The organism is Pseudoxanthomonas daejeonensis (assembly GCF_010093205.1).
In the GTDB taxonomy this organism is placed as follows: Bacteria; Pseudomonadota; Gammaproteobacteria; order Xanthomonadales; family Xanthomonadaceae; genus Pseudoxanthomonas; species Pseudoxanthomonas daejeonensis.
This window is the reverse complement of record NZ_PDWN01000006.1, coordinates 1-112,488: the sequence shown is the minus strand read 5'-3', so window position 1 is coordinate 112,488 and position 112,488 is coordinate 1. Positions and strand designations below refer to the sequence as shown.

The following is a 112,488-nucleotide window of genomic DNA, read 5'->3' as shown; positions in this document are numbered from 1 at the left end:
CGTCAGGGGGGGCACGGGCAGCCGGTTGCTGCCGCGGGACGGGTCGCCGCAGCGCGCCCTGCCCGCGATGAGGCTAGCCGGGCGAACGCGCGCCGGCGCAGCCGGGGGCGCCGCGAATACAATGCCGCATGGATCCTGCCGACATCGATTACACCCCCCTGCGCCAGATCGGTTGGCCGTGGGCGGGCCCGTCCGAGGATCCGGCGTGGCAGTCCCTGGCCCACGCCCATCCCGGCGCGCACCCGGCACGGGTCAGCGAGCAGCACCGCACCGGCTATGTGCTGGCCGATGCGCCCGATACCGGCTTCCGCGTCGAGTCGCCGCCGGAATGGCAGCGCCGCCCGGTGTTCAAGGCCGACGGCGTGCCGCTGCACGAACGCGCCGCGGTCGGCGACTGGGTGCTGCACGACGGCCGCCGCATCCTGGCCATGCTGCCCCGGCGCAGCGCGATCAAGCGCGCCGCCGCCGGTGAGCACTACCAGCAGCAGGTGATCGCGGCCAACGTCGATACCGCCTTCGTCGTGTGTGGCCTGGACGCCGACTTCAACCCGCGCCGGATCGAGCGCTACATGATGCTGGTCGGCGGCAACGGCGTGCAGCCGGTGGTCGTGCTGACCAAGGCCGACCGCGACGGCGCCGATGTCGATGCCGCGCTGGACATGCTGGCCGAACTGCGTGCGCAGGGCGTGCCGGTGCTGGCGCTCAATGCCAAGGATGCCGATGCCGTGGCCGCGCTGCGACCGTGGATCGGCCCGGGCCAGACCGCGGTGCTGGTCGGTTCCTCCGGTGCCGGCAAGTCGACCCTGAGCAACAGTCTGCTCGGCGAGCAGCGGATGAAGACCGCCGAGGTGCGCGAGCACGATTCGCGCGGCCGCCACACCACCACCCACCGCGCGCTGATCGCGCTGCCCTCCGGCGCCTGCCTGGTCGACACGCCCGGCATGCGCGAGCTCAAGCCCACCGGCGAGGAGGAGCTGGCCGACGGCGGTTTCGCCGACGTCGAGGCGCTGGCCACCCAGTGCCGCTTCAACGACTGCGCCCACCAGAACGAGCCCGGTTGCGCGATCCTCGCGGCGATCGAGGCCGGCGAACTGGACGGCGCGCGCGTGGCCAACTACCTCAAGCTGCGCGACGAGATCGCCGGCGCCGCCGACCGCCTGGCCACGCGCCTGGCGCAGAAGTCCGACGCGCGCGTGCAGAACAAGTCGCTGCGCAAGCGGCTGGACGAGAAGTACCCGCGGCGCTGAGCGCGCGTGCCGCGGGCGGAATAGACTCCACGGACGGTGGCCGGCGCTCCACTGCCGGAACGCAGGCCACGTGCGGCGCGCATCCGATGCATGGCCGCTGGATCCCCGAGGAGGCACCCCTGGCCATCCCGACCGACATCGCCCACCACGCCGCACTCGACGAGCGCATGGTCAAGGCGGTGCGCGGAATCAGGTTGCTGGCGCTGGCCAGCTGGCCGGCCAGCGTCCAGGTCGAATTCCTCGAGCGCTGGCACCGCGGCCAGGCCGTGCTGCCGGTGGTCACCTATCCCCGCCTGGACTTCACCGACGTACGACGCGAGCTGGACGGCATCGCTGCCGCCGCCGACCCGGAACATCCGCTGGGCCTGTACCTGCACGATTCGGCCGAAAGCTGGAGCCGTGCGGCGGCACTGCTCGAGGCACTGGGAACGCCGCAGGCCTGCGTCGAATCGGCGGCGCTGTTCGGTCGCCCCGACCAGGCGCTGCCCGGCGACGGGCCGACCACGCGCGAGGCCGCCAGCCACTTCATCCAGATCGCCAGCGAGCTGGACCACGAACTGATCGCGCCGGAAGAACAGGTGCCGGTGTCGGCCACCGCTCTGTCGCTGCAGCTGCAGTCGGACCTGGACGACTTCTTCAACGCACGCGTGATCACGGTCGAACTGGATCCGGACATGATCGCCAAGGCCGCCGCCGGTGCCACCCGCATCCGCCTGCGTGCCGGTGCGGCATTCAACGACTACGACCGCCGGCAGCTGTTCCACCACGAGGCCCTGGTGCATTCGCTGACCGCGCTCAACGGCCAGGAGCAGCCGCACATGCGCAGCCTGGGCCTGTCTTCGCCACGGATCACCGCCACCCAGGAAGGACTGGCGACGTTCGCCGAGCAGATCACCGGCAGCATCGACATCGAACGGCTGAAGCGGATCAGCATGCGAATCGAGGCGATCGCCATGGCCCTGGAGGGCGCCGATTTCCTGCAGGTCTTCCGCTATTTCCTCGACGGCGGCCAGAACGAGACCGAAAGCTTCGTTTCGGCGCAGCGCGTGTTCCGCGGCATGCCGGTCACCGGCGGTAGCGCCTTCACCAAGGACGCGGTCTACCTGCGCGGCCTGGTCGGCGTACACACCTTCTTCCGCCATGCGCTCAAGCAGGACCGCCTGCGCCTGTGCCGCTGGCTGTTCGCCGGCAAGATGACCCTGCGCGACGTGGTCCGCTTCGAGCCGCTGTTCCAGGACGGCACCCTTGCGCCGCCGCGCTGGCTGCCGCCCTGGGTCGAGCGCGCCAACGGCCTGGCCGGCCAGCTGGCGTTCTCGCTGTTCGCCAACCGGATCCGCATGGACCGGATCCGGGACGAGCCGGTGCGCGACCCAAAGAAGCCGTAGCGAGGCATCGCAGCGCCGCTGCCCGCCGGTTTTTGTAGGAGCGGGCATGACCGCGACCGCCACGGTGGACGTGGCGACGGTGCCCGGGGGTTTCCCGAATTGTTCCGTTGCCCGGTCGCGGTCATGCCCGCTCCTACAAAAGGAGGGGCAGCGATGCGGTCAGTCCGACTGGCGCTTGTACGCCACGCAGTCCACCTCGACCTTGCAGTCCACCACCATGCGCGATTCCACGCAGGCGCGCGCCGGCGGATGCTCACCGAAGTAGTGCTTGAACACCTCGTTGAACGCGGAGAAGTCGCGCGCGTCGTCCAGCCATACGCCACAGCGGACGACGTGCTCGGGACCGTAGCCGGCCTCGGCCAGGATCGCCATCAGATTGCCGATCACGACGTGGGACTGCTCGGTCACGTTTCCGGCAACCATCTGGCCGTCGCGCCTGGGCACCTGGCCCGACACGTACAACCAGCCGTCGGCCTGGACCGCGCGTGCGAATGGCATGTGCTGCCGGCCTTGGCCAACTCCACCTTCGGCTCCGTAACGCTTGATGTCGCTCATGTGCTTCTCCGTTTGAAAGACAGGTCTGTTGAAAAGGGATGTCAGCGCGGCGCGAGGAAACGCCCGTGGCGTTCGCCAGCCACTTCGCGCCCGTCGTAGGCGAGCCGGCCATTGACCCACACCGCGTGGATGCCGGCCGCCGGCCGCACCGGATCGTGGAAGTCGGCAACGTCGCGCACCGTGGCCGGATCGAACAGGACCAGGTCGGCGCAGGCGCCCTCGCGGATCGCGCCGCGGTCGTGCAGGCCGAAGCGCGCGGCGGGAAGCCCGGTCATCTTGTGCACGCCGGTGTGCAGGGGAAAGAGTTTCTCGTCACGCGCGTAATGGCCGAGCACGCGCGGAAACGTGCCCCACAGGCGCGGATGCGGGCGCGGGTCACGCGGCAGTCCATCCGAACCGATCATGGTCAGTGGGTGGGCCAGGATCCGGCGCACGTCGGCCTCGTCCATGCAGTAGTAGACCGCGCCGGCCGGCTGCAGCCGCATCGCGGCGCCGAGCAGGGTGGTGTGCCAGTCGCTGGCGATCTCGGCCAGCAGGCGGCCTCCCTGGTCCGGATGCGGCTGCGACCAGGTGACCAGGATGTCGTAGTCGGCGGTGACCTGCTTGAGGTCCAGGGTCGAGCTGCTGGCCGCATACGGATAGCAGTCGCAGGCCACGTCGTGGCCGCGGGCGCCGTGCTCCAGCGAGGCCTGCTCCAATGCGGCCAGCACTTCGCCGCTGCGCCCCCAGTTGTCCACGCCGGCGCACTTGAGGTGCGACACACGCACCGGCGCGCCGCTGTGGCGGCCGACCGCGACCGCCTCCTCCAGCGCCGGGACGATCTGTTCGAACTCGTCGCGCAGGTGGCTGGCGTAGGCATGACGCCGGTGATCCAGTTCCTCCGCCAGGGCGAGCACTTCGCTGTCCGGCGCCTGGAACGCGGAGGCATAGGCCAGGCCGGTGCTCAGGCCCAGCGCGCCGGCGTCCAGGCTTTCGCGCAGCTGCGCGCGCATGGCGGCGACCTCCGCGTCGCTGGCGGCACGGCCGACGCGGTCCATGTGGTTCTGGCGCAGCGCGGTGTGGCCGACCAGCGCCGCCACGTTCACCGCCGGACGCGCCGCATCCACCGCGGCGCGGTAGTCGGCGAAGCGCGGGTAGGCGAACTCGCCGTCGTCGCCAAGCAGGTTCATCGGATCGGGCACGCGGCCGCCGGGCGTGCCACCGGGCAGGACCGGGCTGGCGCTGATGCCGCAGTTGCCGACGATCACCGTGGTCACGCCCTGGCTGAGCTTGGCCGGCATCGCCGGATTGCGGATCACCTCGAGGTCGTCGTGGGTGTGCGCATCGATGAAGCCCGGCGCCAGCGCCAGGCCTTCGCCCTCGACGACCTGGGCATTGCCGGCCGCGAGCGTACCGGCCGAGGCGACCGCGACGATGCGGCCGTCGCGCACGCCGACGTCGCCGCGCATGCCGGGCGTGTCGCTGCCATCGAGGACCAGCACGTCGCGCACGACCAGGTCGAACGCGGGCACGCCATTGCTTGCGTCGACGTCCATCTCAGTCTCCCAGCGGCAGGCGTTCGTCGCCGCCGCCGCGCCAGGTGTCCAGCGCCAGCTTGATCCGGCGCAGCCGCTCGCGGTTTCCGGCCGGATCGAGCAGGGCCACGGTGGTGGCCAGTACGTCGATCGCCAGCAGCACCGCATAGCGCGAGGCCGAGGGTTTGAACACGAAATCGGTCTCTTCCAGCGCCAGCGGCAGCAGCCATCCGGCCTGCGCCGCCAGCGGCGTGCCGGTGCGGGTGATCGCGCCCACCCGGGCGCCGTAGCCGCGCGCGATTTCCAGTGCCTCGCGCAGTTCCGGATTGAGTCCGCTGACCGAAAGCGCCAGCACCACGTCTCCCGGCTCCAGCGTGGCGGCGAGCATGCGCATCGCCACCGCATCGCTACAGGCCGCCGCCGGCAGGCCGAGCCGGGTCAGCCGGTGCTGCAGCTCCTGGGCGAAGACCGCCGAACTGCCGCCCATGCCCAATACGTGGATGCGGCGCGCGCTGGCCAGCGCTTCGGCCAGTGCGCGCACGACCGGCTCGGAGAAGCCGGCCAGGTTGCGGCGAAGGACGCCGTCGATATCGTCGGCAATCTGGGTGTGCAACGCCGGCAGCGGGGGCGCGCCGGCATCGTCGAGGAAACGGCGCCCGACCGCACCAGCTTCGGCCAGTCCGGCGCGCAGTTCGCGCACGTGCGCGCAACCCAGCGCCTTGGCGAAGCGCGACACCGCGGCGACGCTGACGCCGGCGCGCGCCGCCAGCTCGCCGACGCCGGACTGCGCGGCGGCCGGGATGTCGGCCAGGATCGCATCGGCGATACGGCGTTCGACCGGGCTGAAACCGTCACGGCGCTGGCGCAGCTGGTAGACGAGGTCGTGCATGGTCATGCCGCCGGCAACACGCTGGCCAGGAGCGCGGTCAGTGCCAGGGCGACCACCGAGATCAGCGTTTCCAGCACCGTCCAGGTCTTGAACGTCTGCGCCACCGACATGTTGAAGTACTCCTTGACCAGCCAGAAGCCGCCGTCGTTGACGTGCGACAGGATCAGCGAGCCGGCGCCGGTGGCCAGCACCAGCAGCTCCGGGTGCGGATAACCGGCGGCCAGCGCGATCGGCGCCACGATCCCGGCCGCGGTACTCATCGCCACCGTCGCCGAGCCGGTCGCGATGCGCATCAGCGCGGCCACGGTCCAGCCCATCAACAGCGGCGACAGCGCGAAGTGTTGGGACAGCGCGGTGATTTCCGCGGCCACGCCGGTCTTGACCAGGATCCCGTTGAGGCCGCCGCCGGCGCCGACCAGCAGGGTGATCGCCGCGGTCGGAGCCAGGCAGTCCTGTGAGAATTTCAGGATCTGCTCGCGGTTGAAGCCGCGCATCAGGCCGAGGGTGACGAAACTCAGCAGCGTGGCCAGCAGCAAAGCCACCACCGAATTGCCGATGAAGCGCAGGAGTTCGTTGGCCTGCGTGCCCGGCGTGGCCAGCACGTCGGCCCAGCCGCCCAGCAGCATCAATCCGACTGGCAGCAAAAGCGTGGCGATGGTGATGCCGAAGCCGGGCAGCGCCTCGTCGGGCACGTGGCCGTGGCCGGCATCGAGCAGGGCCGCTTCCATCGGGTTGTGCGCAGGAAGCTGCACGCGCGGGGCAACGAATTTCGCGAACACCGGCCCGGCCAGCGCGGCGGTCGGCAGGCCGACGATCAGCGCGTAGGACACGGTGCGGCCGACGTCGGCCTGGTATTCCTTCACCGCCAGCATCGCGGCCGGATGCGGCGGCACCAGCCCGTGCACCACGGACAGGCCGGCGACCATCGGCAGGCCGACCAGCAGCAAAGGCACGCCGGTGCGGCGGGCCACGTTGAACGCGATCGGCACCAGCAGGACGAAGCCGACCTCGAAGAAGATCGGCAGGCCAATGCCGAACGCCACCAGCATCATCGCCCAGTGCACGTTCTTCGGGCCGAACCAGGCGATCAGCGTGCGCGCGATGCGCTCGGCGCCGCCGGACTCGGCCATCATCTTGCCGAGCATCGTGCCCAGCGCCACGATCAGCGCGATGTGCCCCAGCGTGCGGCCCACGCCCTGCTCGTATGCGGCCACGATCTCGCCGGCCGGCATGCCCGCGGCCAGGGCCAGGCCCAGCGAGACCAGGGTCAAGGTGATGAACGGATTGAGCCGGTAACGCGCGATCAGCACGATCAGCGCGCAGATCGCGATGGCGGCGTAGACCAGCAACAGGCTGCCCGGGGTCATGCGCGCTTCCGTGCGGGTGTCTGGACCGCGATCAGAAGCACGTGCGCACCACGCCGGTCACGCGCCACGCATCATCCACGCGCAGCAGGTGCCGCCACTTGTCGAACGTCAGGCACGGATGGGAGATGTCGAAGCACAGCAGGTCGCCGACCTGCAGGTCGTCGTCGGCCTGCAGCTGCAGGAACGCGTGCTGGTCCATCATCGCGCCGAGCTGCCAGTGGGCGGGCGTGGCGCGCGGCGCGTCGTCGCCGGCGCGGTAGTGCAGCGCCGGCACGGGCAATCCCGCATCGAACGCCGCATCGCGTTTGCCCAGGCCGACGATGGCGCGGCCTGGCTCGGGCCGCGACTGCACGCAGGCCCACAGCTGCAGCGCCGGGCGCAGGCCTTCGGCCATCTTCCGCGCGACCGGATTGGAGGCGTGGATGCGCGCGTCGGCCTCGCGGTAGGCGCCCACGTCATGGGTCAGGTAGCAGCCCGGGCGCAGCAGCACGCGCACGCCCGCATCCCGGGCGACTTCGGCGAATTCTTCCGCGACCACGTCGTACCAGGCCGAGCCGGCGCCCGACAGCAGCGCGCGGTCTTCGGCGAACGCGCCCCCGGCGCGCAGCGACTTCAGCGTGGCGAGCGTGCGCCGCAGCAACGCGCGGATGCCCGCTTCGTCCTTGAGCACGCCCTCGTAGGTCTCCACCCCGACCAGCGCCAGCGACTGGGGCCAGCGGGCGACGGCGGCGGCGACCTCGCGTACCTGCGCCTCGTCGCGCACGCCGGTGCGGCCACCGGCCACGCCGATTTCCAGCAGCAACCGCAGGCGTTGCCCGCTGCCGGCGAAGAACGCGCCCAGCGCCTCCGCATTGGCGGCCGAATCGACCAGGCAGCAGAACTCGAAGTCCGGGTCGGCCAGCAGGCCGGAAACAATGGCCATGTTGGCCCGGTCGGCCAGCTGGTTGGCCATCAGCACCCGGCGCACGCCGTGCCGGTACGCATCGCGCACCTGTGGCGCGGTCGCCAGGGTGATGCCCCAGGCGCCGGCCTCCAGCTGCATCGCGAACAGCTCCGGACTCATCGTGGTCTTGCCGTGCGGGGCCAGCTCGACCCCGTAGGCATCCATGAACCCGCGCATCCAGTCCAGGTTGTGCCGCAGGGCCGAGTCGCGCAGGACCGCGGCCGGCAGGCTGATGTCGCCGCCGAGAATCGACCAGCCGTAGCTGCCGACGTGTTCGTCCTCCGCCGGATCCGGAGCCGGGCCAAGGCCCTTACCACGCAGTGGCATCGCGATCGCGTGAATGGAATTATCAGTCATTCGCTGCGTCCCCGATTGATGAGTGGGTGCTTCACTCCGATTTTCGGACAATACATGAAAATTAATTTCATGGCGTCCGACACGCTTCCGCCCCTGCGCCACCACGCGCGGGCCGTCAGCTTTCGAGGCGCGCTACGGACTGGCCCTTGGCCTCGGCCAGGGTGGCCTGGAAGATCTCGATGAAGCGCTCGGCGGTCCGCGATGGCGGCCGGTCTTCGAGGTACACGCACTCGATCCGGAACCTGATCGGCGGTTCGAGCGGCAGGAATCCCATCCGCTCGTCCGCGCTGGCGCGTGCGGTGAATTCGTCCACCACGGTCATGCCCACGCCGCATCGGGTCAAGGCCGCTGCCAGGTAATAGGTCTGGTTGGAGACGACCTCGTGGATGTTGACCCCGTGGTGCTCGAGCTCGCCCGCCAACAGGTCGCCGATCGGCCCGCTGCTGGCCAGGCCCACCATGTCCCGCCCGTCGAGCTGGCCGATCGGCACCGATGGTCCCGGCGCTGGCAGGTCGCCGTTCTGGAAGAGCAGCATCAGCAAGCCCTCGTCCAGGATGCGTTGCTGCATGCGCGGATGGTGCGGGGGGTTGTAGGCGAACGCGATGTCGCATTCGCGTTCGTAGAGCGCCTGGAACAGGTCGTCGTGGTGCAGGGTCTGCACTTCGAACGTCACCTGCGGATGGGCGCGGCGGAACAGCGCGATCGCGCGCGGGGCCACGTGCAGTCCGAGCGAAGGCACCACCGCCAGGCGAACGTGGCCGCCGCCGCTGTTGCGCAGGTTGGCCACCGTCTTCTGCAGGGAGCCGATGCGTTCGAAGATCTCCTTGATCTCCACGAACAGCGCGTGCGCCTCGTCGGTGGCCACCAGCCGCCCACGCACCAGCGCGAACAGCTCGAAGCCGAGCTGGTACTGGGTGTGGTGGAGCACCTTGCTGACCGAGGGCTGCGAGACGTGGAGCGAGCGCGCCGCTGCACTGATCGAGCCGGTGGTGTAGACCGCGTGGAATACTTCTATCTGGCGCAACCGCATGAGTCATCTTAGGCCAGACCGGAGTCGGACGGCCACCCTTCACCGTGGCGGGAACAGCGCGGCGACGCGCTCGGCGCTGCCCATCGCCAAGGTCCAGCCGAGCATGCCGTGGCCGATGTTGAGCACCAGCCCGGGTGCGACCTGGCCGATGATCGGCGTGGAAAACGGCGTGACCGGGCGCAGGCCGGCCCAGTGGCTCGTGACGCGCTCATAGTCGGCCGCTTCCGGCAGCGATGCCCGGGCAAGCGCCACCAGATCCTGCACGCGAGACGGTTCCGGCGACGGATCCCAGTCGTTGACCTCGGCCAGGCCGGCGACGCGGATGCGGTCGCCCAGCCTGCAGAACACCAGCTTGCGCGCCGTGTCGGTGATGCTGGCCGATGGGGCGGCCGCGCCGCATGGCGCGGTGAAGGAGTAGCCCTTGACCGCCATCACCGGGACCCGGATGCCCAGTGGGCGAAGCAGCCGGCCGCTGTCGATGCCCGCGCACACGATCACATCGCGCGCGGTGGTGATGCGGCCTTCGGCATCTTCCAGCCGCCAGGACGTCCCATCGCGCCGAAGTTGCTTCAGGTCGAACCCGAAAGAGCAATCGACGCCATGGTGGTTGCGTGAAACTTCGAGCAGGCCATTGCTGAACGCCCAGGGATCACCGACTTCCTCGTCAGGCGAATACACCACGCCGGCCATGCCGCTCGCACCCGCCAGCGCGGGCTCGATCGAGATCGCTTCGGCGGGGTCGACCAGGCGCTGGCGCATGCCCCGCTCGCGCTTGAGCGCGATCATCGTCCGTGCCGCGGGCAATGCGTCGGCGCTGTAGTAGACGTGCAGCTTGCCGGCCGTCCGCTGCCCGAACGCGATCGGGTGCCTGTCCAGCAGGGCGTCCATCGCCGCACGCGACTCCAGTGCCAGTTCGAGCGTGGACAGGGTGTTGCGATGCAGCCGCGCGGTGGTCGCATTACGCAGGAACGACAGGCCCCAGCGGAGATAGTCGGGATCGAGCGAAGTGCGTGCGCGGAACGACGGGTCGCGCCCGGTCAGCAGGCCAGGAAGCTGTTTCCACAACGCAGGGCCGGCCATTGCATCGGTATAGGCGTAACTGAGCTGCGCGCCATTGGCGAACGAAGCGCCCAGGGCCGGACCGGCGGCGCGGTCGAGCAGATGGACGTGGTAGCCGCGTCGCGCCAGTGCATAGGCCGTGGCGACGCCGACGACTCCGGCGCCGATGATGGCGACATCGGCGTGTCCGCGGGCGGAAGCAGGAGCTGGGGACATGGGACTGGCGCTTCCTCAGGGTAGGGGTGCTGCGGTGCCTTCGCGACGGGGATCGGCGCCCCATTGCCAGCGCCCGTCACGCAGCAGGATGCCGTGCAGGCCGGAGTCCTCGCCAGCGCCGGGACGTACGTCCACGCCGCGGGCATGCAGGCCGTCGAGGACGTGCGGGGCAAAGCCACCGGCCTCGCCATCGAAGCGCCGGCCGCGGGCGACCAGGTTGGGCAACGCGATGGCTTCGTCCAGGGCCAGGTCCCAGTAGAGCGCGCCGACCAGCGCCTTGCCGATGTAGGCGGGGATCGCGGAGCCGCCAGGCGATCCGATCGCGCCGGCCAGGCGGCCATCGGCGTCGAGCAGGATCGCCGGCGTCATCGACGAGCGCGGGCGCTTGCCCGGGGCGATGGCGTTGGCCATTCCCGGGCGGCCCTGCGCATGGTCCCAGGCGAAATCGGTGAGCTGGTTGTTGAGGAAGAAGCCGTCGACCATGCGCCCGGAACCGAAGTACGACTCGACGGTCGAGGTCACCGACGCCGCGTTGCCATCGCGGTCGACCACGACGAAATGGGTCGTGCCGGCCGCTTCCGTGGTCTCGTCGCGGCCCGCTTGTGGCGCGCCGGCGGGCGTGCCGGCCGGGTAACCATCGGCCGCGGCGCGCGCGCCGATCAGCGCGATCCGCGCACGCACGTAATCAGGCGCCAGCAATCCGTCGACTGGAACCGGGTTGAAGCGCGGATCGCCCACGTAGCGGTCGCGGTCGGCATACATGATCCGGCTGGCTTCGGCGAACAGGAACCACGCGTGTGGATCCTGTGGCCCGCGTGCACCGATGTCGGTCTGCTCCAGCAGGGCCATCAGCTGCAGCAGCCCGACTCCGCTCGACGGCGGCGGTGGCGTGCACAGGCGGTAGCCCCCGATCGGCCGGCACAGCGGCTCCGCCTTCTCGGCGGCGTAGCTGGCCAGGTCTGCCGTGGTCATGCCCCCCGGCAGCGGCGCCTGGAGCGTACGCGCGACGATCCGGCTGGCCAGTTCGCCTTCGTAGAAGGCACGCGGACCGCGTTCCGCCAACGTCCGCAGCGTCGCCGCGTAGGCGGGATTCCGAAGCGTGTCGCCGGCGTCCAGCACGCGCCCGTCGGCCGTGCGGAAGAACGCCTGCACATCCTTGGTCCGGGCCTGCGGGAACGTGCCGTGGATATGGCGCGCCATGCGTGGACTGATGGTGAATCCGGCTTCGGCGGTACGCGCGGTGTGCCCGAACAGCTCGAACCACGGCAGTCGCCCATGATCCTGCAACGCCAGCGCGAACACGGCCACGGTGCCGGGCACCCCGGTGGCGCGTCCGCTGAGCATGGCCTGGTCGCGCGGCAGCGGCTGGCCATCCTCGTCGTCGAACATCGCCGTCGATGCCGAGGCCGGCGCCTGCTCCCGCCCCAGGTACGTGGTGACCTGGCGGGTGCGCGCATCGTAGGCAGTGATGAACGCGCCGCCACCCAGGCCAGAACTCTGCGGCTCGACCAGGCCCAGCATCAGCTGCACCGCCAGTGCCGCATCCATCGCGCTGCCGCCGCGCGCGAGGACTTCGGTCCCGGCTTCCACCGCCAACGGATGGGCGGCCACCACGATCGCCTGCCCCGTAGCGGAACCGGCAACGGCCGGAGGCGCCACGCCGGCCGTCGTCCGGCATGCGGCGATGCCAAGACAAAGCGCCAGAAGCGCCAGCTGCCGCAGCGGCGCGCGCAAGGAGCCGGCGCGGCCAGGGTCGGATGCGAGGGGAGGGGAGGCTGCGGCAACCGGCATGGGACCAGCTTAAGCGGCCACTTCCGGTGCACATGAGTCACTTTGCATGGGTCGCCAATAACTCGCAGCTATGGGTCGCTTCGAGCCCGGGACGGGATGGTGCGTGGCGGAGGCCTGCCATAGCCCGCAGCTATACCCGTCCTCCCGAAACATGCGGGACAAGCCCGAGACGGTGCCGCCACTCTGGGGAACGCAGGCGCAGCGGCGGCCTGACCATCGCGAACCTTGGGGGACGACACTCGATCATGAGCGTACACAGCAAACCATTGAGCCTGATTTCCGGCACCGTACTGCTCGCCGGCACCCTATGCGCTGCCTCGGCCATCGCCGCCGAGAACGGTCAGAGCCCGCCCGCCGAAGCCACTGGCGACGCGACACCCGCAACACCGACGACCCTGGACGCGGTCAGCGTCACGGGCTCGCGGGTGATGAGCGCCGGCTTCGAGTCGCCGACCCCGGTCACCTCGATCACCCAGGAGCAGATCCAGGCCGAGGCACCCAACAGCATCGTCGACTACATCAACACGCTGCCGGCCATGGCCGGTACGCGCTCGCCGACACAGGGCAACAATGCGATCAGCTCCGGCGCCACCGGCATGAGCCTGCTCGACCTGCGTGGCCTGGGCGCCGAGCGCACCCTGGTACTGGTTGATGGCCGCCGTTACGTCGGCTCGACGCTGACGGGCAGCGTCGATGCCAACGCGCTGCCAACCGGCCTGATCAAGGGCGTGGACATCGTCACCGGCGGTGCGTCATCGGTCTATGGATCGGACGCGGTCGCCGGCGTGGTCAACTTCATGCTCGACAAGTACTACACGGGCACCAAGGGCTACGTGCAGGCCGGACGCTCGCGCCATGGCGACGACGATCAGGCCAGCGCGGGCATCACCTTCGGCCAGGCCTTCGCCGATGATCGCGGCCACTTCCTGATCAATGCCGAGCACGCGACCTCCGACGGCGTCGGCGCGGTCCGCGACCGGCCGTGGTTCCGTGGCTGGGGCACGATGGTCAATCCAGGGTGGACCGCCACCAATGGCGAGCCGAACCGGATCATCGTCCCCTTCCTGAACCGTCCCAATGAAGCCGTGGGTGGCCTGATCACGTCGGGCCCGCTCAAATGGATGGCGTTCTCGCCCGACGGCACCCCGCGCACGTTCGATCCCGGCATGCTCGATCTGACCGGCAGCAGCAGCTCCGGCGGTGAACTCGATGGCCACTTCGCCAGCGTCTCGCTCAAGGGCGCCAGCGAGCGCCAGAACCTGTTCGCCCGTGGCTCGTTCTGGATCAACGACAACTTCGAGGTGTTCGCCGAAGGCGGCCATGCCAACTCGGTGGTGCGCACCAACTCGTCGTACAACTACTACGGCGGCTCGCTGACCATCTCCCGCGACAACGCCTATCTGCACCCGCTCGTGGCCCAGGCCATGGACAACGCCGGCGTGAGGAGTGCCGCCTACGGCCTGCTGCTGGGTGACGCCAGTCCGCGCGTGGAGACCACTACCGACCGCGCCGTGGTCGGTCTGTCCGGCCAGTTGGGCCAGTCGTGGACGCTGGATGCCTATTACCAGTACGGGCGCAGCAAGCTGCACACCCAGGTGCAGAACACTTCCAACACCACCCGACTGAAGCTGGCGATCGACGCGGTGGTCGATCCGGCCAGCGGCCGCATCGTCTGCCGTTCCTCGCTGGCCAATCCGGGGAACGGCTGCGTTCCGCTGAACACCTTCGGTGGCGCCAACATGTCCGAGCAGGCCCTGGCCTACGTGCTGGGCTCGCCGGAGCTGCGCCAGACCATGAAGCAGGAGGTGGTCTCCGCCATCCTGCGCGGCGAGCCGGCGCAGTTGCCGGCCGGTCCGCTGATCACCGCGTTCGGCGTCGAGGCGCGTCGCGAAAGCGTCGAGGGTTGGGCCGACCCGGCCGGACTCAACCGCGAGTGGCTGTTCGGCAACTTCCTGCCCACCAATGGCGAGAATGAAGTCAAGGAGGCCTTCGTCGAGGCCCTGGTCCCGCTGGTGGCGGACGAGCTTTCGCTCAACGCCGCCGCGCGCGTGGCCGACTACGACTACTCGGGCACCGCCTTCACCTGGAAGCTCGGCGTGACCTGGAGCCCGCTGGATGCGTTGACCGTGCGTGCCGCGCGCTCGCGCGACATCCGTGCGCCGAACCTGGCCGACCTGTACCAGGCCGGCGTGACCCAGCGCCAGAGCGTGACCGATCCGTGGTTCAACAACACCCTGCGCAACATCGAGCGGGTGATGACCGGAAACCTCAACCTGAAACCGGAAGAGGCCGACACCACCAGCCTGGGCATCGTGTTCTCGCCGTGGGACAACTTCCAGGGTGCGGTCGACTACTACCAGATCGAGATCAAGGACGCGATCACCTCGTTGAGCAACCAGCAGGTGATCCAGCGCTGCTACGACGGTGACACCGAGGTGTGCCGCCTGGTCCAGCGCGATGCCACCGGTGCGGTTTCCGGATTGACCATGAGTCCGGTCAACGTCGCCAAGCGTGTCATCCGCGGCATCGACACCGACCTGATCTACAGCCAGCCGCTGGAGGGCATGGGCGACAACACCTCGCTGGAGATGCGCCTGATCGCCACCCGCCTGCTGGAAAGCACGAGCGAGAATCCGTTCGCCAGCTACGACTATGCCGGCGAGAACACCGGCAGCTCGCCCAAGTGGCGCGCGCTGGCCAACGCGACCCTGCGCAGTGGCCCGGCCCGCATAGGAGCCTCGGCGCGCTTCGTCGGGTCCGGCGTGCTGGACAACACCTGGGTCGAAGGCGTGGACATCGACGACAACCACGTGCCGAGCACGTGGTACCTGGGCCTGTCCGGCGCCTATACGTTCGGTGGCGAACGCTTCGAGGCCTATTTCAACGTCGACAACGTCCTGGACAAGGCGCCGGTGCGCATCGGCAACAACAACAACGGCATCAACGGGGTCCTGTACGACCTGGTCGGCCGCTACTACAGCGTCGGCCTGCGCTTCAGTTTCTGACCGGCGATGCAGCCTGCACGGCGGCGGCGGGTGATCCCCGCCGCCGCCGTGCGTCATACGTCCCAAGTCGATACAGGAGTAACGCGATGAATCTCCATGTCCTGGGTACCGGGCTGGCACGTTGCGCCGCGCTGGCACTGTGCGCGCTGTTGGCCAGCCCCGCCGCGTTGCAGGCGCAGACCCGGCAGCTGCTGAACTACGAGGCCATCCACAAGCCGGTGCATGGCGAGCGCGGCATGGTGGTCAGCCAGAACGAGGTCGCCAGCGCGATCGGCGCGCAGGTGCTGCGCGACGGCGGAAATGCGGTCGATGCCGCGGTGGCCACTGCCTTCGCCCTGGCCGTGCTGCTGCCCCGCGCCGGCAACATCGGTGGCGACGGATACATGCTCGTGCACCTGGCGGGCGAGGGCCGCACCGTGGCCATCGACTACCGCTCGGTGGCGCCTGCGGCGGCCACGCTGGAGCGCTTCTTCGACGCCGACGGCAAGCTCGGCGGCGACAAGGCCGGCTGGATGGCCGCCGGCGTACCCGGCACGGTCGCCGGCCTGGCCCTGGCCCATCGCCAGTACGGGCGCCTGCCCTGGGCGAAGCTGGTGCAGCCGGCGATCGGGCTGGCCGAGGAAGGCGTGGTCCTGACCCGCGACGAAGCCTTCGCCCTGGACTGGGGGCGCGAGCGCCTGGCGCGCAGCGAGGCGGGCGCGAACGTGTTCCTGCACCCGGACGGCAGCGCCCTGCGCGCGGGCGAGCGCCTGCGCCAGCGCGACCTGGGCTGGTCGCTCCGGCAGATCGCGCGCCACGGCGGGGACGCGTTCTACCGCGGCCCGATCGCCGATCGGCTGGTCGCGGCGATGCAGCGCCACGGGGGGCTGATCACCCGCGCCGACCTGGAGGCCTACCGCGCGCTGGAGCGCGAACCGCTGAGCACGACCTATCGCGGGCACACGGTGGTGACCATGCCGCCTTCCAGCGGCGGCGGTACCAGCATCGTGCAGATGCTCAACCTGCTCGAGCACGTGGACATGGGCGCGCACGGCGCCGGCTCGGCGGCAGCACTGCATGCGATGACCGAAGCGACCAAGCTGGCCTGGGCCGATCGCGCCCGCCATGCCGGCGATCCGGCCTTCGTCCAGGTGCCTGCGCGCGCGCTGGCGTCCAAGGCCTACGCGGCCGAACGCTTCGTCCTGTTCTCGCCGGAGCGCACGCTGGATGCGACCACCCTGGCCGCCGGCGATCCGATGCCCTACGAGAGTCCATCGACCACGCACTTCTCGGTGATCGACGCGGAGGGAAATGCGGTCAGCAACACCTATACCGTGGGCTCGGACTTCGGCGCCGGGGTGATGGCCGAAGGCACCGGTTTCCTGCTTGGCAACCTGGTCGGCAACTTCTCGCTGCAGGCGCAGCGCGACATGGCCACCGATCCTTCGCGGGCGACCAACAACGTGATCGGTGCAGGCCGTCGCCCGGTGTCGAGCATGTCGCCGACGCTGCTCCTGCGCGATGGCAAGGTGCGCATGGTCACCGGCAGCCCCGGCGGCAACACCATCCCGGGCACGGTGATGCAGAGCATCGTCGACGTGGTCGACTTCGGCATGAACATCGCCGAGGCCACCAGCCAGCCGCGCATCCACCAGGACATGCGCAGTGGCACGCTCCAGGTCGAGCGCGGCATCAGCCCGGACACGCTGGCCCTGCTGCGCGCCCTGGGCCACCGCATCGAGACCGGCGAGACCATCGGCAGCACCCAGATCCTCATGGTCGGTGAAGACGGCATCGAAGGCGCCGCCGACCCGCGCCGGCCGGGCGCCGGCGCGGTCGCGCAGTAGCCGTCGCTACCCCGTTTTTCGCAAACGGGAGCTGGCCGGGCTTCCCCGGTCAAGTTCCCGGGGCATCGGCCCGACGCGTTGCCACGCGCCGGGCCGGGGGCACGTCACCGCGCTGGGCGGGGATGGGCCCATGGCAAAGGGCCCGCTTCGGAAGAAGCGGGCCCTGCGTCTTTCCAGGTGCGGCGCAAGATCGGGTCAGTGCGGCCAGAAGTTGATGAAGCCGGTGATGATCAGCGCGTTGCTGAAATCGATGAAGAACGCACCGACCAGCGGCGCCACCAGGAACGCGCGCGGTGCGATGCCATAGCGCTGGACCAGGGTACGCATCACCGCCATCGCGTTGGCGGTGGTGCCGAGCATGAAGCCGATGAAGCCGCCTCCCATCACCGCCGCGTCGTAGTCGCGGCCCATCAGCCAGAACACCGGCGCCACGAACAGCGCCACCAGCCCGACCTGCAGCACCAGGTTGACCAGCAGCGGCAGGCCCATGCCGGCCAGCTCCCACAAGCGCAGGTTCATCAGCGCCACGGCCAGGAACAAGGCCAGGCAGACGTTGCCGATCAGCTCGATGGTGTGCACCGGCAGGCGCAGCCAGCCGGTGTAGTCGTCGATGTTGCGCAGCGCCGCGCCGACCAGCATCGCGCCGATGTAGGCCGGCAGGGTCAGCCCCAGGGCCTGGAAACCGCGGCCCACCCAGGACCCGGCCCACATCGCCAGGAGCAGCAGGACGATGCACTTGAGCGCATTGAACTCGCGCGCCGAATCAGTCTCTTCGTGGATCACGTTGCCGCTGACCACGTCGGCGACCGGGGTGGGCGCCTGGCGGCCGGCGTTGTGATTGACGATGCCGAAGCGACGGATCAGCACGGTGACCGCCGGCCCGCCGATCACCCCGCCGCAGATGATGCCGGCCATCGCGGCAGTGACCGCGATCGACTCGGCGCCCTGCAGGCCCGCGGCCTCGAACATCGGGGCGAAGGCCAGGCCGGTCGCTGGACCGCCGGTGAGCGTGGCCGAGCCGGCCAGCACGCCGAACATCGGATGCAGTCCGAACAATGAGGCCACGCCGATGCCCACCAGGTTCTGCATCACTGCGAAACCGCTGGCCAGCAGCAGGAACAACGCCACCTGGCGGCCGCTGACCTTGAGCAGCGACAGGCTGGCGTTGACGCCGATGGTGGTGAAGAAGGCGATCATCAGCGGCGATTGCAGCGAAGTATCGAGCTGGTAGAACTGGGTGCCACGGCTCTGGCCCCACCACGCGAGCAGGGCGAACAACAGGCCGCCGAGGACAGGTTCGGGCAGGTTGTAGCGGCGCAGCACCGGGATCGCCCGCGTCAAGGCATAGCCGGCGAACAGCGCGAGGCCACCGAAGGCCACGGTTTGGACGGCATCCAGTTCGATCATCTGGGAGGTCACCTCTGCAACGGAACGGGAAGTATCGTTTATGGGCACGCGCCCGGAGTCGGCTCGTGGCGCAGGAAGCGGCCGGCCAGTGCATCGGTGGCCTGGCCCTCGTCGATCGCCAGGCGGCCATTCACCAGCAGCACGTCCACACCGTGGGCCAGCTCCTGCGGGGCGAGATAGTCGGCGCCGGGCGAATACGCCTCCGGGTCGAACACCACCACGTCGGCATGGGCGCCGGGCTGCAGGCGCCCACGGTCGGCCAGGCCAAGGATCCGCGCGGTCAGGCCGGTGGAGCGGTGGATGAAGGTATCCAGGTCGATCACGCCCTGGGCGCGCACGTAGCGCGCGTACTTCTCCGGGAAACTGGCGTACTGGCGCGGGTGACCGTCGGTGCCGTCGGAGCTGGTCACCATCCACGGTTGCCGCATCAGCAGTCGCACGTCGTCCTCGTTCATGTTGAAGGAGGCGATGGACTCGGCGGCACGGCTGTCGGGCAGCCCGTCACCGCGGATCACGCGCAGTGCCGCCTCCACCGCATCGACCCGCCAGTACTCGGCCATCTGCGCCAGCGTGCGGCCGCGCCAGCGGGCGCCCGGGGAGGTCAGCAGGATCGCTCCCGCGCCGCCGCGCCGGTCGAGGTTGGCCTGCAGTTCGGCGGCGATGCGCGCGGATTGCCCGGGATCGGCCAGCCGCCGAAGCAGCGCCGGGCGACCGCCATCCTGGGCCCAGCGCGGCAGCACCGCGGCAGACAGGCTGGTGCCCGAAGCCAACCATGGATACTGGTCGGCGGTGACGGCCATGCCTTCGGCGCGCGCGGCATCGATCATCGCGACCAGTGCCGGTGCCTGGCCGTGCACGTCGGCACCCAATGCCTTCAGGTGGGCGAAGTGCACGGGTATGCCGGCCTGGCGGCCGATGTCGAGGGCCTCGGCGGTGGAAGCCAGCAGCCCCATGCCGTAGGACGATTCGTCGCGCTGGTGGGTGTCGTACAGGCCGCCGCGCCGCGCCGCCTGGCGGGCCAGCGCGATCACCTCGGCGCTGCTGGCGAAACTCTGCGGCGCGTAGAACAGGCCCGTGGAGAAGCCGAACGCGCCCTCGCACATGCCCTGGGCCACAAGCGCCTCCATCCGTGCCAGTTCGGCGGCATCCGGCGCGCGGGCGGATTCGCCCAGCACTTCGCGCCGGACCGGGCCGAAGCCGACGAAGGCCACCAGGTTCACGCCCACGCCGCGCTGTTCGAACCAGGCGCGTTGGTCGGCCACGCGCGGGTTGCCTCCGCCATCCACGCCAATGCCGATCGTGGTCACGCCCTGGAACAGCCAAGGCAAGGCGCGGCGCTCGGCCGCCACTTCCGAGCGGATGTAGGTGTTGGGATGGGTATGCGGGTCGATGAAACCGGGGGCCACCACCTTTCCGTGCGCGTCGATCACCCGGGCCGCTTCGTAGCCACGCGCGGCGCCGGCGCCGACGGCGACGATCCGGCCGTCGCGGACCACCACGTCGCCGATGCGGGACGGACCGGTGCCGCCGTCGTGGACGCGGCCGCCGACGATCGCCAGATCGGCGGTTTCACGCGCACCGGCCGGCGCAAGGACGGCGATTCCGGCGAACAGGGCCAGGACGAGGGAGGGACGCGAGCAGGGACCCATTGGCAACCTTGGATTCACGGGGGTGGAAACACATCGCGGGCTTCATGCCGCATCGTGCGAACCCATCATCGACAGGCCGGCTGCGTCCGGATACCGAAAAGATGCGAGTCGTCCATAGCTGCCGGCTATGCGGCTGCATCGCGCCTGCAGGGGCGGGGGCACCTGCGGATCGGGACCGCCGTGCCGCGCCACGGTTAGAATCGGCCCATTCCCGTGCGCCCAGCGCCACCCGAGCCCGAGCACCGATACGATGTCCGAACAAGAAGACTTCAAGCAGGCCGCCCTCGACTACCACCGCCATCCGCGCCCGGGCAAGATCAAGGTCGCCCCGACCAAGGCGATGCTGACCCAGCGCGACCTGGCGCTGGCCTACTCCCCCGGCGTGGCCTACGCCTGCGAGGCGATCGTCGAAGACCCCAAGCAGGTCAGCGAGCTGACGGCCCGGGGCAACCTGGTCGCCGTGGTCACCAACGGCACCGCGGTGCTGGGCCTGGGCAACATCGGCCCGCTGGCCAGCAAGCCGGTCATGGAAGGCAAGGGCGTGCTGTTCAAGAAGTTCGCCGGCATCGACGTGTTCGACATCGAGATCAACGAGAACGACCCGGACAAGCTGGTCGACATCATCGCCAGCCTGGAGCCGACCTTCGGCGGCATCAACCTGGAAGACATCAAGGCGCCGGAATGCTTCGTCGTGGAGCGCAAGCTGCGCGAGCGGATGAACATCCCGGTGTTCCATGACGACCAGCACGGCACCGCGATCATCGTCGGTGCGGCGGTGGTCAACGCGCTGCACGTGGTCGGCAAGAACATCGCCGAGGTCAAGCTGGCCACCACCGGCATGGGCGCGGCCGGCGTCTCCTGCGTGGACATGCTGGTGTCGCTGGGCCTGAAGAAGGAGAACATCACCGCGTTCGACCGCGGCGGCGTGATCCACTCCGGCCGCACCGACCTGGACCCGGACAAGCAGCGCTACGCCCGCGACACCGATGCGCGCACGTTGGAGGAAATCGTCAACGGCGCCGACATCTTCCTGGGCCTGTCGGCCGGCGGCGTGCTCAAGGCCGAAATGGTCGCGACCATGGCCGATCGCCCGATCATCCTGGCCCTGGCCAATCCATACCCGGAGATCCTGCCCGAGGACGCCAAGCGCGTGCGCCCGGATGCGATCGTCGCCACCGGCCGTTCGGACTACCCGAACCAGGTCAACAACGCGCTGTGCTTCCCGTACCTGTTCCGCGGCGCGCTGGACGTGGGCGCCACCGGCATCAACGAGGCGATGAAGGTCGCCTGCGTGCAGGCCATTGCCGCGCTGGCCCGGCGCGAGGCCTCGGACCTGGGCAGCGCCTACGGCGACGACATCCCCTGCTTCGGCGCCGAATACCTGATCCCGCGCCCGTTCGACCCGCGCCTGCTGGTCGAGCTGTCCTCGGCCGTGGCCCAGGCGGCGATGGACTCGGGCATTGCCGAGCGCCCGATCGAGGACATGGCCGCCTACCGCGAGAAGCTGGGCCAGTTCGTCTACCGCACCAGCCTGATGATGAAGCCGGTGTACGACAAGGCCCGCGCCGACAAGAAGCGCGTGGCCTACGCCGAGGGCGAAGAGGAAGTGGTGCTGCGCGCGGTGCAGACGGTGATCGACGAAGGCGTGGCCTTCCCGATCCTGATCGGCCGCCCGGACGTGATCGAGGCGCGGATCGAGCGCCTGGGCCTGCGCATGAAGGCCGGCGTGGACTTCGAGATCACCAACCAGGACGACGACCCGCGCTTCAACGACTACTGGCAGCACTACCACGCCATCACCGAGCGCCGCGGCGTCACCGTGCAGGCGGCCAAGAACCTGATGCGCTCGCGCCCGACCCTGATCGGCTCGGTGATGGTCGCCCGCGGCGAAGCCGACGCCCTGCTCACCGGCGTGGTCGGCCGCTTCCACAAGAAGCTGGGCTACGTGCGCAGCGTGATCGGCCTGGACCCAGGCGTGCAGTCCACCGCGGCCATGACCGGGGTGATCAACAACCAGGGCGTGTGGTTCTTCCTGGACACCCACGTGCAGGACGACCCGACCGCCGAGCAGATCGCCGAGGCGACCCTGCAGGCCGCCTACCGCCTGAAGCTGTTCGGGATCGAGCCGCGCGTGGCGTTGCTGTCGCACTCCAACTTCGGCAGCCACGAGACCCCCGGCGCGCTGAAGATGCGCAAGGTCCGCGAACTGCTGCTCAAGCGCGTGCCCAAGCTCAACGTCGACGGCGAGATGCAGGGCGACACGGCCTGGGACGAACTGCTGCGGCAGAAGATCATGCCCAACAGCACCTTGAAGGGCCGCGCCAACCTGTTCGTGCTGCCCAACCTGGACGCGGCCAACATCGCCTACAACATGGTCCGCGTGGTCACCGAGGGCGTGGCCATCGGCCCGATCCTGATGGGCATCAGCAAGCCGGTCCACATCCTCACCACCAGCGCTACCCCGCGCCGGCTGCTGAACATGACCGCCATCGCCGCGGTCGATGCGCAGATCCGGGCGCAGATGGAGGGGGAGCGGAAGGGGTGATGCGGGTCAGGGAATTCTGACCCCAGGATGCGGGATCTTCCTATCCCGGTGGACGTCCGGATATGCGATAGCTAGCACGCCGGCCAAGCCGGCCGTGCGGGCCAAGGTGGCCCGACATGCATACAACCAAGGAGTGGATGTCATGCGTAGTCTGAATGTTGGTGAGATCGATAGCGTCTCAGGTGCCGAAGTTGTTTGCGCCGCAGGTTTTCCCAGCGGGGTCAAGTGTGAGGGCTCGGCGAGTGACTGGAAGCAGCTAGCAACGGATGTATGGAATGCCATGGCTGATACGCCTGGCACAAGCGCCTGGACCATCACCAAAATTTTGGAAAGGTGAGCGCAGGGGGAGGGTTGAATACCCTCCCCTTTCCTTTATAGGAGGACAAGTGTCGGAGAAGGGCTACTACTTCGTAGGCTTCTTTGTATCCATGTTCATCTACATGGCTATAGCGGCCATCAGCAAGCACGCAGGAATTCCTGGCGTGGAAACGCTTGCCCAGCTGCTCATTACGCTCGCTCTCGTACGTATATTTCCAGAATCCGACCCTGGACTTGGTTGGGGGCATCGCGCCCTACGGGTGCTGTCGTTAACTTCCCTCGGACTTTGCGCAGTGTGGACGTTCGGGTTCTGGATTTGGACCACTCACTCTTCGAGTTTCGATTGGCAGTGGATGGTGATCCTTCCAGTGCTCGGGATCTTAGTCGTGACGCCTTGGTTTGAAGAGAAGTTGGTTCGTCATTTGCTCTTGCACTCTATCGATGGACTGCTTGGTCGATTGGTTTCCACTCTCGTCGTCTCTGTTCTATTTGCTTATGCCCATAAGGGCGTAATGATCTGGGCCTTCATCGTGTCAATAACACTATGTTGGTTGCGCTACACGTTTAAGGCTAAAACGGCGCATTGCGTGATCGTTCATGGAACGATAAACGCATATGTCATGTTGCTATACATGATTTGGTGAGCGTAAGGTAGGCATGACACGGAATGTCATCCTGCAAGCGGAGCCCGCTGAGTGCGGCTTGGCTTGTCTAGCCATAGTTGCTTCGCACCACGGCATGACCATGCCGTTGCGTGAATGGAGGCGCCGCTTTTCGTTTTCGCTCAAGGGTGCAAGTCTTTCGCGGATCATGGGTAGCGCGGGGCAGCTTGGTCTTGTGAGTCGCGCCTTGCGGCTCGAGCCCAGTGAGCTTGCGCAGCTCCAGACTCCGTGCGTCCTGCACTGGGGTCTAAATCATTTTGTCGTGCTGAAGAAGATGTCGCGACACGGCGCTGAGATTATCGATCCGGCGTTCGGGCAGAGATCGGTAGGCATGGATGAGTTGTCGCGCAACTTCACTGGGGTGGCTCTGGAGCTTGTGCCCGGGCCAAGGTTCAAGCCTGAGAAGCAGACGCTTGCGGTGCCTCTCCGCAAATTGATCGGCCCTGTATCAGGTCTGTGGCGCGCACTGGGCATGGTCCTGCTGCTCTCCCTGGCCTTGCAGGTATTCGTCCTGCTGGCGCCGTTCTTCATGCAGTGGGTCGTCGACCAGGTGCTGGTTTCGGCGGATCGCCAGTTGCTGGTCGTGCTCGGCATCGGCTTTCTGCTGTCGATGCTGCTGCAGGTCGGCATCAGCGCCATGCGTGGTTGGGCAGTGGTCCGGATCTCCGCGCAGATGGGCATGCAGTGGATGGCCGGAGTGTTCGGGCACCTGCTGCGCCTTCCAATGGGCTATTTCGAGAAACGCCACCTGGGTGACGTGGTGTCGCGCTTCGGCAGCGTGCAGACGATCCAGCGCACGATCACGACCGGGTTCGTGGAAGCACTGATCGACGGGATGATGGCCCTGGCTACCTTGTCGATGATGCTGCTCTACAGTCCCCGCCTGGCGATCGTCACCCTCGTTGCCGTGGCACTGTACCTGTGCATCCGGCTGCTCGCCTACCGTCCGCTGCGCGAAGGAACCGAGCGGCAACTCGTGGCGGCGGCGCGTCAGCAGAGCCACCTGTTCGAATCGATTCGTGGCATGCAGTCGGTCAAGGTCGCGCGCTGCGAAGCCTTCCGCCAGTCGGCCTATCTCAACCTGATGGGCGAGACGATCAACGGCGAGGTGCGGCTTGCGCGGATGGCGCTCGGCTTCAGTTCGGCCAGCCAGCTGGTGTTCGGGGTCGAACGGATCGTGGTGATCTGGATCGGCGCGCTCCTGGCGCTGGACAGCGTGTTCTCCGTCGGCATGCTGATCGCCTACCTGGCGTACAAGGACCAGTTCTCCCAGCGCGTGGCGGCGCTGATCGACCGGGGAATCGAGTTCCGGATGCTGCGTCTCCATGGCGAGCGCCTGGCCGACATCGTCCTGACCGAGCCGGAAGAGGGGTTGCACCAACCGGAGCAGCCCGCCCCTGTGCACGCGGGCATCGAGGTGCATGGACTGGGCTTTCGCTACGCCGAGGGAGAGCCCTGGGTCCTGCGCGATTGCAGCTTCCAGGTAACGCCGGGCGAATCTGTCGCCATCGCCGGTGCCTCGGGATGCGGCAAGACCACGCTGGCCAAGCTGCTGCTGGGACTGCTGCCGGCCGCCGAGGGTGAAATCCGGATCGGCGGACGCGAACTGCGACAGCTTGGCGCCTCCGGTTACCGTCAGATGGTCGCGGCGGTGATGCAGGACGACCACCTGTTCGCGGGCAACATCGCCGACAACATCGCACTCGGCGAGGAGGATCCCGATCTACCCCGCGTCGAGGAAGCGGCCCGCCTGGCTTCCGTGCACGACGAGATCATGGCCATGCCGATGGGATACCACAGCCTGATCGGTGACATGGGAACGACCCTGTCGGGCGGACAGAAGCAGCGCGTGATCCTGGCGCGGGCCCTGTACCGGCAACCGCAACTGCTCGTTCTGGACGAGGCGACCAGCCACCTCGATGTGGGTCGCGAGCACGCGGTCAACGAGGCGGTGCGGGGCTTGCACCTCACCCGCATCATCATTGCGCATCGACCCGAAACCATCGCCAGCGCCGACCGTGTGCTGGAGCTGCGCGATGGCCGGATACGCGAACGGTCACGCGCTGCCGCCGATGGTGCCTGCGGTGCATCAACCTCGGGGGCGCGTGACCGGGACGAGCAGCCGGCCGCTGGCCTGCCCGCGTGAACGAGCCGCTCTTCCGCCCCGAGGTGATGCAAGCGCGGCGGCAGGCCTGGCTGGGCACGATCTCGCTCGCGCAGCCGCTTCCCCTGTGGGTGGGTGCGCTATTCGCGGGGCTGGCCGCGGCCGCCGTACTGTCCTTCCTGCTGCTTGGCGACTACACGCGCCGCTCGCGCGTGGGCGGACAGCTGGTGCCGGACCTGGGCGTGTCCACGGTGGTCGCGCCGGTAACGGGGGTGGTGGCGCGGCTGACGGTCGAGGAGGGCGCCGACGTCGCGGGTGGCCAGGCACTGGTGCGGATCGAGCTGCCGCGCGTGGCCGCGACCGGTGCGGATGCGCACACGGTCATCGGTCGGGGGCTGGACGACCGCGACTTATCGAGCACGCAACTGGCCCAGGCCCAGATCACGCAACTCTCGATCCAGGAGCACGGCCAGCGTCGCCAGCTGGCCACCTTGCGTCTCGAACTTGGCCAGGTCCGGGTCTCGATCGCCACCCGCGGCGAACAGGTCGAACTGGGACGCGAAACCGCCGAGCGCTATCGGGCGGTCGCCGAGTCCGGCTACGTGAGCCTTGTCCAGGTGCGTCAGCAGGAACAGTCGGTACTGGAGATGCTCAATGCCAGGCAGGCACTCGAGCGCCAGGCGACCGTGCTGGTGCGCGAGATCGCCCGCCTGGAGCAGTCGTTGGCCGAGCTGCCCGCGCAACGGCAAGCCATCGACGCCACGGCCCGGCGCGAACATGCCTTGTTGGCGCAGGAGCGTTCACGCCAGGATGCGGAAGCGGGTTTGCTGGTGAAGGCACCCCTGGGCGGCGTCGTGGCCAATCGCTTCGTCGAGCCCGGCCAGGTCGTGCAGGTCGGACAACCGCTGCTGAGCGTGCTGCCGCGCGGGGCGCGTCTCCAGGCGCAACTGCAGGTTCCCAGTCGCGCGATCGGCTTCATCCGTCCCGGTGACCGGGTGCAGCTGCGCTACCAGGCTTATCCGTTCCAGAAGTTCGGCCACCAGGGCGGCCGCGTGCTGCGCGTATCGCGCAATGCGATCGCGGGCGCAGCGGCCACGGGTTCGACCGAGCCCTACTATCGCGTCCTGGTCCAGCTTGATCGCCAGGACCTGCTCGCCTACGGCCACGCCGAACCGCTGCGCCCCGGCATGCTGCTGGAGGCCGACATCCTCGGGGAGCGTCGCCGCCTCTACGAATGGCTGCTGGAGCCGCTCTACGCGCTGCGTGGCCTGCAGGCGTCCGCGGGCTGAGGCCCCCATTGCGACCTGCCGCGGGTACGGCCGTAACCCCCGCCGGTTCAGTCCCGGGCCGCCGCGCCGCTAACGATGGTGTCGCCGCATCGCCGCATCGCGGCACCGCCGTTCCGTCCGTGCCGCCGTGCCCATGCGCGGGTCGTCACAATGGCGTGGCCGCCGTTCCCCCTTCGATTCCGCAGACCGACCCATGACCTTCTGTTTCGCCGCCCATCCCCGTCGCTTGGTCATTGCCGTCGCCCTGCTGCTCGTTACGCCCGTCGCCTTGGCCGCCGGCGTCCCGACCTCCTTCACCGCCGGGGGCGTGGAGTACGGTGCCAAGGGCACGCTGCAGTACGACGTGAACCGTTTCGGCGACGATGCAGGCCGGTTCGAGGACGCCGACGACTGGCGCCGGCAGGAGCTGTACCTGTTCGCCCGCAAGAAGGGCAGCTTCGAGCTGACCGCCGGTTACGACTTCGAAGCCGAAACCTGGGGCGACGCCTACCTCAAGCTGGAAACGGCGGCCGGCGACTTCCGCGGCGGCCAGCAGAAGACCCTGGTCGGCTGGGAGGACTACGGCTACGGCACGTCTTCGACGATCTACCTGGAGCGCTCGGCCGCGGAGAACGCGTTCTACCAGGGCCGCCGTGTCGGCCTGGAGTGGACCTGGAACAAGCTCAAGAACTGGCGCTTCGCCCTGGCCGGCTACAGCGGCCCGGACCTGGAGGACGAGAACGAAGGCACCACTTTCGCCGGCCGCGTCGTGCACACGCCCATCGCCGACGACACCCGCGTGCTGCACCTGGGCGCCAGCGCCTCGCGCGAGCGCCGCGATGACGGCATCGCCCGGTTCCGCGCGCGGCCCAACGCCGCGCTCACCGACGTGCGCCTGGTCGACACCGGCCGCATGGCCAGCGACGCGATCGATCGCGTCGGCCTGGAAGCGGCCTGGCGCGACGGCCCGCTCCTGCTGCAGGCCGAGTACCTGGTCGGCCACAACGACGCCCCCTCCGGGCGCCCGGACTTCGACGGCCGCGGCTGGTATGCGCTGGCTTCGTGGGCGCTGACCGGCGAGACCCGCCCGTACGCCAATGCCGTGTTCGGCAACCTCAAGCCGACGCGCGATGCCGGCGCGGTGGACGTGCAACTGCGCTACGCCGACCTGGACCTGGACGACGGCGTGATCCGCGGCGGCCGCCAGCGCGACTGGACCCTGGGCGCCAACTGGTACTGGGGCAAGCACCTCAAGCTGCAGGCCAACTACGTGTGGCTGCGCACCGAACGCGCCGGCGTGACCCTGGACCCGGAAATCTTCGAGGCACGGGTGCAGGTCGCGTTCTGATCGACGGAGCGGGTCGCTTTTTGTAGGAGCGGTCATGACCGCGACACCGACGCCGTCGGCACGGGCGACGCCCTCGGTGATTCCAGCCACCTCGGTGTCGCGGCCATGCCCGCTCCTACAAGAGTCGGATGCCGCGCTTTCTGCGTCGCTACCGATGCGGGGCCGGGCCTCGCTCTGGACGCGCGCTACCGCTCCGGTTGACTGGCATTCGCCCGCCGGACCACCATCGCGCGGTGCATCCGCCCGCGGCGTCCCGCATGCGGACGTGCACGACCACGCAGGGGTCCACGCATGTCCGCACTGCCGCAGCGCTCGACGTTCGTCACCGTGCTGGCCTGGGTCTTCATCGCCATGTCCGGCTCGGGCACGGTCATTTCGATCGCGCAGAACCTGATGATCCACGCGCTGCTGGACGGCGAGCTGGGCCAGAGGCTGCACCAGGCCCCGCCGGAAGGCGTGCCGCCGGTCGTCGCGTTCCTGGTCGGGCATGCGCAGCTGTTCTTCATCGGCGCGCTGCTGGGGTCGATCGCCACGCTGGCCTGTTCGATCGGCCTGCTGCGCCGCCAGAACTGGGCGCGCCTGGGATTCGTCGGACTGATGCTGCTGGCGATCGCGTGGCTGCTGGCCGGGCTGTGGATCCAGTCCAGCGTGCTGGCCGGGATGGGCACGCAGTTCGCCGCCGCGGGCGACCTGGGCGGTCCGGACATCAGCGCGGTATTGCCCGTCATCGGCGTGCTGGGCGTGCTGTTCGCGCTGGTCATGGGCAGCGTGCACGGCTGGATCGCGTGGAAGCTGCTCACGCCGGTCATCGCCGCCGAGTTCCGCCGTTGATCCGCGCCAGGCCACGCGCAGTGCGATCATTGCGCCATGAATGAGGAAACCCCGTCGATGCCCGCGCCGAGTGTTGCGCCCAGGCCGTTCCTGCAGCGCTGGCTGATCGGCACCGCGGCCGCGGCCGGGCTGGTCGTGGCCTGCACCGTGTCCTTGCAGATGCACGTGCTGCGCGATCCGGCGCAGCTGCTGGCCGTGTGCGTGGGCGTGCTCATGGTCGCGATTCCGTCGGCGGCCGTCGTCGCGCTCGCGGTGCGGCGCAGCGAGCTGGGGCTGGTGCTGGGTTCGCAGCTGCTGGTGGTGGTCTTCCTCGCCGCCTGGTCCGGGATGCGGATCTAGGCCGGGACGCGACCCGCAACGTCCTGTTCCTGTGCAGCCGCAACCGGCTGCGCAGCCCGACCGCCGAGCAGCTGTTCGCCGACTGGCCGGGCATCGAAACCGCCTCGGCCGGCCTGGCGCCGGACGCTGACACGCCGCTGACACCGGAGCTGCTGGCCTGGGCGGACACGGTACTGGTGATGGAGCAGGCGCATCGCACGCGGTTGTCGGCGACTTTCGGCGCGCACCTGCGTGGCACGCGCATCGCCTGCCTGGATATCCCCGACGATTACGACTTCATGGCGCCGGCACTGGTTGACGTGTTGCAGGCGCGGGTGCCGCGCCATCTGCCGTCGCGTTGAGCGGGCGGCGCCGGACCCTTCGAATCGCGAAACGCCGCGCGTAGAGCCGGGCTTGCCCGGCTGCCTGCCTGGCTACGTCGCAGCGGGGCAAGCCCCGCTCCACGCGGCATGCGCGGCGATCAATCCTCGTCGTCGCCTTCGACGATCTTGCGCTGCATCGCGTCGAGGTAGGCATCGGCTTCGGCGACCGAGGTGAAGATCTCGTTGAGCGGCACGGCCTTGACCATGTCGAACACTTTCTGGATCTGCGGCTGCGGGTTGGCCACCAGCACCTTGCCGGCGCGGGTGGAGAGCGCCTTGCGCGCCTTGAACACCGAGCGGATGCCGGCGCTGCTGATGTAGTCCAGTCCGGCCAGGTCCAGCACCAGCGAGGTCACCGCGGGGTTGGCCAGCACCGGTGCCAGCGCCTCGTCAAGCGCGCCGTAGGTGTGCGTGTCCAGGCGTCCGCCGATGGCCACGCGCTGGACGCCGTTGGCGGGCGGGGTGGTGTCGATCCTCAGCAGGCTCATGCGCGGCTCTCCATGTCGTGGGCGGCATCCAGCCGCAGGGTGATGCGAAGCACGTTGCAGTCGTCGATGCGCTGGTACTCGATCCGGTCGGCCAGTTCCTGGACCAGGAACACGCCCAGTCCGCCGATCTCCCGTTCCCCGATCTCCGCGTCCAGGTCCGGCGCGCTGCGCGCGGTCGGATCGAACGGCTGGCCGCGGTCGCGGAACTCCAGCCACAACTGCCGGCCGTCCACCCGCGCATGCATCTCCAGCGGCGCGTCGGGCGCGACCGCATGCTCGACGGCATTGCAGGCCACTTCCTCCACGATCAGCCGGGCGTCGTGCATCGCCGCCATGCTGGCGCCGTGTCGTGCCAGCAGGGCATCGATCGCGTTGGTCATGCGCAACACATCGTGTGATGTATGCGCCACGCTCATGTGCACCGATGTCTCCCCTTTCGCGCCGACAGCATGCGCCTCGGCCCCGGGGTTGTCGAGGTCGTGGGTGCGGCTCAGGGCCAGGATCGTGGTGTCGTCCGACGGCGGTGCTTCGCCGACGAAAAGTTGCACGTCGGCGAGCACCTGCGCACAGGTTTCGGCCGCGCCGACGCCGGCGCGCACCACCGCCTGCAGGCGCTCCATGCCGTAGGCCTGGTTGCCCAGGTCGAACGCCTCGGTGACGCCGTCGGTGTAGGCCAGCAGGCAGTCGCCCGGTGCCAGCGAGCCGCGCCACAACGGGAAGTCGTCGCTGACCTCGAAGCCCAGCGGCGGACCGTTTTCCAGCGCGATCAGTTGCACGCGGCCATCGCCATGCAGCAGCAAGGGCGGTTCATGGCCGGCGCTGGCCAGCCACAGGTCGCCGCTGCGCACGTCGATGCGGCCGCACAGCACGGTGGCGAACATGCAGGTCTCGTTGCCCCGCTCCAGCCGGCGCGAGCCTTCGGCCAGCGCGTGCGAGGGCGTGGCCGCGGTCTGGATCGCCACCTCCAGCATGGTCACCGCGCGGGCCATGAACAGCGCCGCCGGCACGCCCTTGTCGGAGACATCGCCGATCACGAACCACAGCTCGCCGTCGCCGCGCTCGATGAAGTTGTAGAAGTCGCCGCCCACCGCCTTGGCCGGCTCCAGCAACGCCTGCGCCTGCAGGTGTTCGTGCCCGCTGTCGATGGTGCGGCCCTGCGGCAGCATCGCCCGCTGGATGTCGCGCGCGATCGACAGTTCGCTTTCGAGCTTCTGCCGCGCCGCGCCCATCTGTTCGATCTCGCGCAGCTGGCGGCGGATCGACACGCGCGCCCGTTCCAGCGTGCGCGCGAGCACGCCGACTTCGTCGCGGCGCTGCTGCTGCGCCAGCGGGATGTCCTCCTCGCCGGCGATCGCCTGCACCGCCGAGCGGGTCAGTTCCTCCACCGGCCGGCTGATCTGCTTGCCGACCTTGCGCACCAGGAAGGTCCCCAGCAGCGCGAGCACCAGGCTGATCCCGACCAGCAGCAGCAAGGCGCGGTCGAAGCGGGCGATGACCGGGTCGTAGGTCTGCCCGACCAGCAGCACCCAGCCGCTGTCGCCGACCGGCTCGACCGCGGTGAAGCGCAGCTGCCCGGTCTCGGCGTCCTGGTGCGACAGGTGCGACGGCCGCCGCTGGCGCGCGGCATCGGCGGCCCACTGCAGGTCGTTGCGGCCGGCGCGGGTGATGTACTCCTGCAGCGTGTCGCGCAGGGCGATGTCGGGGATGGTGCTGAAGGCGACCGTGCCTTCGGGCGCGACCAGGGTCACGCGCACGCCCGGCAGGTGGGCCAGGCTTTCCACCGGCGCGACGATGTCGTCCAGCTGCAGGTCCAGGCTGGCCATGCCGCGCGAGGCCGGTTGCAGCGGCACGTTGTAGGTGGCCATCCAGACCGCGCCGGCGGTCTGGTTGAGGTAGGGCTCGGACCACCAGCCGGCGTCACCGCCAACCGTGCGCCGGTACCAGGCCTGCGCGCGGTAGTCGTAGCCGTCGGCGACGAGGTCGCGCTGGCGCCCGTCGATGCGGGCGTAGCGCGCATACGCCGGTGCGTGCGGGCCGGCGGGTTCGACGATCACCAGCACGCCGGCCGTGCCGGGCACGGATTCGAGCACCGCCACCTGCGCGTGGCGCAGCTGCGCGTCGGCCAGTCCGGCGCGCGAGACCAGCCGCGCCAGGTTGTGGGTCGCCAGGGTCAGCGTGCGCAGTTCGTCTTCCAGCCGGCCGGCCGCTTCGATCGTGGAGGCGCGCGTGTCGCGCTGGGCGCTGTCCAGGATCTCGCGGCGCAGGTACCAGGCCGTGGCCAGGGTCACGCCGAGCAGGAACAGCAAAGTGGTCAGTCCCGACCACAGCGCGATGCGCGTGCGCAGGCTGTGGTACCAGCGCACGGTTTCGGGCGTCGCCGCGGCGTTCGGCATATCGGCAGCGTCGTGGCTCATGGTCCCCGTGCCCCTGCCGCCTTCCCGGGGCGGACCGCCGCATCATAAGCCCGGCCCGCACCCGCCGCGGCGTGCATCCCGTCGCAGCCCGGACGTCGCAGCCCGGACGTCGCAGCTCAGTCCTCGCGCTGGCGGCTGATCGCCAGGATGGTGATGTCGTCCGACTGCGGCGCATCGCCGGCGAAGCGGCGCACGTCGTCGAGCAGGCGCTGGCAGGCGGCTTCGGCGCTGTCGCCCCGCACCAGCGCAGCCAGCAGGCGCTCGGTGCCATAGGCCCGGTCCTGCGCGTCGAACGCCTCGGTCACCCCGTCGGTGTAGCCGACCAGGGTGCTGCCGGCGGCGAGCACGCCTTCGTACAAGGGGAAGTCATCGCCCGGCTCGAAGCCCAGCGGCCCGCCGCCCTCCAGCGAGAGCAGTTCGCTGCGGCCATCGGCGTGCAGCAGCAGCGGCGGCTCGTGCCCGGCGCTGGCCAGGCGGAAGCGGCCGCTGGCCACGTCCAGCCGCCCGCACAGCACGGTGGCGAACATGCAGGTCTCGTTGTTCTCGGCCAGCCGCACCGAGGCGGCGGCGAGGATCTTCTCCGGCGACCCATGCCGGCGCGCCTGCTGTTCGAGCACGGTCAACGTGCGCGCCATGAACAGCGCCGCCGGGATGCCCTTGTCGGACACGTCGCCGATCGCGAACCACAGCACGCCCGGTTCCAGCTCGGAGAACTGGTAGAAGTCGCCGCCCACCTCGCTGGCCGGTTCCAGCAACGCGTGCGCTTCCACGTGCATGTGCGCGGTGTCGAACGCGCGACCGGCCGGCAGCATCGACTGCTGGATGTCGCGCGCGATCGACAGCTCGCTTTCGAGCTTCTGCCGGGCGCTGGCCATCTGCCCGATCTCGTGCAGCTGGCCCTTGATCGAACCGCGCGCCGCGTCGAACGCGCGCGCCATCACCCCGACCTCGTCGTCGCGCTGCACGTGCGGCAGCGGGTAGTCGAAGTCGCCCTGGCTGAAGTGGTGCGCGCTGTCGGTGAGCTGTTCGATCGGCACCGCCAGCGCGTGGCTGTAGCGCCGCGCCAGCCACAGCGCCAGCAACAGGGTGAGCAGCCCGGCCAGCGCCACCGCCAGCGCGATCCGGTCCAGCCGGTGCAGGAAGTAGCGCTCGGACACGCCCAGGGCGTAGCTCCAGCCACTGTCGGCCACCGGCAGCACCACGGTGCGACGCGCGTCGCCGTCCAGGCCGCGGTGGTCGAGCGTGGCCGGCGTGTGCGTGGCGATCGCCTGCACCAGCGGTGCCAGGTCTTCGCGCCCGGGCATCGCCGCCAGTTCGGCCGCGCTGCGCCGCATCTGCGTGTCCGCATCCGGGTGCACCACCGCCAGGCCTTCAGGCGAGAACAGCATCGACTGCAGGCCGGCGCCGCTGGACCCGGCCAGCAGGTGCGCCAGTCGCTCCATCGGCACGTCCAGGCTGACCATGCCCACCGCCGGTGCGTTGGGCGGGTCGCCCGGCCGGCGCAAAGGCAGGTTGTAGGTGGCGAAGTACTCGCCACCGGTCGCGGCGTTGGCATAGGGCTCGTCCCACCACGGGCGCGCCGAGGCCACGGTGCGCACGTACCAGGGCATGGTCCGGTAGTCATAGCCCAGGTCGGCGACCGACTGTTCGACCAGCGTGTCGCCGTCGCGGCGGATGTACCAGGTGAAGCCGTCCGCATCGCCCGGCATCGCCTGCGGCTCGACGATCACCATCGCCCCGGTGATGTCCGGGTCGCCGGCCAGGCTGGCGACCAGCAACGAGCGCAGGTTGGCCGGTTGCGCGCCCACGCCGGTGGCGCTGGCGGCCAGGGTGCGGCCGCTGACCTGGACCGATTCCAGGGTCGCTTCCAGGCTGCGCACGGTCTGCCGGGCCAGGCTGTCGGCCTCGGCGCGGGCGTTCTGCACGATCAGGGCGCGGGCGCCGGCATAGAAGGCCAGGGCGGTGACCAGCAGCAGCCCGGCGTTGAGCACGCTGGACCACAGCACCATCCGCGTGCGCAGGCTGTCGCGCCAGCGGACCCGCGCGACCGGCTCCGGCGCCTGCGCTCCCGCCGCCCGTTCTCCCGCAGGCGGGCCGGCAGGTGCATGGGCATCGGGACGGCCGTTCAAGGAGGCGGACATGGGCGTCCGGGCAGGGGGGTCGCCCGATCATAAGCAGAAGCGTTGTGGGGACGGCCCTCACGCGCGGCCGCGTCCTGTCGCGCGGTGTCGCCCGGGTGTCCTGGGACTGTCCCGGACAAGTATCGATTGCACGCGCAACCATCGGCGAAACGGGCGCAATACGCACCCGTAGCGAGGCGGAAAACAGGGCCGGTGCGCTAAACTCCGTGGTCCACGAGATCAAGTAGGCCGCGACCCCTGCGCGCGGCGAACGGAGTGATATGAACTGGCTGAACGAAGTGCTGCAGAACGATCCGGATCCGGTCGAGACCCGGGAATGGATCGAGTCGCTCAAGGCGGTCATCGACCGTGACGGCCCCGAGCGTGCGCATGGCCTGCTGGAGGACATGGTCGAGCTGACCCGCCGTTCCGGCGCCTACCTGCCGTTCTCGCCGACCACCGAGTACGTCAACACCATCGCCCCCCAGCTCGAAGCCAAGAGCCCGGGCAACGCCGACCTCGAGTGGAAGATCCGTTCGATCATCCGCTGGAACGCGATGGCCACGGTCGTGCGCGCCAACCGCAAGCCCGGCGACCTGGGCGGCCACATCGCCTCGTTCGCCTCGGCCGCGACCCTGTACGACGTGGGCTTCAACCACTTCTGGCGCGCCCCGTCCGACAGCCACCCGGGCGACCTGCTGTTCATCCAGGGCCACAGCGCACCGGGCATCTACGCCCGCTCGTTCCTGGAAGGCCGGATCAGCGAGAACCAGCTCGACAACTTCCGCATGGAAGTGGACGGCCAGGGCATCTCGTCCTATCCGCACCCGTGGCTGATGCCCGACTACTGGCAGACCCCGACCGTGTCGATGGGCCTGGGCCCGCTGGCGGCGATCTACCAGGCGCAGTTCATGAAGTACCTGGAGCACCGCGGCCTGATCGAGAAGTCCGACCGCAAGGTCTGGTGCTTCATCGGCGACGGCGAGTCCGACGAGCCGGAAACCCTGGGCGCTATTGCCCTGGCCGGCCGCGAAGGCCTGGACAACCTGATCTTCGTCGTCAACTGCAACCTGCAGCGCCTCGACGGCCCGGTGCGCGGCAACGGCAAGATCATCCAGGAGCTGGAAGGCGTGTTCCGCGGCGGCGGCTGGAACGTGATCAAGCTGCTGTGGGGCGGCTACTGGGACGCGCTGCTGTCCAAGGACACCAACGGCGTGCTCAAGAAGCTGATGATGGAGACCGTCGACGGCGAGTACCAGAACTGCAAGGCGTTCGGCGGCGCGTACACGCGCGAGAACTTCTTCGGCAAGTACCCGGAGACCGCGGCCATGGTCGCTGGCCTGTCCGATGACGACATCTGGCGCCTCAACCGCGGCGGCCACGACCCGCACAAGGTGTACGCGGCCTACCACCAGGCGGTGAACACCACCGGCATGCCGACCGTGATCCTGGCCAAGACGGTCAAGGGCTACGGCATGGGCAGCTCGGGCGAGTCGCTCAACCCGACCCACCAGACCAAGAAGCTGGACGACGACGCGGTGCGCGCGTTCCGCGACCGCTTCAACATCCCGCTGACCGACCAGCAGCTGCAGGCCGAGCAGGTGCCGTTCTACCACCCCGGCGAGGACTCGCCGGAAGTGCAGTACCTCAAGGAACGCCGCGCCGCGCTCGGCGGCTACCTGCCGCAGCGCCGCCGCAAGGCCGACCAGTCGTTCACCGTGCCGGGCCTGGACAAGTACGAGCGCCTGCTCAAGGACAGCGGCGAGCGCACCTACTCGACCACCATGGCCTTCGTGCAGACCCTCAACATCGCCCTGCGCGACAAGGACTCCGGCCCGCGCCTGGTGCCGATCGTCGCCGACGAGGCCCGCACCTTCGGCATGGAAGGCCTGTTCCGCCAGATCGGCATCTACGCCCCGTTCGGCCAGAAGTACAAGCCGGTCGATTCGGACCAGCTGATGTACTACCGCGAAGACCAGGCCGGCCAGGTGCTGCAGCAGGGCATCAGCGAGCCGGGCGCGATCGCGTCGTGGATGGCCGCCGGCACCAGCTACTCGGTGTCCAACGTGCCGATGCTGCCGTTCTACATCTACTACTCGATGTTCGGCTTCCAGCGCGTGGGCGACATCGCCTGGCAGGCCGCCGACATGCGCACCCGCGGCTTCCTGCTCGGCGGCACCGCCGGCCGCACCACGCTCAACGGTGAAGGTCTGCAGCACGAAGACGGCTTCAGCCAGGTCATCGCCGGCTCCATCCCCAACGTGCGCAGCTACGACCCGACCTTCGGCTACGAAGTCACCGTGCTGCTGCAGGCGGGCATGAAGGCCATGCTCCAGGACCAGATCGACGAGTACTGGTACCTGACCCTGATGAACGAAAACTACGCGCACCCGGAAATGCCGGCCGGCGCGGAAGCCGGGATCATCAAGGGCATGTACCTGCTCAAGGACGCCGGCAAGCCGAAGAAGGGCGAGCTGCGCGTGCAGCTGCTGGGCAGCGGCACCATCCTGCGCGAGGCCATTGCCGCGGCCGAACTGCTGGACAAGGACTTCGGCGTCACCGCCGACATCTGGTCCTGCCCCAGCTTCAACGAGCTGCGTCGCGACGGCTTCGACGCCGAGCGCTGGAACCGCCTGAACCCGGAAGCCAAGACCCCCCGCAAGGCCTACGTGACCGAACTGCTGGAAGGCCGCCAGGGCCCGGCCATCGCCGCCACCGACTACGTGCGCGCCTACGCCGACCAGATCCGCGCCTTCATGCCCGGCCACTACACCGTGCTGGGCACCGACGGCTTCGGTCGCTCGGACACCCGCGCCAACCTGCGCCGCCACTTCGAAGTGGACCGCTACTACATCGCCCACGCCGCCATCGCCGCCCTGGCGAAGGACGGGAAGATGACGGGGAAGGACGTGGCCAGGGCGATCAAGCAGTACAAGATCGATCCGGAGAAGGCGAACCCGGTTGGGGTTTAAATTCGGACGAAGCTGGAACAGAAAAGGCGGCCTCATGGCCGCCTACTTTTTAAGTGAAATCAGCCTTCCAAGCTATTCAGAAATGATCCGCGCTACTAAGCTCGTTGGTTGCGCGTGCGATTAGGTCTGACAGTCAATCATTAGTCCCAATGGGATTTTTTGCTCTACCGGCTTCGCCAGGAAGGCATACTCTGCGCAACAGCCCGTGTGGTGATTCAGTGCGCAAGCATTCGGAGAGGAATTCATGAGATCTGATCCTTGCACGATAGCGTGCGATGTCTGTGGGGCGTCTTGCCATTACGGAAAAGGTAGATATGAGGCGCACAAGCTGCACATGTATGGAGGCGCCATGTGTTGCAACACTTGTTGGGAGAGTAACTGGGACGGGTGGTCGCCTCACCACGAGACCGCCATTCTTAGAATTCTCAGTGAGAAAGGCATATCGACACCTGATCGCAACGAGAGGGGTTGGTTGCCTAGAAGTTAGTTGACTCTGGACCGGCCAGAGTTTCATAGACAATCAGTTGCCGCTCTGCGCATAGCACTTTTCGAACTCTACCGGTGACACCGACGCCCCCCGGTTTGAGTAGCGCTCCATTCTGGAGTTCAATTCCTACTGACCGAAAGCGGGGTCAGGTCCACTTCCCGGTTGATGGCGTCGCGCCTGGCGGTCGATGCACGCCGCAACCGCCAGTCGTCGCCACTCACTTCGGCAGGAAGTGAACCTGACCCAGGTACGCCGTCACAGACCAATTACCTCCATTCACGCCAATACTTCTTTGCGGCGCAACTTGACTCAGGTGACAGGTGATATGGACTGCTTAGAATTCTTACAAGAAGCAAGCTCGGAACCTGAAAATATATCGTATATCGCCCCAGGCGTAGTTGTGCTTTTGCTAACTACCTCCTCCGTTGGATACACGTTTAAATGCCGCATTGAATCGATTGAAGGACCGAAGGTTAGCGTCATTATTCTGGAAGCATTTAAATACCCACATACTTCTACACACGACCTCTTCGGGCGGACACTCCAGGGAGGATTTCTTCAAATTGAACGAAAGCACATTCACTCGGTGATCAAGCCTTTGGTGACACCAAGAGAACGTCTAAAAGAGGCGGGGCGGATTGTCCTTGGCATAGCCCTATTTGTTCTCTGGTGCACGCTATGCTCGGCCCCAGACGACGGCTATTGCGACAACAACGGTGTTTGGGGCACACCCCGATGCGGCAACTCTAGTTACGTCGACTGACACTGACCCCGCGTTCTGATTCGTGCGCTTGAAGTGGGGCAGAATCCATTGGCTGCTGGGACTTGTAGGGTCCGCATCAAGCTATCAGGTCGCCCTAATCTGCGTAAGGCTTTTCCTACAGAGGAATAAAGGGGTCAGAGTGCACTTCCTCGCCCGGGCTGACTTTCTTCGCGGTGGCTTGTGACGACCGCCGCTCGTGACGAGCTGCCTGGGTGTCCCTTGTTCTGACACCGTCGGCCATCGCCGCCCAGCCCGACACAGGCGTCGGCTGGCCGATACAGTGGCCACCGCGCCTTCCCCTGATGGACCCCCATGCACCCCGATGATCTGAAGTCGCTGTTCGACCAGCAGGCCGCCGGCTACGACCGGCAGTGGGAGAAGACCGCGCCGATACGGCAGTGCCTGCAACTGCTGCTGGAGCCGCTGTTCGCCGGCCTGCCCGAGCAGGCGCACGTGCTGTGCGTGGGCGTGGGCACCGGCTTGGAGATGGCGCACCTGGCGCGACGATTTCCCGGCTGGCGCTTCACCGCGCTCGATCCCTCCGGGGCGATGCTGGAAGTGAGCCGGCAGCGTGCCCAGGCCGAGGGCTTTGCCGCGCGCTGCCGCTTCCACGAGGGCTATGTCGAGGACCTGCCGGCCGAGGCGGGGTTCGATGCCGCCACCTGTTTCCTGGTGTCGCAGTTCATCGTGGACGTGGACGCGCGCGCGGCCTTCTTCCGCGGCATCGCCTCGCGCCTGCGGCCGGGCGGGCGCCTGGCCAGCTCGGACCTGTCCGCCGACACGGCCTCGCCCGAGTACGCGGTGCTGCTGCAGGGATGGATGGCGATGATGGCCGGCGCCGACGTGCCCGCCGAGGCGCTGGCGCGCATGCGCCACGCCTACGCGCACGACGTCGGCGTGCTCCCGCCGGAACGCGTGGAAGCGATCCTGCGCGCCGGCGGCTTCGCCCTCCCGGTCCGGTTCTTCCAGGCCGGGCTGATCCATGCGTGGGTCTCGCAGGTGGCGCAGGCGCCGGGCTCGGTCCACTCTCCGATTGAGTGAACTACGTGCCACTGTTCCGGCCACTACCCAGAGAGGCCTCCTTGATGGACAAGATGTTCTCAGAGCGAATGCGTCCGTTCTTGACCGCGGCACTGGTTGCGGTCGTCCTCTCAGGGTGCACTTCGCATGCGAAGCGCGGATCGGGTCCATCGAATCGCAGCCTCTCCCTGGCCGAGATTCTCGTTAAAGCGGACGATCCCGAATCCTTTGGCGCACTTGCCGAGTATCTGGGCGCGAAGGCTCCCTTCAGCGGGTCGACTGCCGAGCAGAGCTCTCCGGGCTTCATCCTGAAAAACCATGGTGAGATCGAAAGTGTCCAGATCGTCTCGTTTCGTAATGGCATACCGCGCGCCATAGCCCTACTCGCGGCTCCGGGTGACTGCATCGATCTCGATCGATTGAAGGCGGAGACCGGAGCCGGCAGAGGGCGTCCCTTCCACGACTCAGATCAGGATTTCTCTTACGTTTTCCTGTCGCAGGCTTCGGTGACTTTTATATCGCGTCCTCAGAGTCCGGCCTGCCTTGGTTCCATTCAATTGAAGAGGAACGATTGAGCGGGCGGGAGAACTGGGAAGGCAACCGGCGGCAGAGTGCACGTTTCCGGGTGACAGGCCAGGTCAGGACCTATCGAGCGCGACGATCCGTTCGAGGCAAGCTGTTTCGGGGGCACCCATGATTGTTATCCGCTGGCTCTCGTTCCATTTGGCAAATCGGAAGCCTCTCACGCCTGGATCATTCGCAAAGTAAAGACTGCCGTCGGCACCGAGCTGCCTGACATCGACGCACCGCTTCAAGTCCAGTGTCATGTCCACGAGAACAGGCTCGCCCGCGGCATTCTTCCGGACCCTCACAGAGACCTGGCCGCCGCCCCAAGGCTCCGGCGTGGATGTCCAGTCCCGGCCGTCCGGACCCGCGGGCGGGTGGAGCTGACCTGGATAAGCAGCAAGCAGCTTTCTGGGCGCATCTGCCAATTCACCATGTGCCAGGGAGTCGACGAGGGCCGCTGCTTGGTTGTCAGCGGCCGACGACGATTCCGCCAATGATTTGGAGTTCGTACACGACGCCGTTATTCCCACGGCGAGGACAAGGTAAGCCCCCTTGATTGTGTGCATCAGCCACCTCCGGATATCCGGGAAAACGGGGTCGATCCGCTATCGACGGCATCCTGCGGCATTCACTTCAGGCATGAGCAACAGCAGTAGATCTATGGAACAGAGCCGGCCAACACTGCATCCGTCGAGAGAACCACCTGTCGGATGAAGTGGATATGGCGACGGAGGTCGTCGCGGGATACGGCGTGCTTCGTGGGCGTGCCGCTCGCCGGCCGCCATGAGCGATGGGCGATATCGCCCCTCTTCTTGGCCAGAGCGTTCAGCTCGGTGCGGGCGGCTGCCGGTTCCATCATGTTCCACTTCCAGCTTTCGGTGATGTCGACGCCCAAGTACTTCTGGAACAGTGGGCGGACCCGGTCGGTGCTGGGCGTGTGGAAGTATTTCAGGTCATTGGACAGACTGTCGCGCATGAACTGGGCCAACTGGCCATTCCCGGTGCCGGCCACGGTCTCCACGGCCTCGACCAGCCGGTCCTCGAAGTAGGTCTCGAGCGCCGCCAGCGCCATGACCAAGCTGGCCCGTTTGAGGACTTCATTCTCGGGCGGCGGAGGCTGGGTATTGAGCTTGTCGAAGTGGTTGACCAGATCGACTGCATCCTGGATGGCGTGGTCGAAGGTCAGGCTGGCTTTAGATGGCATTGGCTCCCCCTTTCAGCCGATTGTGGCACCAGCCTGGGAAAACGGGGACAGGTTCACTTTTCGGCTTTGTGGAAATGAGATTGGCCAGCCGAGGCGGTTTCAGAGCCATGCTTACTGACTTGGCGCGATGGAGCTGAGTTTTCACTAGCCCGGCGTCAGGTCGACGCAGAAAATAACTCGGACGTCGGAGCTCTTTGCTCGGCCCGCAGAGCTCCGGGCTCCGACGATGGTGAAGATTTGTCCGGCGCCGGAGCTTTTTGCTCCGATCGCCGAGCTCGAAGCTCCGACGGCGGTGAAATTTTGTCCGGCACCGGAGCTTTTTGCTCGGACCGCCGAGCCCGGAGCTCCGGCGTTGATGAAAATTTGTCCGACGCCGAGGCTTTTTGCTCCGCGTGTGAGGCAAAAAGCTCCGTTTCTGTGGATAACCCGGGCTGCAGAAGGTTCCACGTGGCTTGCTGCCTCGAGGTTCCACGGGTGCCGGTCGATCCGCGCCCAGGGACGGCGCCGGAGCGAACGCCCGCTACCCGTCGAACGACGCCAGGATGGGGCACGGCCCGGAAGCCTCGCGGCTGCATTGCCGGGCGAGCTTCTGCAGGTAGTCCCGCGCACGCTCCATCTCGGCGATCTGCTCGTTGAGCCTGGCGATGCGGTCCTGGGCTAGTTCGCGTGCCCGCTGCCGGTCCTGGCCGGAATCCAGCGCCAGCAGTTCCCGGATTTCCTCGAGCGTGAACCCGGCCCGCTGCGCCATGCGGATGAAGCGCAGCCGGCGCACGTCCGCGTCGCCGTAGCGGCGGATGCCGTCGCCCTTGCCGGGCGTGTCGAGCAGTCCGCGGCGCTGGTAGAAGCGGACGGTCTCCACGCCGACGCCTCCGGCTTCGGCGAACTTCCTGATCGGCAGGTCCATGGGCTTGACTCCGTACTACGGTACGGCCACTAGGATACGGCGAGGTTGAACCAGGCACCCGCGTCGGGAGTACACACATGAACACTGCAGATCGCCCCAACCGCAAGCGCGCCACCCTGCATCGCATGGTGATGGAGCAGCATGTCTGTCCCTATGGGCTGAAGGCCCGGGACCTGTTGCGTCGCCAGGGCTTCGAGGTCGACGACCGCTGGCTGACCACGCGCGAGGCGACCGACGCCTTCAAGGCCGAGCACGGGGTGAAGACCACACCGCAGGTCTTCATCGACGGCGAGCGGATCGGCGGCTATGACGACCTGCGCCGCCATTTCGGCAAGCCGGTGGCCGACCCGGACGCGACCAGTTACCGGCCGGTGGTCGCCCTGTTCGGCATGACGCTGCTGATGGCGCTCGCCGCGAGCTACGCGGTCCACGGCACGCCCTTCACCGTGCGTGCCGTCGAATGGTTCATCGCCTTCAGCATGGCCGTGCTGGCGCTGCTCAAGCTGCAGAACATCGAGAGCTTCTCGACGATGTTCCTCAACTACGACCTGCTCGCCAAACGCTGGGTGCCCTACTCGTATCTGTATCCCTTCGCCGAAGGACTGGCCGGCCTCCTGATGATCGCCGGCGCGCTGACCTGGCTGTCGGTTCCGGTCGCGCTGTTCATCGGCACGGTGGGCGCGATCTCGGTGTTCAAGGCGGTGTACGTGGACCGGCGCGAACTGAAATGCGCCTGCGTCGGCGGATCGAGCAACGTGCCGCTGGGCTTCGTCTCGCTGACCGAGAACCTGATGATGGTCGCCATGGCGGTGTGGATGGCGCTGGGTGCATTTGGCGTGCTGCCTGCAGCGGCACACGGGATGTGAGCGCTGCACGCCGGCCACCCGCGTACACGGGCACGTAATCACATCGCGCCTACGCTCCATGCCTTCGGGCGGCCGCCGTCATTGCGCACGGTCACCGCACACCGACCCCATCGGCGCCGGCCGGCGTCCCACTGGAGAAGGCTCATGGCAGGGTTCGAAGGCAAGGTCGCGCTGGTCACCGGCGCCGGTTCCGGGTTGGGCGAGGCGATCGCCAAGGCGCTGGCGGCGCGCGGCGCGAAGGTCGTGGCGACCGACATCCACCAGGAGGCGGTGGAGCGGGTGGTCGGCGAGATCGTCGCCGCCTCCGGCACCGGTATTGCGATCCGCCAGGACACGGCGCGGCCCCAGGACAACGCCGCGGTGGTGGAGCGCGCGGTGTCCGAGTACGGCGCGCTGCATTACGCGGTGAACAACGCCGGCATCGGCGGGGCGCAGGCGCCGGTGGGCGAGCTGGACGTGGCCGACTGGCAGCGGGTGATCGACATCAACCTCAACGGCGTGCTGTACGGGATGCGTTACCAGATCCCGAAGATGCTGGAGGCCGGCGCGGGCGAGTGCGCGATCGTCAACATGGCCTCGATCCACGGCATGGTCGCGGCGCCCGGCAACAGCGCCTACACGGCCGCCAAGCACGGCGTGGTCGGGGTGACGCGCAATGCGGCCGCCGAGTACGGACCGCAGGGCCTGCGCATCAACTGCATCGGCCCGGGCTACATCGACACGCCGCTGCTCGATGCCCTGCCTGCCGAGCAGAAGGCGGCGCTGGTGGCCAAACATCCGCTGGGACGGCTGGGCCGGGCGGATGAAGTCGCCGCGCTGGTGGTGTTCCTGCTCTCGGCCGAAGCCTCGTTCATCACCGGCGGCTACTACCTGATCGATGGCGGCTATACGGTGGTGTGACGCCGAAGAGGTCCCGGAACGGCGTCATCTTCGACTGTCCGCACCGTCCGCACGGTGTCCGCTTTCGCGGACACGACTTGCGGCACATGGGTGGGGATTTTTGCGGCTCCTAGACTGCGCCGGACCTCACCCACACGGAGTGCATGCATGCGCAGGATGCAGGGCTGGATCGCGTTGCTGGTGCTGTTGGCCGCCGGGCCGCTGCGGGCGGCCGAAAGCTGCCCGGATACAAGCGAGCGCTTTGGCGATGCGCGCAGGATCGTGGCCGATCTCGGTCGCATCGTCGCGCCGGAGGGCGTGCAGGAAGCCTGGGCGCAGGACGCCGGCGGCATCGCCCAGTGGGTGACCGCGCGCGGGCAGGACCGCGCCAATCCGGTGATCCTGTTCGTGCATGGCGGGCCGGCCTCGCCGCTGACGCCGACGCTGTGGCAGTTCTCGCGGCCGCTGGATGAACACTTCACGCTCGTCACCTACGACCAGCGCGCCGTCGGCAAGACCTTCCTGCGCAACCCGCAGGCGACCATGCGCGCCAGCCTCGCGGAACTGGATCGGCAGGGCGTGGAAGCCATCGAAGACTGACGCAGGACGCGGTGTCTGACGTCACGACCCGTTCGTCGTTGCGCGGGCGGTAACCCCGAGGCCGGCATTGCGCCTGGCCCATCCGGCGCGACACGTGTTGGCCCCCGGGGGGCGCCGGAGCGCGCGGCGGAACTACTCCGCCGCCGTCCCGGCCGCCTTGGCGCTGGCCGCCGCCGCACCAACAGCGCGGTTGCGATCGTTGACCGACGCCTCGATCAGCGTCGCCACGCCACGCGGGTCCTCCTGCTGGGCCACGTGCCCGCCGGGGAAGGTGCGCATCGTCCAGCCGCGCGCATCGGCGTTCTGCCAGCTCTTGTCGGTCCTGGCGCGCTCCTCGATCTTCTGGTCCTTCGGCACGAAGGCCACGTACGTCACCGGCAGCGCCAGCGCGGCCGGATTGCGGTACGACACCGGCTGCTCGAAGCACTTGATCGACTGCTTGACGCTGTACGGCGGCTTGTCGCCGGGCTTGACCCACGGCACCTGCATGAAGCCGTCGCGGAAGCGGTCGGCCGGAAGCGGACCGCGGCTGCCGAACAGGTCCCAGATCGACTGGCCGTCCTGCGGCACGGCCGCATCGAGGAACACCACGTGGCGGATGCGCTCGGGGATCCGGTCCATCACCCCGGTGACCACCATGCCGCCGTAGCTGTGACCGGTGAGCACGACGTCGTGCAGGTCCTCGAACAGGATCAGGTTGACCACGTCGTCGATGTGGGTCTGCAGGTCGATGGCGGCGCTGTTGAGGTGCTCGCGCTCGCCCAGGCCGGTGAGGGTGGCGCGGTACACGGCGTGGCCGTCGTCGGTGAGGAACTGGCCGGTGCGCTTCCATTCCCAGGCGCCGGCAGTGGCGCCATGGACGAGGACGACGGTCTGCTTCGGCGCGGGCGGAGCGGCGTGTGCGGCGGTCGCAAGCAGGAACAGCAGGCCCAGGAGCAATGCCGTGGGCCGGAACGGGGGACGGAGCGGGCGGAAGGTCATCGGGGCATCCATCTGGCCGGAAGTCGGAGCCTGCAAGAGTGCCAGCCTGACGCGCGCCAACCCATGGCCAAACATGTCGTCCGCGATAACCGTTCCGGTATCCGAAACCGTGCGCTTGGACGGGGAAACGCTGCCCCGGTTCTTCGGCCGCTTCCCGCCCTCGCGCTACGTCACCTTCTTGAAGATGGTCACGCCGAGCAGGAACAGGACGGCCGCGATGACGAGCGCGGCGATGAACAGGAATTTCGCAATGCCCATGGCGCCGCCGGCAATGCCGCCGAAGCCCAGCACCCCGGCAATGAGGCCGATGACGGCGAAAATGATGGCCCACTTGATCATGGTGTTCTCCTGTCGGGGTGGCGCTCGGCGGCGAACGAGGTTGTGGATGGCATCGAGGCGACGCTGGAGGAGAAGCTAGGGAGTCGCGCGTCTTTCATCCGTGAAGCGGTGGCACGGGCGAGGGCATATCAGGCAGGTGCACTGGCGGTTTTCCGTATCGGTTCGGTACGCGCGTATATCTGATGCGCGGGGCTTCACGGCGCCTCCCGCCCGGGTCGCCTAGCGTGGTCGTCCAATCCCGACGGGAAACCCCGCCATGACCGACAACGCCGAACTTGAAAAGAAATTCTGGAAGACCCTGAAATCCGACATGACCGTGATGCTCGGCGTGGACGGGCTGGAGGGCGGCCACACCCGCCCGATGACCGCACAGCTCGAACACGACGAACGCGGGCCGATCTGGTTCTTCACCTCCACCGACAATGCACTGGTACGCCAGCTGTCCACGCCGCAGCGCGCGACCGCCGCTTTCGCAGGCAAGGGCCACCACCTGTTCGCCAGCATCGGCGGCATGCTCGTGGTCGACACCGACCGTGCGGTGGTCGAGCGCTTGTGGAATCCGTTCGTGGCCGCCTGGTACGAAGGCAAGGACGACCCGAAGCTGGCGCTGCTGCGCCTGGACCCGGACCAGGGCGAGGTCTGGCTCAACGAGAACAACCTGCTGGCCGGGGTGAAGATGCTGATGGGCATCGACCCGAAGAAGGACTACGAGGACAAGGTCGGCAAGGTCGATCTGCGCTGAGGTCGGAACCAAGGCGCCTGGTAGCGGAGTGCGGGTGCACCTTTGCGGAAGGTGCCTCGGCGACGGCGCGCGCCTTGTCCAGGCGGAGTATCTTCCGGTTCATCCGCCAGCCGCAGGAAGGATCGTCATGACCCGCTACCGCGCATGGGCCGCCGCGAAACCCGGTGCCGCCCTCGAACCCTTCGAATACGACCCGGGCCCGCTGGGCGCCGAGGACGTCGAGATCACGATCGAGCACTGCGGCATCTGCCACTCGGACCTGTCGATGCTCGACAACGAATGGGGCTTCACCCAGTACCCGTTCGTGCCCGGCCACGAGGCGGTGGGACGGGTCACCGCGCTGGGCGCGAACGCCAAGGGCGTGGTGATGGGCCAGCGCGTGGGCCTGGGCTGGAACGCACGCAGCTGCCTGCACTGCGATCCCTGCCTGGCCGGCAACCAGCACCTGTGCCGCGAGCTGCAGCCGACGATCGGCGGTCGCCATGGCGGCTTCGCCGACAAGGTGCGCGCGCACTGGGTCTGGGTGATGCCGATCCCCGAGGGCCTGGATCCGGCCGAATGCGGGCCGCTGCTGTGCGGCGGCATCACCGTGTTCGCGCCGTTGCGCGAACTGGGCATTTCGCCGACCGCGCGCGTTGGCGTGATCGGCATCGGCGGCCTGGGCCACATGGCGCTGAAGTTCTGCCGCGCCTGGGGCTGCGAGGTCACCGCATTCACCACCAGTGCGTCGAAGGAAGAAGAGGCGCGCGCGTTCGGCGCCCACCACGTGGTCACCACCGGCGATGCCGCCGCGCTGGAAAAACTCGCAGGCACCTTCGACCTGATCATCGACACGGTGAACGTGCCGCTGGACTGGAACGGCCTGCTCGCCGCGCTGGCGCCCAAGGGCCGGCTGCACGTGGTCGGCGCGGTGCTGGAACCGATCGCGGTGTCGGTGTTCCCGCTGCTCATGGGCCAGAAGTCGGTCTCGGCTTCGCCCACCGGCTCGCGCGGCGCGATCGACACCATGCTCGGCTTCGCCGCCCGCCACGGCGTGGAACCGAAGACCGAACACTTCCCGATGAGCCGCGTCAACGAAGCGATGGACCACCTGCGCGCCGGCAAGGCCCGCTACCGGATCGTGCTGGACGCGGATTTCAGCTGAGCGGGCAGGTCGCGGGGCAGGGGCGTACTTCTCCGGGCGCAGGGTCGTGCGGAAAGCCCACCCTGACCCCGGCCCCTGGTCCTTCCGGCCTGCCGGTGGTTTAGAGTCACCGCAGGCCGTCAGGGGGCGGAACGCGGGGAGCCGATGTCCGGGAAGATGCTGTTGGGCGCCATCGCTGCGCTCATGCTGTCGTCGTGTGCCACGACGTACTCGATCACGCCGGTCGATACCGGCGCTGCGATGGTCACTTATGGCAATGGCCTGCCGACCACGGACCTGGAGCGCGCCAACGGCGCCGTCCAGGTCACCCCGCTGGGCGTGGCGTCCAATGGCCGCCTGACCTTCGCGGTCGCCGGCTACAACAAGCTTGTCGTCCCCAGCGATTTCGGCCCGGAGCACTTCGCCGCCCGCGCCGGTGTCGCGGAGCTGCGGCTCTACACCTACGACCAGCTCGAACAGGAAGCGCAGAGCGCCGCGGCCTGGGCCGCGTTCGCGGTCGCGCTGACCGGTGCCGCCGCCGTCTACGCCGCCAACGACCAGGCCTGGCAGACCACGGACACCACGCTGTACACGCCCGACGGCGCCTACACGGTGAGCACCACCACCTACGATCCGGCGCTGGCCGCCGCGGGCACGGCCGCAGCGACGGCGGCGACGATGGCGGGCATCGACTTCGTCGGGCAGCAGCTGGATGCGGCCCGTGCGCGCCTCGGTGACACGATCCTGCAGTCGACGACCCTCGATCCGCAGCAGGCCTATGGCGGCTACATCGTGGTCGCCCGACCGAAGGTGCGGCCGCCCTACGTGGTCGAGGTGTCCGCCCGCTGGAACAACGAGGACTACCGCTTCCGCTTCAACGTCGCCAAGGTGAAATGAAGTCCTGCTGCTGAGCGAACCCGGCACTGCTGGGGGCCGGCGGCGTTCCGGATACGGCGGCCGTGGGAGCTCTTCGATGCCTTGCGCGCTACGCATCGAACCGGGTGACGCCGTTTCCATCTGCGCACCGGGCACGCCGCGTTGATCGCATCGCGGCGCACGAAACGGTCAGGTTCAGCACCCTCATCGCCGAAGGCGTTGTGCCACGCGCCAGGTGGGAAAACTCCACGCGCCGCGTCCGGACGACGCGTGCACACAGTCTGCGACGGCACCGCGGCACGCAATCCGCGCGCCGACAGGACAGTTCCTTGTGCAAAAAAATGTGCGCCGATTCTGGCCGGCCCATCCTGCCGCCGTCGTAAAGGGGACATGTGCATCCAAGGAGGAGAGCAATGGCACAGCTTCTATACATGGCGAGTTTCGAATCCGGTTCGGGTCCTGCGTTCGTGGCGCGGCATGGACAGACTGGCGCGCAGTACCAGGCGACCTTCGACGAGGTGGTGAAGCAGGGTTACCGCCCGGTCTGCATCAGCGTCGGACGCGATGGCTCCACCGCGCGCTACGCGTCCATCTTCCACAAGGTCTCGGGCGCGGGCTGGGTCGCACGCCACGGCATCAACGGCGCGCAGTACCAGGCTGCGGTCGACGAATGGGCGCCCAAGGGCTTCCGTCCGAAAAGCCTCTCCGCCGCCACCGTCGGTGGCAACACGCTGTTCGCCTGCGTGTACGAGCAGGGTGGCAGCGGCGAATGGGCCGCGCGCCATGGCCTGACTGGCGCGCAGTACCAGGCCGAATTCGACAAGTGGGTCGGCAAAGGATTCCGCCTGCGTGGCGTATGCCCGTATGCCACCGGCGCCGGCGTGCGCTACATCGCATGGTGGGAAAAGAGCACCGGGCCGGCGTGGGTCGCGCGGCATGGGCTCAGCGAAGCCGGCTTCCGCCAGGCCCACGACAGCCTCGCCGCGCAGGGCTATGACCTGGTTTCCGGTGGCGCCGCGCTTTCGGGCACGACCGATTCCTACGCAGGCCTCTGGGAAAAGCGCACCGCGACGTCCATCGGCCACCACGGCCAGACCGGCGGCGCCTACCAGGCCAACTTCGATGCGGCGATGGCGCAGGGCCGGCGCCCGGCGTTCGTCGCCGGCTACTGGGCCGAGCGACCGGTGGACGTGAACCTGCGCTTCCGCATCCAGCGCCAGCAGCAGTCGCAATGGTGCTGGGCGGCGGTCAACGTCAGCGTGCGCCGCTACTACCAGCCGGCGTCCACGCTGACCCAGTGCCAGCTGGTCAACACCCGGCCCGGGCGCAGCGGCTGCTGCACGAACGGCAGCAGCACCACCTGCAACCAGCCCGACGACACGTCCGGCGTGCTGGATGGACTGGGTCATCGCAATACGCATACCGATGGCATCGTGTCCTACGCCACGCTGCGCGACCAGACGGCTGCCGGGCGACCGCTGTTCATGCGCATCCAGTGGTCCGGCGGTGGCCGTCATGCCGTCCTCGCCACCGGCGTGGAAGATGGCGGTAACGTCATCGTCTGCGACCCGGGTGCGTCGAGCGCGGCGGACGCCAGCCTCGGCACCACCTCGGTGTGGGATTACGACACGCTGCAGACGGCGTACAACACCACTGGCAGCTGGATCGCCACCGCCACCACCGAACCCTGAGGTCGCTACGGAGAGCTGCCATGCCCATCACCCTCGCCACCCCGCCCGAAGCGGCGGCCGCCGAACTCGGCGAACGCCTGCCGCCGCTGGCCCGCTCGGCCGCGCTCGAAGCGCGCGCGCCCGCGATCGGCCGCGCTGCCGGCCGCTTCGAGCTCAAGGGCAACATGCGCGTCGCCCGCAGCCTGGCCGAGGTCGCCGATGCCGATGTCGTTGCCAGCCCGGTCTATGCGCTGGGCCTGGACCAGCTCGCCAAGGGCAAGCTCGGCGACGGCGCCAGACTCACCGCCTGGTCGTGGGTGATCGCGACCGAAGCCGGTGCCGTCTCCGCCGAGACGCTGGCCGAGACCAACCGCTTCGCCCAGATCACCAACGCCGCCAGCGCCGGCCGCTTCCGTCGCGCGCTGCTCGACATGGCCGCGGGCAATGCCGACGCGGATGGCGAAGCGGTGCAGCTGCGCATCCCGGCGCTGCACACCAGCCTTTTGTGGATCAAGGGCCGGCGCGAGGTGTACGAAGTGCTCGACACCAGCGTCGCAGGCCTGCAGACCGGTCGCCGCTACACCGCCGCCGAGCTGCTGAAGGTCCTCAAGCCCGAAGCCGAATCGCGCCTGCGCAACGACACCCTGGACGGCTGATCGAAGCCTCACAGGACGACGGCTCGAAACTGCGGGCGGAGCGTTCGTGCTCCGCCCTCCCGGACCGGTGCGCGGAACGCTCGACACCCATCCCCGGCGTCATTCCCCTCGCGCCAGCGTCTCCTCGATCGCACTGAACGACGAGTGCGTGCCCGGTCCGGGCTTGTCGTTGCCGGTGGCGAAATACACCACGCCGGTGCCGGCCTTGCGGTCCAGCCACAGGCCGGCGAGCAGGCCATAGGCATTGCCGCTGTGGCCCACGCGCGGTATGCCGTCGCCGAACGGATCATCGCCGCACCCGGGCAGGCCGGTCGCGAGCGTGTGCACGGCCAGGCCATAGCGGCAGGTGAAGCCGCCGCGGGCGCGGACCGGGTCGTCCTCTTCCCGGGTCAGGCCGTTGCCGCCGTCGAAGCTCCATTCCGGGCCGATCATCGCCGCGACCGACGCGGGCGTGAGCAGGCGCACGCCGTCCACTTCGCCGTCGCCCAGCAGCAGGCGGCCGATCTTCGACAGGTCGTTGGCCGAAATGCGCAGGCCGCCCTGCGGGCCGAACACGTTGGAACTGGTGCCCGCGCGCCACTGCGACAGGTCGCAGCTGCCGTCGCGCGCCTTGGTGATGCCGCAGGCCGGCTTGCGGCCCTGGTGGTCGTCCACCTGCGGCTTGCCGTCCGCATACAGCACTATCGCGCGCGCGGCGGTGGCGGCGTCGCAGCTGGGCCAGCCGTAGCAGGCATGCAGGCCGAGCGGCGCCAGCACCAGGCGCTGCATCAGCAGGTCGAAGCGTTCGGCGGTGGCGCGCTCCATCACCCCGGCGATGAGCGGGAAGCCGGCATTGGCATAGCGCCAGTAGGTGCCCGGCGCGTGTTCGGCGTCCCACGCCTTCGGGTCGTCGAGCAGGTCCTTGAAGTGGCCGTCGAACGGCACCTGCCAGTAGCCGGCGCCGTCGGTGAGGCTGGCGGTGTGCGAGAGCAGCAGGCGCAAGGTGATCGGCGTGTCGGGGAAGGCCGGATTGCGCACCGTGTAGCCCAGCGTCTTCGACACGTCCGCATCCAGGTCCAGCGTGCCGGCCTCGACCAGCCGCATCACCCCGATCGCCAGCACCAGCTTGGAGATGGAAGCGATGCGCACCGGGTCGTCGGCGGTGACGGCGCGTCCCGTGGACGGATCGGCCAGGCCGGTGACGCGCACATCGGTGGCGCCGTTGCGGTCGAAGGCGACGCGCACGGTGGCCACGGGCGTGGAGGACTCGTCGGCGAACGCTGGCGTGGCGGCCAGCAGGACGAGGCAGGCGAGGTGGGGGAGGCGGGCGAGGCGGCGCAGGAAAGGATTCATGGCACCGAGTGTAGTCAAACGGGGCGCTGAGCCTCAGCCGTCGGGCAGCGCCGACTGATCCATCCAGACCGGTCCCCAGACATGGCCATCCGGATCGGCCAGGTCGCGGCCGTACATGAAGCCCAGGTCCTGCGCCGGATTGATGTCTGCGGTGCCGCCATTGGCCGCGGCAGCCGCCAGCATGGCATCGACCGCCGCGCGATCATCCAGGGAGATCGCAAGCGACACCTCGCTCGATGTCGATGGCGGGATCGGACGATCGGTGAACGTGCGCCACCGGTCACGGGTGAGCAGCATCACGTGGATCGCCTCACTCCAGACCATGCAGGCCGCGGTTTCATCGGAGAACAGCGGATTGTTCTCGAAGCCGAGGGCCGCGTAGAACCTCCTGGAGGCGGGAAGATCGGCGACGGGCAGGTTGACGAAGATCATGCGTGGCATGGCGGCTCTTCTCGCGGGGATTTCCGGGGCGACGGACGGGCAGGGTGGGCATCGACATCCGGAAGGGCGTGGCCCCGCGAACTCCAGCGCCTGCAACCCGCGCTTCGATCCTTCCGCCCGCATGGGCGAGGCCTCGCCCATGCGTCCGCGCTGTCCTTCCTCCGATCACGGCCACGGCCCCCACCCCGACGGACGTCTCCGGGACTATGGTCACTTGTGGCGCCCCGTGGCCGGGCGGCATCGTCGCCGGACCCGTGCCTCCGCCCTCGTGGCCCCTGGAGTTTCCGTGTCCCGATTCCGCCCGCTGTTCGCCGCCTGCCTGCTGCTCGCGTCCGCCCATGCCACCGCCGCGACGCCGCGCGAGGCGGTCGCGCAGGTCGCCGACACCATCGAGGAGGCGTACTTCGATCCGCAGCGCGCCACCGTGATCGCCGCGGCGCTGCGCGCCGACGCCGCCGGCGGGCGCTACGACCGCTATGCCAACCCGCAGGACCTGGCCACCGCGCTGACGACCCGGCTCAAGGCCGAGGACCGGCACTTCAACGTGCGCTGGTCCGATGCGCCGCCGGCACAGCGCCCCGGGCCGGGCCCGGGCGCCGATCCGGCGCGCACCAACTTCGGCATCCGCCGCGCCGAGGTGCTGCCGGGCAACGTCGGCTACCTGGACCTGCGCTACTTCGCCGACATCGACTTCGACGATCCGCGCGATCCCGCGCGGCAGGCCATCGACGCGGCGCTGCAGGTGCTCGGCAATACCGATGCGCTGGTCATCGACCTGCGCGACAACGGCGGCGGTTCGCCGGCGATGGTCGGCTACCTGGCCAGCGCCTTCGTCGCGCCCGGTGCCGACATCTACAACACCTTCCACTCGCGCCGCGGCACGATGTCCGAAGCCCCGGTCAGCGCCCACCCGGCGCCGCGCACGAAGCTGCCGCTGTACGTGCTGACCAGCGGCCGCACCGGTTCTGCGGCGGAGGCCTTCGCCTATACGCTCAAGAACGCCAGGCGCGCCACCGTGGTCGGCGAGGCCAGCGGCGGTGCGGCCAACCCCGGGCGGCCGTTCCCGCTGGACGACGGCTACAGCGTGTTCGTGTCCACCGGCTCGCCGGTCAGCCCGATCACCGGCGGCAACTGGGAAGGCAGCGGCGTGCAGCCGGACGTGGCGGTGGCTTCCGCCGATGCGCTGCGGCGCGCGCAGCAGCTCGCGCTGGCCTGGCTGGTCGAGGAGGGCGCCGGCACGGCCGCGCGCTGGTCGCTGGACGCGCTGACCATCGAGCCGCCGGCGCAGGCGCCGGCCGCCATCGGTGCGCTGGTCGGCCAGTACGGTGTCGTCGCGATCGAAGCGGCCGGCGATGGCCTGCAGTTGCGCCAGGGCCGCCGTCCGCCGCTGCGCCTGCAGCCGCTGGCGACGGACCTGTACTTCATCGAGGGCGACCCGACCCGCCGCGTGCAGTTCGAGCGCACGCCTGCGGGCGAGGTCGCCGCGCTGGAAGTGCGGATGGCCGACGGCAATGTCGCCCGCCACGTGCGCGGCCCGAACGAATCCTGATCGCAGCCCGGGCGGGTGCCGCCGCGCGGCGCCCGTCCTCAGCGGACGTACGGCTCCACCCGCGGGTCGCGCGGGTCGCGCGGATCGGTGGCGACCACCACTTGCGTGGGGCTGGCCGCAATCCGCGCGGCCAGTTCGTTGCCGCGGCGCTGCTCGGTGATCAGCTCGCGCAACAGCGGCTTGATCCCGAACAGCGCGAACGGCACCAGGATCCACAGCACGGTGAGGATCAGGCCGAAGATCGCGCCGACCAGCATGAGCATGTCCATGCCGGTGGTGCCGGTGGTCGTGGCGGTGGCGGTGGCGATGGCAAGCATGCGGGGACTCCGTGGCGTGGGGAGCCCGCAGCCTGCGCCGGCCGGCGTCGCGGTGGCGCGAAGTGGGGCGCCACCGGCCAGTTTCCGCCTGTGCGAGGCATGTGGCGGAAGTGGGTCCGCCGCGCGCCGCGATGCCGCACCTCCCTCCCCTATAATCCGCGCCCCGATCCTTCCGCCGCCGCCCGCATGGGCGCGGCCACGCCGTGGGTGCCGCGATGTCCTTCCTCCGATCCGAACTGGCGCAGTGGCGCGCCCATCCGCTGCGCGAGCTGCTGGCCGGCGCGGTGGCCACCTTCGCCCTGATCCCGGAGGTCATCGCGTTCTCCTTCGTCGCCGGCGTCGATCCGCAGGTGGGGCTGTTCGCTTCCTTCGTGCTGAGCGTGGTGATCGCGGTGTTCGGCGGGCGTCCGGCGATGATCACCGCCGCCGCCGGTTCGGTTGCGCTGGTCGCCGCGCCGCTGGTGTCGCAGCACGGCCTGCCGTACCTGTTCGCCGCCGGCGTGCTGGCCGGCGTGGTGCAGCTGCTGTTCGGCGCGTTGCGACTGGGCGTGCTGATGCGTTTCGTCAGCAGTTCGGTGCGCACCGGCTTCGTCAATGCGCTGGCGATCCTGATCTTCGCCGCGCAGCTGCCGCACCTGCACGGCGCCAACGCCGCGACCTGGACGATGCTGGCGCTGGGCCTGGCGATCATCTATGGCGTGCCGCGGCTGCCGCTGCCCGGTGCGAAGGTCATTCCCTCGCCGCTGATCTGCATCGCCGTGCTCAGCATCCTGTCGGTGGCGATGGGCCTGCCGCTGAAAACCGTCGCCGACCTGGGCCAGCTGCCCGGTGCGCTGCCGCAGTGGCTGGGCCTGCCGGACGTGCCGTGGTCGTGGCAGACGCTTCAGATCATCGCCATGCCGGCGCTGGCCATCGCCATGGTCGGCCTGCTCGAGTCGCTGATGACCGCGCGCGTGGTCGATGAACTCACCGACACGCCGAGCCCGAAGAACCGCGAGGCGGCCGGCCTGGGCGTGGCCAACGTCGCCGCCAGCCTGTTCGGCGGCATTGCCGGCTGCGGCATGATCGGGCAGACCGTGAGCAATGTTAAATACGGCGGTCGCGGGCGCTTGTCGACGCTGTTCGCCGGCGTGTTCCTGCTGGTGCTGATGGTCCTGCTCAGGCCGTGGGTGGCGCAGGTGCCGGTGGTCGCGCTGGTGGCGATCATGGTGATGGTCAGCGTGGAGACCTTTGACTGGCGCAGCTTCGGCGCGCTTGCGCGGCATCCGCGCCTGTCCGGCGCGGTGATGCTGGCGACCGTGGCGGTGACCCTCGCCACCCACAACCTCGCCGCCGGCGTGGCGGTGGGCGTGCTGCTGAGCGGCGTGTTCTTCACGATGAAGGTCTCGCGCCTGCTGCATGTCGAGCACAGCGATGCGGCCGATGGCCTGCGCACTTACCGGGTGAGCGGCCAGGTGTTCTTCGCCTCGGCCGATGCATTCATCGATGCGTTCGATCCGCGCGGCCTGCCCGGGCGCGAAGTGGAGATCGCGCTGGAAGGCGCGCGCCTGTGGGACATCACCGCGGTGGCCGCGCTGGACAAGGTGGTGACGCGCTTCCGCCACCACGGCCTCCGCGTGCGCGTGCACGGCATGGACCCGCACAGCCGCACCCTCATGCGCCGTGTTCGCCGCGAAGGCGAGTGGGCGGACTACGGAGTGGAAGGGACGTAGCCGGTGTAGTTGCGCTGCAGCATCAAGGGGCGCATTGGCCGGCCCGGTGCGTGTGCCCACGGCAGTACCCCAGGTTCCCGCACGACATCTGGCCGCTGGGCCACGCCCACCGCGTTACCGAAGCAGGCGCCAGGGGAACCGGCCGGCCCGTTCCGGGCAGGCCCGCGCCTCCGTGAGGTCGGAGGAAACCTGCATGCCAGCGCATGGGTCGGGGTACCGCGCCTTCATCAGCTACAGCCATGCCGATGCGGCGGTGGCGCGGTGGCTGCACCGGGCGCTGGAGACCTACCGCATCCCGTCGCGGCTGGTCGGCCGCACGACCGGCCTGGGCGAGGTGCCCGCGCGGCTGACGCCGATCTTCCGCGACCGCGACGAACTGTCGGCTTCCGGCGATCTCTCCGGCTCCCTGCGCCAGGCGCTGGAGGCGTCGATGTTCCTGCTGGTGGTCGCCTCGCCGGCGGCGGCGCGCTCGCGCTGGGTGGACGAGGAGGTGCGCCACTTCAAGCAGCTCCACGGCGAAGGCCGGGTGCTGGCGCTGATTGCAAGCGGCCATCCCGGCGCGGATGACGGGTCCGAGTGCTACCCGCCGTCGCTGCGCCTGCGCCTGGCCGCCGATGGCTGTGTCGGCACCGAACCGGCCGAACCGCTCGCGGTGGACCTGCGCCCGGGCGGCGACGGCAAGCGCATGGCCAAGCTCAAGCTGGTCGCCGGCCTCACCGGCCTGCCGCTGGATGGGCTGGTGCAGCGCGAGGCGGCGCGTCGCCATCGCCGGATCACGGCGGTGGCGACGGTGGCGGTCGTGCTGGCCGTGAGCATGTCGGTGCTGGCCCTGATGGCCGTGCGCGGCCAGGCTGAAGCCGAACGGCAGCGCGCCGAGGCCGACGGCCTGGTCGAGTTCATGCTCACCGACCTGCGCTCCCGGCTCGAACCGGTGGGCCGGCTGGAGATCTTCGACGCGGTCGGCCAGCGCGCGCTCACCTACTACGGCCGCCAGGACATCGACGCGCTCGACGCCGACGCTCTGGGCCGTCGCTCGCGGGCGCTGCACCTGGTGGGCGAGGTGCGCGAACTGCGCGGCAACAGCGACGAAGCGCTCGAAGCGTTCGTCCAGGCCGAGCGCACCACCGCCGAGCTGCTCGCACGCTCACCGGACGACGCGCAGCGGATCTTCGACCACGCCCAGAGCGTGTACTGGGTCGCCTACATCCCTTGGCAACGCAACGAGCTGGAGCAGGCCGAGCGCGGCTTCCGCGAGTACGACCGGCTGGCCGCGCAGCTGGTCGCGCTGGATCCGCATCGCCCGGAGTGGCTCAACGAACGCGCCAGTTCGCAGACCAACCTGGGTGCGCTGATGCAGCGGATGGGTCGCCACCCCGAAGCCGCCGACCACTTCCAGCAGGCGCTGGTGCTGTCGCGCGAGCTGGCCGCGGCGGCGCCAGGGGACCGCGAGCTGCAGTGGGCGCTCGCCCAGGCGCACGCCTGGCTGGGGGACGCGCTGTTGCAGTCCTGGCTGTTCGCCGACGCCGCCCTGCAGCGGCAACAGGAACTGCATGTCTACGAGACGATGCTGGTCGCCGACCCGCGCGATGCCAAGGCGCGCGAGGGCAAATCCGTGGCGCTGGCGATGATCGCCGAGTCGCAGCTGATGGAAGGCCGACTGCAGCAGGCCCACGATTCGGCCCGGGCCAGCCACGAGACCATCGTGGCGCTGGCCGCCGAGGATCCGGAGAACCAGCTCTGGCGCGAGATGGTCGCGTCCATCACCAACAAGCGCGTGGAAGCGCTGATGCTCGATGGCCGCTGGCAGGAAGCCGAACAGCTCAACCGGCAGGCACTTGCGCTCGCCGCCGCGCTGGTGGACACCGACCCGTCGGTGGCCAGCTGGCGCACGGACGTGCTGATGGGCGCACGCTGGATGGAAGTGGCCATCGCCTTCGCCCTGCAGGGCCCGGCGGCCGGTCGTGCGGGCATCACCCGCTTCCAGCGCGATTTCGCCGCTGACCGCAATCCCGGCGACTCCGGCCTGCGCATGCCCTGGGTCGCGGTGCTGGCGATGGACGTGGTCGACCAGGCGCAGGCAGGCCAGGTCGAGGCTGCGCGCGGGCAGCTGCTCGCGTTGCAGGCGCAGCTGCCATCCGCGCCGCAGCCGCGCACCCAGGCGGTGCTGCTTCACCTGCGCGGCGCGATGGCGCCGCATCTTCCGGCCGACGACGCTCCCGCGCCGGCCATGCGCACTGGCTACGACCCGGGAGTCATCCTGCAAGCCGCCAAAGGAACATGACCATGCCCGTGAACCGGACAGTGAACGTCTCCGTCGTCTTCAACTGCGTGCAGCACGGCGCAAGCGACTTCGGTGGTTCCGCCACCTACAGCCAGACCGGCTCCACGCCCGCCAACCTGGGGACCGTGGTCGACAGCCAGGGCAACATCGACATGCAGCAGGCCGCCGCCTACGACCCGTCGCGGTACAACGACAGCGTGGACTTCGTGTTCACCCTGGCGCCGCAGTCCACCGGCTACGTCACCCCGGTGACATGGGCGACCCGCCACGGCGTCGGCGCCACCATCATCGTGCCGCAGGGCGGCAGCGCCAGCGAGTTCGTGGTCCAGCAGTCGCCGGCCACGCCGCAGCAGCTGACCATCATCGACAACGACGACGACAGCAGCACCTACAACTACAAGCCCGCGATCGAGCTGCCCACGCACAACAACTACTACATCAGCCTGGATCCGCGGATCGTCAACAAGCCCAGCTCCACCAACTAGCAGCCAGCCCGGCGACGGCACGCGGTCGCGTGCCGTCGCACCGGGCACCAGGGATTTCAAGCCTTCTTCCGCGGATCGAAGCGGCACTTCGCCACCCGGACAACCGCCGCGGGGCCGGCGCGGGCGCTTCGCCATCGCTGGGCTCAATGGATGTCGTAGTGCGCGGTGGATGCGCGCGTCAGCGACGCAGCTGCGCAATTTCCGGACCCGTGTGTGCATCGGCGAACTGCGCGCAGACTTTGGCGCCTTGCGGTTCCGTGGCGCATGTCCCGGTCTGAAGTCTTCACCGTTGCCGGCGCGCACTGTAGTATCGCGGCGCGCCGCCCGCAGGGGTGTCGGATTCACGAAGGCCTTGGCCCGGAGTCGCGACGGGCGCACCCACTTCTCCAGCATCCTGTTCGTCATGGGAGTCACGCGCATGCCCGTTCGTCCGATCCTCGCCCTGCTGGGTGCATTGCTCTGCGCACCGGCGGCAGCTGACGAGGTCCTTGCCCCGGTGGAGCGTCCTGCGCGCATCCGCCTGTTCGGCCAGAACGGCGTCTCGTTGACCATGTACACCAATGCGCGCTGCGAGAAGGAGTACGACGAGGAGATTTCGGCCTCAGGCTCGCTTTCGCACGGCTTCAAGACCCTGTTCGGCAAGAAGCAGGAAAACAGCACGATCGGCATCCCCGAGACCGAGGCCACCCGGAACCTGGCGATGCGCGACAAGCTGATGGCCAATCCGTACTACCTGGAATTTCCGCTGGTGCCGGGCCAGCCCGTCCTGCTGCAGGCCCAGGTCGCCAGCGCATCGGGTTGGCGCTGCGCGCGCGATGTACGCGCCGCCTTCGTTCCCGAACCCGGCGCGGACTACGAGGGCGAGATGATCCGCGACTTCGACAACGGCATCTGCGCGGTGTCCATCCGGCGCGTCGCCACCGATGGGCCGCCGGGGCCCATCGCTCTTTCCTCCGTGCCGCGCACCTGCGATGCAGGGGCGGTCGAGGCGGAGCCGCTGATGGTGATGCTGTTCGAGCCGGAAATCGTGCGTTACCGGCTCGCCGAGGCCGGTGCCGGCATCGATGAGCTCTACGATGCCGATGACAAGGACAGCATCGAAGACTTCGAAGAGGTGATGGCCGAGGCCCCGCTTCCGGCCGGCATGGCGCTGTGCATCGTCACGGCGGACGCGGCCAGGGCGAGTCCGCTCGCTCGCCGGCTCCCGGCCCTGCTGGACGCGCGCGGCGCGCAGGTCAAGCTGATCGAGGCCAGTGCCGACGCGCTGCAGGCGCAGTGGCAGCTCACCGGCGAGCAGCCACTGACCTTCCCGCTGGTGGAGTACTACTGCCGCTCCGCGGCCGGCTCCCGCCAGTAGGCAACGGGCCGGCCACTACGATCCGGGCGCAGGCATGGGCCCGGACTTCCGGTTTTTGCAGGCGCCGATCCCGTTACGGCTCGGCGTTGCGCCGCAGCAGGTTGGAGTAGGACTTGGTGATCAGTTCCACCGCGCGTGCCGTGCCTTCCTGCCCGGCGAGCAGTTCGCGCGCCTCGGACAGGTCGTGCAGCAGTTCGCGGATGGCGGGCTCGCGCACCAGGCTCTGGATCCAGCCGACCACCGCGAGCCGCTCTCCCTTTTCGACCGGTCGCACGCGGTGCAGCTGCCCGGTGGGATAGCAGATCGCCGAGCGCGCGGGGAGCTTGAACGCGGCCTCGCCGCTGCCGGTGTCGAAGGCGAGTTCGCCGCCTTCGTAGGTGTCGGGCTCGTTGAGGAACAGGGTGAAGGACACGTCGCTGCGGACGTGGTTGGGCTCGCCCATGATCGGCGCGTCCACGTGGGATCCGTAGGCCATGCCCGGCTCGTAGCGGCTGACCAGGATCGTCGCCAGCCGCCTCGGCTGGGCCAGGCTCATGAACGGGTCGCATCGGCCCAGCGCCTGCATCACGATGTTGGTGATGTCCTTCATCACCGGGTGGTTGCCGGGGATCTGCTGGTTGTTCTTGGCCTTGTGCAGCAGCTCGCCCGCCGTGGCCTTGCCATCGGTGAACGGGACCGTGGCGACCTTCTGCTTGATCAGCGCAAGCTCGTCGGGCGTGATCAGGTCGGTAAGCGTGAGAATCATCGTTCGGGTCCCCAGTGCGCGCGGCCAGCGTCGGTTGGCCCGGTGCCTAGTGTAGGCGGTGGCATCAGGGAAGACGGGCCTGTCGAACCGGGCGGCGGGCCTGGACGGCCATGGCGGACCCGGTTCCAGATCCCGGATCGGGGGCCACGCTACAGTCAACGCCCAAGCAACGGCTTCCGACGATGACGATGCCAGCACCCCTTCTGTTCTCGCTGCGCGTGTTCCTGTGCCTGGTCATGGCCGCCAGCGTGGCCCTGGCGATCCGCATGGCCCGTCCGTGGGGCGACAACTACGCCTACCAGGAATTCTCCGGCTATGTCGGCCTGGGCATGTTCATGCTCTGGGCGATCCTGCCGCTGGCCGCGCTCGCGTGGGCTGCCCGCTGGTTCCGGCACGCGCGGATCGCTTCGTGGGTCTATGCGATCGGCGCATGCGGCATCGCGTTGTCCGGCCTCTACGTCTATGTCGACGCCGCCCTGATCCATATTGACCCCCAGGGCGGACTGGTCTTCATGTTCGTGCCGCTGGTGCAGTGGGGCGCCGCGTTGGGCCTGGCGGCGGTCTGCGCGGTGGTGCGGCGCGTGGCCCGCTGAGCTTGGGGTGGCGCGCATGCCTCCGCGGCGGCGGTCAAGGCGGGGCAGGGACAGGCGGCTCACCGTCGGCTGCGAGGCGTATCGCGGGCGTTGCTGCCGGCGGATGACGGCTTTCACACGGGAAATCGACGGCCCCTTTACACACGCGGCCGGAGGCTATCGATCCCCGGCACAGTGCCGGGCGAGGAGCCGAGAAGATGAGCAGCCAGAACCAGCAACAGCGCCAGCAGGAGCGGGAGCGGGAGCGCGACCAGGCGGGTGGACCCGGCGAAGAAGAAGAGGAGTAGCCGATTCCCCAGCCATGCCACAGGGCCCCCGCAATGGGGGCCTTGTCGTTGATGCCGGCGCTCAGTCGGCGGCGACCTCGATCCACGTCGGGGCGTGGTCGCTGGCCTTGTCCTGGAGCCGCACCCATCGGTCCACCCCTGCCGCTTGCAGGCGCGGGGCGAGCACGGGATTGAGCAGCAGGTGATCGATGCGCAGGCCGCGGTCGCGCTCGGCGTGCTGCCGGAAGTAGTCCCAGAACGTGTAGATCCGCTGGTCGCCATGGACCTGGCGCAGGCTGTCGGTCCAGCCCTGTGCCAGCAGCCGCCCGAAGGCCTCCCGCACCTGCGGCTGCATCAGCGCGTCCTTGCGCCAGGCTTTCGGGTCGTAGACGTCCTCGTCGGTCGGGATGACGTTGAAATCGCCCGCGATCACCACCGGGTGAGGCTGCTCGACCAGGGTCCGCGCGTGCCTGGCCAGGCGCGCCATCCATTCGAGCTTGTAGTCGAACTTGGGCCCCGGTTGCGGGTTGCCGTTGGGCAGGTAGATCCCGGCGACGAGGATGCCGTGGACGGCGGCTTCGATGTAGCGGCTCTGTTCGTCGCTGTCGCCGCCGGGCAGGCCGCGGCGGCTCTCGACCGGAACACTGTCCCGCCCCAGCAGGGCGATGCCGTTCCAGGAGCGCTGGCCCTGCCAGATCGCGCCGTAGCCGGCTTCTTCCAGGGCGGCGACCGGGAACGCTTCGTCGATCGCCTTGAGCTCCTGCAGCGCGACCACGTCCGGACGTTCCCGGGCCAGCCATTCGAGCAGGTGCGGCAGGCGCGTGCCGATGCCGTTGACGTTGTAGGTGGCCAGCTTCAACCGCTTCTTGCGCGCCATGTCCGGGCTCGTCGAAGCGGTCAGTTGTCGCCGAAGCCGCGGCTCGATTGCGCCATGCGCTGCGAGCCCGTTTCCTGATCCACGTCGGCCAGCAGCGGGTCACCGTGCGGCGGCGCGGTGTCGCCGGCATCGCGCAGGCCGAGGGTGGGTGATGGCCGGGTCGCGCGCCGGCTCTGCCAGGCCCGGTAAGCCAGCCAGCCGGCCACGCCCAGCAGGGCGGTCTTGAGGATGTTCATGGCGCATCTCCGCAATGGATGGGCAACAAGACTGGCTCCGGTGCGGTGATCTGCGCGTGACCCGGCGATCAGCGTGTCGTGCACGCCGCGGCGGCAGTGCGTTTAGCGAGACAGCGATGCAGCGGTGCGGATGGATGCCGGCGGTTGCAGCAGCGATCGCGCCGCGCACGATGGCGAAGGACGCTACCTGATGTTGCGCACGATCGCGTTCGCGGTCTCGCTGCTGGCTTTCAGGATATTGGACAGGGTGCTCATCATCTTCGAGATCCGGTCCATGGCCATCTGCAGGCGCAGGCTTTCCATCTCGCCCATCCCGGACAAGGAATCGAGCGCCTGGCGGGCCTCGTCCTGCAGCGCGCGTGCTGCATCCAGTTCCAGCGCCAGGGCGCTCGCGCTTTCGGCGACCCTGGGGATCTGCAGCCTGTCCAGGCCCTTGGCCAGGTCCAGCACGCCGCCCTTGAGCAGGGCCGCGTCGCCCTTGAACTCGATCCGCGCCGATCCCAGCCGGACTTTGAGGAATGCCTCGTTGTTGTCCATACGTGTCCTCCGCTGCTCGACGACCCTGGCGCAGTGCCATGCCTTCTGCACATCGAACGGCATGCGGGGAGTCGATCGGTCAGGAAAAGCATGTCGGGAGGCGAGGCGGAGCGGCGTCGAAGTACGCATGCCACCGATGCGTTCGTCGGCACGGGTGTTTTCGTGCCGGGCACGACGCGCTCCGCCTCTCGGTGAGGCAGCCGTCGATGCAGGGTGCGAGCCGACGCCAAGAAACAGATCGCATGCGCAAACAAGCGGTCCGGCCGGTCGGCAGGCGGCAATTGCCTGCCAGGACGGTCGACCGTGCTCCCGCCGGGGCACGCAAACGGGTGACCCGCGGCGGGGGCAGACTGCGGGCGTCGCTTTCTGCTAGAAGGCGCAATGGATCCTGCGCCCGCGTCCCGCGACGACAACAGCTTCTTCGGCCACCCCAAGGGCCTGGCCTACCTCGCCTTCACCGAGGCCTGGGAGCGCTTCTCCTTCTACGGCATGTCCGGCCTGTTGCTGCTGTACATGATCCAGCACCTGTTCACCCCGGAAGTCATGGGTGGCGTGCTCGGCCTGGGGCAGTTCCGCGCGGTGGTGGAGTGGGTGACCGGTCCGCTTTCCGACCAGGCCTTCGCCGCACAGATCTACGGGCTCTACTCGGGCCTGGTGTATTTCACCCCGGTGTTCGGCGGCCTGCTGGCCGACCGCCTGCTGGGCCAGCGCCGCACGGTGTTGCTCGGTGCGGCGATGATGTCGCTGGGCCATCTGCTGATGGCGTCCGAGGCGGCGTTCCTGGCCGCGCTGGTATTGCTGGTCGTGGGCAGTGGCCTGCTCAAGGGCAACATCTCCGTCCAGGTCGGCCAGCTGTACGGGGTGCACGAGGAAGGGCGGCGCACGCGCGCGTTCGTGATCTTTTCGGCGGGCATCAACGCCGGCGGACTGCTGGGACCGGCGGTGTGCGCGGTGCTGGCGCAGTACTGGGGCTGGCACGTGGGTTTTGCCGCCGCCGGCGTGATGATGCTGGTGGCGATCGGCATCTACATGGCCGGCCGGAGGCACCTGCCGCCCGACGTGGCCCGGGTGCGCGATGCCGCCACCGCGCCACTGACGGCGCACGAGTGGAAGGTCATCGCAGGCCTGCTGCTGGTCAGCCTGGTCGCGGTGCTGCCGGCGGCGGTCTACAACCAGGAATTCATCGCCGGAATCCTGCTGATCGAGGAATCGGTCGATCGCGGCCTGTTCGGCTGGACGGTGCCGACCAGCGCGTTCAACTCCTTCGACGGCCTGTTCTGCATCCTGCTGGTGCCGCCCCTGCTGATGCTGTGGCGCTGGCAGGCCACGCGCGGGCGCGAACCGGGCGAGCTGGGCAAGATCACCATCGGTTACCTGATCACCGCCGTGGCCCAACTGGTCATGCTGCTGCCGGCCAGCCGGGTCGATGCCGGGCAGCAGATCCACATGCTGTGGCCGCTGCTGCTGTTCGCACTCAATGCCCTGGGTTTCCTCTACTACTGGCCCACGGTGCTGGCCCTGTTCTCGCGCGTCGCACCGGCCGCGGTCACCTCGACCATGATGGGCATGCTGTTCTTCTCCACCTTCCTGGGCAACGTGCTCAGCGGCGCGTTCGCCGCCTGGTGGGAAACGATGAGCCACGCGCGCTTCTTCTGGCTGCACGCGCTGCTGGCGCTGGGGCCGTTCGTGCTGGCGCTGCTGACACTGCGCCCGCTGCAGCGCCTGTTCGCGGCGCCCGGGTCGCCGCGCAGCGGTTGAATCCCGCAATCGTGGAGGATGCCGGCTGCACGGATCCCGCGGGCCGCTGGCGCAGGACTCCTGGGTCGTACCGTCATCGGTGATGGCCGGTGGCCGCGGGCCCGCCGAGCTCATCGATCGCAGTCGGTCGCGCTGGCGGCTGCCGGTGTCAGGGCGTGCGGCGCGAGCCGCTGTTTCCCGACTGGACCCGGCAGCGGGCCGGCGTCGCGCGACACCCGCTTGTCGAGGTGTTGCCGGGCAGTCGCGTTGCGGCGCCGTGGACCGCCCGCAGCCCGCGGGCGGCCACGTCCCTTCCGCTAGCGCACGAATGCGATCCGCTGCATGCCGGTCGCTTCGGCCGTCGCCAGGATCTTCGCCAGGGCGTCGTACTCGGCACTCTCGTCGGTCGCGATGCGCAGTTCAGGCAGGTTGCCGGCGTACGCCCAGGCCTGCGCCTGCATCCGGCCCTTCAGTTCGCCGGCGGCGAGCGGCGCACCGTTCCAGGTCAGCTGGTTGGCCGCATCCAGGCGCAGCTCGATCGGCGGCGGCGGGTCCGGCCTGTCGACCGGTCTGTCGAAGGGTTGCGGCAACTGCACGCTGATCGGACGGGCCACGATCGGCGCGGTCACGATGAAGATGATCAGCAGCACCAGCATCACATCCACCAGCGGCGTGACGTTGATATCGGCCAGTGGTCCGGATCTTCCTGCGGTACTGAACGCCATGGCTCGCTCCCTGCAGCGGGGCCGGTCGCCCCGTGACCGACATTACGCCGGCCGACGGGTTGTGGCGGTTGCCGGCCGTCGGCATTCAGGATCCGTTCCTGCCTGCGGATGCCGCGCCGGCATCAACCGCCGCCGCCCACCTGGAACAGGTTGCCGCGATAGTTGCCTTGGAAGCGGCCGACCGGTTTGCCGCTGCGCTGGCGGACCTCCCCGTCAAGCCGCTCGAAGCCGCCTTCGCCACGCTTGTAGGCGTACACCCGGCCCATGTCGATGATGCGTGCGTCGCCGGCGCCATGGACCTGCGAAGGGTGGTAACCACCGTGCAGGACCGCGGCCACCTTCGCGCCCGGTTCCGGCTTGATGATCCAGTTCACCGGCTCGTAGGAGGTGAGTACCAGGATCACAGGCTTGCCGCGCCTGACCAGCACCTGCACGGTGCCGGGTTCGCGGACGCTGCTGCCGGCGCCGTGCACGGCACCTTCGCCTTCGTAGACGCCGACCGTTTCGATGATGGCGGTCCTGGCCAGCGCCGCGAGGTCGTGGTCGGCACCCGTGGCCGGGGCCCTGGTCGCGCCGTCGCTGTCGCGACCGGCCTGGGCCAGGAAGGCGGCGCGTAATGCGGCCAGCTGCGCCGCATCGTCCGTACTGGCAGGCTCCGGTTCGACCACCGGCAGCTGGCGCAGATAGGCGTCGGCGTCCACCGGCGCCTGCGCCGGCGCCAGGCCATCGAGCAGGACCAGCTTGAAGTCGTCCAGCAGCGCATTGCGCCCGATGGAGGGGATGTAGGTCACGGTCGAGGAGAGACGCTTGCCGATCCGTGCCGGTGCCAGCGTATGCCGGCTGATCGAGTACAGCAGCGCCTGGTGCTCGACGCCGTTGGCGATACGGTGATGACCGAACAGATAGGCGATGTCGGGGTCGGGCGTGGGGACCGTGATGGCCAGCATCAGCGGCGCGAGCTCGGGCTTGCGGATGCGCAGGGTGCGCAGGTCCATCAGGACCGGGCCGTTCTGCTGGCCCAGGTGCATGCTGCGGTCGGCGGTAAGGTTGCCGCGCGGCCATTGGCCGATGGCCTGCCCCGGCTCGATCTCCTGGGCCAGGCGGGCGGTCCAGCCGCGGGCGTCCTGGTGCAGGTCGATGGCGGCATGCCGGTTGAAGCCGAGCAGCGCGTAGCGGCCGGGCACCGGCATCGGCGAGACGGCCGTAATCCGGTGGAGCGGCGTGGGAATATCGCTTTCCAGGCCGTTGAGCAGGTCGACGAACACCGGTCGGCGCGTGACCTCGGGCACGTACAGTGCGCCGGCCTGGCCGAGCCAGAAAAGGCGCTGATCGCTTGCATGCTCCAGGCGCAGCAGCGGCTTGCCGCGTGCCAGGTCGAGCACGACGGTGGCTTGGCCCTGGTTGAGGCTGAGCAGTCGGCCGTTGTCGGAGATGTCGACGACGAAGCTGCGCTCGCCGCGGGGAATCTGCCGCAAGCGCTCGCCGCTGCCGAGGTCGAACAGTTCGTGTCCCGTCGCGGTATGGAGCACGGCGATGCCAGCCTCGCGCGGGAAACTGCCTTCGGAAATGCGTTCGCCCGCGACCAGCCATGGCGCCGGTTGCGCAGGCACGGGGCGCAAGGGCGGGGCGGCCAGCAGCAGGCCCGCGTGGCGCAAGCCGATCCACTGCGCCAGCGCACGGTCGGCCTTCTCGAAGCAGGCCGCATCGGTCAGCTGGGCGCGGACTTCTTCCTCGCTCTGGAGCCACGACGGCGAATAACCATGCGCGCATTCCAGCGCACGCATCTTCAGGCGGCTGTGCAGTTCGGAATCGATGCGGGCGGCGTCGAAGGCCTGCAGCCGTGCCTGTTCGTCGAAGGCCTGCCTGGCCTCGAGCACTTCGGCAGCCGGGGGGAGCGCTGCATTGATCCGTTCTTCCGGTGCGGCGAACCGCTGGCACCCCATCGTGCTGGCCAACAGGCACCCCAGTACCACCCACCGCGTCCTGCCTGGCATGCCGTCTTCCCTGTCGTCACGATCGGCGAAGCGTAGCGGAAATGGATCACGGCATGCCGGCGCCATCGATCTTGTCGTTCAAGACCGCGTCGCCCCGCGGGCGGACCGCCGCCAGCGCTTCGCCGGGTGATGCGAGGCCACAAGAAGATGCCGCCCACGAGGGGCGGCATGCTTCTACTTCGCACGATGCCTGCGCAGGATCAGTGGACCCGGAACATCGCAGACGGGGCCGGCACGTAGCTGGATTCGCGCACGCGGCGGCGGTGGGCGATCAGGGCGGCTTCGGCCTGGCGTGCGACCTGCCACGCCTGGCGGTCGAACGGCAGTGCGTCGGGGCTGCAGCCGCGCAGGCTGGCTTCCAGTGCGCGCAGGCGGCGGAAGTCTTCGTAGCAGGCCGCCTCGTGGTGCAGCGTCGGCCACGCCGCGTCGATCACGATGGCATCGTCCAGCCGGCCGATCCGCGGCATCCAGTCCGGGATCAGGTCGTGGACGTCGTTGGCATAGTCGACCACCAGCCGCGCGCAGTCGGCGACGTCGTTGGCGGCCTCCCAGGCCGGGTCGCCAGCCATGGCCACGACCGATTCGATCCACGCAATACGTTGGGCGATACATTCGGGTGCCGCTTCATCCGTGGCCGCCGACAGCTGTCGCGCGGCGGTCGCCAGCTGGTCCATGCCCAAGGGCGCCTTGTCCCGGCCCAGCCGGGCCAGCAGGTGGTTGAAGCGTTCCAGGTCGACCGAAGCCAGGTGGTAGTCGCCGATGTTCTTGCGGCGGCGCAGCAGATTGAAGGACAGGGGGGTGTCCAGGACGGCGGGCAGCGGCTGGACCAGGGACCGGTTCGTCATCACAGCGTTCATCGTTCGTCTCCAGGGGGTGGGTAGGCGCGGCATTGCCGGCGCCGGGCCAGCATCCCGGGGCTGCGCATGCAGGTCATGAGGCAGGTGCGACTGTTCCATGCGTGTTTGCTGAATTCATGAGGCAATCATGAGGAATTGGCGATGAAGCCCGGCAACGACCCGAATGCCCCCGGCGACGGCGGCGGCAACGGGCGCTACCGCTTCGACGGCATCGTCGTGGACGCGGCCGCGCACACGCTGGTACGCGACGGACGTGAACAGGCGCTGGAGCCGAAGGCCTTCGCGGTGCTGCTGGCGTTGCTGCAGCGGCCGGGCGACTTGCTGGGCCGGGACGCGCTGCTGGACCAGGTCTGGGGCCACCGCCATGTCACCCCCGGAGTCCTGACCCGGGCCATCGCCCAGCTGCGCGCTGCGCTGGACGACGACTCGCAGCACCCGCGCTACATACAGACCCAGCACGCGCTGGGGTACCGCTTCGTGGGCGTGCTGGAAACGCAGGCATCCGTCCCGGCGGCAGCGACCGAGGCCGACGCAACGGGTTCCCTGGCGGCTGCCGTGGCGTCGGCAGCGGAGGTGACGGCACCTCCGATCCCGGCAGTGGCACACAGCGTCGATGCGATCGTGGAGCCGCCAGCTGCGCATGCAGACGCAGCCCATGCCCCCGCGCGCATGTCGTGGGTGGCCGTGCTGGTGGCGGTGGGCGTCCTGGGCGGCGCTTCGTGGTGGTGGCGGGACCGCGGCCAGAGCGCGGCACCGCTCGAGGCCTCGATCGCCGTGCTGCCGTTCACCACGCTCAGCGAGGCGCGCGAGGACCGCTTCTTCGCCGAAGGCCTGTCGGTGGAGATGCTCAACGCGCTGGCCGGCGTGCGCGGAGTGAAGGTCGCGGCATGGCGACCGCCGGAGGCGATCGACCGCGGCCAGGACATCAAGGCGCTGGGCCGCCTGCTGGGCGTGGCCTCGGTGCTGGACGCGAGCGTCCGTCGCGACGGGCGGCGATTGCGCATCAACGCGAGGCTGTCGGACACGCGCACCGGCTACACGCTGTGGTCGCGCAACTACGACGGTGATGCGGACACCATCTTCGACACGCAGACCGACATCGCCAACGCGGTGGCGGGCGCGCTGGTCGAAATGCTCCCGGAGGAGCGCGAAAGCCTGCAGCGCCGGCTGGCGCCGACCCGCAACGCGGCCGCATTCGACGCCTACCTGTTCGGCCTGAAACAGATGATCCACCCGCAGGGCGAAGACGCGCGCAAGGATGCCGCCGAGCAGTTCCGCAAGGCGCTGGCAGCCGACGCGGGCTTCGCCAAGGCGCAGGCCGGGCTGTGCCGCACCGAAGCCTGGAATTTCGAATCCAACCGCGACGTCGACGCGTTCGAAAGCGCACGACTGGCCTGCCTGCGCGCCTCGAACATGGATCGCACGATGGGCGAAGTGAGCCTGGCCATGGGCGACCTGTACCGCGTTCAGGGCGACGCGGCGCAGGCGCTGAAGTATTACGACGCGATCGTCGACGATCCGGCGATGCGCTGGCAGGCGCTGGTGGGGCGCGCGCAGGTGCGCGTGGACCAGGGGCGCGAAGAGGACGCGATGCGCGACTTCCGCCAGGCGCTGCTGGCCAGCCCCGGCAACGCGCAGGTGCATGCCGAACTTGGCTACCAGCAGTTCCGGCTTGGTCATTACCCCGAAGCGATCGCCTCGTACCGCACCGCCCTGTCGCTGCGCCCGGACGATGCCTGGTACTGGAGCATCTATGGCGGGCTGCTGCTGACCGCCGGCGACAACGAGGCCGCCGAGGTCGCGTTGCGGCGTTCCTTGGCGCTGGAGCCCAACGAGCCTTCGCTGAGCAACCTGGGCACGCTGCGCTACCAGAAGGGCGACTACGCCGGCGCCGCCGAGCTCTACCGCCGCGCGATCGAACTCAATCCGACCGACTTCTTCTACGTGGGCTTCCTCGCCGATGCACTCGAGGCCGACCCGCGCACCGCTGCACAGGCGCCTGCGACCTACGCGCAGGCCGCGGCACTGGCGCAGCGTTTCGTCGATGCCAAGCACGACGACGCCAAGGCACTTGCCGCGCTGGGCTGGTACCGCGCGCAACTCGGCGAGCGCGACAGCGCATTGCGCCTCGCGCAACAGGCGCAGGCGCTGGGTCACGAACCCGGCGACGTCGCCATGTTCAACGCGCAGGCGCTGGCCGTGCTCGGCGAGCTGGACCAGGCCCGCGTCGCATTGCAGGCCGCGCGCAAGGCCGGCATCCCCGCATCGCGCATCGATACCCAGGCCGCTCTCCGGCGGACGGGCCTGGCCACGCCGCCGGGGGCCGCAGCGCCGACCCCGCCGGATCCAGCCACACCCGAGGCGCCCCCAAGAGGAACGTGAAATGACCATGACCAGAGAGCAGACCTTCAGCGTGGCGATCGCCGAGGGGGTCTTCGTCGACGTCAGCATCCAGCTCAAGGCCAGTGCCCCGGTGGTGCCCAAGCCGCGTCCAAATCCAAGGCGCCTGGCGGAACTGGTGCTGGATATCGGCGATCCCTCCAGTGAGGCGGCCCCGGTGCAGGCGAACTTCAAGATCGACCTCAAGTACCAGCCCTGATCCAGGGGAAACGGCGACCTTCCGGTGGGAAAAAAGCAGGAGCGGCAGCATGGCCACACGAGTGCAGAAGAAGCGACTCTCGATCGAACTCGGCGACGGCATCGTCATCGACGTCGATATCAAGCCGGTGCTCAGCGGGACGGTCGTACCCAAGCCGCCGCCGAGAAAGGTCGCGCGGGTGGTGGTCAACATGGACGACCACGGCGACTGGAAATCGATGGCGCTGGGCCTTGAGATCGAGGTCTCGGTGGCCCACCGCAAGGTCAAGGGCTGACCGTTCCGGATGCCGACCACCGGCACGTGACCGCGCCGGTGGTCGGGCCGAGTCAGCCCGCGAGCGCTCCGGTGAACCGGCGCGCAAGCTCGGCCGGATCCATGCGCAGCAGGGTTGGATTGACCTGGATTGCGAACTCGCCCGTCTCCGGGTGCGGCCGCGACAGGATGATGTCGTGCGCGCGCAGCCGCTCGGGCAGCGCCTGCGCCGATGCGTCGGCGACGGCCAGGAAGAAGCGACTGGTGCCGTCGGCGAGCTTGCGCGCCTTGAAGCGCCCGTCGGCCTGCAGGTGGCCGATCAGCGCATCGGCTGCGCGCCAGGCCTGTGCGTAATCGGCCTGGAAGCGCAGGGCATAAGCCTCCACCGGCGCCACCAGCGGCCATGCTCCCGGCAGCGCCCCACCGAACATGCGGCGCTCGTGGTACAGGCCATCGACGAACCCGGCGCTGCCGGCCAGGATCGCGCCACTGGCGCCGTTGAAGTGCTTCCACAGCGAGACGTAGACCGTGTCGAACAGGGCGGTGTACTCGGCCAGCGAACGACCGGAGTGGTGCGGCAGGGTGAACAGGCGCGCGCCGTCCAGGTGCAGGCGGATGCCCTGCTCGCGCGCGTAGCGGCTGATCCGTTCGATCTCGGCGAAGTCGGCCATGGCATGGTCGCGACGGCGCACCGGCGTCTCGATGGAAATGACGCCGACCGCGTTGCGCACGCGGCCACCGCGCGAGCGTTCCACCCATTGCTGCACGTCGTCCAGCCGCAGCGTGGCCTGGCCCTCGCCGAGCGGGACCAGGTTGAGTCCGCCCAGGTTCGAGGCGCCATCGCCACTGTCGTTGTAGAGGTGGCTTTCGGCCTGCACCAGCACGCGGCGGTCTTCGCCGGCGAGCCTGCGAACGGCGATGTGGTTGGCAAGCGTGCCGGTGGCAACGAACATCGCCGCCGGCTTGCCCAGCAGGCGTGCGAACGTCCCCTCCAGGCGTTCGATGGCGCCGCCCCGCGAATAGTTGTCCGCATCCAGTCCGCCGGCGACGGCTTCCTGCAACCGGATCGCGTACTCGCGCGGATCCAGCGCCAGTCCATCGGACACGAGGTCGATGCGTTGGAACAGCGCGTCCTTCCGGCCTGCCGCCCCGGCCGCGAGGGATGCGCCGGGCAGCAGCGAGGCGGCCATCGCCGCGCCCCCCGTGCCCAGGAACGTACGTCGGTCCAAGATCGATCCCCTTCGAATGGTGGGTCGATGCTGTCGTCGCGCGCGCTCCGCTGTCAAACGCAGCCGCACCGGGCGTGCATGGCCGACAATGGCGATTCCCGTACCGGAAGCCCGCGCATGATCCATTCCCTGTACCTGGCCGGTCCCGACGTGTTCCGTCCGGACGCGCATGCGCGCGGCCTCGAGCTCAAGGCGCAATGCGCGCAGTTCGGCTTCGAGGGGCTTTTCCCGCTAGACCAGGACGTGCCGGCGCACATCACCGACCCGGCCGCGCAGGCGGCGTGGATCTACCGCGCCAACATCGAATTGATCGAGCGTGCCGACGCGGTGCTGGCCAACCTGGATTTCTTCCGCGGCCCCGAGCCCGACAGCGGTACCTGCTTCGAGGTCGGTTACGCGGTGGCCAAGGGCAAGCCGGTATTCGGCTACATCCCCGAACACGGCAGCTTCGCCCAGCGCATCCGCGAGCGGCATCCGCAGGCGATCGGCGCCGATGGCGTGCTCGACGTGCACGGCTGGAGCATCGAGGAGTTCGGCCTGCCGCTGAACCTGATGCTGTCGGTGCCCGCGCCGCTGGTGGTCGGCGACCTGCGCGCGGCGCTGGTGCAACTGGCGCGTTACCGGGATCGATAGGTACCCTGCACGCCCTCGTTGCCCGGAATCCCCGATGTCCCCACGTCCACTGTCCGCCACAGGGCGCCTGTTCGCGGTCGCCGCGTTCCTCGAAGCATTGACCTGGGCCGGGCTGCTGGTCGGCATGCTGCTCAAGTACGGCACCGGCACCACGGACCTGGGCGTGTGGCTGTTCGGGCGGCTGCATGGCGCGGCGTTCCTGTTCTACGTCGTGGTCAGCCTGTATGCGGGCGTGCGCCTGCGCTGGCCGCTGTGGGCACTGCTGGTCGCCTTGCTGGCGGCGATCCCGCCGCTGGTGACGGTGCCGGTGGAGATGTGGTTCCGCCGCATCGGCCTGCTGTCGCAGCCGGCTCCCGCCGGGGCACAGGCTTCCACCTGAGTCGCGCCGGGTGCGCCGGTCCATCGCGTCGACGCCTGGCTGATGATCCCGCCGCGAGGCGATGAGGGCTTGTGCCCTGTCCGGGCGCGCGGTTCCTGGCGCACCTGCCCGAAGTTGCTGTGTGGGTCGGCGCAGTTGCGTACCCGGAAGCGGGATGTTCCCGGCCAGGCATCCGACACGCACTCGCCACGCCGGCGGCACCGCGACGTCGCCGGCAGGTGTCGAACAGGCTGCTTCCCGCCCGTCGTACCCGCACGACCGCCAACGCAGGAGCACGCCATGCAAGCTGATGCCCGGGCCACGGGGCCCGCCTCGTACTTCCCGTCCATCGAGAAGGCCTACGGCAAGCCGGTCGCGCACTGGTTCGCGTTGCTGGAATCCGTGGCGGCACGCCCGCACATGGAACAGGTGGCGTTCCTCAAGGCCTCGCATGGGCTGGGCCATGGCCACGCCAATGCCCTGGTGGCGTACCAGCGCGCCCGTGCAGGCCGCGCATGAAACTGCTCTTCAGCCGCAACCCCAACCCGCGCCTCGCGGTGGCCGTGGCGCGCCACGTGGGCGCGCCGGTCGCGTTCGAATTCGCCGCTCCGTTCGCGCCGGGCCAGGCCGAGCGCTACCGGCCGCTGAATCCGACGCTGTTCCTGCCCATCCTGGTATTCCCCGGCGGCAGCCTGTGGGAAACCGATGCGATCGCGTGCCGGCTTTCCCGCGATGCCGGCTCGGTGTTCTGGCGGCGCGGCGATGCCGAGCCGCGCATGATCCAGTGGCTGAGCTGGGGCAAGGAGAACTTCGTCCGCGCCTGCGAGATGGTGCAGTACGAGCGCGGCACCCGGCTGCGCTATGCCCAGGGCCCGACCGATCCTGCGAAGGTCGAGGAGGGCCTGGGCCGCTTCGCCACGTCGGCCGCCCTGCTGGAGGCCGAGCTGTCGCAGCGCGACTGGTTGCTGGAGGACGGCCTGTCCTACGCCGACTTCCGCATGGCCACGTTCCTGCCCTGCAACGATGCCGCGCGCCTGCCGCTGCATGAATACCCCGCATTGCAGCGCTGGTACGGGCGGCTCGAAGCGCTCGCTGCGTGGCGCGATCCCTTCCAGGGCTTGCAGGCGCCGGAGCTGCCGCCTATTCCGGCGTGAGCCTCGTCGTTGACGGCCGGCGGCCGCTTAACGTGCCGCATGCATCCCGTTGGCGGCGGCTTAATCTGCACTTGGCGATGCTGCGGCGTTCAACCCCGCAGGAGCTCCCCATGCAGATCAGCGAACTGATGAGTGCCGACGTATGCGTCATCGCCCCCGACGACACGCTCGGACGCGCGGCCGGAGTGATGGCCAAGCATGACATCGGCAGCCTTCCGGTCGGCGACAACGACCGCCTGGTCGGCTTCATCACCGACCGCGACATCGTCACCCGCGCCGTCGCCAACGGCCGGGGCGCGGACATGCTGGTCCGCGACGTGATGTCCACCGACGTGAAGTACTGCTTCGAGGACGAGGACGTCGAGCAGGTCGCCGCCAACATGGCCGAACTGCAGATGCGACGGCTGCCGGTGGTCAATCGCGACAAGCGCCTGGTCGGCATCGTCTCGCTGGCCAACTTCGCCCACGGCGGCGACGCCTACGCCTCGCAGGAGCTGCTCAGGGGCGTGGCCATGCCGCACTGACTTCCGCGTCCGGAAGTCAGTGCGCGTTGATGGCGCAGCGCGGCGAGCCCCGCCCTACGGTAGGGATGGCTGTTCCCGTAGCGCCGGGCCTGCCCGGCGGCGAAGTGTCAGTGGGTCTTTCCGTCGGCCAGCAGGTGGTCGCGGAAGAACCGGGTCAGTTCGATCGTCGATTTCACCCGGTTGGCTTCCTTGCGCCAGCCATGGCCTTCGTCCGGGAACAGCACGAACTCGACGTCCACGCCGCGCTGCTTGAGCGTATCCACGATCTGCTCGGCTTCGACCAGCGGCACGTTGGTGTCGTTGGCGCCGTGCATCACCATCAGCGGGGTGCGCACGCGATCCAGCTTGTGGATCGGCGACAGGTCGCGCAGCAGTTGGCGCTGGGTTTTCGGGTCGCCGTATTCGCCGGTGGAGATCGCACCCATCCACGGCGTGCTCTGCGCGAAGAAGGTCTCGAAGTTGACCATGCCGAACAGGTTGGCCGCCGCGGCGAACGTGTCCGGGAATTCGGTGACGCCGACCATGGTCGCGTAGCCGCCGTAGCTGCCGCCCATGATGCCGAGCCGGTCCCTGGCGCCGATGCCTTCGCGGACGAGGAAGTCGGCGGTGGACTGGATGTCGCGGTTGGCGTCGAAGCGGCCGGCATGGTTGTCGCTCTGCATGAAGGCCTTGCCGAAGCCGGACGAGCCGCGGATGTTCGGCGCGAACACGGCGATGCCACTGGCCACCAGTGCCTGGTAGTCGGCGCGGAACGCAGGGCGCTCCTGGCTTTCCGGGCCGCCGTGGAAGCTCAGCACCACCGGGCCGGGGGCCTTGAAGTCCCTGGGCAGGTACAGCCAGCCCGACAGCTCGAGCCCGTCATGGGCGGTGTAGGTGCGCAGCGTCGGCTTCACCAGCTGCGCCAGGTCCACGCCCGGATGCGGGCTCCAGGTCAGTCGCGTCCAGCGGCCGTCGTCGAGGTTCAGCCGCCACAGGTCGGCCGGGGCCTGCGAGCCGGATGCCGCCAGCACCACCGAGCGACCATCGGGCGCGAAGTCGATGCCCGACACCAGTTCCGAAGGTGCCGCCGGCAGCGGCGTGCGCTTGCCGCTGCGCAGGTCGATGCGTTCAAGCTCGTTGCGCCCGGCGATGTTCCAGACCAGCAGCGCGGTCTGCCTGTCGTCGCTCAGCGCGAAGTCCTGCAGTTCGCCGTCGTCGCGGCTGGCGAGGGTCTTCGGCGCCGAAGGCGTGCCGTCCGCACCGATGGCCATGTGCGCGAAAACGCTGCGGTCCAGGCCCAGGTTGTGGTTGAGGTAGACCGTGGAGGCATCGGCGCCGAACAGGCCTTCGACGCTGGCCGTGCCTTCGTGCGGCGTCAGCAGGACGCTCTTGCCGGTTGCGAGGTCGTCCAGCCACAGGTTCTCGTTGCCGCGGGTGACCAGCCGCGACACCAGCGCGCGGTCACCGATGACGTCGAGCGCACCGCCGATGCCCTGCATCCGGATCGCGTTGCGGGCCTTGCCGGTCTTCGGATCCCAGATCCATACGTCCATGCTGGCGGCGTCGCGCACGTTGCTGCCGAACACGTAGCGGCCGTCTCGGGTGAACTCGCCGACGAAGGTGTTGGCATCGCCATCGTCGTCGATCGCGCGCGTCCCGGTGCCATCCGGCGACGTCAGCAGCAAGGCCGCGTTGTAGCCGCCGCCCGGCGACACCGCGTAGGCGAGCCGGCCATCGGGCGACCAGCGCACGCCCGATGCGGGATCGCTGCCGGCGGTCACTGCCTGCGGATAGCCACCGTCGGCCGGGATGCGCCAGACCTGCGGCACGCCGCTGAGGTTGGTGATGTAGGCGATCTGCGTGCCGTCCGGGGAAAACTGCGCGCCGCTGGCGCTGCCGACGCGTCCCATCGCGGCAATGCGCGCCTCCAGGGCAGGATCGGCCGCGGGCCCGGCCTGGGCGCGCCAGGTGGGCAGGAATGCAGCCAGGCAAACAGCGAGGGATGCGGCGCGAAGCAGTCCGGTCATGACGGTGTCCCCTGGTCGTCGATGGCAGCGCTCAGGGTACCTGCTCGAGCCGGCGCGATGCGGCGTCAGGTGCAAGCATGCGACGCCAGTCCCCTCAGCGCCTTGTCCCGAGCACGCCATCCAGCGCCAGCTGTGCCTTGAAACCCGCCTTCTCCAGGCGCTTCTGCACTTCGCGCGGCACGTCGCGGCCGCTGGTGAGCTTGTTGGGGCTGCCGGTGTAGTGGAACAGCCGGCCTTCACGACGCAGCACCCGCGCGAGCTGGTCGTAGAAGGCCTGCGAGTAGAGTTCGCCGGCGATGCCGAAACGCGGCGGATCGTGGAGGACCGCGTCGACCGAGCCATCTGCCATCGCCGTGACCGCCTGCGAAACGTCGGCATGCACCAGCTGCAGGCGACCTCCGCTTGCGGGATCTTCCGGATCTGGCGACCAGGGATTGAGCGTGCGCAGCCACAGCACGCTTTCGTTCTTCTCGAACGAATGGATGCGGGCGACGCCGGCCTCCAGGCAGCACGCGGCGAAGTACCCCAGTCCGCCGCAGGTATCGAGCACCACCTTGCCGGCCGGCTGGACCAGGGCGACCTTGCGCCGCGCGTCGTCGATCGGCGACTCCTTCGAGGTCGGCAGCATCTTGATGCCGTCGATCTCGAAAGTAGGAGCGCCCCACTCGGTGGGCACCAGCTTGATCAGCGAGCCGGCGTATCGCGACACCGGCGACCAGGCCTCGCCGTCGAACCGGTAGATCGTGCGGTCCTTCAGGCGTTCCGGATACGGGTAGCGCGCGTCCTGCCACTGCCAGTGATCGATCGCCAGCGAAGCCTGTCCCTGGCTTCGGCCCAGGTCCAAAGAGCCACTCCAGCCGGGCAGGCCCTGGCGGTGCGCGGCGAGGAGCGCATCGGCGGTGTCGCGGGTCAGCAGCGGGCCGGGGCTTGGGGACACGGGATGGGAGGCGGTCGGGCGGGGCGGGCATCGTAACCGACGGGTTCCGGTTCCGGTCGGGCAGGCGGGCCGAAGGTGCGGTGCTGGCGTGGCCGTCGGTTCGCTATCGGAGTCGCGGAGGACAGCCAAGAAACACGCAAAAATGGCCGCTTTATAGTTGTTTCGCGTTGCACGACCCGGCCCGATGAACGGTCGCTGCCACGCGTCGGCCCGCAAGTAGCATCCACCTCCTGCCACTTCCGGCAGCTCTTGGGGATGCCTTCATGAAGCACGTTCTTCTGGCCGCCTCCGTCGCGGTCGCAATCTGCGCCTTGCCCGCATGCAAGCGCAACGCGGACGACACCGCTGCCACTCCGGCCGCCGCCCAACCCGAAGCCATCGCCGCCACGCCCGCTGCCGCGCCCGCTGCCGCGCCAGCGGCGGCACCGGCCGTGGACCTGGAGGCGCTGGCGCGCCGCGTGGTCACCCAGAGCGCCGGGGTCACCGATGGCGAAGCGGTGCTGATCACCGGTCGTCCGCAGGACGCGGAGCTGATGGAGGACCTCGCGGTCGAGGTGGCCAGGGTGGGTGGCTACCCGATGATCGAGTACAGCAGCGATCGACTGTCCAGGCGCCTGTTCTTCGACGTTCCCGACAAGTACGACGCCCGCGAGGATGCGCTGGTCGGAAAGCTGACCGAGATCTTCGACGTGGTCATCAGCCTCGGCAACGGCACCAGCGAAACCCTGTTCGAAGGCGCCGACCCGAAGCGGATGGCGGCGCGAAGCAAGGCCAACGAGGGCATCGGGCAGGCGATGTTCAAGAACGGCGTGCGGATGGTCGAACTCGGGAACAACTTCTATCCCACCGCCGCACGCGCGGAGCGCTTCGGCATGAGCGAAGAAGCGCTGGCGAAGATGTTCTGGGACGGCGTGAGCATGGACTACACCGAACTGCAGGCGAAGGGCGAGAAGATCCGCGCGGCGCTGGCATCGGGCAGCGAAGTGCACGTGACCAATCCGAACGGCACCGACCTGACCTTCCGCATCCAGGGCCGCAAGGTCGGCGTCAGCGACGGCATCATCTCGGAGGAGGACCGCAAGCAGGGAGGGTCGGCCCTGTCGGTCTACCTGCCCGCGGGTGACGTGTTCACCACGCCGGTACCGGGCAGCGCCCAGGGAACGCTGGTGGATTCCGGTTCCAGCTTCCGTGGCAAGAAGATCGACCGGCTGAGCCTGGCCATCGCCGATGGCAAGGTCACGGCGATGGAAGGCTCCGGCCCCGGCTATGCCGACCTGAAGGCCGCGTACGACGCGATGGACGACGCGCGCAAGAACGAACTGTCGTTCTTCAACCTGGGCATCAATCCGAACATCAAGCTGGGTGCCGGCAGCACGGCGGGCAGCTGGATGCCGGCCGGTGCGGTCACCGTCGGCACCGGGTCCAATGCCTGGGCCGGCGGCGACAACTACTCCAACGCGGGCCAGACCGTGTTCCTGCCGGGCAGCACCGTGACCCTGGATGGCAAGCCGATCGTGGAGAACGGCGAGCTGAAGCTGCAGTAGCGCAACGGCCCGCAATGCGCGGCTGTCTATCGGGGCAGTCGCGCAGGGTGCGTTCCGCGTCATGCTCGCGGAAAGGCGGTCCTCCCGGGCCGCGATCGGGTTCGATTTCCGGTCGCGTGTCCGCTGCAATGCCGGTGATCGCCGGTACCGTTCCGTCGGCCATCGCGTCCGGCCCGGAGACCCTGCCGCCGGCGACCCTGCGGGTGCCCGGGCGACCCGGTGTCACGCCGCACGTGGTCGCGCCAGGTTGTGACTTCCGTCGATGGACAGCGTTTCCGGCGCTTGCCAACATCACCCCGGGGATCCAGACGGGGGATGGGGATGTCGCACCGCAACAGGCTGGCCGGCGTGCTGTTCGCCGGTGTTTTCTCGTGGGCCGGTGTAGCCGCGGCCGCCGGACAGGGCAAGGTCGACCTGGCGCCCTACCTGAAGCAGGACCAGTACGAGCGGGTCAAGATTTCGCCCGATGGCGCGTACTTCGCAGTGACCGTGCCTCTGGAGGATCGCACCGTGCTGGCGATCATCCGCCGTTCGGACATGGTGCCCACGACCAAGATCATGGGCGGCGAAAACTCCGTGGTGGACGACTTCTGGTGGGCCAACAACGAGCGTGTCGTCGTGTCGATGGCAGGAAAGTACGGCTCGCGCGACAGGCCCTACACCCGCGGCGAACTGCATGCGGTCAATGCCGATGGCAAGAACAGCAAGTTGCTGGCCAGTCCGTACGGCGTCGATGACACGCCCGGCAACTCATTCACCTACCGGACCGAGTTCGAGCGCGCGGTCTTCATGCAGGGCACCCTGCGCGACGAGCCGAACAAGGTGCTGGTGTCGGCCATGGCGGTGAACACCAGCGACCCGTACGTGCGCATCGAGAAGCTGGATATCTACACCCTCAAGCGGGACGTGCTGGCTTCGGCGCCGGTTCGCCGCGCCGACTTCGTCGCCGATCTGAAGGGCCAGGTGCGCTTCGCGGTGGGCGCCGACACGGACAACGTTTCCAGGCTGTACTACCGCGAAGGAAGTGGCGGGAAGTGGCAGTTGGTCAACGACGAGAATGTCACGAAACGCCAGGAGTACCCGCTGGGTCTCAATGCAGAGGGTACGCTGGCCTACCTCCAGGCCGAACGCAGCGAGGGGCCGGATGCGATCGTCAGCTGGAATCCGGCCACCGGTGAGTACCGCGAGGTGCTGCGCGACGCGGTGGCCGATCCGTACCGCATCCTCTACGACCTCGATGGACAGACGCCGATCGGTGCGTCGTACATGACCGATCGAGTGCGCAACCGGTTCTTCGACGACGACCATCCGACCGCCCGCCTGTACCGCGGCCTGGAGAAGGCGTTCCGTGGCGACTCCATCCGCATGACTTCGGCCACGGCCGATGGTGGCGAGGTGCTGCTGTACGTATGGAGCGACCGCAACAACGGTGACTATTTCCTGTTCAACACCCGGACCAAGCGCGCCGACCGCGTGTTCAGCCGACGTGAGTGGTTCATCCCGGATGCGATGCCCGCGACGCGTTACGTCAGCTTCAAGGCGCGCGACGGACTGCCGCTGCACGGCTATCTGACGGAGCCGCGCGGCCAGGCGCCGGGGCCGCGACCGCTGGTACTGCTCCCGCATGGCGGGCCGTTCGGCGTCTTCGATGGATGGGAGTTCGACGACGATGCCCAGATCCTCGCCGCCGCCGGCTACGCGGTGCTGAGGGTGAACTATCGCGGTTCGGGCAATTACGGACGCCAGTACATGCAGGCCGGAAACCAGGAATGGGGCGGCCGCATGCAGGACGACCTGACCGACGCTACCCGCTGGGCGGTGCGCGAGGGAATCGCCGATGGCTCGAAGATGTGCATCTACGGCGCCAGCTACGGCGGCTATGCCGCGCTGATGGGTGCGGCCCGGGAGCCGGATCTGTACCGGTGCGCGGTCGGCTATGTCGGCGTCTACGACTTGCCGATGATGCATCGCGATGCGTCCAGCCGCAGCCGTTCCGGGCGGACCTGGGCACTGGAATGGATGGGCGACCGTGCCGCGCTGGCCGGCAGATCCCCGGTCAACCTCGCCGACCGGATCAAGGTGCCGGTGTTCCTTGCCGCCGGCGGCAAGGACGAGCGTGCCCCTGTCGAGCACACGCGGCAGATGGAGAAGGCGCTGAAGAAGGCCGGGGTACCGGTGGAGACGCTGTACTACCCCAACGAGGGCCATGGCTTCTACACCGAGGAACACCGTCGCGAGTACTACACGCGGCTGCTGGCATTCCTGGCACCGCACCTGGGCGGCGCGGTAGCCGAGTAGGGCAACGTGCGGGCAGCGGGAGTGCCCGCTGCCGCTATGCGCCCCAGACCGTCCCGGCGAAGCGCAGGAAGTTCAATCCGAGCACCTTGTCGATCCGCGCCTCGGACCAGCCCTTGGCCTGCAGCAGCCGGGCCAGCGTGTGGAACTGGTCCGGGCCGCGCAGGTCGAGCACGAATGGATAGGTATCGGGGCGCTCGCCGGCGGCGCTGATGCCGGCGGCGCGGCGCGCGGCGATTTCGCGCGCCAGCGTGTCCCGGTAGGCGACCATGTCGTCGATCTGGCTGACGGTGCCGTCGGTGCCGATGCCGACGTGGTCCTCGCCGCAGGTCTTCACCGCATGCTCGAGGTGGGCGACCACGTGCTCGGCGCGCGCGTGCCCGGACAGGTCCAGGAACGGCATGAAATAGATGCCGACTAAGCCGCCGCGCTCGGCGACCAGGCGCAGCTCGGCATCGGTCTTGTTGCGCGGCAGGTCGGCGATCGCGCGGCAGCCGGTGTGGTTGATCGACACCGGTGCGGACGACAGGCGCGCCGCTTCCAGGCAGGTGCGCTCGCCGCTGTGCGACAGGTCGACCATCGCACGGCGCTCGTTCAGGCGCGCGACCACCTCGCGGCCGAACGGACTCAGTCCGCGGTTGCCGGGCGCCATCGCGCCATCGCCGAGCTGGTTGGCCGGGTTGTAGGTCAACTGGAAGACGCGCACGCCCAGGTCGGTGAAGATGTCGATCCGCTCCAGGTCGTCGCCGAGCATGGCGCCGTTCTGGAAGCCGTAGATCAGACCGATGCGTCCATCGGCATGGGCGCGGCGGATATCGGCCGCCGTGAGGACCTTGAGCACGTCGGCCGCGTGCGCGCGGACCAGTGCGTCGGTCGCCGCGATGTCGCGCACGCTGGCCTGGAACGGATCCTCGCCACCGGCCACGTAGCCCAGGGTCACGTTGACTGCGGTCAGGCCGGACGCGCGCGCCTCGGCGAGTACGCGCGGCGTGAGCTGCGGGACCAGCGTGTCATCGGGCAGGTTGGGATCGCCCAGTCCTCCCAGCGCGTTGACGACGATCCGCTGCGGCGGCGCGGCGGCACGCACGGCGGCCGGAAGCGAGGCGACGGCGGCGGCGCAGGCCGCGCCGGTGAGGAAGGTGCGTCGGTCGAAGGTCATCGTGGCCTGGCGGAAGGGAGTGTGGCCGCGGCGGCGCGAACCGGCCGCGCGGAGCGGGCCTCGGGCCCGCCGGCGCAGGATACAGCGCACGGATGCAGCGGCATCCGGCGTGAGGCCGCCTTCATGCCTTCCCGCCTACCCTGCCGTATCCCTGGTCACCCGGGCCGCTGGCTGCCAGTTACCCGTGCTGCCGCCCGTACTCGTGCAGGTAGGTCGATGAAATTGGACAGCGGTATTTTGGCGGAACCACGCCACGCAGCTTCCAACTCCGGTCACCGTCGTCGAACGGAAGGGGCGCTGCTTGCGATCGGGATGCTTCCCGCATGACGGACCGCGCACGGCAGCGCGGTCCATCGACGTCCCGGATCGCGATCCGGGCTCAAGAAAACCGTGGCGCGACCGAATGTACAAAGGAAGGACGCCCGCCGCCCGGATGCGACCGATGAGCCGAAACCCTCCGGCGCGACCGGGTCCGGAAGCCCGCCACTCGAGGATCCGCATGCCGTTCCACGATCACATGCCCGCCGCGCCGGAGGTGTCCCATGGCGGAGGGCTGCGGGCGTCCGTGGCCTGGGCGATGCTGGTGCTGGGGGTGGGGCTGCTGTTCACCGCGGAGATGGCGCGTCGCGAATGGCTGGACGCGCGTGGCCGCGCCCAGGTGATGCAGCAGTCGCTGGCCGATGCCGCCCAGGCGCGGGTGCTGGTGCCGCTGGACACCGGCGCGCAGGCGTTGCGGGCGATGCAGACGGTATTCCTGTCCAACGACCGCATGGACCAGCAGACCTTCGCCGAATACCAGTCCAACCTGCGCGCGCAGGAGCGCGTGCCCGGGTTCGTGGCCAGCGCGTTCGCCCGCCTCGGTACGCAGTCCGCGGCGCGGGCCGAGTACCGCTACGAACTGGTCTCGCCATTGCATGGCAACGGGATGCTGGTGGGCCTGGACATCGCCAGCCAGCCGCAGAACCTGGCCGCCCTGCACCGGGCGCGCGATGCCGACATGCCGTCGATCTCCGCGCCGTTCCGGCTGCTGCAGTTCCCGGATGCCGATGCCGCCGCCGCCCGCGGCATGACAGTGCGCCTGCCGGTCTATTCGCAGGGCCCCCGGCCGGTCACCCCGGAGCAACGCCGCTTGCGCGAGATCGGCGCACTGGCGATCAGCCTGAGGCTGGAGCCCATGCTGCGGCAGGCGCTGCAGGGCCGGATCCTCGAGCACATGCATGTGGCGATCACCGACCTGGATGCGCCGCCCGACCAGGCGACGGTGTTCGCATCGGGCGTACTGCCCGAGGGTGCCGCCCCGCAGCGGCGGCAGGTGGAATTCGGTGGCCGTCGCTGGGAGCTGCAGCTGTGGCCGCGCAGCACCGTGGTCGAAACCGGCGGGATCTGGCGCGTGGTCGCCGCCGGGACCATCATCAGCATGCTGTTGGCCCTGCTGATGCTTTCGCAGGCCACGACCTATCGCCGCGCGCTGGAGCTGGGCCGGCGCATGTCCGCGCGTTTCGGCGAGAGCGAGGCGCGCTTCCGCGTGCTCAACGAACTGCTGCCGGCGCTGGTACTGCTTGCCGATGGCCGCGATGGCCGCATCGTCTACGCCAACCAGGCCGCGCGCAATCACCTGGGCGCGGTGCTGGACACGCCGCTGGTGTCCCTGTTCGCCAATCCTTTGCTCGGCGGCCAGGCGATGGCCGAGGCCACCGCCGGTGGCAGCTGGGCCAGCCAGGAGGCGATGGTGGTGACCGCCGGTGGCGAGGCGTTCTGGGCCAGTGCGTCGCTTGCGCAGGTCGAAGTCGATGGTGCGCCCTACCTGCTGATGGTCGCCACCGATACCAGCGAGCAACGCGAGCTGACCGAACGGCTGCGCTACCAGGCCGCGCACGACGGCCTGACCGAACTGTGCAACCGGCGCGAGTTCGAACGGCGCCTGCAGGAGGCGCTGGCGCGGCGCCAGGGCGATGCGGACATGGCGCCATTCGCGCTGCTGTACATCGACCTCGACCAGTTCAAGCTGATCAACGACGTGTCCGGGCACATGGCCGGCGACCAGCTGCTGGTCCAGCTGGTCCACGCGTTGCGCGCGCACCTGCGCCCGGGCGACCTGCTGGCGCGGCTGGGTGGCGACGAGTTCGGCCTGCTCGCCTTCGACATCGACGAGGACCAGGCGCAGGAGCTGGCCGAGCGCATGCGCCAGTGCATCGAAGGGGTGATGTTCGTCTGGCAGGACCGGACCTACACGGTGAGCGCCAGCATCGGCATGGTCATGGTCGACCGCGACGGCTGCACGCTCAAGGACCTGCTGGCGTGGGCCGACAGTGCGTGCTATCAGGCCAAGGAGGGCGGCCGCAACCGGGTGTGTTCCTATCGCGAGGACGAGGACACCACCCGCCGCCGCAGCGAGATGGAATGGGCCAACCGGCTGCGCTGGGCGCTGGAGCAGGACCGCCTGCTGCTGGACTACCAGGAAGTCGTGCCGCTGCTGCCGTCGCCGGAAAACCCGGTCCACATCGAACTGCTGCTGCGCCTGCGCGAGGAGGACGGCACGGTGTTCCTGCCCGGCGCCTTCATCCCGGCGGCCGAGCGCTACGGACTGATGCCGCTGGTGGACCGCTGGGTGATCCGCACTGCGTTGGCGAATTTCACCCGGCTGCACGCGTGCGGCGGCGAGCTGCGCACCTGCGCGATCAACCTGTCCGGTGCCAGCATCGAGGACGACGGCCTGGCCGACTTCATTCTCGACACCATCTACGAATTCGGGGTGCCCGCGGCGGGGATCTGCCTGGAGATCACCGAGACGGTGGCCGTGCGCAACCTGCTGCGGGTAGTGCGGGTGATCGAGCGCCTGCGCGCGGTGGGTTGCCGGATCGCGCTGGACGACTTCGGCGCCGGCATGTCCTCTTTCGGCTACCTGAAGAACCTGCCCGTGGACGTGATCAAGATCGACGGCAGCTTCGTCCGCGACCTGGGCAGCGATCCGATGAGCCGGGCGATCGTCAATGCGATCGCCCAGATCGGCCAGCAGCGCGGGCTCAAGGTGGTCGCCGAGTGGGTGGACAGCGAGCGCACCCTGGCGACGCTGCGCGAGCTGGGGGTGGACTACGGCCAAGGCTTCGTCCTGCACCGGCCGGAGCGGGTGCTGTTCCAGCGCCCCGGCGGAATCCGCATGCCGTCCGCTGGCCTGGGCTAGCGCGGCTCCCGTGCGCCGAGCAGGTCCTGCGCGGCGTGGACCAGGAACAGGTATTTGGCCCCGAGGTCGATCACGTATTCGTTCTCGCCCCACAGGAACGGCCAGTCTTCCTTGTTCTCGGGGAAATCGGGCTTGAGCACGAGCACGCCGGGCACCACGCCGCCGGCGATGAAGGAGAAGTCGGCGCGGTTGTTGCCGTAGGCGACCTGCTTGGAGCGCGCGCCCACCGCCGAGACGAATGACAGGTTGGAGTCGGGGTGCGTTCCGTAGAGGTAGTTCAGGCCCTGCAGCGTGTCCTCGATGTCGAACAGCTCGGGGAAGGCGCGGTGCAGCCAGTAGTTGGTGGTGGCCATGCCGACCACCGCGCTGTTGCCGGCCCATCCGCCGCGGGTGATCGGTACGCCGTAGGGGTTTTCGTCCACGAACGCCTTGCGCTCCTCCTTGAACTTCACCGCGCGCTCGCGGAACTTCGCCGTGAACGCCGCATCCATCTTCGGCAGCACGGGCACCACCGTGCCGGCGTTGAAGGCGAAGCGCGCATCGATCGCCGGCCACGACGCGGCGATGGCCTTGGCGTACTTCGCATCACCGGTGGCCAGCAGCAGTTGCACGGCCGCCCGCAGCTGTTCGTCCTGCGGGTCGCCGCCGGTGGTGTTGCCGACCCGGAACAGGTTCGGCTCGCGCCCCTGCTCGAACTCCCACACCTTCTTCGCCGTGGCCAGGCTCTCGGCCGCCAACGCGCTGTTGTGGTCGCGCAGGGCGCGGCTGGCCGCGGCCAGGCCGGCGGCCGAGCCGTAGTTGAGCGCGGTGGTATTGCTGGTGAAGGCCAGCCGGTCGTCGTGCGGCGAATCCGGGTCGGACGGGTCGTCGACCTTGCCGTCGGTCTTGGTCACCGCGTCGCCCAGGTGCGTGTACTGGCCCAGGTCCGGCTCGACGATGCCGGGGATGGCATGTCCGAACACGCGGTGCTGGGCGATCAGCATCAGCGTGCCGTGCTCGATCTGCTGCAGCAGGTCGGGGACGCCGTCGGGCTGGTGGATCTCCACGTGCCCGCGCTTCTGGTCGATCGTGGTCTCGTCGCGCAGCGGGCGCGCCAGTTCCCAGGTGTCGACCAGCGACATCACGGTGGAATAGTGGGTCTGGGTACGCAGGTCGAAGTCGCCGGCGTCGAACCAGCCGCCGATCGCCAGGCCGGGGATGTGCTCGCCCGGCTGGAACGGCGAATCCAGGTCCGGGCCCTGGCCGTACAGGTCGAAATGCTCGCGGCCGGGTGCGACCTGGCGCGCGTCGTCCATGTGCGAACGGCCATGCCAGACCCGGTAGGCCTCGTTGACCGACATGTGGTCCATCTGCACCGGGAAGAACACGTCCAGGGTCGGGTGCCAGGCCGTGGCGTAGGCGTCGTCGGCGATGCGGAAGGCGGCGGTGCGCTGGCCATCGGCTTCGATCTGGTACAGGCCCGGTTCGCGCGCGGTGGAAAAATCGAAGGTGTAGTAGTCGTAGCGCAGGTACGGGCCCCAGCGTTGCGGCGCCGACGCCAGCACTTCGCGGGTGGTGCCGTCCGCTTCCACGCGCAACAGCCGCGCACGATCCGGAGGCGATGCGTTGCGGTCGTGTTCGAGGACGGCCACCTTGCGCTGTGCCGGGTGGTAGCCGACCTGCGAATGACCGATCACGGTCGGCCGGGTCCAGCCGGGCTCGGTGCCCGCGGCCAGCGACCACTCCAGCACCGTACCGGTCTTGCCGCTGGGCAGCAGCGAGCGCACCACGTACCAGCCGTTCTGGGCCTGGTTGCGGCCGTCGTACAGGCGCAGCTGCGCGCCGGGCGAATCGATGGCGACACGGCGCTGCGGATCCTCCGGGGCCAGGGTCAGCTGGTGACCTTGGGCCATCGGCAGGCGCACCGTCGCGCCGTCCCTGTCACGGCCGCTCGGGCCGGCGGGGTACAGCGGCAACTGCCCGCTGCCGTCGTCCATCAGCCAGGACTTTCCGAAGTAGGCCGAGGGCAGGAATTCGAGGTTGAATCCGGCCTTGCCGGCGAGCGACCGGGGCAATGGCCGGTCGAGCAGCACCTGGATCACGACGCCGTCGCCGCGTGGCGCCACGCGCACCGAGTACTCGAAATCCTCCGCGTCGAAGCGCATGCGCGTGGTGACCGTGCCGCTCTTCGCGTCGACGGTGCGTTCGAGCAGCGTGGCAGCCGCGTCCCACTGCTCGGGCGTGGGCGCCAGGCGCACGTCGCCATTGGTCGCGGTGCGCACCCCATGGTGGATCAGCTCGATGCCGGCGATCTTGGCGTCGCTGAAGTTGCCGTCGTAGGTGTTGCTGAAGGCCAGGACGTCCAGGCCCGGCGTGGTGAAGTAACCCGCGTCGCCCAGTCGTGGCCCGGAGGCGGCCACGGCGGTCAGTGCCGTGGCCAAGGCACTCGCCAGCAGCGCAATGCGGGTGCAGGTGGTACGCCGTGCGGCTCGGTTCATCGGATCCCCCTCGTGAGTGTTAACGCTAACACTCGGGGCGCAGCGGTCCAGCTGCGCTGCAGCAAGAAGCTCGCGCGCGACGTTTCCAGGCGCTACTACGATCGCCCCGGTGCCTGCGGCGGTAACTGGAGTGGCGTCCTCGCGCCCGTCCGGTGCGCGCCCGCCAGCTCAGTCGCGGTCCGGCGCGCCGAGCGGGAAATAGGAGCGGAAGGGGCGTGCCTCGTCGACCGCGCGCGCGAACGCGGGCCAGGCTAGCAAGCGGGCGCGATAGGCATGCACGAGGCCAAGCCCGTGCGGAATTGGGTAGGTCCAGTCCGCATAGAACAGGAACGGGGCTGCGCCGCAGTCCGCCAGGCTCGGGGTATCGCCGGTCGCCCAGCATCGGCCATCGGCCAGGTGGCGCTCCAGCCAGACGTAAGCGATGTCGAGCATGCGCGTCGCTTCGCCGACACCGTATGCATCGCGATCGGCTGCCGGCCTGATCGCATCGAACACGAGCTTCTGCTGCGGGGTGGAGACGTAGTTGTCGAAGAACCGGTCGAGCATGCGCACCTGCACGGCCGCGAGCGGATCGTCCGGCAGCAGCCGTACCGGGCCGGGATGGCGCACGTGCAGGTACTCGATGATCGCCGTCGCCTCGATCACCGGCTGCGTGCCGGCTTCGGCTGCGCTGTCGACCAGGACGGGGAAGCGTTTCATCGGCCACAGCGTTTCCAGCGCCTGCTGGTGCGCGGGATCTTCGAGGTTGCGGTACTCGAATGCGATGCCGTTCGCGTACAGGGCGATGAGCGCCTTCTGGGAGTAGGACGAGAACGGATGGGCGTAGAGGGCGAGGGTCATGGCTCGGCTCGTGGGCAGGTTTCTGATGGACGACGAAGGGGCCTCCGGCGGATCGACAGTCGCCGCGGTCAGTCCGCGGCGAATCCAGGATCGGCGCGCAGTGCCTGCACGTAGCCGACCAGCTGCGGGAAGAACGCGTCGAAGCCCGCGGCGATCCGCGCTTCGTGCCGGCGCAGGTCGTCCAGGCAGGCGACCAGGCGCTCGCCATTGCGCGACAGGCGGGTGGCGATGCGGGTCACGGCCAGGTCGACGCTGTCGCGGTCGCGGTACGAACCCAGCCAGTCGTGCGCGGCGATGCGCGGGGCGATGGCCTCCAGGCGCGGCGGCAGGTCGTCCAGCCGCGCCAGCAGGTAGCGGTAGAAGCGCGAGGTGAAGGCGTCCAGCGGCGTGTCGCTGTAGCGCGACCAGTCGCGGGCCAGGCAATGGTCGTAGTACACGTCCAGGGCGATGCCGGCATAGCGGCGAAGGTCACCGGCGAACAGGCCGCGTGCCTCGACCACCAGCGGGTGGTCGTCGGTGTAGCGGTCGACCCGGCGATGGACCAGGATCTCGCTCCGCACCACCGGGCTGTAATCCTGCAGCGCGGCGCGGCCGAACACGAAGTCGCCCAGCAACGCGCCGAGCATGGCTTCCGGGTCGGGTCGGGCAAGGTAGAGGTGGGCCAGGTAGTTCATCGCGCAAAGGTGCGGACGCCGGCACGCCGCCGGCGATGCGGCCAGTGTGTCACGCCGCCATGGACCGCCGTCATCGCGCGCCGCCGGATGCAGCGACGGCCTGCCGCTTGACGGCATGCTCACCGGCGCGATCGATACTGCGCAGGTGCCCGAAGGTCCTTCCATCGTCATCCTGAAGGAAGAGGCGGCCGGCTTTGCCGGGCGCACGGTGCGCCACGTGCATGGCAACAGCCGCGAGCCAATCCAGCGCATGGCCGGCCAGCGCGTGCTGGGCGTGCACAGCTGGGGCAAGCATTTCCTGGTCCGGTTCGAAGGCTTCAACCTGCGCGTCCACCTCATGCTGTACGGCAGCTACCGGATCAACGAACGCAGGGATGTCGCGCCGCGGGTCGGCCTGGAATTCGAGGATGGCTCGGAGCTGAACTTCTACGCGTGTTCGGTCAAGTTCATCGAGGGTCCGCTCGACGCGGCCTACGACTGGACCGCCGACGTGATGAACGATGCCTGGGACCCGGCGCAGGCGCGCCGCAAGCTGCGCGCGCGACCGCAGGCACTGGCCGCCGATGCGCTGCTCGACCAGCAGGTGTTCGCCGGCGTCGGCAACATCATCAAGAACGAAGTGCTGCATCGCATCCGTGTGCATCCGGAGAGCCGGGTCGGGGCGTTGCCGCCGCGCAAGCTGGGCGAGCTGGTCACCCAGGCCCGGGAATACAGTTTCGATTTCCTGCACTGGAAAAAGGCCTACGTGCTGCGCCAGCACTACCAGGTCCACACCCGTACCGTATGCCCGCGCGACGGGCACCGCCTCGCCTACCGCAAGCACCTGGGAGTGGCGAAGCGTCGCGCGTTCTTCTGCGAGCATTGCCAGCGGCTGTATCCGCGCGAGTGAGGGCTCGCTCGGCGCTCAGGCGGCGTGGTATTCGAGCACGAGCAGCCCGCCATCGAATGCCTTCGCCTTCGCCTGCGCCAGCGACCACGTGCGCCCGGCGGTGCCCGGTGGTGCGAAAGAACGCCCGCGGCCGAGCAGGACCGGCACGATGCGCAAGCGCAGCACGTCGACCTCGCCGGCACGCAGCAGCGCGTCGGCCAGGGTCAGGCTGCCCCAGACGATGAGGTCGCCCGGGATGCGCGAGCGCACGCCGCGCACCGCGGCGACACCGTCTCCACGCAGGAGGGTCGCCGCCTGGTCGTCGCCCCACGGCGCCTGCGCCAGGGTCGAGGACACCACGAACTTGGGCAGGTCGCGGATCGGCGCGGCAACCGGTTCGACCTCCGGGTCGGCGTGCGGCCAGTAGTCGGCGAACATCCGGTAGGTGCGCGCGCCCAGCACGATGGCGCCGACCTGGCCGAGCATCCGCAGCTGCTCGGCATCGGCGGCGTTGATCTCGCGCGCGTCGGCGAAGAAGCCGATGCCGCCGTCCGCATCCTCCGCGTAACCGTCGATGCTGACGATCTGCTCCACGATCACCTTGCCCATGCCGTCCTCGCTGCGGTCCCGGGCGATCTGCCCTCGGGATTCCGACGGCCTCGCGGCGCCCGGATCGACACCGCCGTTGTTGCATGAACAGGACGCCGGCGTGCCGTGGGCCGGGCTATGCCGCCTTGTTGCATCGCAGCATAATAGGCCGATGTCTTCCGCCCCCCTCCCCGTGGCGTCCGTACCGGCGCTGGCGACGCCTTCCCTGAGCCGCGCCCGGTACACGCTGGTCCTGGCCGCCCTGACTCTCGGCGGCTTCGCCATCGGCACCGGCGAGTTCGCCGGCATGGGCCTGATGCCCAACCTGGTCGCCTCGCTGGGCGTGAGCGAACCGCAGGTCGGACACCTGATCAGCGCCTATGCGCTGGGCGTGGTGGTCGGGGCGCCCTTGCTGGCGATCCTGGGCGGCGCACTGAACCGCAAGATCCTGCTGCTGGCGCTGATGGGGTTCTACGCCGCCGGCAACCTGGCCAGCGCGCTGGCACCGGAGTACGGCAGCCTGATGCTGTTCCGCTTCATCGCCGGCCTGCCGCATGGCGCGTACTTCGGCGTCGCCGCGCTGACCGCCGTGTCGATCAGTCCCCCCGAAGCGCGCGGTCGCGCGGTCAGCCTGGTGATGCTCGGCCTGACCCTGGCGATCCTGGTCGGCACGCCGCTGGCCACCTGGGTCGGCCTGCTGGCGAGCTGGCGCTGGGTCTATGCGGCGGTCGCGGTGATCGCGCTGGCCTCGGTGGCCCTGATCGCGCTGTCGCTGCCGGCCGCGGTCGAGGCCCCGCGCGAGCGGCCCCTCGACGAGCTGCGGGCGTTCAACCGGTTGCCGGTGTGGCAGGCGCTGCTGATCGGTGCCATTGGCTTCGCCGGCATGTTCAGCGTGTTCAGCTACCTCGCTCCGACCATGGTCGAGGTCACTGGCGTCGCTTCGGCCTGGATTCCGCTGGGGCTGGCCGGCTTCGGCCTGGGCGGCGTGATCGGCAACATGCTCGGCGGCTGGCTGTTCGACCGCCTGCAGTTCCGCGCGGTCCCGGTGGTGCTGGGCTGGGCGGTGGTCATGCTGCTGCTGTTCCCGCTGGCCGCGCAGCAGCCGTGGAGCCTGCTGCTGGCCACGGTGGGCATCGGCATGATGGGCGCGCTCGGCCCGATCCTGCAGTCGCACCTGATGGACGTGGCCGACGGGGCGCAGACCCTGGCCGCCGCTTCGCACCACGCCGCGTTCAACGCCGCCAATGCGCTGGGTCCGTGGCTGGGCGGCATGGCGATCAGTGCCGGATTCGGCTGGACTTCGACCGGCTGGGTCGGCGCGTCCACGGCGGTGGCGGGGCTGGGGATCTACGCATGGGCCGCGCGCACGCGGTCGCAACGCCTGCAGGCCTGTCCCGGCGCACGCTGAGGCCTTGGCCACGCACGCGCGGAGCATTGGCGTTGGCCAGCGGCGCCACGACGCGGTCGGTTCGGAAAGCGAAAGCACCCGCTGCACGGGCTCCGTCGCACAGCGGGATGCCGGGCAGGACACGCGGCACGCGCCACCGGCACTCAGGGCGCCGCGTTGGCGGCAATGCCCTGCTGGAAAGTGGTGCGACGCCACGCCGCCGGCGGCTGGCCGTACTCGCGGCGGAAGGCGCGACTGAAGGACGTGTCGTTCTGGTAACCCACTTCCTCGGCGACGCGGGAGAGCGGGATGTTTCCGCGGCGGAGCAGGTTCGCCGCCATCAGCATCCGCCACTGGGTCAGGTACTGCATCGGCGAGGTGCCGACCAGCTGCTGGAAGCGCTCGGCCAGCACCGTGCGCGAGGTCCCGGCCGCGCGTGCCAGTTCGGCCAGCGACCATTCGTGTCCGGGGCGCTGGTGCAGGGCGTTCAGCGCGTTGCCGACGATGCGGTCGCCGAGCCCCGCCAGCCATCCGCCGCGCGTCTCTTCGTTGTGGACGTGCTGGCGCAGCACTTCGATGAACAGCAGCTCGGCGAGCCTGGCCTGCAATCCGGCGCTGCCGGCCCGCGGCGTGCGGGCTTCGGCCAGTGCGTAGTGCACCGATGACTCCAGCCACGCGCCCGCCGCCGATCCGCGCAGTCCGACCTGCACGACCGGCGGCAATCCGTTCAACAGCAGCCTGGCCAGTCGCACATCGCAGGCCAGGTAGCCGCACACCATGCGCGTGGCTGCGCCACCGCCGCCGTAGGCCAGCCGGCGCGGACGGCTGGACAGCAGCCGCTCCAGGTCCGCCTCGCGTCGTGGCGACGGCAGGCCCGCTTCGGAGGCCATCCTGTGCGCGCAACCGGTCGGGAAAAGCAGGACGTCGCCCGTCCGTACCGGCAGCGGCTCGGCGCCCTCCATCTCGACCAGACATTCACCCTCGGTGATCAGGTGGAAAATGACGACCTGCTCGGCGCATGGGTCCAGCCATGGCGCGGCCCTTGCGGCGGCCGGCGACTGGTAGCACCAGGGTGCACTGAAGCGGGCGTTGACGAAGAACGCACCCGACAGCTGCACCACGCCCAGGATTTCCGACAGTGCATCCATCGTCAGGCGGCCTGCTCCGCACCGACCTGGACCTGCACGTCCAGCGGCGGATGCCGCAGCATCGCATCCTGCATCGGCGAGCGGCGCAAGCCTTCGTCGACCAGGGCGCGCAGGCGCGCGTCGTCGACCGCGCTCGCGCGGATCCGCACGTTGATGGTGAACCCGATGGCGCCGGGCGGCACGGGATCGCCCGCGCCGTCGCGCATGCCGAGCAGGCCGCGCGCATCGGAGCGGCTGCCGACGTGGACGTCCAGCTGCTCCAGCTCGATACCCTGGCTGGCCGCCACCATCGCGATGGCCGTGGCGCCGCAGGCGGCGATGCCGGCCCGGAACAGCCAGCCGGGGGAGACGCGATCGCCGCTGCCCCCCAGTTCGCGCGGCATGTCGGTGTCGATCCGCGTTCCGTTCTCGTGCGAAGCGGCCACGCGGGTGCCGCCTTGCCACGACGCGTATGCGGTCGCATCGTCGTGCAGCCCCTGCTGCGGACGCCGGGTGAATACGTCCACGGCGCGCTGCATGGCCTGGGCGATGGCGTCTGTGGCGGTGTTCATACCGGCTGGCTCCGTAGTGCCGCATGCGGCGACGGATAGTGAACGCAAGAACGCGCCGGCATCCGCCATCCGGTCATGCCCCGGACGCTGGGCAAGCAAGTCAGGTCGTCGGGTAAACCGGGTGCTTCCCCGGCCTCGCCGGCGGACGGTGTGGCAAGTCCCGCGGACGTGGGGTCAGGACCGACCCCGGGTCCGCGCGCCAGCCTGTGCGCCCTGAATCCCCAAACGGAACGAACGTGATGAATGCAGTCATGGATACCCCCGCGGCCCCCGCCGACCTCGCCGCGGTCAAGCAGCGGCAGCAGGCCGCCTGGTCCAGCGGCAACTACGCGGTAGTCGGCACTACCTTGCAGATCGTCGGCGAGACCCTGGCCGAAGCGGTCGACCTGCGCTGGGACGAGCGCGTGCTCGACGTCGCCGCCGGCAACGGCAATGCCACCCTGGCGGCCGCGCGCCGCGGCGGGCGCGTGGTATCGACCGACTACGTGCCCTCGCTGCTGGAACTGGGCCGCGCCCGTGCCCAAGCCGAACAGCTGGACGTCGTGATCCAGGAAGCCGATGCCGAAGCGCTGCCGTTCGCCGACGCCAGCTTCGACGTCGTGCTGTCCACGTTCGGGGTGATGTTCACGCCCGACCACGCGCGCGCCGCCGACGAACTGGCTCGGGTCTGCCGCCCCGGCGGCAGGATCGCCATGGCCAACTGGACGCCGGACGGATTCATCGGCCAGATGTTCAAGGTGCTGGGCAAGCACCTGCCGCCGCCGGCCGGGGTGCAGCCGCCCTCGCGCTGGGGCACGCGCGAACACCTGCAGGCGCTGTTCGGCGATCGCGCCGCGGCCATCGTGGCGACTCCGCGCACGTTCAACTTCCGCTACCGGTCCGCCGCGCACATGATCGACGTGTTCCGCACCTGGTATGGCCCGGTGCAGAAGGCATTCCAGGCGCTTCCGGCGGACCGGGCCGCGGACCTGCGCGCCGACCTGGCCGCGTTGATGGAGCGGATGGACCAGGGTGGCGGTGCCGGCCTGGTGCTGCCGAGCGAATACCTGGAAATCGTGGTCACGCGCCGATGAGCCTGCACGAGCGGTTGCAGCGGCGCATCCAGCGTTACGGCTGGGACCTTGCCGCGGACCGGTACGAGCCGCTGTGGCAGCGCCAGCTCTCGCCGGCGCACCTGGGCCTGCTGGCGCTCGCCGCGCCGATGCCGGGCGAAGCGGTGCTGGACGTCGCCAGCGGCACCGGCCTGGTCGCATTCGCCGCCGCCGAACAGGTCGGTTGCAGCGGCTCGGTGCAGGGCGTGGACATATCCGAGGCGATGGTCGCCTCGGCCACGCAACGGGCGGCAGTGCTGGGGCTGGAGCACGTGCGCTTCGCGCGCATGGATGGCGAGCAGCTGTCATGCGCCGGCCACAGCTACGACCTGGCTTACTGCGCGCTGGGCCTGATGTACATGCCCGATCCGGTCGCTGCGCTGCGCGAACTGTTCCGCGTCCTGCGTCCCGGCGGCCGCCTGGCGGTGGTCGTGTGGGGCGAGCGCGCGCGCTGTGGTTGGTCGGTGGTGTTCCCGATCGTGGATGCGGAGGTCAACAGCGACGTGTGCCCGCTGTTCTTCCAGCTGGGCGCGCAGGGCGCGCTGACGCAGCTGGCCACCGATCTGGGTTTCGAAGACATCCGCGAGCAAAGGATCGAATCGGTACTCGAATATGCCGACGGTGCGGAAGCGTGCGACGCGGCGTTCGTCGGCGGCCCGGTGGCGATGGCCTGGTCGCGTTTCGACGAACCGGTGCGACGACGCGTACGGCGGCGGTACCTGCAGGCGATCAGCCCGTGGCGGGTGGGGCAGGGCTACCGCATGCCGGGGGAATTCACGGTCATGCTCGCGAGCAAACCACGCGCGATGGCGTAGCCGGTCCGGTGGCCGGCGCCGGAGGCACAACCCCGCTCCTGCCGGGGCACCGGATCCGGAGCGCCGCGCAGGGCCTGTTCCGCCGCGTCGGCCGGTCCACCGGCGCCGAAACCGGCGACCGGCCTGTCGTGCAAGCGCGCGCTGGCACCCGCCGGCGCGGTTCGCCGGGTTTTCCATACGCCCCAGAAGGGTCGTTTGCGGGTCGCTGGACTTAGACTGTGCCGCTCCGCTGGCGCCCGCGCGCCCGCGCTCCCCCCGCATCCGAGAGAGTCCGCGTGGTCATCCATCCCAAAGTCCGAGGCTTCATCTGCACCACCGCCCATCCCGTGGGCTGCGCGAAGAACGTGCTGGACCAGATCCACCACGTGCAGGCCCAGGGCGTGCGCACCGACGGCCCGAAGCGGGTGCTGGTGATCGGCGCATCCACCGGCTACGGCCTGGCCGCGCGCATCACCGCCGCGTTCGGCTACGGCGCCGCCACCCTCGGCGTGTTCTTCGAGAAGCCGGGTACGGAAAAGAAGACCGGCAACCCGGGCTGGTACAACTCGGCCGCGTTCGACCGCTACGCCAAGGAAGCGGGGTTGTGGAGCCGTTCGATCAACGGCGACGCGTTCTCCAACGAGGTGCGCGACAAGGCCATCGAGCTGGCGCGCGAGATGGGCGGGCCGATCGACCTGGTGGTCTATTCGCTGGCCTCGCCGGTGCGGCGCATGCCCGATACCGGCGAACTGAAGCGCTCGTCGCTCAAGCCGATCGGCCAGCCCTACCAGGCGACCGCGGTGGATACCAACCGCGACCAGATCATCCAGGCCACGGTCGAGCCGGCCACCGAGCAGGAGATCGCCGACACCATCACCGTGATGGGCGGGCAGGACTGGGAGCTGTGGATCGACGCGCTGTCGAAGGCGGGCGTGCTCGCCGCCGACGCCAAGACCGTGGCCTTCAGCTACATCGGCACCGAGATCACCTGGCCGATCTACTGGCACGGCGCGCTGGGCAAGGCCAAGGAAGACCTGGACCGCGCCGCGCACGCGATCGATGCCGCGCTCAAGCCCGGCGGCGGCCAGGCCAACGTCACCGTGCTCAAGTCGGTGGTGACCCAGGCCAGCGCCGCGATCCCGGTGATGCCGCTGTACATCGCGATCGTGTACCGGATCATGAAGGAGAAGGGGCTGCACGAAGGGACGATCGAGCAGCTCGACCGCACCTTCCGCGAACACCTGTACGCGACCGATCCGCCGGCGACCGACGACTCCAACCGCCTGCGCCTGGACGACCGCGAACTGCGCGACGACGTGCAGCAGGCCTGCCGCGACCTGTGGCCGACGGTGACCTCGGAGACCCTGTTCGAGCTGACCGACTACGCCAGCTACAAGCACGACTTCCTGACCCTGTTCGGCTTCGAGCGCGACGACGTCGACTACGACGCCGACGTCGATCCGGTCACGGACTTCGACGTGGTCGACCTGACCGCCGAGTGAGGCTTTCGGCTGCCGCGCCGGCTCAGCCGCGCGCGGTGGCCGACTCCACGCAATCGCGCAGTTCCTTGAGCCGGAACGGCTTGCCCAGCAGGACCAGGCCCGGGTCCAGTTCCACGTCGGTGTAGCCGGAAACCACGATCACCGGCGTCTGCGGGTGGCGTGCGCGGACCTCGCGCGCCAGGGCCGAACCGGTCATCCCGGGCATCAGGTGGTCGGTGACCATCAACGCCGGTGCCACGCCGCGATCCAGCGCGCGCAACGCTTCCTCGGCGCTTTCGGCCTCCACGACCTCGTAGCCCATGTCGACGAGCACGTCGGCCGTGCACATGCGCACGCCCGGATCGTCGTCGACGACCAGGGCGATCCCGCGGGGGGGTGGTGCGATCGATGCCATAACCGACTCCTTCTTTCTTGTTGTTATCCGGGATGTCGCAGGGTCTGGGCCGCCGGCAACCACAGTTCCATCGTGGTGCCATGCCCCGGGGTGCTGTCGATCCGAAGCCGGCCACCGAGCTGCGATGCCAGGCCGTGCACCATCGACAGCCCAAGCCCGGTGCCCTTGCCGATGCCCTTGGTGGTGAAGAACGGCTCGATCGCGCGTGCGCGGGTGGCCGCATCCATGCCCAGCCCGGTATCGGCGACCGAGATCACCACGTACGGGCCCGGGGGCAGGGCCGCGTCCTGGCCCGACTCTAGTGCGACACCGCGTGCGCCGAGCGTGAGCGTGCCGCCCTCGGGCATCGCATCGCGTGCGTTCACGCCGAGGTTGAGCAGCGCCATCTCCAGCTGGTTGGCGTCCGCATGGGCATGCGCCAGCCCCGGTTCGATGCCGGTGACGATGCGGATGCGCGGATCGAAGCTGCTGTGCAGCAGCTGGGCGATGCCCTCCACCAGCACGCCGATATCCACCTCCACCGCCTGCAAGGGCTGGCGCCGGGCGAAGGCGAGCAGGCGCTGCACCAGCATCGCCGCGCGCTCGGCCGACTGCCGCGCCACCGTCAGGGTGCGGCTGCGCCGCTCCGGCCGCACGCCGGGATCCTCCGCCAGTTCAAGCGCCGCCATGATCGGGGTCAGCAGGTTGTTGAAGTCGTGGGCCATGCCGCCGGTCAGCTGGCCCATGCCTTCGAGCTTCTGCGACTGGCGCAGCGCGTCTTCGGCGACCCGGCGGCTGGTGATGTCCAGCGCTTCGGGGATCACCGCGCTGATCGCGCCGGCCGCGTCGTAAAGCGGGCGCATCGACAGGTCGAACGTGCGCAGGCCGTTCGGCAGCTGCATGGTGAGTTCCTCGCGGACCACCTCGCCGGCGCGCGTGCGCAGGAAGGCATCGCGCATCCATTCGGGCATGCCGGGCGTGGCGTTGAACCAGGGTGTTTCCCACACGGGCAGTCCGACCACGTCGTCCAGGTCGCATCCGATCGCGTCCAGCGCGGTGCGGTTGGCATCCTCCAGCGTGCCGTCGAGCGCGACCCTGCCCTGCAGCTGGTGGCTGGTCTCGAACAGGCTGCGCAGCTGTGCCTGCGAGTCCGCCAGGGCGCGCCGAGAGGCGTTCATGTCGGTCACGTCGCGCGCGCTGCAGTAGAACTTGCCGCCTTCGGGCGAGGCGACCCACGACAGGGTGCGGTAGTCGCCGTCGCGGGTCCGCATCCGGCACTCGAAGCTCAGCAACGGTTCGCCGGCATGCAGCCGAGTCCGCGCCTCCGCCACCGCCGCCAGGTCGTCGGGATGGACCAGTTCGCGCGCCGGATGCCTGGCAAGCTCGGCGCTGGTCCAGCCCAGTGCGCGCTGCCAGGCCGGGTTGGTCTTCTCCAGCACGCCATCGCGGTTGAGCACGCCCAGCATGTCCGGGGTGACCAGCCAGGTCAGCGAACGTTCTTCCACGTGCTCGGCGACCTGCTGTTCCAGGTCTTCGTTGAGCGCCTGCAGCTCGGCTTCGCGCCGGCGCAGGGCAGCCTCGCTGCGCGCCCGCGCGGTGACGTCCACCCCGGTGACGAAGATGCCGTCGACGCTGCCGTCGCTGGCGTGCACGGGCTGGTAGACGAAATCCAGGTGGCGCTCGGTGACCGGCCCCCCGGCGGTGGCCTGTTCCAGGAAGACCGCGTCGTTGGCCACGAACGGCACGCCGGAGGCGTACGTCTCGTCGAGCACCTTGATCCAGCCCTGCTCGGCGGCATCGGGCAGTGCTTCGGATACCGTCTTGCCGATCACGTCACGGTCGCCGACCACGCGCAGGTAGCTGGAATTGGCGAACTCGAAGCGGTGCCCCGGCCCGCGCAGCATCGCCATGAACGTCGGCGACAGCTCGAACATCCGCGCCAGGCGCTGGTTCTCGCTGGCCAGCCGGCGCTCGGTCAGCACGCGCCGGGTCGTCTCCTGGGTGAGCGCCAGCATCGCCACCACGATGCCGCCGGCATCGCGCACCGGCGTGTAGGTGAACGTCCACCAGGAGTCCTCGGGGACGCCACTGCGCTCGATCCGCAGGTACATGTCTTCGACCCAGGTCGCGGTCCCGGACATGCAGGTTTCGGCCATGCCGCGGATCTCGTCCCACAGCTCGTGCCAGACCTGCGGCAATGGCGCACCCAGCGCCGTGGGCTCCTTGCTGCCGAGCACCGAGATATACGCATCGTTGTAGAACATCAGCAGTTGCGGTCCCCAGCCCACGCACATGGGGTGGCGGGCGCCGAGCAGGATCGACAGCGTGGTCTTCAACTCGCCCGGCCAGTGCGCGGGCGGGCCGAGCGGGTGGCGCGACCAGTCGTGCTCCGCAATGCGTCGCGCCATGATCCCGCCGCCACGCAGGAATTCGGTGCCGGCAAGGGAGGAGGCGACGGTGTCGGGCATCGCACGGGTGTCGGGCAGGGTCGGGCGATGCTGGCATATCCGGCGCATGAACAGGGTGAGGGTGGCGCTGCCGGTGTCGGGAACTTGCCCTCGCCCCGCGGGTCATCCGGGGCCTGACAGGGAAACAGGACGCGCATTGCCGATCGTGGCCAGGGCACGGAAACCGGATCGGCACGACGAGCTGCTGCCGCGCGTGGTCGCGCTGGGCGGCGCCGCGCTGGTGCTCGCGCTGGCTGGCAGGTTGCTGGTTGGGCTGCCGCGCCCGGTTGGCGCGGAGGGTACGGATGGGCCACGGGTGCAGCTTGTCTTCTCCGTGCGCCCACCCGTTGCAGGGACGCCCTCGACGCCCGCGTCCGAGCCCATGCGCCCGGCCAGTCCGTCGGCAAGGTCAGCGTCGCCGGCCGCGCATGCGACGGTCGCATCGCCCGGCCCGCGCGCGCCGGATCCGGGGCCTGCACCGCTCGCCATGGACCTGTATGGCCCCGATGGCCGCCTGCAGCTGCCGGCCACGACGTCCGACCGCTGGACCACGGCCCCGGCGCCGCCGCCGGGTGCGGTCGCGCGAAAGACCGAGGGTGCGGACGATGCGGCCGCGCGCCTGCTGCAACGGCCCAACCCGGTCCAGTCACGGGAAACGAGGTTCGCCAAGGACTGGGTCAGCGACGGCGACATCGCCGACGTGGCCGCGCAGAAGATCGCACGGGCGCAGCGCAAGATCGCCGAGTTCCTGTTCGGGGCCGACATCAAGCACGCGACCGCGCGGCCATCGCCGGAGGTCCGGTTCAATCCCGCACGCCACGAGCGCGGCGCCGACCTGGGCAGCGAGGCCACCGGCGACGCCTACAAGGCGGCGCCGATCAGCTACGTGCCGGCACCGGGGCTGGAGGGCGAAGCGAGCCGGCGCATCCGCGAGCAGGTCGCGGCCCTGGAGGCCAGTTACGGGCACTGCGACCGCGCACGGCTGAAGCGGCTGATGCAGCCGCTGCTGTTGCACCTGGATGAGCTGCAGAAGGTCGAAGCCGCGCATGCACGCGGTGCCGACCCGGTGCGTGCGGAACACATGCTGCCCAATGCCGCCAACAGCGCTTACGACCTGGCGAGGCGCGCGCTATGGCATGCCGACCGGCAGATGGCCGGGTGCGGCGGCTGAATCGCGAGGTGCGGATCAGGCCGGTTCGATGAAGTACGGCTCGACCGTGCCCTTGACCTTGATCGTCATCGGGTTGCCGCGTCGATCGCGCGAGCGGCCGACCTGGACCCGGATCCAGCCCTCGCTTACCGAGTATTCCTCGACGTTGTCGCGTTCCTGGCCGTTGAAGCGGATGCCCACGCCACGATCGAGCAGGGCCGCGTCGTGGAACGGGCTGCGGGGATCCATGGCCAGGCGGTCGGGAGGCGTATCGCTCATCGGAGTGCAATGCAGGCGTGCCGGCGGCGCCGGCGGGGTGGCAAGCATACCTCTCGCGTCAAGCCGCGGCATGGCCTGTCGGCCATCGGCGCTGCGTTCGTGCTGGAAACGGGAGTCGGCGGCGCGCAGGGGCCGGGCATCGGGCGCATCCCGGTAGGCACCAGGCCTTCACTGGCGTTTCGCGGCGTCCATTGCAGCCTCGTCGAAACGCGGAAGGATCGTGCGCTGCACGCACGACGCCACGGTATCGCGGAGTGGCAGCCGGGACCGTGCAGGACCGCCGGACCGTGAAACGGGACATCACGAGGGGACACCATGAAGAACGTCGCCAGCATCGCCGCTTCGATCGCGGGCTTCGGCCCGCTTGCGTTCCTTTCGATCCAGCACACGCCGCCGGGAACCGAGCCGGATGTGTTCACCAACGAGGAACGCGTGCGCGCCTACCGCGATGCCCAGCCGACGCGCCGCGCCAGCGCCCGCCACTGGGCATTCCAGGATGAGGGCGTGCCCGTGCTCGAAGGCTGAGCGGCAACGTCCTCCGCGTCGCGGAACCACTTCGAGGCCATTCGCGGCGCCATCCGGTGCATCTGAACCTCGGCCTTGCTCACGCGGCGTTCGCCTGCAGCTCACGGTCGTTTTATCGCGCCTGCGCCAGCATCGTTCGACAGCAACGAGGCACGAACATCACCATTGCGCGGCGTCCGAAAACAGGGCGAAGACCCTGGAGCCACGTTGCCCCGGTCGCCGCGCCGACATGCCCGACGAGGCGAGGACACAAGCGATGAACCAGCAGAAGAAGACCGAGCACAGCCTCAACGACCTGATCGCGATCTCGCGCGATGGCCAGGAGTTCTATAGCGAAGCGGCCGGCAAGGTCGAAGACGCCGAGCTCTCGGCGCTGTTCCGGCGGATGGCCGCCGTCAAGGCCGACATCGTCGGCACCCTGTCGGCGACCGTGCAGGCGGTCGGCGGCAAGCCCGATACGGACGGGACGATGGTCGGCAGCATGCGCCAGGTGTACGCCAACGTTCGCGCCGGTCTGGGCGATACCAAGTACGCCTATGTTTCCGAACTGGAGGAATCGGAGGATCGCCTGCTGAAGGCGTTCGACGAGGTCGTCGCCGATGCCGACACCCCCGCCGCCGCGCGTGACGCGGCCGCGCGGCTGCTGCCGGAGGTGCGGTCCTGCCACGACGTGATGCGCAACCGCAAGCAGGCGATGAAGTCGGCCGCCTGACCGCGGCGAAAACGCGGAAAAACAGGGCCTGCCGGATCCGTTCCGGCAGGCCCTGTTCGCGTGCGCCGGTGCGCTTGCTGTGCCGTGCCCCCGTCCGATTCCCACCGTGTCCGCCGCGCGGGCGTATCATGCGCGTCCGCTGGCGCCCCGCGCCTGACCGGCGCGCGATCCGGCGCCGCAACGCAACCCCTGGAATCCCGCATGGCGCTCAAGGCCACCGTTGTCCGTGCCGAACTGCAGATCAGCGACATGGATCGCCACTACTACGCGACCCACCCGCTGACCCTGGCCCAGCATCCGTCCGAGACCGACGAGCGGCTGATGGTGCGGCTGCTGGCGTTCGCGCTGTACGCCGACGAGCGGCTCGAGTTCGGGCGCGGCCTGAGCAACGACGAGGATCCCGACCTGTGGCAGCGCGACTACACCGGCCAGGTCGAGCGCTGGATCGACCTCGGCCAGCCGGACGAATCGCGGGTTCGCAAGGCCTGCGGCCGGGCGCGTGAGGTCGTCGTGCTGAACTACGGCGGTCGTGCCGCCGACCTGTGGTGGGAGAAGAACGCCCGGGCCCTGGCCCGGCACGAGAACCTCGTCGTGCTCGACCTGCCGCAAGCGCAGCTCGAAGCGCTGGTCGCCCGGTACGCGCGCGGCCTCAGGTTCACCGTGATGATCCAGGACGGCGAAGTGCGGTTGCTCGAAGCCGACGGCAGCGAAGTGGTGCTGCAGCCGGTCGCGCGCATGGGCGCGCAGGCGGCCTGACCCCGCGGATGGGCGTACAGCACTACGACGTCGTCGTCATCGGCGCAGGCGCCGCCGGGCTGATGTGCGCGATGACCGCCGGCGGGCGTGGCCAGCGCGTGCTCGTGGTCGAGCATGCCAACAAGGTCGGCAAGAAGATCCTGATGTCCGGCGGCGGGCGCTGCAATTTCACCAACACCGGGACCACGCCCGCCAACTACCTGTCGGCCAACCCGCATTTCTGCAAGTCGGCGCTGGCCCGCTACACGCCCTGGCACTTCCTCGACCTGGTCGAGCGGCACCGCATCGCCTGGCACGAGAAGACCCTCGGCCAGCTGTTCTGCGACGTGTCCTCCAAGCTGGTCGTGAAGATGCTGCTGGACGAATGCGCCGCGGCCGGCGTCGAGATCCGCACCCACTGCGAGGTCGAGCATGTCGAACCCGGCGACGATGGCAGTTTCCGCCTGCGCACCGCGCAGGGCGCCTTCGCCGCGCCGGCGCTGGTGGTGGCCAGTGGCGGGCTTTCGATCCCCAGCCTCGGCGCAAGCGGCTTCGGCTACGAGCTGGCGCGCCGCTTCGGCCATGCGGTACTGCCCACGCGCGCAGGACTGGTGCCGCTGACCCTGAGCGGCAAGCACCAGGAACGCCTGCAGGACCTGTCCGGCGTCGCACTGGAGGTCGAGGCGCGCTGCAACGGACAGGCCTTCCGCGAAGCGCTGCTGTTCACCCATCGTGGCGTCAGCGGGCCGGCGATGCTGCAGATCTCCTCCTACTGGCAGCCCGGCGACGAGTTGCGCCTGGACCTGCTGCCGGGTCGCGACGTGGAGGACTGGTTGCGTGCGCAGCAGAAGTCGCGGCCGGACGCCGAGCTGAAGACCGTGCTGGCCGAAGTCCTGCCGCGCCGCTTCGCGCAGCGCCTGTGCGAGGTCTGGTTGCCGAACCGGCCGATGCGCCAGTACGACCCGCCGCAACTGCGCGACGCAGCCGCACTGCTGGGCGAATGGCCGCTGGTGGCCAGCGGCACCGAGGGCTACCGCACCGCCGAGGTGACGCTGGGGGGCGTGGACACCGACGGCGTGTCTTCCAGCACGATGCAGTCGCGGCACGTGCCCGGCCTGTACTTCATCGGCGAAGTCCTCGACGTGACCGGATGGCTGGGCGGCTACAACTTCCAGTGGGCCTGGGCCTCGGGGCACGCGGCCGGCCAGGCCGTGTGATCCAGCGCCCCCTCGCGCGCGGAGTGGATGTGTTCACCGGCGGTTGACGCTGCGCGGCGGCCAATGGGCGCGGCCGCGATCGGCGCGGTGGAGAAGCCGTCATGCTGCACAGCCTGTTCGAGATGTCGATGCCGTGGTGGGAATTCGTCCTGCGCGCGGTCGTGGTCTACGCCGCGGTGCTGGTGCTGGTGCGGCTCACCGGCAAGCGCACGGTCGGCCAGTTCACGCCCTTCGACCTGCTGCTGGTGGTGCTGCTGGGCAATGCGGTGCAGAACTCGCTGATCGGCGAGGACGTGTCGCTGCTGGGCGGCCTGATCCTGGCCGCCACCCTGCTTGGACTGAACTGGAGCGTGGGTTTCCTGACCGCGCGCAGCGCGCGCGCAGACCGCTGGATCGAGGGCGAGCCGGTCGTGCTGGCGCGCGATGGCGAAGTGTTGTTGCGGGTGCTTCGCCGCGAGAACGTGAGCCGCGCCGATTTCGAGAGTGCCAAGCGCAAGTCCGAGTGCGACGACGATGCGAAGATCGCGATCGCCGTGCTCGAAACATCGGGCGCGATCACGATCATCCAGCGCGATAAGCCCTGAATCCTTCAGTCGTTCGCGTCGCATTTCACCGGCAGGCGACGCCGTGGATGGAATGCTCGTGCGACAGGGGTTGTCATCCGCGGGCGCACGCGCCGGCATCGAGCAAGGCAACAGGCAATGGACGACGGGTATCCGGCACCGCGGCACGCGGTGGTGATAGACATCGACCGGGAGCGGGAACATTGGCGCAAGCGCTACCACGGCCTGCCGCGCGCACGCGCGATGCGTAGCTTCGCCCGCTACTGGCCCGTGCTCAGCGCGGCGTACGACGTCTACCTCAACCACCCGCGTGCGGCGCGGGGCGAGGCCCTGCACCTGTACCTGCGGCGCGATGACGTTGCCGCCAGCGTGCTCACCGAGGAAGAAGCGGGCACCGTGTTCTCCCAGGCCTGGTCCCGGATCGAGGCCGCTGCCGGGAGGACGAGCGCCGCCTGAGCGCGCGACGCCGGGCGGCGGCACGTCGCGCGTGCGTCCGGGCCGGGCGCGACGGGGTTTCGTCGGCCCATACCCGGTTTCGTCGCGGGCGGGGTTGCCGGCGCACCGCGGACGGCTATGCTCCGCGGCACCTGATAACCCACCGGTGCCCGCGTGTCCGCCAGCCTGTTCCTGATCCTGCGCATCCTCTTCGCCTGGGCCGTTGCCATCCTGCTTGCAGGCATCGTCTGGAATGGCCTGTTCGGAAACGAGGGTCCGATCTTCTGGCTGCTGGCGCTGGGCTCCATGACCTTGGCGATGCTCGGCGCGGTCACCCACCTGCGACGGGTGCGGCTCGCCGCGGGACGCCTGGACGCGGCGGTGCTGAGCAACCACCAGCAGCGCCGGATCGAGGTCCCGCTGGACGCCGGCGCCGCGTTCGACCTGGTCGAGGCGGCGGTGCGTGAACTGCCGCGGGTGGAGGACATCGAGGCCTCGCGCGGCAGCCTGCAGGTGCGGGCCAAGGTGCGCCGCACCGATCCGCTCGGCGGCACCCAGCCTTCGCGCTGGAACGTGCTGGCGCGCTTCGCGATCACCCGCGACCGGGTTCTGGCCACCGTCGTGCCTGGCGACGGCACCAGCAGCGCGACCCTGCTGTGCGAACCGGATGCGCCGCACTGGGTCGACCTGTTCGCACTCGACGAAGGCACAAGCTACGAGAACGCCGAGGCCCTGCAGCGCTCGGTGTCGCGACGGGTCGCCGAGCAGCGCCGCGGAGAACAGGCCCAGGCCGAGCGCAGCGCCACCGACAACGCGCTCAACGTCGCACGCCTGAACCTGCTGCAGGCCCAGGTCGAACCGCACTTCCTCTACAACACCCTGGCCAACGCCCAGGTACTGGCGCGCACCGATCCGCCGCGTGCCGACGAGATGCTCGGCCACCTGATCCAGTACCTGCGCCGCTCGCTGCCGCGCGAACACGACACCCTGTCCACCCTGGCCGAGGAACTCGAACGCACCCGCGCCTACCTGGAGATCCTCAAGATCCGCATGGGAGCGCGCCTGGAGCTGAAGGTCGAAGTGCCCGAAGAACTGAAGGCGCTGCAGCTGCCTTCGATGATGCTGCAGACCCTGGTCGAGAACGCGATCAAGCACGGGCTCGAACCCAAGCCCGGCGGCGGCACCGTGTGGATCCTGGCGCGGCATTTCGATGGCCAGGCCACGATCACCGTCGCCGACGACGGCCAGGGCTTCGGCACCAGCACGGGCGGGACCGGTATCGGCCTGCAGAACCTGCGCGAACGGCTGCGCCTGACCTATGGCGAGCGCGCGGCCTTCTCGATCGTGTCCAACTTCCCCAGCGGCGTGGCCGCCACCCTGACCTTGCCGCTGCCGGCCACGGTCGCCGCCGCCGGAAAAGAGGAGCGCCGTGATGTTTGACTGCGTCGTCGCCGAGGACGAGGAACTGCTGCGCACATCGCTGCTGCTGCAGCTGGGCGAGGTCTGGCCGGGCCTGCGCATCGTGGCCGAGTGCGAAGACGGCGCCAGCGCCCTGGAAGCCATCGCCGAGCACAAGCCGGACGTGGCTTTCCTGGACATCCGCATGCCGGGCCTGACCGGGATCGAGGTCGCCGCCGCGCTGTCCGACGTCAGTCCACGCACCCAGGTGGTGTTCGTCACCGCCTACGACCAGTACGCGATCGATGCCTTCGAGCAGGGTGCGGTCGACTACCTGCTCAAGCCCATCACGCGCGAGCGGCTGCAGGCCACCGTGCAGCGCCTGCAGACGCGCGCGGCGGCTGGTCGCCCGGACCCGGCCGCGCTGGATACCCTGCTGCGCCACCTGGCGCAGCGCCCGGCCGAGCCGTCCACCGCGCCGCCGCTGGCCTGGATCACGGCCAACAGCGGCCGCGAAACCCGGCTGATCATGCTCGACGACGTCGCCTACTTCCGCGCCGACAGCAAGTACACCGTGGTGGTCACCGCGGACGGTGAATCGCTGCTGCGCACGCCGCTGAAGGAACTGCTGGACGCGCTCGACCCGCACCAGTTCCGCCAGATCCACCGCTCCACCATCGTCAACCTGAAGGCGGTGGCGTCGGTGGTCCGCGACGACAGCGGCAAGGGCACCCTGCGCCTCAAGGGGCGCAGCGAAACCCTGCCGGTCAGCGTGCCGTTCATGGCCCTGTTCAGGGGAATGTGACGCGGCGCCTCCATGCCGCTGCGACCGTGGGTCGCCTTTCCACATCCACGGGGGTTGCCGGATGCCGAGCCGTGACCGACATCCGGGCTGTTCCGTCCGCGCGCCCCTGCGCGCCGCCCGTCCCGCGCTGCGAGGTGTTCCATGCGATTCCTGACCACCGTGCTGTCGTGCCTGCTGTCCCTGTTCGGCTGCGATCCCCGCTCGAGCACGACCAGCATCACCCGCGTCGCGGACAATGGCGCCGAGACGCTGTTCAGCAAGACCACGCTGGTCGATGGCGTGGCCACTTTCGAATGCTTCGCCAGCGCCAGCGGCGACTGCCATTACCGGATCTACGAAGAACGTTGCGCGACGCCCGCGCCCGTCGCCCAAGGACAGGCGCAGCCGGCGGACAGTGACTGCAGGCGCGAGACGCTGGATGTGTTCGCCCTGGCGGTGGGCAAGCGCCGGCAGGTCGAGGGCCTGCCGGCCGGCTTCCATCATTGCGTCACGATGCAGGACGCGAGCGGCTGCGGCTGAGGGGCCGCGGCGCGCTCAGGGCAGCGTCCGCACGTCGCCGGCGACCAGGCCGCGCGGTCGCTGCCAGCGCAACCACACCGTCTGCAGCAGCAGGATCGCGGCGATGAGCGCGGCCACCCAGGCCGCGGTCTGCGCGCCGGGCAGCGTGGACTGCGACTGCTTCATCCAGACCGCGACCAGGCCCCATAGCGCCGCCGCCACGTAGGCCGGGTTGCCGCGCATGCGGCGATTCAGTTCCAGCAGCACCATCGCGGCGATCGCGAACAGCAGCAGGCTGGCGCCAAGCTGCGCCTCCGGCCGGGTCCAGCCATAGGCCAGCGCCACCTGGGCCAGGTTGAGGAAGGCCGCCAGCGAGAGCCAGCCGGCGTGCAGCGACAGCGGCAGCCACGCCCACAGGCGGCCGCCCTCGACCGGCGCGGCGCGCGACAGTTGCAGCGCGGCCCACGCGAGGCTGGCCAGTGCGCCGAAGATCACCAGCAGGCACAGCCAGAACAGGCCTTGCGAGAACAGCGGCATCCACAGCGCGGTGAGGGCGAAGCCGGCCGCGGTGGCCGGGGCGATGCGGTCCAGCAGCGGATCCGCGCGGCGTCGGCCGGTCGCCTGCCAGATGCCATACACCACGTCGAGCAGGAAGATCAGGCCCCAGATCGAGAACGCGTAACCGGCGGCGACCAGCAAGGTCGGGTAGCGGTCGGAGATGGTGCCGTTGTCCGGCCCGAACGCGCCCGATTGCGACAGCCAGGACACCACGGGCATGGCGAGGGCGAACAGCAGGACGAGCAGGCGCATGTGGGATATCCGCGGGAATGATGCGCGGACGCTAGAGCGCAGGACGCGCAGGCTGCGTGAACCCGGTGCTCACCCGTCCATCACGAGCGGCCGGCGCGCATCGATGCGGCGCACCAGCGCGTGCCTTCCGATCAGGCGCCGACGCGCACCCGCTCGGCCTCCATGTCGGCCACCGGGCGCACTTCCATGCTGCCGTAGCGCGCCCAGGGGAACTGCCCGGCCAGCTTCACCGCCTCTTCCAGCGAGTCGGCCTCGATCAGGTTGTAGCCGGCGAGCACTTCCTTGGTCTCGGCGAACGGGCCGTCGAATATGGCAGTGCGGCCCTCGCGCACGCGCACGGTGCGTGCCTGCTTCGGCGCTTCGAGCTTGTTGAAGCCCAGTATCGTGCCCTGCGAACGCAACGTGTCGGCGTGGCGGATGCACTGGCGCATCTCGCTGTCGTAGTCCTGGGCGGGAACGGCGTCGAGCAGTTCCGGGTCGATGTACACCAGCAGCAGGTACTTCATGCGCGGCAGTCCTCGGCGTGCGGGACCGACATGGTAACCGCGTCCGTCGGCATGGATGCGGGCGGCGCGCGCGTCAGGCGGTCGTGGCTTCGGCGCCGCCGCGGTGCAGCGGATCGGGCAATGGCTGGCCGGATTCGACGAACGCCAGCGAGACCGAATTCAGGCAGTGCCGTTCACCGGTCGGCGGCGGGCCATCCGGGAACACGTGGCCCAGGTGGCTGCCACAGCGCGCGCAGACGATCTCGACGCGGACCATGCCGTGGCTGCTGTCGCGGATGCGGCCGATGTGCGCCTCGTCGTACGGCGCGAAGAAGCTGGGCCAGCCGGTGCCCGAGTCGAACTTGGTGCTGGAGCGGAACAGCGGCAGCCCGCACAGCCGGCAGCAGTAGATGCCTTCGGTCTTGTTGTCGAGGAACACGCCGCAGAACGGCGCCTCGGTGCCGTGCTGGAGCAGTACCCGGCGCTCGTCCTGCGAGAGTCCGGCGACCAGCGTTTCCTGTTGGGCAGGGGTGGGC

Annotated in this window: 100 protein-coding genes; 56 read left to right on the top strand and 44 right to left on the bottom strand. The window is 69.2% G+C overall.

What is annotated here, in order from left to right; translation table 11 throughout:
- Window positions 1–128: 128 nt before the first annotated feature.
- Both rsgA and CSC65_RS07690 read left to right on the top strand, forming a co-directional pair.
- Entirely contained in the window at window positions 129–1,247 is a 1,119-nt protein-coding gene (rsgA, locus tag CSC65_RS07695; RefSeq protein WP_162409976.1) for a ribosome small subunit-dependent GTPase A, read from the top strand.
- 86 nt (window positions 1,248–1,333) lie between these two features.
- Window positions 1,334–2,632, top strand: coding sequence for a flavohemoglobin expression-modulating QEGLA motif protein (locus CSC65_RS07690; protein ID WP_162409975.1), 1,299 nt, complete (start codon window positions 1,334–1,336; stop codon window positions 2,630–2,632).
- A gap of 159 nt (window positions 2,633–2,791) precedes the next feature.
- Here the strand turns inward: CSC65_RS07690 and CSC65_RS07685 are convergent, their stop codons facing one another.
- The 8 genes from CSC65_RS07685 to ggt (CSC65_RS07650) all read right to left on the bottom strand — a co-directional run bounded on the left by CSC65_RS07685 (window position 2,792) and on the right by ggt (CSC65_RS07650) (window position 12,221).
- Window positions 2,792–3,187, bottom strand: coding sequence for a RidA family protein (locus CSC65_RS07685; protein ID WP_162409974.1), 396 nt, complete (start codon window positions 3,185–3,187; stop codon window positions 2,792–2,794).
- 41 nt (window positions 3,188–3,228) lie between these two features.
- Complete coding sequence (locus tag CSC65_RS07680) at window positions 3,229–4,722, bottom strand: N-acyl-D-amino-acid deacylase family protein (RefSeq protein ID WP_162409973.1); 1,494 nt, start codon at window positions 4,720–4,722, stop codon at window positions 3,229–3,231.
- A gap of 1 nt (window position 4,723) precedes the next feature.
- Window positions 4,724–5,590 carry a MurR/RpiR family transcriptional regulator gene (locus tag CSC65_RS07675; RefSeq protein WP_162409972.1) on the bottom strand — a complete coding sequence of 289 codons (867 nt, stop codon included), beginning with the start codon at window positions 5,588–5,590 and terminating at the stop codon, window positions 4,724–4,726.
- A gap of 2 nt (window positions 5,591–5,592) precedes the next feature.
- Window positions 5,593–6,957 carry a GntT/GntP/DsdX family permease gene (locus CSC65_RS07670; protein ID WP_162409971.1) on the bottom strand — a complete coding sequence of 455 codons (1,365 nt, stop codon included), beginning with the start codon at window positions 6,955–6,957 and terminating at the stop codon, window positions 5,593–5,595.
- Between the two features lie 31 nt (window positions 6,958–6,988).
- A complete protein-coding gene (locus tag CSC65_RS07665) occupies window positions 6,989–8,227 on the bottom strand; it encodes an amino acid deaminase (RefSeq protein ID WP_202922846.1) in 1,239 nt (412 codons plus the stop codon).
- A gap of 145 nt (window positions 8,228–8,372) precedes the next feature.
- Entirely contained in the window at window positions 8,373–9,287 is a 915-nt protein-coding gene (locus CSC65_RS07660; protein WP_162409969.1) for a LysR family transcriptional regulator, read from the bottom strand.
- Between the two features lie 39 nt (window positions 9,288–9,326).
- Complete coding sequence (locus tag CSC65_RS07655; RefSeq protein WP_162409968.1) at window positions 9,327–10,562, bottom strand: FAD-dependent oxidoreductase; 1,236 nt, start codon at window positions 10,560–10,562, stop codon at window positions 9,327–9,329.
- A 15-nt stretch (window positions 10,563–10,577) separates the two neighbouring features.
- Complete coding sequence (gene ggt / locus CSC65_RS07650; protein ID WP_202922845.1) at window positions 10,578–12,221, bottom strand: gamma-glutamyltransferase; 1,644 nt, start codon at window positions 12,219–12,221, stop codon at window positions 10,578–10,580.
- 377 nt (window positions 12,222–12,598) lie between these two features.
- Between ggt (CSC65_RS07650) and CSC65_RS07645 the strand changes: the two genes are divergently transcribed.
- Together CSC65_RS07645 and ggt (CSC65_RS07640) are read left to right on the top strand one after the other, a co-directional pair.
- Window positions 12,599–15,358 (top strand): TonB-dependent receptor, encoded by a 2,760-nt coding sequence (locus CSC65_RS07645; RefSeq protein ID WP_162409966.1) that lies wholly within the window; start codon window positions 12,599–12,601, stop codon window positions 15,356–15,358.
- Window positions 15,359–15,444: 86 nt separating this feature from the next.
- The gene (ggt, locus tag CSC65_RS07640) at window positions 15,445–17,184 is read left to right on the top strand and encodes a gamma-glutamyltransferase (RefSeq protein ID WP_162409965.1); all 1,740 of its coding nucleotides are present in this window, start codon (window positions 15,445–15,447) and stop codon (window positions 17,182–17,184) included.
- Window positions 17,185–17,379: 195 nt separating this feature from the next.
- Here ggt (CSC65_RS07640) and gltS read toward each other — a convergent pair whose 3' ends face one another.
- The gene (gltS, locus tag CSC65_RS07635) at window positions 17,380–18,591 is read right to left on the bottom strand and encodes a sodium/glutamate symporter (RefSeq protein WP_162410068.1); all 1,212 of its coding nucleotides are present in this window, start codon (window positions 18,589–18,591) and stop codon (window positions 17,380–17,382) included.
- A 38-nt stretch (window positions 18,592–18,629) separates the two neighbouring features.
- The gene (locus tag CSC65_RS07630; RefSeq protein WP_162409964.1) at window positions 18,630–20,240 is read right to left on the bottom strand and encodes an N-acyl-D-amino-acid deacylase family protein; all 1,611 of its coding nucleotides are present in this window, start codon (window positions 20,238–20,240) and stop codon (window positions 18,630–18,632) included.
- Between the two features lie 250 nt (window positions 20,241–20,490).
- On the opposite strand from CSC65_RS07630, the gene CSC65_RS07625 reads away from it, so the two are divergent.
- From CSC65_RS07625 to CSC65_RS07590, 8 genes are all read left to right on the top strand, one after another.
- Window positions 20,491–22,785, top strand: coding sequence for an NADP-dependent malic enzyme (locus tag CSC65_RS07625; RefSeq protein ID WP_162409963.1), 2,295 nt, complete (start codon window positions 20,491–20,493; stop codon window positions 22,783–22,785).
- Window positions 22,786–23,060: 275 nt separating this feature from the next.
- A complete protein-coding gene (locus tag CSC65_RS07620; protein ID WP_162409962.1) occupies window positions 23,061–23,747 on the top strand; it encodes a CPBP family intramembrane glutamic endopeptidase in 687 nt (228 codons plus the stop codon).
- Window positions 23,748–23,760: 13 nt separating this feature from the next.
- The gene (locus CSC65_RS07615) at window positions 23,761–25,911 is read left to right on the top strand and encodes a peptidase domain-containing ABC transporter (protein WP_162409961.1); all 2,151 of its coding nucleotides are present in this window, start codon (window positions 23,761–23,763) and stop codon (window positions 25,909–25,911) included.
- Complete coding sequence (locus CSC65_RS07610) at window positions 25,908–27,158, top strand: HlyD family secretion protein (protein WP_338015095.1); 1,251 nt, start codon at window positions 25,908–25,910, stop codon at window positions 27,156–27,158. Before CSC65_RS07615 ends, CSC65_RS07610 begins: the two co-directional genes overlap by 4 nt.
- Before the next feature lie 193 nt (window positions 27,159–27,351).
- Entirely contained in the window at window positions 27,352–28,485 is a 1,134-nt protein-coding gene (locus CSC65_RS07605; protein ID WP_162409960.1) for an OprO/OprP family phosphate-selective porin, read from the top strand.
- A gap of 291 nt (window positions 28,486–28,776) precedes the next feature.
- Window positions 28,777–29,316: a hypothetical protein gene (locus CSC65_RS07600; protein ID WP_162409959.1), complete on the top strand. Its 540-nt coding sequence runs from the start codon at window positions 28,777–28,779 to the stop codon at window positions 29,314–29,316.
- Window positions 29,317–29,352: 36 nt separating this feature from the next.
- Window positions 29,353–29,655, top strand: a complete 303-nt coding sequence (locus tag CSC65_RS07595; RefSeq protein WP_162409958.1) for a hypothetical protein — start codon at window positions 29,353–29,355, stop codon at window positions 29,653–29,655.
- Window positions 29,634–29,996 (top strand): low molecular weight protein tyrosine phosphatase family protein, encoded by a 363-nt coding sequence (locus CSC65_RS07590; RefSeq protein WP_162410066.1) that lies wholly within the window; start codon window positions 29,634–29,636, stop codon window positions 29,994–29,996. The genes CSC65_RS07595 and CSC65_RS07590 overlap by 22 nt, the downstream gene beginning before the upstream one ends.
- Before the next feature lie 119 nt (window positions 29,997–30,115).
- On the opposite strand, the gene CSC65_RS07585 is transcribed toward CSC65_RS07590, so the two are convergent.
- The 3 genes from CSC65_RS07585 to CSC65_RS07575 all read right to left on the bottom strand — a co-directional run bounded on the left by CSC65_RS07585 (window position 30,116) and on the right by CSC65_RS07575 (window position 35,060).
- Window positions 30,116–30,505 carry an STAS domain-containing protein gene (locus CSC65_RS07585; protein WP_162409957.1) on the bottom strand — a complete coding sequence of 130 codons (390 nt, stop codon included), beginning with the start codon at window positions 30,503–30,505 and terminating at the stop codon, window positions 30,116–30,118.
- On the bottom strand, window positions 30,502–32,919 hold the full coding sequence (locus CSC65_RS07580) for a SpoIIE family protein phosphatase (protein WP_162409956.1): 2,418 nt from the start codon (window positions 32,917–32,919) through the stop codon (window positions 30,502–30,504). The genes CSC65_RS07585 and CSC65_RS07580 overlap by 4 nt, the downstream gene beginning before the upstream one ends.
- Window positions 32,920–33,035: 116 nt before the next feature.
- Window positions 33,036–35,060 carry a SpoIIE family protein phosphatase gene (locus CSC65_RS07575; RefSeq protein WP_162409955.1) on the bottom strand — a complete coding sequence of 675 codons (2,025 nt, stop codon included), beginning with the start codon at window positions 35,058–35,060 and terminating at the stop codon, window positions 33,036–33,038.
- A gap of 260 nt (window positions 35,061–35,320) precedes the next feature.
- Here CSC65_RS07575 and aceE point away from each other — a divergent pair, with 260 nt between their 5' ends.
- The 3 genes from aceE to CSC65_RS07560 all read left to right on the top strand — a co-directional run bounded on the left by aceE (window position 35,321) and on the right by CSC65_RS07560 (window position 40,856).
- Window positions 35,321–38,011, top strand: coding sequence for a pyruvate dehydrogenase (acetyl-transferring), homodimeric type (gene aceE, locus CSC65_RS07570; RefSeq protein ID WP_162409954.1), 2,691 nt, complete (start codon window positions 35,321–35,323; stop codon window positions 38,009–38,011).
- A gap of 1,562 nt (window positions 38,012–39,573) precedes the next feature.
- Entirely contained in the window at window positions 39,574–40,302 is a 729-nt protein-coding gene (locus CSC65_RS07565; protein WP_162409953.1) for a class I SAM-dependent methyltransferase, read from the top strand.
- 44 nt (window positions 40,303–40,346) lie between these two features.
- Window positions 40,347–40,856, top strand: a complete 510-nt coding sequence (locus tag CSC65_RS07560) for a hypothetical protein (RefSeq protein WP_162409952.1) — start codon at window positions 40,347–40,349, stop codon at window positions 40,854–40,856.
- Window positions 40,857–40,919: 63 nt separating this feature from the next.
- Here the strand turns inward: CSC65_RS07560 and CSC65_RS07555 are convergent, their stop codons facing one another.
- The 3 genes from CSC65_RS07555 to CSC65_RS07545 all read right to left on the bottom strand — a co-directional run bounded on the left by CSC65_RS07555 (window position 40,920) and on the right by CSC65_RS07545 (window position 42,956).
- Complete coding sequence (locus CSC65_RS07555) at window positions 40,920–41,414, bottom strand: hypothetical protein (protein WP_162409951.1); 495 nt, start codon at window positions 41,412–41,414, stop codon at window positions 40,920–40,922.
- A 92-nt stretch (window positions 41,415–41,506) separates the two neighbouring features.
- Window positions 41,507–42,052, bottom strand: coding sequence for a HEPN domain-containing protein (locus tag CSC65_RS07550; RefSeq protein WP_162409950.1), 546 nt, complete (start codon window positions 42,050–42,052; stop codon window positions 41,507–41,509).
- A gap of 520 nt (window positions 42,053–42,572) precedes the next feature.
- Window positions 42,573–42,956: a MerR family DNA-binding protein gene (locus CSC65_RS07545; RefSeq protein ID WP_162409949.1), complete on the bottom strand. Its 384-nt coding sequence runs from the start codon at window positions 42,954–42,956 to the stop codon at window positions 42,573–42,575.
- A 77-nt stretch (window positions 42,957–43,033) separates the two neighbouring features.
- Here CSC65_RS07545 and CSC65_RS07540 point away from each other — a divergent pair, with 77 nt between their 5' ends.
- The 3 genes from CSC65_RS07540 (at window position 43,034) to CSC65_RS07530 (ending at window position 45,301) form a co-directional block, all read left to right on the top strand.
- The gene (locus CSC65_RS07540) at window positions 43,034–43,822 is read left to right on the top strand and encodes a glutaredoxin family protein (RefSeq protein ID WP_162409948.1); all 789 of its coding nucleotides are present in this window, start codon (window positions 43,034–43,036) and stop codon (window positions 43,820–43,822) included.
- A 144-nt stretch (window positions 43,823–43,966) separates the two neighbouring features.
- The gene (locus CSC65_RS07535; protein WP_162409947.1) at window positions 43,967–44,722 is read left to right on the top strand and encodes an SDR family NAD(P)-dependent oxidoreductase; all 756 of its coding nucleotides are present in this window, start codon (window positions 43,967–43,969) and stop codon (window positions 44,720–44,722) included.
- A 147-nt stretch (window positions 44,723–44,869) separates the two neighbouring features.
- On the top strand, window positions 44,870–45,301 hold the full coding sequence (locus tag CSC65_RS07530; RefSeq protein WP_162409946.1) for an alpha/beta fold hydrolase: 432 nt from the start codon (window positions 44,870–44,872) through the stop codon (window positions 45,299–45,301).
- 132 nt (window positions 45,302–45,433) lie between these two features.
- Here the strand turns inward: CSC65_RS07530 and CSC65_RS07525 are convergent, their stop codons facing one another.
- Together CSC65_RS07525 and CSC65_RS07520 are read right to left on the bottom strand one after the other, a co-directional pair.
- The gene (locus CSC65_RS07525) at window positions 45,434–46,282 is read right to left on the bottom strand and encodes an alpha/beta fold hydrolase (protein WP_162409945.1); all 849 of its coding nucleotides are present in this window, start codon (window positions 46,280–46,282) and stop codon (window positions 45,434–45,436) included.
- Window positions 46,283–46,447: 165 nt separating this feature from the next.
- Complete coding sequence (locus tag CSC65_RS07520; RefSeq protein WP_162409944.1) at window positions 46,448–46,621, bottom strand: DUF1328 family protein; 174 nt, start codon at window positions 46,619–46,621, stop codon at window positions 46,448–46,450.
- A gap of 256 nt (window positions 46,622–46,877) precedes the next feature.
- Here CSC65_RS07520 and CSC65_RS07515 point away from each other — a divergent pair, with 256 nt between their 5' ends.
- The 5 genes from CSC65_RS07515 to CSC65_RS07495 all read left to right on the top strand — a co-directional run bounded on the left by CSC65_RS07515 (window position 46,878) and on the right by CSC65_RS07495 (window position 51,688).
- Complete coding sequence (locus tag CSC65_RS07515; protein WP_162409943.1) at window positions 46,878–47,363, top strand: pyridoxamine 5'-phosphate oxidase family protein; 486 nt, start codon at window positions 46,878–46,880, stop codon at window positions 47,361–47,363.
- 127 nt (window positions 47,364–47,490) lie between these two features.
- Window positions 47,491–48,507, top strand: a complete 1,017-nt coding sequence (gene ahr, locus CSC65_RS07510; protein WP_162409942.1) for an NADPH-dependent aldehyde reductase Ahr — start codon at window positions 47,491–47,493, stop codon at window positions 48,505–48,507.
- A 144-nt stretch (window positions 48,508–48,651) separates the two neighbouring features.
- Complete coding sequence (locus CSC65_RS07505) at window positions 48,652–49,383, top strand: hypothetical protein (RefSeq protein WP_162409941.1); 732 nt, start codon at window positions 48,652–48,654, stop codon at window positions 49,381–49,383.
- Between the two features lie 392 nt (window positions 49,384–49,775).
- The gene (locus CSC65_RS07500) at window positions 49,776–51,053 is read left to right on the top strand and encodes a papain-like cysteine protease family protein (RefSeq protein WP_162409940.1); all 1,278 of its coding nucleotides are present in this window, start codon (window positions 49,776–49,778) and stop codon (window positions 51,051–51,053) included.
- 20 nt (window positions 51,054–51,073) lie between these two features.
- On the top strand, window positions 51,074–51,688 hold the full coding sequence (locus tag CSC65_RS07495) for a hypothetical protein (RefSeq protein WP_162409939.1): 615 nt from the start codon (window positions 51,074–51,076) through the stop codon (window positions 51,686–51,688).
- Window positions 51,689–51,787: 99 nt separating this feature from the next.
- Here CSC65_RS07495 and CSC65_RS07490 read toward each other — a convergent pair whose 3' ends face one another.
- Together CSC65_RS07490 and CSC65_RS07485 are read right to left on the bottom strand one after the other, a co-directional pair.
- Window positions 51,788–53,020 carry a serine hydrolase domain-containing protein gene (locus tag CSC65_RS07490; protein WP_162409938.1) on the bottom strand — a complete coding sequence of 411 codons (1,233 nt, stop codon included), beginning with the start codon at window positions 53,018–53,020 and terminating at the stop codon, window positions 51,788–51,790.
- Window positions 53,021–53,053: 33 nt separating this feature from the next.
- Window positions 53,054–53,461 carry a VOC family protein gene (locus CSC65_RS07485; protein ID WP_162409937.1) on the bottom strand — a complete coding sequence of 136 codons (408 nt, stop codon included), beginning with the start codon at window positions 53,459–53,461 and terminating at the stop codon, window positions 53,054–53,056.
- Between the two features lie 286 nt (window positions 53,462–53,747).
- Between CSC65_RS07485 and CSC65_RS07480 the strand changes: the two genes are divergently transcribed.
- Window positions 53,748–55,010: a S41 family peptidase gene (locus CSC65_RS07480; protein ID WP_162409936.1), complete on the top strand. Its 1,263-nt coding sequence runs from the start codon at window positions 53,748–53,750 to the stop codon at window positions 55,008–55,010.
- A gap of 38 nt (window positions 55,011–55,048) precedes the next feature.
- Here the strand turns inward: CSC65_RS07480 and CSC65_RS07475 are convergent, their stop codons facing one another.
- Window positions 55,049–55,327: a hypothetical protein gene (locus tag CSC65_RS07475; protein WP_238390314.1), complete on the bottom strand. Its 279-nt coding sequence runs from the start codon at window positions 55,325–55,327 to the stop codon at window positions 55,049–55,051.
- A gap of 215 nt (window positions 55,328–55,542) precedes the next feature.
- Here CSC65_RS07475 and CSC65_RS07470 point away from each other — a divergent pair, with 215 nt between their 5' ends.
- From CSC65_RS07470 to CSC65_RS07455, 4 genes are all read left to right on the top strand, one after another.
- Window positions 55,543–57,039 carry a SulP family inorganic anion transporter gene (locus CSC65_RS07470; protein ID WP_162409935.1) on the top strand — a complete coding sequence of 499 codons (1,497 nt, stop codon included), beginning with the start codon at window positions 55,543–55,545 and terminating at the stop codon, window positions 57,037–57,039.
- Between the two features lie 193 nt (window positions 57,040–57,232).
- Window positions 57,233–59,320 (top strand): toll/interleukin-1 receptor domain-containing protein, encoded by a 2,088-nt coding sequence (locus CSC65_RS07465; protein WP_162409934.1) that lies wholly within the window; start codon window positions 57,233–57,235, stop codon window positions 59,318–59,320.
- Between the two features lie 2 nt (window positions 59,321–59,322).
- Window positions 59,323–59,805, top strand: coding sequence for a hypothetical protein (locus CSC65_RS07460; protein ID WP_162409933.1), 483 nt, complete (start codon window positions 59,323–59,325; stop codon window positions 59,803–59,805).
- Window positions 59,806–60,223: 418 nt separating this feature from the next.
- Window positions 60,224–61,162: a hypothetical protein gene (locus tag CSC65_RS07455; protein ID WP_162409932.1), complete on the top strand. Its 939-nt coding sequence runs from the start codon at window positions 60,224–60,226 to the stop codon at window positions 61,160–61,162.
- Between the two features lie 73 nt (window positions 61,163–61,235).
- Here the strand turns inward: CSC65_RS07455 and CSC65_RS07450 are convergent, their stop codons facing one another.
- Window positions 61,236–61,907, bottom strand: coding sequence for a Fe2+-dependent dioxygenase (locus tag CSC65_RS07450; RefSeq protein ID WP_162409931.1), 672 nt, complete (start codon window positions 61,905–61,907; stop codon window positions 61,236–61,238).
- Between the two features lie 188 nt (window positions 61,908–62,095).
- Here CSC65_RS07450 and CSC65_RS07445 point away from each other — a divergent pair, with 188 nt between their 5' ends.
- Complete coding sequence (locus tag CSC65_RS07445) at window positions 62,096–62,500, top strand: hypothetical protein (protein WP_162409930.1); 405 nt, start codon at window positions 62,096–62,098, stop codon at window positions 62,498–62,500.
- Window positions 62,501–62,848: 348 nt separating this feature from the next.
- Here the strand turns inward: CSC65_RS07445 and xth are convergent, their stop codons facing one another.
- From xth to CSC65_RS07430, 3 genes are all read right to left on the bottom strand, one after another.
- On the bottom strand, window positions 62,849–63,643 hold the full coding sequence (gene xth, locus CSC65_RS07440) for an exodeoxyribonuclease III (RefSeq protein WP_162409929.1): 795 nt from the start codon (window positions 63,641–63,643) through the stop codon (window positions 62,849–62,851).
- A 20-nt stretch (window positions 63,644–63,663) separates the two neighbouring features.
- The gene (locus CSC65_RS07435) at window positions 63,664–63,879 is read right to left on the bottom strand and encodes a hypothetical protein (protein ID WP_162409928.1); all 216 of its coding nucleotides are present in this window, start codon (window positions 63,877–63,879) and stop codon (window positions 63,664–63,666) included.
- 183 nt (window positions 63,880–64,062) lie between these two features.
- Complete coding sequence (locus CSC65_RS07430) at window positions 64,063–64,416, bottom strand: hypothetical protein (RefSeq protein WP_162409927.1); 354 nt, start codon at window positions 64,414–64,416, stop codon at window positions 64,063–64,065.
- Between the two features lie 381 nt (window positions 64,417–64,797).
- On the opposite strand from CSC65_RS07430, the gene CSC65_RS07425 reads away from it, so the two are divergent.
- Complete coding sequence (locus tag CSC65_RS07425) at window positions 64,798–66,174, top strand: peptide MFS transporter (RefSeq protein WP_162409926.1); 1,377 nt, start codon at window positions 64,798–64,800, stop codon at window positions 66,172–66,174.
- A 296-nt stretch (window positions 66,175–66,470) separates the two neighbouring features.
- Here the strand turns inward: CSC65_RS07425 and CSC65_RS07420 are convergent, their stop codons facing one another.
- The 3 genes from CSC65_RS07420 to CSC65_RS07410 form a co-directional block, all read right to left on the bottom strand.
- The gene (locus CSC65_RS07420; RefSeq protein WP_162409925.1) at window positions 66,471–66,878 is read right to left on the bottom strand and encodes an ExbD/TolR family protein; all 408 of its coding nucleotides are present in this window, start codon (window positions 66,876–66,878) and stop codon (window positions 66,471–66,473) included.
- A 122-nt stretch (window positions 66,879–67,000) separates the two neighbouring features.
- A complete protein-coding gene (locus CSC65_RS07415) occupies window positions 67,001–68,872 on the bottom strand; it encodes a hypothetical protein (protein ID WP_162409924.1) in 1,872 nt (623 codons plus the stop codon).
- A 200-nt stretch (window positions 68,873–69,072) separates the two neighbouring features.
- A complete protein-coding gene (locus CSC65_RS07410) occupies window positions 69,073–69,717 on the bottom strand; it encodes a YkvA family protein (protein ID WP_162409923.1) in 645 nt (214 codons plus the stop codon).
- A gap of 153 nt (window positions 69,718–69,870) precedes the next feature.
- Here CSC65_RS07410 and CSC65_RS07405 point away from each other — a divergent pair, with 153 nt between their 5' ends.
- The 3 genes from CSC65_RS07405 to CSC65_RS07395 are packed head-to-tail and all read left to right on the top strand — an operon-like array spanning window position 69,871 to window position 72,602.
- Window positions 69,871–72,111: a tetratricopeptide repeat protein gene (locus tag CSC65_RS07405; protein ID WP_162409922.1), complete on the top strand. Its 2,241-nt coding sequence runs from the start codon at window positions 69,871–69,873 to the stop codon at window positions 72,109–72,111.
- A 1-nt stretch (window position 72,112) separates the two neighbouring features.
- A complete protein-coding gene (locus tag CSC65_RS07400; RefSeq protein ID WP_162409921.1) occupies window positions 72,113–72,328 on the top strand; it encodes a hypothetical protein in 216 nt (71 codons plus the stop codon).
- A 49-nt stretch (window positions 72,329–72,377) separates the two neighbouring features.
- The gene (locus CSC65_RS07395; RefSeq protein ID WP_162409920.1) at window positions 72,378–72,602 is read left to right on the top strand and encodes a hypothetical protein; all 225 of its coding nucleotides are present in this window, start codon (window positions 72,378–72,380) and stop codon (window positions 72,600–72,602) included.
- A gap of 52 nt (window positions 72,603–72,654) precedes the next feature.
- Here the strand turns inward: CSC65_RS07395 and CSC65_RS07390 are convergent, their stop codons facing one another.
- A complete protein-coding gene (locus CSC65_RS07390) occupies window positions 72,655–73,809 on the bottom strand; it encodes a threonine aldolase family protein (RefSeq protein WP_162409919.1) in 1,155 nt (384 codons plus the stop codon).
- A gap of 117 nt (window positions 73,810–73,926) precedes the next feature.
- Here CSC65_RS07390 and CSC65_RS07385 point away from each other — a divergent pair, with 117 nt between their 5' ends.
- From CSC65_RS07385 to CSC65_RS07365, 5 genes are all read left to right on the top strand, one after another.
- Complete coding sequence (locus CSC65_RS07385; RefSeq protein ID WP_162409918.1) at window positions 73,927–74,442, top strand: nucleoside 2-deoxyribosyltransferase; 516 nt, start codon at window positions 73,927–73,929, stop codon at window positions 74,440–74,442.
- Window positions 74,443–74,476: 34 nt separating this feature from the next.
- On the top strand, window positions 74,477–74,821 hold the full coding sequence (locus tag CSC65_RS07380; protein WP_202922844.1) for a DUF3817 domain-containing protein: 345 nt from the start codon (window positions 74,477–74,479) through the stop codon (window positions 74,819–74,821).
- A gap of 279 nt (window positions 74,822–75,100) precedes the next feature.
- Entirely contained in the window at window positions 75,101–75,319 is a 219-nt protein-coding gene (locus CSC65_RS07375) for a DUF4287 domain-containing protein (RefSeq protein ID WP_162409917.1), read from the top strand.
- On the top strand, window positions 75,316–75,954 hold the full coding sequence (locus tag CSC65_RS07370; RefSeq protein ID WP_162409916.1) for a glutathione S-transferase family protein: 639 nt from the start codon (window positions 75,316–75,318) through the stop codon (window positions 75,952–75,954). The genes CSC65_RS07375 and CSC65_RS07370 overlap by 4 nt, the downstream gene beginning before the upstream one ends.
- A gap of 110 nt (window positions 75,955–76,064) precedes the next feature.
- On the top strand, window positions 76,065–76,478 hold the full coding sequence (locus tag CSC65_RS07365; RefSeq protein WP_162409915.1) for a CBS domain-containing protein: 414 nt from the start codon (window positions 76,065–76,067) through the stop codon (window positions 76,476–76,478).
- Between the two features lie 107 nt (window positions 76,479–76,585).
- On the opposite strand, the gene CSC65_RS07360 is transcribed toward CSC65_RS07365, so the two are convergent.
- Together CSC65_RS07360 and CSC65_RS07355 are read right to left on the bottom strand one after the other, a co-directional pair.
- On the bottom strand, window positions 76,586–78,484 hold the full coding sequence (locus tag CSC65_RS07360) for a S9 family peptidase (RefSeq protein ID WP_162409914.1): 1,899 nt from the start codon (window positions 78,482–78,484) through the stop codon (window positions 76,586–76,588).
- Between the two features lie 94 nt (window positions 78,485–78,578).
- Window positions 78,579–79,421 (bottom strand): class I SAM-dependent methyltransferase, encoded by an 843-nt coding sequence (locus CSC65_RS07355; protein WP_162409913.1) that lies wholly within the window; start codon window positions 79,419–79,421, stop codon window positions 78,579–78,581.
- A 263-nt stretch (window positions 79,422–79,684) separates the two neighbouring features.
- Between CSC65_RS07355 and CSC65_RS07350 the strand changes: the two genes are divergently transcribed.
- Both CSC65_RS07350 and CSC65_RS07345 read left to right on the top strand, forming a co-directional pair.
- Window positions 79,685–80,965: an aminopeptidase gene (locus tag CSC65_RS07350; RefSeq protein WP_162409912.1), complete on the top strand. Its 1,281-nt coding sequence runs from the start codon at window positions 79,685–79,687 to the stop codon at window positions 80,963–80,965.
- Window positions 80,966–81,286: 321 nt separating this feature from the next.
- Window positions 81,287–83,263 (top strand): alpha/beta hydrolase family protein, encoded by a 1,977-nt coding sequence (locus tag CSC65_RS07345; protein ID WP_162409911.1) that lies wholly within the window; start codon window positions 81,287–81,289, stop codon window positions 83,261–83,263.
- Window positions 83,264–83,297: 34 nt separating this feature from the next.
- On the opposite strand, the gene CSC65_RS07340 is transcribed toward CSC65_RS07345, so the two are convergent.
- A complete protein-coding gene (locus CSC65_RS07340; RefSeq protein ID WP_162409910.1) occupies window positions 83,298–84,419 on the bottom strand; it encodes a dipeptidase in 1,122 nt (373 codons plus the stop codon).
- 499 nt (window positions 84,420–84,918) lie between these two features.
- Between CSC65_RS07340 and CSC65_RS07335 the strand changes: the two genes are divergently transcribed.
- The gene (locus CSC65_RS07335; protein WP_162409909.1) at window positions 84,919–87,600 is read left to right on the top strand and encodes a bifunctional diguanylate cyclase/phosphodiesterase; all 2,682 of its coding nucleotides are present in this window, start codon (window positions 84,919–84,921) and stop codon (window positions 87,598–87,600) included.
- Here the strand turns inward: CSC65_RS07335 and CSC65_RS07330 are convergent.
- From CSC65_RS07330 to CSC65_RS07320, 3 genes are all read right to left on the bottom strand, one after another.
- Entirely contained in the window at window positions 87,597–90,077 is a 2,481-nt protein-coding gene (locus CSC65_RS07330; protein WP_162409908.1) for a glycoside hydrolase family 9 protein, read from the bottom strand. The genes CSC65_RS07335 and CSC65_RS07330 overlap by 4 nt on opposite strands.
- Window positions 90,078–90,245: 168 nt before the next feature.
- Window positions 90,246–90,917, bottom strand: a complete 672-nt coding sequence (locus tag CSC65_RS07325; protein WP_162409907.1) for a glutathione S-transferase family protein — start codon at window positions 90,915–90,917, stop codon at window positions 90,246–90,248.
- 68 nt (window positions 90,918–90,985) lie between these two features.
- Window positions 90,986–91,591 carry an acyl carrier protein phosphodiesterase gene (locus CSC65_RS07320; RefSeq protein WP_162409906.1) on the bottom strand — a complete coding sequence of 202 codons (606 nt, stop codon included), beginning with the start codon at window positions 91,589–91,591 and terminating at the stop codon, window positions 90,986–90,988.
- 115 nt (window positions 91,592–91,706) lie between these two features.
- Between CSC65_RS07320 and CSC65_RS07315 the strand changes: the two genes are divergently transcribed.
- Entirely contained in the window at window positions 91,707–92,480 is a 774-nt protein-coding gene (locus tag CSC65_RS07315) for a DNA-formamidopyrimidine glycosylase family protein (RefSeq protein WP_425501321.1), read from the top strand.
- 15 nt (window positions 92,481–92,495) lie between these two features.
- On the opposite strand, the gene CSC65_RS07310 is transcribed toward CSC65_RS07315, so the two are convergent.
- On the bottom strand, window positions 92,496–93,068 hold the full coding sequence (locus CSC65_RS07310) for a dihydrofolate reductase family protein (protein WP_162409905.1): 573 nt from the start codon (window positions 93,066–93,068) through the stop codon (window positions 92,496–92,498).
- Between the two features lie 151 nt (window positions 93,069–93,219).
- Between CSC65_RS07310 and CSC65_RS07305 the strand changes: the two genes are divergently transcribed.
- The gene (locus CSC65_RS07305) at window positions 93,220–94,455 is read left to right on the top strand and encodes an MFS transporter (RefSeq protein WP_162409904.1); all 1,236 of its coding nucleotides are present in this window, start codon (window positions 93,220–93,222) and stop codon (window positions 94,453–94,455) included.
- 143 nt (window positions 94,456–94,598) lie between these two features.
- Here CSC65_RS07305 and CSC65_RS07300 read toward each other — a convergent pair whose 3' ends face one another.
- The gene (locus CSC65_RS07300) at window positions 94,599–95,582 is read right to left on the bottom strand and encodes an AraC family transcriptional regulator (RefSeq protein ID WP_162409903.1); all 984 of its coding nucleotides are present in this window, start codon (window positions 95,580–95,582) and stop codon (window positions 94,599–94,601) included.
- A gap of 2 nt (window positions 95,583–95,584) precedes the next feature.
- Window positions 95,585–96,133 (bottom strand): OsmC family protein, encoded by a 549-nt coding sequence (locus CSC65_RS07295; RefSeq protein WP_162409902.1) that lies wholly within the window; start codon window positions 96,131–96,133, stop codon window positions 95,585–95,587.
- A 251-nt stretch (window positions 96,134–96,384) separates the two neighbouring features.
- Here CSC65_RS07295 and CSC65_RS07290 point away from each other — a divergent pair, with 251 nt between their 5' ends.
- The 3 genes from CSC65_RS07290 to fabV all read left to right on the top strand — a co-directional run bounded on the left by CSC65_RS07290 (window position 96,385) and on the right by fabV (window position 99,520).
- On the top strand, window positions 96,385–97,206 hold the full coding sequence (locus CSC65_RS07290) for a class I SAM-dependent methyltransferase (RefSeq protein WP_162409901.1): 822 nt from the start codon (window positions 96,385–96,387) through the stop codon (window positions 97,204–97,206).
- Window positions 97,203–98,039: a class I SAM-dependent methyltransferase gene (locus CSC65_RS07285; protein ID WP_162409900.1), complete on the top strand. Its 837-nt coding sequence runs from the start codon at window positions 97,203–97,205 to the stop codon at window positions 98,037–98,039. The genes CSC65_RS07290 and CSC65_RS07285 overlap by 4 nt, the downstream gene beginning before the upstream one ends.
- 275 nt (window positions 98,040–98,314) lie before the next feature.
- Complete coding sequence (fabV, locus tag CSC65_RS07280; protein WP_162409899.1) at window positions 98,315–99,520, top strand: enoyl-ACP reductase FabV; 1,206 nt, start codon at window positions 98,315–98,317, stop codon at window positions 99,518–99,520.
- 22 nt (window positions 99,521–99,542) lie between these two features.
- Here the strand turns inward: fabV and CSC65_RS07275 are convergent, their stop codons facing one another.
- Both CSC65_RS07275 and CSC65_RS07270 read right to left on the bottom strand, forming a co-directional pair.
- Window positions 99,543–99,914 carry a response regulator gene (locus CSC65_RS07275; RefSeq protein WP_162409898.1) on the bottom strand — a complete coding sequence of 124 codons (372 nt, stop codon included), beginning with the start codon at window positions 99,912–99,914 and terminating at the stop codon, window positions 99,543–99,545.
- A gap of 23 nt (window positions 99,915–99,937) precedes the next feature.
- A complete protein-coding gene (locus CSC65_RS07270; RefSeq protein ID WP_162409897.1) occupies window positions 99,938–102,361 on the bottom strand; it encodes a PAS domain-containing sensor histidine kinase in 2,424 nt (807 codons plus the stop codon).
- Window positions 102,362–102,827: 466 nt separating this feature from the next.
- Between CSC65_RS07270 and CSC65_RS07265 the strand changes: the two genes are divergently transcribed.
- Complete coding sequence (locus tag CSC65_RS07265) at window positions 102,828–103,511, top strand: hypothetical protein (protein ID WP_238390313.1); 684 nt, start codon at window positions 102,828–102,830, stop codon at window positions 103,509–103,511.
- Between the two features lie 15 nt (window positions 103,512–103,526).
- On the opposite strand, the gene CSC65_RS07260 is transcribed toward CSC65_RS07265, so the two are convergent.
- Entirely contained in the window at window positions 103,527–103,769 is a 243-nt protein-coding gene (locus CSC65_RS07260) for a DUF3297 family protein (RefSeq protein WP_162409895.1), read from the bottom strand.
- 315 nt (window positions 103,770–104,084) lie between these two features.
- Here CSC65_RS07260 and CSC65_RS07255 point away from each other — a divergent pair, with 315 nt between their 5' ends.
- The 9 genes from CSC65_RS07255 (at window position 104,085) to CSC65_RS07215 (ending at window position 110,678) form a co-directional block, all read left to right on the top strand.
- Entirely contained in the window at window positions 104,085–104,294 is a 210-nt protein-coding gene (locus tag CSC65_RS07255; protein ID WP_162409894.1) for a hypothetical protein, read from the top strand.
- A gap of 256 nt (window positions 104,295–104,550) precedes the next feature.
- Window positions 104,551–105,006, top strand: a complete 456-nt coding sequence (locus tag CSC65_RS07250; protein ID WP_162409893.1) for a PA2169 family four-helix-bundle protein — start codon at window positions 104,551–104,553, stop codon at window positions 105,004–105,006.
- 201 nt (window positions 105,007–105,207) lie between these two features.
- Window positions 105,208–105,762, top strand: a complete 555-nt coding sequence (locus CSC65_RS07245; protein ID WP_162409892.1) for a YaeQ family protein — start codon at window positions 105,208–105,210, stop codon at window positions 105,760–105,762.
- Between the two features lie 8 nt (window positions 105,763–105,770).
- On the top strand, window positions 105,771–106,958 hold the full coding sequence (locus CSC65_RS07240; protein ID WP_162409891.1) for a BaiN/RdsA family NAD(P)/FAD-dependent oxidoreductase: 1,188 nt from the start codon (window positions 105,771–105,773) through the stop codon (window positions 106,956–106,958).
- A 104-nt stretch (window positions 106,959–107,062) separates the two neighbouring features.
- A complete protein-coding gene (locus CSC65_RS07235; protein WP_162410062.1) occupies window positions 107,063–107,542 on the top strand; it encodes a DUF421 domain-containing protein in 480 nt (159 codons plus the stop codon).
- Window positions 107,543–107,659: 117 nt separating this feature from the next.
- Window positions 107,660–107,977: a hypothetical protein gene (locus CSC65_RS07230; RefSeq protein WP_162409890.1), complete on the top strand. Its 318-nt coding sequence runs from the start codon at window positions 107,660–107,662 to the stop codon at window positions 107,975–107,977.
- A gap of 153 nt (window positions 107,978–108,130) precedes the next feature.
- The gene (locus tag CSC65_RS07225; RefSeq protein ID WP_162409889.1) at window positions 108,131–109,396 is read left to right on the top strand and encodes a sensor histidine kinase; all 1,266 of its coding nucleotides are present in this window, start codon (window positions 108,131–108,133) and stop codon (window positions 109,394–109,396) included.
- Window positions 109,389–110,159: a LytR/AlgR family response regulator transcription factor gene (locus CSC65_RS07220; RefSeq protein ID WP_162409888.1), complete on the top strand. Its 771-nt coding sequence runs from the start codon at window positions 109,389–109,391 to the stop codon at window positions 110,157–110,159. The genes CSC65_RS07225 and CSC65_RS07220 overlap by 8 nt, the downstream gene beginning before the upstream one ends.
- Window positions 110,160–110,300: 141 nt before the next feature.
- A complete protein-coding gene (locus tag CSC65_RS07215; RefSeq protein ID WP_162409887.1) occupies window positions 110,301–110,678 on the top strand; it encodes a hypothetical protein in 378 nt (125 codons plus the stop codon).
- A 15-nt stretch (window positions 110,679–110,693) separates the two neighbouring features.
- Here CSC65_RS07215 and CSC65_RS07210 read toward each other — a convergent pair whose 3' ends face one another.
- The 3 genes from CSC65_RS07210 to msrB all read right to left on the bottom strand — a co-directional run.
- The gene (locus CSC65_RS07210) at window positions 110,694–111,467 is read right to left on the bottom strand and encodes a hypothetical protein (RefSeq protein WP_162409886.1); all 774 of its coding nucleotides are present in this window, start codon (window positions 111,465–111,467) and stop codon (window positions 110,694–110,696) included.
- Window positions 111,468–111,598: 131 nt separating this feature from the next.
- Window positions 111,599–111,973, bottom strand: a complete 375-nt coding sequence (locus CSC65_RS07205) for a YciI family protein (RefSeq protein WP_162409885.1) — start codon at window positions 111,971–111,973, stop codon at window positions 111,599–111,601.
- Between the two features lie 73 nt (window positions 111,974–112,046).
- The coding region (msrB, locus tag CSC65_RS07200) for a peptide-methionine (R)-S-oxide reductase MsrB (RefSeq protein ID WP_162409884.1) at window positions 112,047–112,488 on the bottom strand (442 nt) is incomplete at its 5' end.

What these genes read in the sequence shown, in the direction of transcription:
- rsgA (WP_162409976.1), top strand. Translation starts at nt 129, where the DNA reads ATGGATCCTGCCGACATCGATTACACCCCCCTGCGCCAGATCGGTTGG.
- CSC65_RS07690 (WP_162409975.1), top strand. Translation starts at nt 1,334, where the DNA reads ATGCATGGCCGCTGGATCCCCGAGGAGGCACCCCTGGCCATCCCGACC.
- CSC65_RS07685 (WP_162409974.1), bottom strand. Translation starts at nt 3,187, where the DNA reads ATGAGCGACATCAAGCGTTACGGAGCCGAAGGTGGAGTTGGCCAAGGC.
- CSC65_RS07680 (WP_162409973.1), bottom strand. Translation starts at nt 4,722, where the DNA reads ATGGACGTCGACGCAAGCAATGGCGTGCCCGCGTTCGACCTGGTCGTG.
- CSC65_RS07675 (WP_162409972.1), bottom strand. Translation starts at nt 5,590, where the DNA reads ATGCACGACCTCGTCTACCAGCTGCGCCAGCGCCGTGACGGTTTCAGC.
- CSC65_RS07670 (WP_162409971.1), bottom strand. Translation starts at nt 6,957, where the DNA reads ATGACCCCGGGCAGCCTGTTGCTGGTCTACGCCGCCATCGCGATCTGC.
- CSC65_RS07665 (WP_202922846.1), bottom strand. Translation starts at nt 8,227, where the DNA reads ATGCCACTGCGTGGTAAGGGCCTTGGCCCGGCTCCGGATCCGGCGGAG.
- CSC65_RS07660 (WP_162409969.1), bottom strand. Translation starts at nt 9,287, where the DNA reads ATGCGGTTGCGCCAGATAGAAGTATTCCACGCGGTCTACACCACCGGC.
- CSC65_RS07655 (WP_162409968.1), bottom strand. Translation starts at nt 10,562, where the DNA reads ATGTCCCCAGCTCCTGCTTCCGCCCGCGGACACGCCGATGTCGCCATC.
- CSC65_RS07645 (WP_162409966.1), top strand. Translation starts at nt 12,599, where the DNA reads ATGAGCGTACACAGCAAACCATTGAGCCTGATTTCCGGCACCGTACTG.
- ggt (WP_162409965.1), top strand. Translation starts at nt 15,445, where the DNA reads ATGAATCTCCATGTCCTGGGTACCGGGCTGGCACGTTGCGCCGCGCTG.
- gltS (WP_162410068.1), bottom strand. Translation starts at nt 18,591, where the DNA reads ATGATCGAACTGGATGCCGTCCAAACCGTGGCCTTCGGTGGCCTCGCG.
- CSC65_RS07630 (WP_162409964.1), bottom strand. Translation starts at nt 20,240, where the DNA reads ATGGGTCCCTGCTCGCGTCCCTCCCTCGTCCTGGCCCTGTTCGCCGGA.
- CSC65_RS07625 (WP_162409963.1), top strand. Translation starts at nt 20,491, where the DNA reads ATGTCCGAACAAGAAGACTTCAAGCAGGCCGCCCTCGACTACCACCGC.
- CSC65_RS07620 (WP_162409962.1), top strand. Translation starts at nt 23,061, where the DNA reads ATGCCATGGCTGATACGCCTGGCACAAGCGCCTGGACCATCACCAAAA.
- CSC65_RS07615 (WP_162409961.1), top strand. Translation starts at nt 23,761, where the DNA reads ATGACACGGAATGTCATCCTGCAAGCGGAGCCCGCTGAGTGCGGCTTG.
- CSC65_RS07605 (WP_162409960.1), top strand. Translation starts at nt 27,352, where the DNA reads ATGACCTTCTGTTTCGCCGCCCATCCCCGTCGCTTGGTCATTGCCGTC.
- CSC65_RS07600 (WP_162409959.1), top strand. Translation starts at nt 28,777, where the DNA reads ATGTCCGCACTGCCGCAGCGCTCGACGTTCGTCACCGTGCTGGCCTGG.
- CSC65_RS07595 (WP_162409958.1), top strand. Translation starts at nt 29,353, where the DNA reads ATGAATGAGGAAACCCCGTCGATGCCCGCGCCGAGTGTTGCGCCCAGG.
- CSC65_RS07585 (WP_162409957.1), bottom strand. Translation starts at nt 30,505, where the DNA reads ATGAGCCTGCTGAGGATCGACACCACCCCGCCCGCCAACGGCGTCCAG.
- CSC65_RS07580 (WP_162409956.1), bottom strand. Translation starts at nt 32,919, where the DNA reads ATGAGCCACGACGCTGCCGATATGCCGAACGCCGCGGCGACGCCCGAA.
- CSC65_RS07575 (WP_162409955.1), bottom strand. Translation starts at nt 35,060, where the DNA reads ATGTCCGCCTCCTTGAACGGCCGTCCCGATGCCCATGCACCTGCCGGC.
- aceE (WP_162409954.1), top strand. Translation starts at nt 35,321, where the DNA reads ATGAACTGGCTGAACGAAGTGCTGCAGAACGATCCGGATCCGGTCGAG.
- CSC65_RS07565 (WP_162409953.1), top strand. Translation starts at nt 39,574, where the DNA reads ATGCACCCCGATGATCTGAAGTCGCTGTTCGACCAGCAGGCCGCCGGC.
- CSC65_RS07560 (WP_162409952.1), top strand. Translation starts at nt 40,347, where the DNA reads ATGGACAAGATGTTCTCAGAGCGAATGCGTCCGTTCTTGACCGCGGCA.
- CSC65_RS07555 (WP_162409951.1), bottom strand. Translation starts at nt 41,414, where the DNA reads ATGCACACAATCAAGGGGGCTTACCTTGTCCTCGCCGTGGGAATAACG.
- CSC65_RS07550 (WP_162409950.1), bottom strand. Translation starts at nt 42,052, where the DNA reads ATGCCATCTAAAGCCAGCCTGACCTTCGACCACGCCATCCAGGATGCA.
- CSC65_RS07545 (WP_162409949.1), bottom strand. Translation starts at nt 42,956, where the DNA reads ATGGACCTGCCGATCAGGAAGTTCGCCGAAGCCGGAGGCGTCGGCGTG.
- CSC65_RS07540 (WP_162409948.1), top strand. Translation starts at nt 43,034, where the DNA reads ATGAACACTGCAGATCGCCCCAACCGCAAGCGCGCCACCCTGCATCGC.
- CSC65_RS07535 (WP_162409947.1), top strand. Translation starts at nt 43,967, where the DNA reads ATGGCAGGGTTCGAAGGCAAGGTCGCGCTGGTCACCGGCGCCGGTTCC.
- CSC65_RS07530 (WP_162409946.1), top strand. Translation starts at nt 44,870, where the DNA reads ATGCGCAGGATGCAGGGCTGGATCGCGTTGCTGGTGCTGTTGGCCGCC.
- CSC65_RS07525 (WP_162409945.1), bottom strand. Translation starts at nt 46,282, where the DNA reads ATGACCTTCCGCCCGCTCCGTCCCCCGTTCCGGCCCACGGCATTGCTC.
- CSC65_RS07520 (WP_162409944.1), bottom strand. Translation starts at nt 46,621, where the DNA reads ATGATCAAGTGGGCCATCATTTTCGCCGTCATCGGCCTCATTGCCGGG.
- CSC65_RS07515 (WP_162409943.1), top strand. Translation starts at nt 46,878, where the DNA reads ATGACCGACAACGCCGAACTTGAAAAGAAATTCTGGAAGACCCTGAAA.
- ahr (WP_162409942.1), top strand. Translation starts at nt 47,491, where the DNA reads ATGACCCGCTACCGCGCATGGGCCGCCGCGAAACCCGGTGCCGCCCTC.
- CSC65_RS07505 (WP_162409941.1), top strand. Translation starts at nt 48,652, where the DNA reads ATGTCCGGGAAGATGCTGTTGGGCGCCATCGCTGCGCTCATGCTGTCG.
- CSC65_RS07500 (WP_162409940.1), top strand. Translation starts at nt 49,776, where the DNA reads ATGGCACAGCTTCTATACATGGCGAGTTTCGAATCCGGTTCGGGTCCT.
- CSC65_RS07495 (WP_162409939.1), top strand. Translation starts at nt 51,074, where the DNA reads ATGCCCATCACCCTCGCCACCCCGCCCGAAGCGGCGGCCGCCGAACTC.
- CSC65_RS07490 (WP_162409938.1), bottom strand. Translation starts at nt 53,020, where the DNA reads ATGAATCCTTTCCTGCGCCGCCTCGCCCGCCTCCCCCACCTCGCCTGC.
- CSC65_RS07485 (WP_162409937.1), bottom strand. Translation starts at nt 53,461, where the DNA reads ATGCCACGCATGATCTTCGTCAACCTGCCCGTCGCCGATCTTCCCGCC.
- CSC65_RS07475 (WP_238390314.1), bottom strand. Translation starts at nt 55,327, where the DNA reads ATGCTTGCCATCGCCACCGCCACCGCCACGACCACCGGCACCACCGGC.
- CSC65_RS07470 (WP_162409935.1), top strand. Translation starts at nt 55,543, where the DNA reads ATGTCCTTCCTCCGATCCGAACTGGCGCAGTGGCGCGCCCATCCGCTG.
- CSC65_RS07465 (WP_162409934.1), top strand. Translation starts at nt 57,233, where the DNA reads ATGCCAGCGCATGGGTCGGGGTACCGCGCCTTCATCAGCTACAGCCAT.
- CSC65_RS07460 (WP_162409933.1), top strand. Translation starts at nt 59,323, where the DNA reads ATGCCCGTGAACCGGACAGTGAACGTCTCCGTCGTCTTCAACTGCGTG.
- CSC65_RS07455 (WP_162409932.1), top strand. Translation starts at nt 60,224, where the DNA reads ATGCCCGTTCGTCCGATCCTCGCCCTGCTGGGTGCATTGCTCTGCGCA.
- CSC65_RS07450 (WP_162409931.1), bottom strand. Translation starts at nt 61,907, where the DNA reads ATGATTCTCACGCTTACCGACCTGATCACGCCCGACGAGCTTGCGCTG.
- CSC65_RS07445 (WP_162409930.1), top strand. Translation starts at nt 62,096, where the DNA reads ATGCCAGCACCCCTTCTGTTCTCGCTGCGCGTGTTCCTGTGCCTGGTC.
- xth (WP_162409929.1), bottom strand. Translation starts at nt 63,643, where the DNA reads ATGGCGCGCAAGAAGCGGTTGAAGCTGGCCACCTACAACGTCAACGGC.
- CSC65_RS07435 (WP_162409928.1), bottom strand. Translation starts at nt 63,879, where the DNA reads ATGAACATCCTCAAGACCGCCCTGCTGGGCGTGGCCGGCTGGCTGGCT.
- CSC65_RS07430 (WP_162409927.1), bottom strand. Translation starts at nt 64,416, where the DNA reads ATGGACAACAACGAGGCATTCCTCAAAGTCCGGCTGGGATCGGCGCGG.
- CSC65_RS07425 (WP_162409926.1), top strand. Translation starts at nt 64,798, where the DNA reads ATGGATCCTGCGCCCGCGTCCCGCGACGACAACAGCTTCTTCGGCCAC.
- CSC65_RS07420 (WP_162409925.1), bottom strand. Translation starts at nt 66,878, where the DNA reads ATGGCGTTCAGTACCGCAGGAAGATCCGGACCACTGGCCGATATCAAC.
- CSC65_RS07415 (WP_162409924.1), bottom strand. Translation starts at nt 68,872, where the DNA reads ATGCCAGGCAGGACGCGGTGGGTGGTACTGGGGTGCCTGTTGGCCAGC.
- CSC65_RS07410 (WP_162409923.1), bottom strand. Translation starts at nt 69,717, where the DNA reads ATGACGAACCGGTCCCTGGTCCAGCCGCTGCCCGCCGTCCTGGACACC.
- CSC65_RS07405 (WP_162409922.1), top strand. Translation starts at nt 69,871, where the DNA reads ATGAAGCCCGGCAACGACCCGAATGCCCCCGGCGACGGCGGCGGCAAC.
- CSC65_RS07400 (WP_162409921.1), top strand. Translation starts at nt 72,113, where the DNA reads ATGACCATGACCAGAGAGCAGACCTTCAGCGTGGCGATCGCCGAGGGG.
- CSC65_RS07395 (WP_162409920.1), top strand. Translation starts at nt 72,378, where the DNA reads ATGGCCACACGAGTGCAGAAGAAGCGACTCTCGATCGAACTCGGCGAC.
- CSC65_RS07385 (WP_162409918.1), top strand. Translation starts at nt 73,927, where the DNA reads ATGATCCATTCCCTGTACCTGGCCGGTCCCGACGTGTTCCGTCCGGAC.
- CSC65_RS07380 (WP_202922844.1), top strand. Translation starts at nt 74,477, where the DNA reads ATGTCCCCACGTCCACTGTCCGCCACAGGGCGCCTGTTCGCGGTCGCC.
- CSC65_RS07375 (WP_162409917.1), top strand. Translation starts at nt 75,101, where the DNA reads ATGCAAGCTGATGCCCGGGCCACGGGGCCCGCCTCGTACTTCCCGTCC.
- CSC65_RS07370 (WP_162409916.1), top strand. Translation starts at nt 75,316, where the DNA reads ATGAAACTGCTCTTCAGCCGCAACCCCAACCCGCGCCTCGCGGTGGCC.
- CSC65_RS07365 (WP_162409915.1), top strand. Translation starts at nt 76,065, where the DNA reads ATGCAGATCAGCGAACTGATGAGTGCCGACGTATGCGTCATCGCCCCC.
- CSC65_RS07360 (WP_162409914.1), bottom strand. Translation starts at nt 78,484, where the DNA reads ATGACCGGACTGCTTCGCGCCGCATCCCTCGCTGTTTGCCTGGCTGCA.
- CSC65_RS07350 (WP_162409912.1), top strand. Translation starts at nt 79,685, where the DNA reads ATGAAGCACGTTCTTCTGGCCGCCTCCGTCGCGGTCGCAATCTGCGCC.
- CSC65_RS07345 (WP_162409911.1), top strand. Translation starts at nt 81,287, where the DNA reads ATGTCGCACCGCAACAGGCTGGCCGGCGTGCTGTTCGCCGGTGTTTTC.
- CSC65_RS07340 (WP_162409910.1), bottom strand. Translation starts at nt 84,419, where the DNA reads ATGACCTTCGACCGACGCACCTTCCTCACCGGCGCGGCCTGCGCCGCC.
- CSC65_RS07335 (WP_162409909.1), top strand. Translation starts at nt 84,919, where the DNA reads ATGCCGTTCCACGATCACATGCCCGCCGCGCCGGAGGTGTCCCATGGC.
- CSC65_RS07330 (WP_162409908.1), bottom strand. Translation starts at nt 90,077, where the DNA reads ATGAACCGAGCCGCACGGCGTACCACCTGCACCCGCATTGCGCTGCTG.
- CSC65_RS07325 (WP_162409907.1), bottom strand. Translation starts at nt 90,917, where the DNA reads ATGACCCTCGCCCTCTACGCCCATCCGTTCTCGTCCTACTCCCAGAAG.
- CSC65_RS07320 (WP_162409906.1), bottom strand. Translation starts at nt 91,591, where the DNA reads ATGAACTACCTGGCCCACCTCTACCTTGCCCGACCCGACCCGGAAGCC.
- CSC65_RS07315 (WP_425501321.1), top strand. Translation starts at nt 91,707, where the DNA reads ATGCTCACCGGCGCGATCGATACTGCGCAGGTGCCCGAAGGTCCTTCC.
- CSC65_RS07310 (WP_162409905.1), bottom strand. Translation starts at nt 93,068, where the DNA reads ATGGGCAAGGTGATCGTGGAGCAGATCGTCAGCATCGACGGTTACGCG.
- CSC65_RS07305 (WP_162409904.1), top strand. Translation starts at nt 93,220, where the DNA reads ATGTCTTCCGCCCCCCTCCCCGTGGCGTCCGTACCGGCGCTGGCGACG.
- CSC65_RS07300 (WP_162409903.1), bottom strand. Translation starts at nt 95,582, where the DNA reads ATGGATGCACTGTCGGAAATCCTGGGCGTGGTGCAGCTGTCGGGTGCG.
- CSC65_RS07295 (WP_162409902.1), bottom strand. Translation starts at nt 96,133, where the DNA reads ATGAACACCGCCACAGACGCCATCGCCCAGGCCATGCAGCGCGCCGTG.
- CSC65_RS07290 (WP_162409901.1), top strand. Translation starts at nt 96,385, where the DNA reads ATGGATACCCCCGCGGCCCCCGCCGACCTCGCCGCGGTCAAGCAGCGG.
- CSC65_RS07285 (WP_162409900.1), top strand. Translation starts at nt 97,203, where the DNA reads ATGAGCCTGCACGAGCGGTTGCAGCGGCGCATCCAGCGTTACGGCTGG.
- CSC65_RS07275 (WP_162409898.1), bottom strand. Translation starts at nt 99,914, where the DNA reads ATGGCATCGATCGCACCACCCCCCCGCGGGATCGCCCTGGTCGTCGAC.
- CSC65_RS07270 (WP_162409897.1), bottom strand. Translation starts at nt 102,361, where the DNA reads ATGCCCGACACCGTCGCCTCCTCCCTTGCCGGCACCGAATTCCTGCGT.
- CSC65_RS07265 (WP_238390313.1), top strand. Translation starts at nt 102,828, where the DNA reads ATGGACCTGTATGGCCCCGATGGCCGCCTGCAGCTGCCGGCCACGACG.
- CSC65_RS07260 (WP_162409895.1), bottom strand. Translation starts at nt 103,769, where the DNA reads ATGAGCGATACGCCTCCCGACCGCCTGGCCATGGATCCCCGCAGCCCG.
- CSC65_RS07255 (WP_162409894.1), top strand. Translation starts at nt 104,085, where the DNA reads ATGAAGAACGTCGCCAGCATCGCCGCTTCGATCGCGGGCTTCGGCCCG.
- CSC65_RS07250 (WP_162409893.1), top strand. Translation starts at nt 104,551, where the DNA reads ATGAACCAGCAGAAGAAGACCGAGCACAGCCTCAACGACCTGATCGCG.
- CSC65_RS07245 (WP_162409892.1), top strand. Translation starts at nt 105,208, where the DNA reads ATGGCGCTCAAGGCCACCGTTGTCCGTGCCGAACTGCAGATCAGCGAC.
- CSC65_RS07240 (WP_162409891.1), top strand. Translation starts at nt 105,771, where the DNA reads ATGGGCGTACAGCACTACGACGTCGTCGTCATCGGCGCAGGCGCCGCC.
- CSC65_RS07230 (WP_162409890.1), top strand. Translation starts at nt 107,660, where the DNA reads ATGGACGACGGGTATCCGGCACCGCGGCACGCGGTGGTGATAGACATC.
- CSC65_RS07220 (WP_162409888.1), top strand. Translation starts at nt 109,389, where the DNA reads ATGTTTGACTGCGTCGTCGCCGAGGACGAGGAACTGCTGCGCACATCG.
- CSC65_RS07215 (WP_162409887.1), top strand. Translation starts at nt 110,301, where the DNA reads ATGCGATTCCTGACCACCGTGCTGTCGTGCCTGCTGTCCCTGTTCGGC.
- CSC65_RS07210 (WP_162409886.1), bottom strand. Translation starts at nt 111,467, where the DNA reads ATGCGCCTGCTCGTCCTGCTGTTCGCCCTCGCCATGCCCGTGGTGTCC.
- CSC65_RS07205 (WP_162409885.1), bottom strand. Translation starts at nt 111,973, where the DNA reads ATGAAGTACCTGCTGCTGGTGTACATCGACCCGGAACTGCTCGACGCC.